The sequence below is a fragment of the Salipaludibacillus agaradhaerens genome, assembly GCF_002019735.1.
Classification (GTDB): domain Bacteria; phylum Bacillota; class Bacilli; order Bacillales; family Salisediminibacteriaceae; genus Salipaludibacillus; species Salipaludibacillus agaradhaerens.
On record NZ_KV917378.1, the window covers coordinates 173,015 to 288,357 of the forward strand.

The window sequence follows — 115,343 nt, forward strand, 5'->3', positions numbered from 1 at the left end:
AGTTTAACCATTACAATCGATACAAATCCTTATATGATGTTATAACGTTTAGAGAGAGGTTGTTAAGAGCAATCACTATCTGTGTTGGGGATAGATCATGATGGAGGAGCCATAAGTTACGACATGATAAATAGTGGGGGACTTGCTTACGACCTTTAAAAGTTTAAAAAAACAGATTGGGTGTCGTTTAAAAATCTTATCCTCATCTTATAAACGATAGTTAAGGAGAGAAGCGATCATGAAAATTGTATTTATGGGGACACCAGACTTTGCTGTACCTGTATTAGAAGGAATTGTTAGAGAAGGGTATGACGTTAAACTAGTGGTTACTCAGCCGGATCGTCCAAAGGGACGTAAGCAGGTACTGACACCACCACCAGTAAAACAAGCTGCTCAAGAATTAAAGATTCCTGTTTTCCAACCTGAAAAAATAAAAGTGGAATGGGAAAAAGTAAAAGAAGTCGCACCTGATATTATTATTACCGCAGCTTTCGGACAGATTTTACCGAAGGAATTACTGGATATCCCACCGAAAGGCTGTGTGAATGTCCATGCATCGTTACTTCCTAAATATCGAGGAGGGGCTCCTATTCACCAAGCCATTATTGATGGCGAGAAGGAAACAGGCGTCACGATCATGTATATGGTGGAGAAACTGGATGCAGGTGATATGATTGTAAGTCGGGCTATTCCGATTGAAGAAACGGATACAACTGGTACGATGCACGACAAACTAAGTCTCTTAGGTGCTGATTTGCTAAGAAAGACTTTACCTCAGCTTGAGAGAGATAGTATAACAGCGACACCTCAAGAAGCAGAGATGGCGACGTTTGCTCCTAATATCAAAAAGGAACAAGAGGTCATTAACTGGAACAAACCAGCTAGATCTGTGTTTAATCAAGTGAGAGGTTTAAACCCGTGGCCGGTAGCGTATACGATAGCGGGAGGAAAAAGGCTTAAAATTTGGGAAACAAGGGTGTCAGCTGATGAAACGGATCAAAGGCCTGGTACAATTATTGAAAAAACACATGAAGACATTAAGGTAGCGTGTGGTGATAATACCGTTTTATCACTCAGAAAAGTTCAGCCGGCTGGTAAAAAACCAATGGATATAACCACATTTTTAAGAGGAGCTGGAGCTCAATGGGAATGCGGTATGGTGTTAGGAGATTAGTGTGATGACAAACCAGAAGAAACGTGGGAATGTTCGAGAGGCTGCAGTTGACATATTATTAAAAATTGAAAAAAACCAAGCATACAGTAACTTACTTATCAATGATACAATTAAAAAGATGACTGTACCAGCAATCGATGTTCCTTTATTAACCGAATTAGTTTACGGAACGGTTCAGTATCAGAAACGACTCGATTTTTATTTACAGGCTTTTTCAAAGAAACCACTAGTCAAGCTTGATAAGTGGGTGCTCGTGCTTTTGCGCATGACCGTTTATCAACTTGTATTTTTAGACCGCATTCCAGACCATGCGGCGATAAATGAAGCTGTGGAAATAGCGAAAAGTCGAGGGCACAAAGGGATATCTGGCATGGTGAACGGTTTACTCAGGTCGATGCTACGTGGAGATTTGCCTGATTATCACCTAATTGAAGATGAAGTGGAAAGGATGGCAGTGGAAACGAGTCATCCAGAGTGGCTGTTAAAACGATGGATAGAGCAATATGGCAAAGATAAAGCACGTCAAATTGCAACTGCGAACCTCGCCACTCCAGTGCAATCCGTACGGGTGAATAAAGTACGTATTTCAAAACAAGAGGTTATAGCATTATTAAAAGAAGACGGTCTAGAAATAGAAGAAAGCGAGCTCATTCCAGAAAGTTTACGTATTAAAAGGGGTTCTGTTGTTAAAACATCAGCCTTTAAACAAGGACTGGTGACGATACAGGATGAAGGATCAATGCTTGTGGCAAAAATACTTGCCCCTAACCCAACTGAACGTGTGCTTGATGCTTGTGCTGCTCCTGGTGGGAAATCCACTCATTTGGCAGAACTAATGAATGACACTGGGGATATTATAAGTGTTGATATACATGCTCATAAAGTAAAATTGATTGAACAGCAAAAAGATCGTTTACAGTTAAAGGCTATTCAAGGAATGGTTTCAGATGCGAGGGAGCTTAAAGAAAGCTTTCCAAATGAGCAATTTGATAAAATACTTGTGGACGCCCCGTGTTCTGGTTTAGGTGTTATTCAACGTAAGCCGGATTTGAAGTGGTCCAAACAGTCTGCTGACGTAAATCGTTTAGCTATGATCCAAGATGAAATTTTGGAAAAAGTATGGCCTTTACTTAAGAAAAATGGTCGTCTCGTCTATAGTACCTGTACAATTGACCAAGAAGAAAACGAAGATGTGGTCGAAAGCTTCGTTAAACGTCATCACGATGCTGAATTTGACGATACTTTTTCTGAACGACTACCCGAACTGATTAGAGATCATAAAGAACCGCTAACAGGGATGGTGCGATTATTTCCAGGTGAATTCGGTACAGATGGTTTTTTCATTTCATCACTTATAAAGAAATAGCTAAGCGTCAATTCTTTGTGCTGGCTTTTATTATGTGCTAATTTTGTCTATAGTGGTAGATAGTTAAGAGAAGAAGCGAGGGGATAGATATGGAAGGTATTTTTCGCACCGACACTGGTAAACTTAGGCCTCATAACGAAGATAGTGGCGCAGTGAAAGAAAATAATTTTGGACAGCTCTTGGCAATTGTTGCCGATGGTATGGGAGGCCATCAAGCCGGTGATGTGGCAAGCCAGATGGCACGTGATAGTATGCTGGCTCATTGGGAGCAAATGACTGAATTTTTATCCCCGGTTCATGCTGAAAAATGGTTACAAGAGACAGTTAGTAAAGTGAATGAAACAATTTATATGCATGCACTGGATAACCCTAAGTGTGAAGGAATGGGGACAACTTTAGTAGCAGCAGTATGCTCGAATGAGTTTGTAACTTTTTCAAATGTAGGGGATTCACGCGTCTATATTTTTGAAGATGACCTTTTAAAACAAATGACTGAAGACCATTCACTTGTAGGGGAACTCGTAAGGTCTGGACAATTGAGTCAGGAAGAAGCGGATCACCACCCGAGAAAAAATGTCCTCATGCGTGCTTTAGGTACAGATAGAACTATAGAAGTTGACGTGGCAACGGTAAACTGGAAACATACTTCTCTGCTCCTTCTCTGTACAGATGGCTTAACAAATATGCTGACAGATAACGATATAATGGCGCATTTATCTCAAGAGACCGACTTATCAACTATTTGTGATAACTTAATTACCGAGGCCAATAATTCTGGTGGAGAGGATAATATTTCCATCTCATTAGTTCGTCATAATGAGAAGGATGTGACCATTTCATGAAGGCAAATAGGAGAATTAATGACCGCTATGAAATCATCCGGCCTATCGGTGGGGGCGGTATGGCAGATGTATACTTGGCCAAAGACTTAATATTAGACCGTTCTGTTGCTGTAAAAATGCTAAAAGAGCAATTTTCTAAAGATGATGAATTTATTCGTCGTTTTAGACGTGAGGCACAGTCTGCTACAAGTTTGTCTCATCCGAATATCGTCAGCATTTTTGACGTGGGTGAGGAAGAAGATCTTTACTATATCGTCATGGAATATGTAAAAGGCCAAACTCTAAAAGATTATATAACTCAAAAAGGTAAAGTAAGTGTCGATGAAACAATAGGCATTTTACAACAAATCATTTCCGCTGTGAAGAATGCCCATCAAAATCATATTGTCCATAGAGATATTAAACCACATAATATCTTAATTGATGAAGACGGGACTGCAAAAGTGACCGATTTTGGTATTGCTCGTGCCATTAGTGAAGCAACGATTACGCACACCAATTCAGTACTAGGATCGGTTCATTATTTATCTCCGGAACAAGCGCGTGGAGGGCAAGTTACGTATAAATCTGATTTATATTCGTTAGGTGTGCTAGCTTATGAAATGCTATCTGGTGAAGTACCTTTTACAGGTGACACAGCTGTAGCAGTAGCTATCAAGCATTTACAGGAGCCTCTCCCACTTTTAAAGGAGAAAGACCCTTCAATTCCACAAAGTGTGGAAAACTTTATAATGAAAGCAACTGCAAAAGATCCATTAAAAAGATTTAGTACCACAGATGAGATGCTGAGGGATCTTACGACTGTTCTAGACCCAGAACGTCAATATGAAGCACCAAGATATATTGATGAACCTGATGAAGACATGACTAAAGCCATCCCTTTGACAAGTATTCAAGAATCAGATGATTTTGATGAAACGCGAATGCATTCACCAGGAGAAGAAACGACTGCATTTAAAAAAGATAAACAGAAAGTCCCTTTGAATAAGGCACAGAATAATAAAAAGAAAAAAGGTTTTAAGTTTTGGCTTAAATTAGCTATATTAGGTGTGCTATTTATTATAGGTCTTATACTGGTTGCACTTTATTTTATTCCTAGCTGGCTTCATGTGGATGAAGTTGAAATCCCAGAAGACCTTATTGGTATGCCCTACGAAGAGGCACATGAGGTGTTAACAGACTTAGAATTAGAAGTTGAGCAGGAGCTTCGGTTTGATGAAGATATGGAGGAAGGACATGTTATTTCTCACCGTCCTGGAGGAGGCCAGCTCGTAAAAGTCGGAACAACTGTTACTGTTGTTGTAAGTGAAGGTGATGAACCGATAGAGATGGACGACCTTATTGGTCAATCCCGTTCCCAGGCGGAAGGGTTGCTTGAACATTTTTCAGATGTCAATGTGCAATTCGAGGAAACATCTGATTACAGTGATGATACAGTTATTGAACAAGACCCTTCACCTGGGGAAACAGTGATACCTCGGGAGACTATTGTTTATTTAACAGTGAGTGAACGGCCTACGTATGTTATGAGTAATTTGTATAATATGACACGTGAAGAAGTTAATGACATGTTTTCAGAAAATGATCTGATTACAATTGAAGAAGACGAAGATCATCATTCCTCTGTGGAAGAGGGGCGTGTCATCTCTCAATCTCCTTCTAGAGGGACTGAAATACGTGAGAAAACCACCGTTTCTGTCGTATATTCCCGAGGACCGGAACCAGAAGAAGAGGAAGAACCTATTTCTGCATCAGTGCCGTTTCGAGTGGAAGTACCTGAGAATAATAATGATTCATCTTACCATATACGTATCGCTGTGACAGATATGGACCATCGAACACCAAATCAAATTGTTGATGAAGATATTTCCGCAGATGAAACATTTGAGATACCGATGACTGTCGCCCCTGGAGAGTCTGGCTATATTATTCTATACGTAGAGGGCGAAGAATTTTCTCAGTCGCCGTATGAATATACGTACGAAGAATTAAGGCAGTATCAGTAGCGTGAAGCTATCTATTACCCTTTAAAAAAAGAGTGAAGGAGGATGGCATGGCCGTTGGAAGAATTACGAAAGCCTTAAGTGGTTTTTATTATGTAGAAAATGAGGATGGCGTGTTTCAATGCAGGGGTAGAGGTAATTTTCGCAAACGAAAGATCTCTCCTCTCGTAGGTGACTGGGTGACATTTGAATCATCTAATCACACAGATGGGTATGTTTTGGAGTTAGCCGATCGAAAAAATGAGCTTGTCAGACCACCGATTTCTAACGTTGAACAAGCGATTCTTGTTTTTTCTGTCACCCAACCTACATTTAACCCAGTACTTCTCGACCGATTTCTCGTGCATGTGGAAGCGAATGACATTACACCTATTATCTGTCTGTCTAAAATTGATCTACTCTCTGAAATAGAAGAAGAGGCCATAGCTGTATATAGTCATATTTATCAGACTATCGGCTACGAAGTAGTCCAAACATCGGTCTACATTGAAGAAACGCTGGAGAAGTTAAAGCCTTATTTACAAAATAAAGTATCCGTTTTCTCTGGGCAATCAGGCGTTGGAAAGTCCTCTTTATTAAATGCACTTAAACCAGGACTAAATATTGAAACAAATGAAATCTCAAAAAGCCTTGGAAGAGGCAAACACACGACACGGCATGTAGAGCTAATTTCATTAAATGAAGGGGGCTATGTGGCAGATACACCTGGCTTTAGTTCGCTAGATTTTGAAGGAATTGAAGCTGAGGATTTATCTCACTATTTTCCTGAAATGATTAGTCGTATAAATGATTGCAAATTTAGAGGTTGTTTACATGTTAATGAACCTTCCTGCGCTGTCAAAAAAGCGTATGACGAAGGGGTAATTGCCGCACACCGCTATGAACATTATTTACAATTTATTGACGAAATATCTAGTCAAAAACGGAGGTATTAATGATGATAAAAGTAGCCCCTTCCATATTATCAGCAGACTTTGCAAAGCTAGGTGACGAAATAAAAGAGGTAGAAGCCGGGGGAGCTGACTATATACATGTAGATGTCATGGACGGACATTTCGTTCCAAATATTACGATAGGTCCACTTATTGTTGAAGCTATTAGGCCTATAACGAGTTTGCCACTAGATGTCCATTTGATGATCAACAATCCTGATAACTATATTCCTCAATTCGTACAAGCTGGTGCTGATATAATAAGTGTCCATGCTGAAGCTTGCCCCCATCTTCATAGAACGATACATATGATCAAAGATAGCGGTGTAAAGGCAGGAGTTGTATTAAACCCTGCTACCCCTGTCAGCCTAATTGAACCTGTGTTAGCAGATTTGGATCTTGTCCTGCTAATGACCGTCAATCCGGGCTTTGGTGGGCAGTCTTTTATTCATAGCGTTTTACCAAAAATTAAGAAAGTCCGTCAGTGGGTTGATGATAACGGTCAACACACTGACATTGAAGTAGATGGCGGTGTCAATGAAAAAACGGCGTCACTTTGCATTGAAGCAGGAGCCAATGTTTTAGTTGCAGGTTCAGCGGTGTACGGTCAATCGAATAGAAAAGAAGCTATTGAGAAAATTAGATCTTCCTTTTAAACGCTACACAAATAGAACTGTTAGATAGAAAAGCTCTTGACGTACCTCACCCTTTGAACCTATAGTTTTAAACTGACGGGATGTAGATGTAGAGTCGACACCTTTACGGCTGTTGCATTTTTTAGCAACAGCTGTTTTTTCTGTAAGGATTTTAACCTTTAGAGGTAAATAAAGAGAAGGAGAGTCGTTTAGTGAAAAAAGAAAGACCATTATTAATCATGAGTGAAATTGCCATCATGGCTGCTTTAGCATTTATTTTAGATTTAATGACGTTATTACGATTCTGGCCTCAAGGGGGCAATGTATCACTTGCCATGGTACCTTTACTCCTCATTGCCTTTCGCCGTGGTTGGAAAGTCGGTGTCGTTACGGGATTTATATTCGGTTTATTAAACATGACCGTTAATCCTTATATTGTTAATTGGTTGCAAGGGATTTTAGACTACCCCGTGGCATTTGCAGTTGTTGGCTTAGCGGGTATTTTCAAGGTTTTAAATAAACAAGTTGTTATGATTATAGCAGGTACCGTCTTGGGAATCGGCTTAAGACTGTTATGTCATTTTACTGCTGGAATTGTTTGGTTTGGAGAGTTTGCTCCGGAAGGGACCCCGGTGGCTATTTACTCGTTGACGTATAATGCTTCTTATCTGGTCTTTTCCTTTATTGTATGCCTTATAGTCTTACTTTTATTACATGGAGGAAGTAAGCGACTATTTCATCCTTAAACGACGTACTAAGAATATGGGCGGGTATACCTGCGGCTTTATATAAAAGGGGTGAGGTCTTGATATATGTCATAATGGGGGGAGGTCCAAACAACCATGTCCCCCCTTTGTCTCTCATACAGGAGAAGTATCCGAATGCCAGGTGGATCGGTGTTGACCGAGGAGTTATTGAAATATTGGATAATCACATTTCTCCTTACGTGGCTTTTGGTGATTTTGATTCTTTAAACGCACAGGAAAGGGAAAAGATAGCGATGCCACCGTTTGAGATTTATACCTATCCTGAAGAGAAAGATGCTACGGATATGGAAATTGCTCTCACGTGGGCTATCGAGCAACAACCGGAAAAAATTATCGTTCTAGGGGCAACAGGGGCGAGGCTAGACCATCTATTTATGAACGCCTACTTATTGTTAAAAGGAATAAAAGATAATATTCCTATTTATATTGAAGATAAATGGAACAGTGTCACGCTTTTATCCCCCGGGACATATAACATTAATAAAGGCCAATGGACGTACGTTTCTTTAATGCCTATGACTTTTGAAGTGCTGGGATTGACCCTCACAGGGTTTCGTTATCCTCTCAAAAACACCACACTTGTGCAAGGGTCAAGTCTTTGTATAAGTAATGAAATTTTATATGATCATGGGGAAGTATCATTTTCACAAGGTTATTTATTTCTCTTTCGTTCAAAAGACTAAAAGTTGAAAGCAGTCATTTATGAAAAAAAGGTACTATTTCTCCCTTTTTGAATATAATGAGTAATAACGAGACAGTAAAATGATTTCTCAATCATGGGACACTTCGCCGGGGTCGTTCTTTCGAGGAGGGGAAAGCATGAAATTCTACACGATTAAATTACCTAAATTTCTTGGTGGTTTTGTTCGGGCGGTTATGGGGACTTTCCGGAAAAGTTAGATGAAGTACGTTATAAATGGATTTAAAAAAACGGCGCACAAGGCGCCGTTTTTTAAACTGGCAGCAACCTTTAAAAGTTGCTTAAACAACTATATAAGCTTATACACGCTCAACTTTACCAGATTTTAATGCTCTTGCTGAAACGTATACACGTTTAGGTTTACCGTCAACTAAAATACGTACTTTTTGAACGTTTGCACCCCAACGACGTTTAGTTGCATTTAAAGCGTGGGAACGCTTGTTTCCAGTTTTAGGGCCTTTTCCTGTAATCACACATTTTCGTGCCATGATTATCCCTCCTTCTATCATGCAATACTACATATGATCATTCATACGTGACAAATTAAACACTTGGTTATATTAGCATAGCAACCGAAAGAATTCAAGTCATTTAAGCTAAATATCAAGGAATCAAGCTTGACAGATTACTAAAAAAACAATAAGGTAATAATGCCTTTGCTCGTCCCCGGATTTTCTTTTAAATTTTATGATTTTATAGTAAAATGACGATAGCCGTAAAGGTAAACACCTTAAAGGAGGCATATTTCGTATGACCATAGAAATGAATACTAAATTCGGCAACATAGATGTATCAAAAGAAGTTGTGGCTGTGATCGCTGGAGGAGCGGCTGTCGATTGTTATGGGATTGTCGGTATGGCATCACAAAAACAGTTGAAAGACGGAATAACCGACTTATTAGGAAAAGAAAACCTCGGTCGTGGTGTGGTCATTCGTGAAAAAGAGGCAGAAGAAGTACATATTGATATGTACATTATCGTAAGTTACGGGACTAAAATCTCAGAAGTGGCTTACAATGTTCAATCAAAAGTGAAGTATCAATTGGAAAAGATGTTAGGACTTAAAGTAGATTCAGTAAATATTTTCGTTCAAGGAGTTCGAGTAACGAACTTATAGACGTCTATGTTAGGAGGAACATGTGTGGCAGTCACAAAGATAGAAGGTAAACAGTTTGCCCAAATGCTTATTGAAGGCGCGAACAACCTTTCAAATCAGTCGAAAAAAATTGATGCACTTAACGTTTTCCCTGTTCCTGATGGCGATACGGGAACAAATATGAATTTGACGATCACATCCGGTGTTAAAGAAGTTAAAGCACAACCAGCCAACCATGTAGGGAAAATTGCGGCGAGCTTTGCTAAAGGATTGCTTATGGGAGCCCGAGGAAATTCAGGCGTTATTTTATCCCAGCTATTTAGAGGTTTTTCGAAATCGGTGGAAGAGAAAGAGTCAATCGACGCGAAACAATTGAGTCAAGCTTTTGAATACGGTGTTAATATGGCTTACAAAGCTGTCATGAAGCCTGTAGAAGGTACAATACTGACTGTAGCTAAAGACGCTGCTAAGCAAGGAATTGAAGTTAGTCAAAATGAGTCTAACGTCATATCAGTAATGGAATCTATTGTAAAGGAAGCTGCGGAGTCTCTAGAACGCACACCTGATTTACTTCCAGTATTAAAAGAAGTAGGTGTAGTTGATTCCGGAGGCCAAGGCCTGCTTACTATTTATGAAGGCTTTCTCGCGATCTTAAAAGGAGAAACCATTACGAATATGGTGGCACAAGATGAGCCTACAATGACGGAGCTCGTAAAACTAGAACATCACCAATCTGTTCAGAGTCACATGGCAACAGAAGATATTGAATACGGTTACTGTACAGAAGTGATGGTGAAATTCGAAGAAGATAAAACGGCTGAACATCCATTTAGTGAGGATGAGTTTAGAAACGAATTAAATGAGTTTGGTGATTCCCTTCTCGTTGTGTCTGATGAAGATTTACTAAAAATTCATATTCATGTTGAATATCCAGGGAATGTGATTACAGCAGCCCAAAAATTTGGTTCCCTTGTTAATGTAAAAGTTGAAAACATGCGAGAACAGCATACATCTATTCTTGAAGAGGACAAGACTGAGACGCCAACAACACCTCCTAAAGAAGAAAAGAAAGCTGAATTTGCCATCGTCACTGTAGGTATGGGCTCAGGTATTGCAGAGCTATTTAAAGGCCTGGGTGTAAACAAGGTGATTGAAGGCGGACAAACAATGAATCCTTCTACAGAAGACTTCATTAAAGCAATTGACGAATGCCATGCTGAAAAAGTCATCCTTTTACCAAATAACAGTAATATTATTATGGCTGCTGAACAGGCTGCAACTGTGTCTGATCTAGAAGTGGCTGTTGTCCCGTCGAAATCAGTTCCCCAAGGATTAGCTGCTATGCTATCGTTTAATATGTCACAATCACTTGAACAGAACGCAAGTGACATGAAAGACGCGATGCAACAGGTAAAAACGGGAGAAGTGACGTATGCTGTTCGTGATACAAGCTTAAACGGTGTGGAAATAAATAAAGGTGATTTCATGGGTATTCATGAAAAAAATATTATATCTACCGGTAATTCTGTCCAAACTGTCGCTAAAGAGCTGATTGACAAAATGATCGGTGATGATGGAGAGATTGTGACGATTATTTACGGAAAAGAACGTTCAGAAGAAGAAGCCAACGAATTAATTGCCTATGTTGAGGACAAGCACGCAGAGGTAGAAGTGGAAGTCCATGCAGGAGATCAGCCGCTCTATTCTTACATTTTATCCGTAGAATAGATTGACGAGAGATATGAAATAACTAATTCAGGGGGTTGATTATGAATGGGTAATGTAAAGATCGTAACAGATTCGACTGCCGATATTCCTTATGATTTACAACGCGAATTAGATATAAGTGTTGTACCTTTAAAAGTACATTTCGGTGAAGATGAAACGTATGAAGATGGTGTGGATTTAACTGCAGACGAATTCTATAAAAAGCTAGCGAGCACATCTATTATTCCAACTACATCCCAGCCGACCCCTTATCAGTTTGAAACAGAGTATAGAAGGTTATATGAAAAAGAGAAATCTGATATTATATCTATTCATTTGTCTTCCAAGTTAAGCGGCACGTTCCAATCTGCTTATATTGCGTCTCAAACATTAGGGGAAGATATTCCTGTGTCAGTTATTGATTCTAAAAGAGCCTCTTACGCTATTGGCGTGATAGTCGTGGAAGTGGCAGCTCTAGCCAATAGAGGCGCTTCTAAAGAAGAGTGCCTTGCTAGATTAGATGATCTGCTAAAAGATACGTCAGTCTTTTTTATGGTAGATACATTGGAGTATTTAGAAAAGAACGGGCGTATTGGGAAGGCTTCCGCTATTCTCGGTTCCTTACTGAAAATAAAGCCGATCTTATCACTAAATGAGGCTGGTGAAGTTTACCCGTTTGAAAAAGTAAGAGGATACAAAAAAGCAGTCAATAAAATTATTCAGGAGTTTGAAGAACGCTATGGCAGTTCTAATATTCATGTAGGTATTTCGCATGCCCAAGCTGAAGAGGCGGCAAATTCACTTATGAGTGACTTGCGTAACCATTTTTCCATTAAAAAACAAGTAATAACAAATATTGGACCGGTTATTGGGACGCATGTGGGACCTGGAACGATTTCTGTGTCTGTAACTAAAATGACGAATAATTAACTGCTCTAGGCTGCCCCTTTTTGGAGCAGCCTATTTTAGCTCAAGCATAGTATTAAGAGAGCGACATACTTGCCATTGCCCTCATAACAGCCAAATACTCCTTCTGTTCTCTACACCGATAACCATAGCCCTTTTCATTGCAATTTGTTAAGATAAATAGGGAGTTTATCACAGATAACCGTCCGTATTACTCTCGCTTCAAAATAGAAAGTAAAGATAATCAGTGGAAGTCCGTTGATTGAAGATTCGTTTAGACTTGAACACTTAGGTATGTCGTTTTACAAAAGTAAATTTTTCGTTTAATAGGTAAGATAATCGTTGAATCGTTATAAACGTCTTATGTCACGGCGTTAGGAGGCTGGCTATTATGAAATATAGAAGTGTTTTTGACATTATTGGTCCTATCATGGTCGGGCCATCCAGCTCTCATACAGCTGGAGCAGCGAGAATTGGACTTGTGGCACGACAGTTATTTCAAATCGAGCCTGAATGGGCTGCATTTCATTTATATGGCTCTTTTGCTAAGACGTATCAAGGTCACGGTACGGATGTAGCACTTGTAGGAGGTTTGCTCGGTTTTGATACGCATGATCATCGCATGACACAGTCATTTGATTTTGCTAAAGAACGTGGCCTGACGTATTCCTTTCATGAAGAAGAAGCCCATATGGACCACCCTAACACAGTTAAAATTAGGCTTGGGGCCGAGGGTGAAGAGATGGAATTAGTCGGGATATCTATTGGTGGTGGGAAAGTAGAAGTGAAAGAGCTCAATGGATTTGAACTACGATTAAGTGGAAATCACCCAGCCATTCTCGTCGTTCACAATGATAGGTATGGGGCCATTGCCTCTGTATCCACAAAACTTGCCGAGTATGAAATTAATATTGGTCATATGGAAGTGTCACGAAAAGAACAAGGCAAAGAGGCATTAATGGTGATCGAAGTGGATCAAAATATTAGTGAGACAACATTAATGGATATCGCAAAGCTTGATAACATTAGTAAAGTAACGAAAATTCATGAATAGACGACATCCAGCTCTGAAGGAGGAATGCCCATGTTTCGTAACGTAGAAGAACTTATCAACCAATGTGAAAAGGAGCAGCTCCCGATCTCAGAAATCATGATTCAACAAGAAATGGTTGTCCATGATAGAAGCCGTGAAGACATCGTAGCTCAAATGGAAAAGAACTTAGAAGTGATGGAAAGAGCGGTCAACAGAGGCATTATGGAGCAAGTCAAGTCAGTATCAGGATTGACGGGTGGGGATGGTAAAAAACTAAATGAGTATATACAGTTAAATGAGACACTTTCAGGTCATTTAATGTTGGATGCTGTCAGTAAAGCGATGGCAACTAACGAAGTGAACGCTGCGATGGGAACGATTTGCGCCACCCCAACTGCAGGTTCAGCAGGGGTTGTCCCCGGTACACTTTTTGCAGTAAAAGAAAAATTAAATCCTACTCACACTCAAATGATTAATTATTTATTTACGAGTGGGGCGTTTGGGTTCATCATCGCAAATAATGCATCTATTTCAGGGGCTGCGGGAGGCTGCCAAGCAGAGGTTGGCTCCGCTACTGGAATGGCAGCAGCTGCTATTGTAGAAATGGCGGGAGGAACACCACATCAATCCTCTCAAGCGATGGCCATTGCTCTTAAGAACATGTTGGGACTGGTATGTGACCCTGTAGCGGGTCTAGTCGAAGTACCTTGTGTTAAAAGGAATGCATTTGGCGCTTCTAACGCCTTAGTGGCAGCTGACTTAGCTTTAGCAGGAATTGAAAGCAGAATACCATGTGATGAAGTGATTGATGCCATGTACCGTATTGGAGAAACGATGCCGTCTATGTTAAGGGAAACTGGAGAAGGTGGGCTCGCAGCTACACCAACGGGAAAGAGATATAAAGAACAAATATTTGGCGCGATGGCACGACAGGAGTGAGGATGAATTGGAAGAGTCAGTAACGGTATTAAAGGGAGCGGGACCAAGAACGGCAGAACAACTACATGATATGGGCATTATTACAATACAGGACTTAATTGAACATTTCCCTTTTCGATATGAAGATCATGCTATACGCCCTTTAAAAGAAGTATCCCATGATGAAAAAGTGACTGTGCAAGGAACAGTTCACAGCATGCCAGAATTACGTTATTTTGGCAAGAAGAAATCTCGACTTACCGTTCGCGCCCTCGTGGACGGTTTCTTAGTTCAAGCTATCTTTTTCAATCAACCCTATTTAAAGAAGCAGATTCAGCCTGGTGATCACATTATTTTTTCAGGTAAACTTGATAAAAATCGAATGATCATGAGTGGAGGTACCGTTAAGCCTAGAAATATTGAACGAGATAACGAACTAGAGCCTGTCTATTCAGTTAAAGGTGACATAAAAGTAACAATGCTTAGAAACTTGATTGAACAAGCTTTTAACGCATTTGGAGAACGTATAACAGAAATACTACCTTCACAATTATTGTCAGCGTATAAATTAACATCCAGAAAAGAAGCTCTTTATAGTTTACACTTCCCCCATGATATTATGGCATTTAAACAAGCAAAGCGTCGGATGATTTATGAAGAGCTACTTTTATTTCAGCTTAAAATGCAGCTTTTTCGCAAAAAAGAAAAAGAAGGAGAAAAGGGTCAAAAAAAACAATTTGCCTTTGCGAAAGTAGAAGATTTTATCAGAGAACTCCCATTTTCATTAACAACTGCTCAAGAAAAAGTTCTTCATCACATTTATGCAGATTTACAAGCAAACACACGAATGAATCGATTACTTCAGGGGGATGTAGGGTCTGGGAAAACGGTAGTAGCTGCTATCGCTCTATATGTAAATGCACTATCGGGATTTCAAGGTGCTTTAATGGTTCCAACGGAAATATTAGCAGAACAGCATACAGAATCTCTGAGACACCTTTTTAAAGATACGGAACTATCTATCGCTCATTTGTCAGGGTCATCTAAAGTGAAAGAGAGAAGGGAAACACTTAAAAAATTAGCGTCAGGTGAAGTAGACATCATAATAGGAACTCATGCACTTATTCAGGAAAGTGTCATCTTTCACAATCTTGGTCTCGTCATAACCGATGAACAGCACCGTTTTGGAGTTGAACAGCGTCGAATATTAAGGAAAAAAGGAATAAATCCTGACGTGTTATTCATGACGGCAACCCCGATCCCTAGAACATTAGCAATTACTGCATTCGGGGATATGGATGTTTCTACAATCGATCAAATGCCAAAAGGGCGAAAACCCGTGAAAACACATTGGGCAAGACATGATATGCTTCCTCGCGTACTTGACTTTATTAAAAAAGAAACGGGGAAAGGGCATCAAGCTTATGTGATTTGTCCACTTATTGAAGAGTCGGAGCAGTTAGATGTTCAGAATGCGATTGATGTTCATGCCCAGCTATCCACAGCATTGCCAACGGTATCGGTTGGCCTGATGCATGGCAGACTGAGTCATGATGAAAAAGAGAAGGTGATGCTAGCCTATACAAAAAATGAGATTCAAATCCTTGTCTCGACGACTGTAGTAGAAGTAGGGGTAAATGTGCCCAATGCCACTGTAATGGTCATCTATGATGCCGATCGTTTTGGGTTATCACAGCTTCATCAATTGCGAGGCCGAGTAGGACGTGGGACTGAACAAGCCCATTGTATTTTACTTGCTGATCCAAAAACAGAAGTGGGGAAAGAGCGTATGGGAATAATGACCGAAACAAACGACGGGTTTGAGTTATCTCAAAAAGATTTGGAACTAAGAGGGCCAGGGGACTTTTTTGGTGTGAAACAAAGTGGCCTTCCACAATTTAAAGTTGCCGACCTTGTAGAGGATTATCGCGTGTTAGAGACGGCCCGTCAAGATGCTGTTAAACTCGTGAATTCTAAAGCTTTTTGGGAAAGTGCCGATTATCAACCACTAAGGGAAATGTTAAAAAAACAAGGGGCATTTTCACAAACAAAAATAGATTGAAATGAACTTTCGGTTGAAATGTAACAGTGATCAGTTATATACTACCTTTAGTACCTAGTCATATGAGTGTGGATGTGATAAAAATGAAACTGTCTAAAAGAAAACGCCAGCCAATGCTTAAAGAAAAAATAGCGGAGAACCCATTTATTACGGATGATGCACTCGCCGCTGAGTTCAATGTGAGTGTTCAGACCATTCGTCTTGATAGATTGGAATTAAATATTCCAGAAGTGAGAGAGCGTATTAAAGATGTGGCAAAGCAACAATATGATACCGTCAAAGCGCTACCGATCGAAGAAGTGATAGGAGAAGTGGTGGATTTAGAGCTTGATGATCACGCCATTTCTATTTTAGATATTAAAGAAGAATATGTTTTTTCACGAACCGGTATCGCGAGAGGTCATCATTTATTTGCTCAAGCTAACTCGTTAGCTGTTGCAGTTATCGATGATGATCTCGCTTTAACAGCTAACGCAAACGTCTCCTTTAAAAGCCAGGTGAAAAGTGGCCAACGTGTTGTAGCAAAGGCAAAAGTGATTGGTAATCAAAATAATAGAACACTTGTAGAAGTGAAAAGCTATGTGGATCAGGAGCTTGTTTTTAAAGGCAGCTTCTCCATGTTTCGAGAAGAACTATCCACAGGGAGGGAAACATAACCATGAGGCTGGCAGTTGATGCGATGGGTGGAGATCACGCCCCAGAAAGTATTGTTAAAGGCTGTGAAAAAGCTCTTGAAGCATATGAAGACTTACATATTATTTTTGTTGGTGATAAAGAGAAAATTACACCACTTTTGACTAAAAACGAGAGAGTAGAAATTATACACACAGATATGGTGATAACTGGAGAGGATTCGCCGGTCAGGGCTGTGCGACGAAAAAAAAATTCGTCTTTAGTTTTAACGGTTCAGCAAGTTAAAGAAGGTCGAGCAGATGCCGCTATTTCTGCAGGAAATACTGGTGCGCTAATGACTGCAGGCTTGCTTGTAGTAGGGCGAATGAAAGGGATTGAGCGTCCAGCACTTTCACCGATGTTACCGACGAAAAATGGAGATGGTTTTCTCCTTCTTGATGTTGGAGCTAATATGGATGCAAAACCATCACACCTCATTCAGTACGCTTATATGGGTGATGTGTATATGAAAAAAGTACGAGGAATAGACAATCCCCGAATTGGATTGTTAAATGTGGGATCGGAAGCAGGAAAAGGAACAGACCTAACGAAGCATGTATTTGCACGGCTCAGTGAAAGCTCCCTCAATTTTGTAGGTAATGTGGAAGCAAGGGAACTGCTTGATGGTGCAGCCGATGTGGTTATTTGTGATGGCTTCTCCGGTAACCTTGTATTAAAATCCATTGAAGGCACAGCACTCTCTCTTTTTTCAATCCTAAAGGATGAACTAACATCGTCATTGAAAAACAAGCTTGCAGCAGGTGTATTAAAGCCATCGTTTAAAAAGGTGAAAGAGAAAATGGACTATTCCGAATATGGTGGTGCAGGTTTATTCGGCTTGCAAGCGCCTGTTATAAAGGCTCACGGGTCTTCAGATGAACAAGCTTTTTTTAGTGCAGTCAAGCAAGCAAAAACAATGTATGAGCAAAATGTCACTGAAACAATTAAAAAAGCAGTTGAACTTATGCCGGCACAGGAGGAAGATTATTCATGACAAAAGTAGCCTTATTATTTCCGGGACAAGGAGCTCAGCATATTGGGATGGGAAAAGAGCTCGCAGAAGCATTTACCGAATGCAAAGCTATTTTTACCGAGGCTGATGAAGCGCTGGGAGAGAATTTTTCTGATCTTATTTTTAATGGTAACGAAGATGAACTTAAGCGAACTGAAAATACACAGCCAGCGCTATTAACAACAAGCATAGCCATCTGGGAGATTCTTAAAGGAAAAGGGGTGGCAGCAGATTATGCAGCAGGACATAGTCTCGGTGAATATTCAGCGCTTACTGCTACGGGCGCTATAAGTTTCAAAGAAGCTGTTCAAGCTGTTAGACAACGAGGTCAACTCATGGAAGAGGCAGTACCAGCTGGCAAAGGGACAATGGCTGCAATTTTAGGGATGGAGCGAGAAGTGCTAAAAGAAGTTGTCTCACAAGCTGCCTTGGAAGGCGGACAAGTTCAAGCAGCTAACTTTAATTGTCCTGGACAAATTGTGATCTCTGGTACGACAGAAGGTGTAGAGCGTGCAGTGACATTGGCGAAAGAGGCGGGAGCTAAAAGAGCGATGGTGCTTTCGGTGAGTGGTCCTTTTCATTCTGAATTAATGAAGCCTGCCGCGGGGAAAATGGCGGTCGTTTTAGATAATATAACGTTTGAAAAGCCACTTGTTCCAGTCATTAGTAATGTTACAGCAAAGCCTTATCTCTCTGCAGACGAGATACCTACTGCACTTGTTGAGCAGATTTATTCCCCTGTTATGTGGGAAGATACGATTAAATACCTTGTTGATCAGGGTGTGGACACGTTCATTGAAGCAGGACCAGGAAAAGTATTAAGTGGTCTAGTTAAAAAAATATCAAGACGTTTAACAGTGTTGCCTGTTTATGATCAAGCATCACTTGATAAAGCCATATCAACATTAGATGAGAAAGGAGACTGAGGATAATGAGAGGACAACATGCGCTTGTAACAGGTGGCTCTAGAGGGATTGGGAAAGCTATTTGTTTAGAACTTGCTGAACAAGGCGTTAACGTAGCCGTAAATTTTTCCGGCAATCGAGAAAAGGCAGAAGCAGTAGCTGAACAGTGTCGTCAGTTAGGTGTAGAAGCATTAGCAGTTCAAGCAGATGTAGGGAATGCCGATAGTGTTAAACAGATGATAGATACCGTCATGGAGGCTTTTGGTTCAATTGATATTCTAGTTAATAACGCAGGGATAACACGAGACACATTAATAATGCGTATGAAAGAAGAGGACTTTGATGCGGTGATAAACACCAATTTAAAAGGTGTATTTAACTGTTCCAAGGCTGTTACAAGGCCGATGATGAAACAACGTTACGGACGAATTATTAATATCTCCTCTGTTGTTGGTGTCCTAGGAAATGCAGGGCAAGCTAATTATGTAGCTAGTAAAGCCGGTGTCATCGGATTAACAAAATCTTTAGCCAGAGAGCTAGCCAATCGAAATATCCGTGTGAATGCTGTAGCCCCAGGCTTTATTGGAACGGAAATGACTGACGAATTAACAGAGGAGACAAAAAAGGCATTGCTTAACCAAATTCCTTTAGCAGAGTTAGGTAAACCTGAGGATGTAGCACGTGTAGTTGCCTTTTTAGCGAGCGATGCGTCTGCTTACATGACAGGACAAACATTGCATGTTGATGGCGGGATGGTCATGCCATAAACATGAGATGAACCACATACTTGATGTATGTGAAAAACTCATTACGAATGGGATAAAATCTAACTGGTATTTTAAATAGCTTTATCCTATAATGACTGAGAGGAGGTGAAGTAAATGGCAGCGGTACAAGAAAGAATTGCAAAAATCGTTTCCGAACGCCTTGGGGTCGATGAATCAGAAGTGAAGAAAGAAGCGACTTTCAAGGATGACCTTGGAGCTGACTCATTAGACGTCGTCGAATTAGTGATGGAACTCGAAGATGAGTTTGATCTTGAAATTTCAGACGAAGATGCGGAGAAAATTGCAACAGTCGGTGACGTGATTGAATACATAGAGCGTCATCAATAATTTTTAAAACGGTAGGCTTTCGCCAGGATAACTTGGCGGAAAGCCACGTTTTTCTAACAGTCAGTTAAACATGTGGTAGCTATTACTTAAAAGGCGAATGATACGTGCTCTATGGTAATGGCGTCTTATAACCAACTAGTTTTCTATCGTTGGTAACGCCTCAACAGATAGACAATGACTGGTCTTAGGCCTTTTAAAAAATGATAGATATAAAATGACATCGTGTGGTTGATAGGTTAACCTGCTCAGCGGTCGTAATTTACATAAGTATGATAGCCTATTTAGGTGATAGAGTAATTTTAAAAAATAATTGGGCTTAATACAATTGAGACAAAATATGGGGGTTCTCATGCAACAGTCAAGAAAGATCACCAGAAGGGGAATGAAACGCCAGCCTAAAAAAATGCAAATGACACCAGCGAAAAAAACAAAATATCGTCAGTTCTTAACTTCAATCCATGTTGAATTTAAAAATGAAGATTTATTTATTCAAGCGTTTACCCATTCATCATACGTAAACGAACATCGTATTCGCCCGCATGATGATAATGAACGACTGGAGTTTTTAGGCGATGCAGTTTTGGAATTGGCCATCTCTCAATATTTATTTAAACTATTTGATCATATGAGTGAAGGTGAGATGACCAAACTCAGAGCTGCGATCGTATGTGAGCCGTCATTAGCAAAGATTGCGGATGAATTGACATTTGGTGACTATGTTCTTTTAGGAAAAGGAGAAGAGATGACAGGGGGGCGAAAACGTCCGGCACTACTTGCTGATGTGTTTGAAGCATTTATTGGCGCGCTGTATCTTGATTCAGGCTTAGAAGCTGTTTATAGCTTTCTAAAAGAATACGTCTATCCTAAGATTCATAACGGTGCTTTTTCCCATATGATGGATTTTAAGAGTCAGCTACAAGAATTGATTCAGCGTGAAAACCAAGGGCAAGTGCATTATAAAATCATTGAAGAAAAAGGCCCCGCTCATGCACGTGAATTTGTATCAGAAGTCACACTTGATAAACAACAGTTAGGAAAAGGTGCAGGTAAATCTAAAAAAGAAGCTGAACAAATGGCTGCTCAAAAAGCACTTGAGAAACTAAATACGAAATAACGAAGGTATGTATCACTGGAAGAGGATATACCAGTTCTTAAGCAACAAGTTTAATGTTGTTCTGAGAGCTGGTATAGCCTCTTTTTGTGTTTGTCTTTCTAAAAAAGGATTTTTTAGAAAGGTTAGTTTTATTTGTTATTATTAGGGAATGAGTACATGAGTGGGTAAATATAAATTAAAACGCAACGTAAGTTTATAACTGGGAATAGGAGTTGATTGATGTGCGAGCGATACAATTTAAATCATTTGGCGGTCCTGAAGTATTGGAACTGGTCAACTTATCACGCCCAAAAGTAAAAGGCCATCAAGTACTTATTAAAACTAAAGCCATCGGTGTAAATTATGCGGATACCATGAGGAGAGAAGGGAATTATGTGCTGCCTACCCCTCTACCTTTTATTCCAGGATCTGAAGTGGTGGGAGAGATAAATGACGTGGGGGAGGCAGTGACAACTGTGGCTAAAGGTGATACTGTCGTAGCTCTCGTAGGTGCAGGGGCTTATGCGGATTTTGTAGTAGCCGATGAAGCGAGTCTTATCCGAAAGCCAGATACATTAGATGCGTATCATGCGGTTGCTCTACCTCTACAAGCTCTCAGCGCCTACCATATTATAACAACGATGGGGCGTTTGCAAGAAGGAGAGTCTATTCTTATCCATGCTGCGGGTGGTGGAGTTGGAAGTCTTGCTGTTCAACTGGCCAAATTGTTTGGAGCGAAAAAAGTTCTCGCCACAGCTAGTACGGAGAGTAAGCGCCAATTAGCTAAACAGTTAGGGGCAGATGAGGTTATTGATTACACTCAAGATAAATGGGACCAACACATACTTGATATAACAGATGGGCGTGGCGTAGATGTTGTACTTGAAATGGCTGGAGGCGATATTTTTCAACGTTCTGTACAATGTCTTGCTCCATTTGGCCGCCTTATTATATATGGTGTTGCCAGTGGGGAGATCCCTGTCTTGAATCCAGTGGATCTGATGGAAAAAAACAAAACAGTTACAGGATTCTTTTTACCTGCCATGTTGGAGAAACCAGCATTGTATCAAGAAAGCTTACAAAAAATCTTAGGTCTTGCTGCTGAAGGCAAGTTAAAAACGATTATTGGAAAAACTTACTCCATCGAAGATGCCTCGCAGCTTCATGCAGATATGCAAAATAGAAAAACACAGGGAAAACTAATTCTAATCCCTTAAACGCCATAGAGTCCAGGAAGAGGTTGTGACCCCGTCATGTGTGGATGTGGGACGCAACCTCTTCCTTTTTATTGGTGATCGTCTTCTAAATTTAATTTGTATGTGTCCTTTTCCAGTTTAAGAAGGGACTCAAGAGATTTTGACGCCCAAATGCTGTTTTCGTTTTTAAGTTCTTTTTTTTGTGTCATTAAAGCTTCTAATAATGAATTAGAATATTTTGGAATACTCCCGCTGTAAAGTTTCACGTGGGAGAGAGGAATATTTGCCTTTTCTTTAAAACTTAACGCCTTTCGTTCATGAAAAAGCGGTACATTCGTTTCGCCAGGTTGGTGTAAATCACCTTGGACTGGATGTTTTAAGACAGCTAAAATTTTTACAATAGCATGTGTGCCTTTAGGGTTTTTACCGATTATTTCTCCAATATACCTGCCTGTCTTATAAATGGCTGTCACTTTATCGCCTTCTTTTAAATACGTGTCCATATAACCCCTCCTAAATGAATGTCATAATGTAATGTTACGCTCCAATATAAAGGATATTGGAAAGTAATAATGAAATATATGCCATTAGAAATGTAGATTTGGAACGAAAGATGTCGAATCCTGTAGGAAGAAGCAAAGGCAGAATGAGTTGAAGACGAGTCCCACGAAAAGCGTCCATCTGTAATGCAAGTGAGTCATAATATTCGGAACCATGATTGATGAAATCGATTCACTTATTGAACCCTATGACCCTAATATTAAGTGATTTCATCAAAGATAGCTAAAAATATGATTTTAACATGTATCTATTCATCTTTAAAATACAACCTAAAGGCATGGGACTTTTTTAAGTCTTTTTCAATGTTTTATATTCAAAAGTCTACATTATTGATAAAATATAATAAAACATTTGTTTGAGTTAATATTTTATTTTAAAAGAACCAGGAGGAGAACTATGAGAATTGTCTCATTACATTCTATAGACCCAGGTGTGAAAATAGGTAAAACAGTGACAAATGACCAGGGCCAGGTTCTTGTTCAAGAAGGTGTAAGCCTGTCTGAACGAATGATTAATAGGCTAAAGAAACTAAAAATAACGTTTGTCTATATTGAAGATGAAGAGTCAGAAGGTATTCAGCCTGTAAATGCAGTGTCAGAAGAGACAAAGGCGAATGCTATTCATGAAATTAAGCATGCTTTTGGTGCTTTAGCAGAGGCTGGCAACATATCGAAGTCGTTTATATTAGATAGACTAGGTGGAAACTTCAAAAAAACAGTCACAAACATTCTTAAAGATGCTCGTGAAAATGATGAAGCGATTTCACTGTTAACTGACACAATTGGACATGACAGATATACCTTTTTTCACTCGTTAAACGTGGCGATCTACTCGCTTGCTATGGCTCGGGAATTGAAATTTTCACCCGAAGAACAAATGACAGTTGGGGTAGGTGCACTCTTACATGATATTGGGAAAACAGAGGTAGCAACCTCAATCTTACAAAAACCTGACAAACTCACAGATGAAGAAATGAGTGAAATGAAAAAACACCCAGAGTATGGGTTTGAAATTTTAAGGAAATGTCATGAATTATCAATGGTTTCTGCACACTGTGCTTATCAGCATCATGAAAGAATTGACGGCAAAGGTTATCCCCGTGGTATTAAAGGGAATGATATACACCCTTACGCGAAGATTATCGCTGTCGCGGATGTTTTTGGAGCTGTGACGTCTAACCGAGTTTACTCAAAAGCTATCTTGCCGCATGAAGCGATGGAATTACTTTTTACAGGCGCAGAAACACAATTTGATTTGTCAATCATTCGTGCATTTCGAAAAACAATTGCTATTTATCCAGTAGGTTTGACCGTTATTTTAAACGATGGGCGTAAAGCACTTGTTGTGCAACAAAATAAAATTAATAGTGAGCGTCCGGTGATTAGAATCATTGAAGAAAATAATGAGAAAGTTGTGACACCATACTATGTGGATTTGAATAAGGAGTTAGCCGTGACAATTGTTGATACAGAAACGACCCTTTCAGGAGACGAAAAAAAGCTTGTTAACCGTTTTTATTATAAATAAAAACTTATTAACAGTAGAAGCTTGCCACTAAAATTGTTAGTTGTGAATAAATCAAGTGCCTCAAAGGTTATTGTTTGACCTGTGTGAGGCACTTACTTATTTAAGGACTTGCACGATGGAAGGGGATGTTATTTTTGAATATCCCTTTTAGACTTAGTCTACTATCTTTTTAAATCTTTCATCGTCCCTAACTCAGACACGATGGCATCCATTTCGCTCACGCTAAATGAATTTTTTTTCATAACCATGGCGTGCACTTCTTTAATATCCTCAAATTTATCTAAGGAAAAATGCTCGGGTTTAATAGCTGCCCCATTAACAATGTGTAATTTAGTTTTAATATCTTCAATCATCACATTTAATTCATCTCGGTTTTTATCGTTGGCTGACAATAAGAACACTCCTTTTGAAAAATTAAGTTCTTAATATATCTTAACATGGACACAAAAAAAAACCATATGTGGCCTTAAGACCGTTTAATATCATAGATAGTTTATGATAAAATGAATTAGTTAACGTCTTATTAACATGAAGCGTGTATTATTAGTGAATTCGAGGTGAATGTCATTGTTCCTGAAAAGGCTTGAACTCGTGGGATTTAAATCATTTGCCGAACGGTTGTCAATTGACTTCGTTCGCGGGGTGACTGCAGTTGTAGGTCCAAATGGTAGTGGTAAAAGTAATATATCAGATGCTATTCGCTGGGTTTTAGGAGAACAATCAGCGAGGAACCTCCGCGGGTCAAAAATGGAAGATGTTATCTTTTCCGGAAGTGACAGCAGGGCACCGTTAAATATGGCGGAAATTTCGCTCATTTTAGATAATGAAGACCAGCATTTGGCAATAGATTATAGTGAAGTAGCTGTTACCAGACGTGTTTATCGTTCAGGGGATAGCGAATATTTAATTAATAAACAGCCGTGCAGGCTAAAAGATATCGTTGACTTATTTATGGATTCAGGTTTAGGTAAAGAAGCTTTTTCTATTATTGGCCAAGGTCGAGTAGAAGAAATCCTAAGTAGTAAATCGGAAGAAAGACGGATGATTTTTGAAGAAGCGGCAGGCGTGTTGAAATACAAGACTCGTAAGCAAAAATCAGAACGGAAATTAGAAGATACTCAAGACAATCTTAACCGTGTTAAAGATATTATTTATGAGTTGGAAGGCCAAGTAGAGCCTCTAAAAGAACAAGCATCAATCGCAACAGAATATTTGGAGAAAAAACAAGAGTTGAAAAATAGTGAAGTTGGCGTGCTCGCTAAAGAAATTGAAGATTTACATGCCGAATGGTCAGATAGTAAAAAACAATGGGAAGGCTTGCAGGACAAGGAAGCAAAACTTTCAACGGAAGTTAAAAATCACGAAGCGAACATTCAACGATATCGCTCAGACATGCAAACGATGGATGAAGCCATTGATGATTTGCAAGGAATGTTACTTAGTACATCTGAGGATCTTGAAAAACAGGAAGGGCAAAAAGAAGTATGGAAAGAACGACGTAAAAATTTCACTCAAAACAAAGAACAGTTTCTTCAAGAGATTGATCAATTAAAAGTGAAGAAGCAGCAATTAGCCGAAGAACTTCATCAACAAAATAAGCTCTTAAATGAAAAAGTAGCTCAAGTGAAAGAAACGAGACAGCAGCAAGAAGACATGGAAAAAAGACTAACGGCCATAGAAGAAGATTCTGAAGAGCGTATTGAACAATTGAAAGCCGATTACATAGAATGGCTTAATGAACGCGCTTCGCAGAAAAATGAACAAACTTATTTAAAAGAGCAAGTGGAAAAAAACGAACAAAAACGTCAACGCCTTGAGCAGGACAATAAGGAACTTATCTTGAGGCGACAAGAGAAAGCGGAAAAGCGTTCCATTGTCCAACAAGAATGGGAAGCATTAAAAGAGGAGTTAGAAGAGCTGCTTGGAAGCTATCAACGCGTAAAGCAGAAAGTTCAAGCAACGGATAGCGACTATGAAAAAAAAGAAAAACTTCTTTACGAAGCATTACATCACCTTCAACAACTTAAATCAAAAAAAGATGTACTCGAGGATATGCAAAATGACTATGCAGGCTTTTTTCAAGGAGTAAAAGAAATATTAAAAGAAAGAGATCGTACCTTTCAAGGTGTTCACGGTGCTGTAGCAGAAATGATTGAAGTAAATCCAGAGCATCAGACTGCGATTGAAATAGCTTTAGGAGCAGCCCAACAACATGTCATCGTTGAAGATGAAGCCACAGCGCGTAAAGCAATACATTACCTCAAGGAACGTCGCCTAGGACGAGCTACTTTTCTCCCAATTAATATTGTTAAGCCAAGAGTTATTTCAACTCACGACTTACAGCGGATTCAAAGCTTAGAAGGTTTTGTAGGAATTGGAAGCGAGCTTATCAAAACCGGGGACACATATAGCAATGTGATTAAGCATTTAATTGGAAACGTAGCGGTTGCAACTAACATAAAAGCGGCGCAACTCGTGGCTAAAACATTGAATCATCGATACAGAGTTGTCACATTAGATGGTGATATTGTTAACCCCGGTGGTGCCATGACAGGCGGAAGTTTAAAGCAAAATAAGAGTCAGATTCTCGGAAGGCAAAAGGAGTTGGACAGACTTTCTGAAAAGCTAGTGATATTAGAAAAACAGAGCAGTGACTTACAACAGCAAGTAACAAGCTTAAAAGAAACGCGCCTTGCAATTCAACAAAAAATGAAGGATTTAACAGAAAGAGGAGAATCTCTTCGTTTGGAAGAACAAAATAAGAAAGCTGAGTTAAAAGAAATACAACTTTCCGAAGATAGCCTTAATGAGAGATTAGAAGTATATGACTTGGAATATGATGACTACAAGCGGGATATGATAGAAAAACAAGAGCGTATTAAAGAATTGGCAAAAACGATAGAAGCGGCCGATAAGAAGACTCAGGAAATTAACAGCGAAATAGAAGACATAGCGAGTCGCCAAAAGCAGGATCAGTCAGTAAAAGATGAGTTGTCAGAAAAACTAACCGAAGTGAAAGTCCGCCTTGCCAAAGAGGAAGAACAAAAGGGGTATATTGAAGAGACGGTGGCGCGATTGAATAACGAACTTCAGCGTGTCTCACAGGAAATGATTGAAAAAGATCAGGAATTCAGTCAGTTGGAAAAGGAGTTATCAGACCAAACAGTAGATGCTTACTCACTAGATGAGGAAATTCTTAAACGGAAAGCTGAAAAAGACCGAACGATTAAATTAATTTCTAAACGACGCTCGGATCGGTTAAATATGCAGCAGACCCATGATGACTTGGAGCAGGAAACGAAAGAATTAAAACGTCAGTTGAAATTTACATCCCAAACCCTTCATGAGGAAGAAGTTAAAATTAACCGATTAGATGTTGAGCTCGACACGCGTTTAAACAAACTTCAAGATGATTATGAACTGAGCTTTGATGCAGCTAAAGCTAGCTTTCCTCTGGAAACCGATCTAGAGGAAGCGAAGAAGCATGTTAAGCTTATTAAAATGGCTATAGATGAATTAGGAACCGTCAACGTAGGAGCGATTGAAGAATATGAGCGAGTAAAAGAACGATATGACTTTTTACTTGCACAGAAAACAGATTTGGAAGAAGCAAAAGCCACTCTCCATCAAGTAATTTCAGAAATGGATGAGGAGATGACGCGACGTTTTAAAGATACCTTTGATCAAATACAGTCACACTTTCAAGGGGTGTTTACTGAGTTGTTTGGAGGGGGACGAGCTAGTCTTGAATTAACTGACCCTGAGAATCTACTAGAAACAGGCGTAGAAATCGTCGCTCAGCCTCCAGGGAAGAAACTGCAAAACCTTGCTCTTCTATCAGGAGGCGAACGGGCTTTAACAGCGATAGCCCTGTTATTTTCAATTTTAAAAGTTCGTCCAGTTCCTTTTTGTGTATTAGATGAAGTAGAAGCAGCTCTAGATGAAGCTAACGTTGCAAGGTTTGCACATTATTTAAAAGAATTTAGTAAGGATACCCAATTTATTGTCGTGACTCACCGTAAAGGGACGATGGAGGAAGCGGATGTGCTTTACGGTGTGACGATGCAAGAGTCAGGTGTATCAAATATGGTATCGGTGAGATTGGAAGAAACAAAAGAATTAATGGGAGCACAAGGCTAAAAAGAGTTAAGTGGAGGCGCGTATACATGAGTTTTTTTAAAAGATTAAAAGCAACAATTACTGACCAAACGGACTCCGTGACCGAGAAATTCAAAGATGGATTATCCAAAACACGCCATTCATTCGTCGGTGCCATGAATGAATTGATTAAGGATTATCGTAAAGTAGATGAGGATTTTTTCGAGGAACTAGAAGAAATCCTTATATCAGCTGATGTGGGCGTTCACACTGTATTAACATTAATTGATGAGTTGAAAGATGAAGTGAAAAGACGAAACATTAAAGATGCCAAAGACATTCAACCAGTCATTTCTGAAAAATTAGCAGAGCTTCTGCAGAAGTCGGATGATGAAACTGAACTAAAGTTAAAAGAAGATGGGTTAACGATCATTCTCTTTGTAGGCGTAAATGGTGTAGGTAAAACAACGACGATAGGGAAGCTGGCTCACAAATTTAAGCAAGAAGGAAAAAAAGTCATTCTTGCAGCTGGAGATACATTTAGGGCTGGGGCAATCGAGCAGTTAGAAGTATGGGGGGAGCGAGCAGGTGTTGATGTGATCAAGCAGCAGTCCGGATCAGACCCAGCGGCTGTTATGTATGACGCTGTCCATTCGGCTAAGTCAAAAGGAGCCGATATCCTCCTTTGTGATACAGCTGGCCGCTTACAAAATAAAGTGAACTTAATGAACGAGTTAGAAAAAGTAAAACGTGTATTAACAAAAGAGGTGCCTGATGCCCCGCACGAAGTTTTACTTGTGTTAGATGCGACCACTGGCCAAAATGCTATGAGTCAGGCTAAAACTTTCGGTAAAGCGACGGATGTTTCAGGGATCGTTTTAACAAAGCTTGATGGGACAGCTAAGGGGGGGATCGTTCTTGCCATCAGGCATGAACTCGATATCCCTGTTAAACTTGTAGGTCTTGGAGAAGGAATCGATGACTTACAGACATTCCAAGCTGACCAATATGTGCACGGCTTATTTGCTGATGTTCTAGAGCAAGCAGAAGAAGTTGCAAAAGAATAGCATTAGCTTCTTTTAGTTCTAAAACCTTAATACATCATTTGACACACCTTTCAATTGTCTAGTAAGATAAACACTTGTAAAGGCAAATACCTTAACAAGGCGGTGGAGTTTTTGATTGAAAAGACAATCCGCATGAACTATTTGTATGATTTTTATCAATCTCTATTAACAAATAAACAAAACCATTATATGAAATTGTATTATCTGGATGATTGGTCACTCGGTGAGATCTCAGAGCATTTTGATGTGAGCCGCCAAGCGGTCTACGACAATATAAAAAGAACAGAAGCGTTGTTGGAGGAATATGAAAGAAAGCTTCAGCTCTTTTTAAAGTACGAACAGCGGCAGAAACACTTTAACACGTTAAAAGTGATGATTCAGGAGAACGAAAGTCCCGATCGTATAGTCCAGATTGTTGGATTACTCGAGGAACTGGAATAGGGGGCAAGATGTATGGCATTTGAAGGATTAGCTGAACGCCTGCAAAGTACACTCAAGAAAATTCGTGGCAAAGGAAAAGTGTCTGAGCAGGATGTTAAAGAAATGATGCGTGAAGTCCGTCTCGCATTGCTTGAAGCAGATGTTAACTTTAAAGTGGTTAAAAAGTTTGTAAACGATGTGAAGGAACGGGCCGTTGGCCAGGAAGTCTTAGAAAGCTTAACACCGGGACAACAAGTTATTAAAGTAGTTAATGAAGAACTCACAAAGCTTATGGGCGGTGAACAAAGTAAAATTGCTAGTGCCTCTAAGCCTCCGACTGTTATCATGATGGTCGGGCTTCAAGGTGCAGGGAAGACAACGACCACGGGAAAGCTAGCTAACCATCTAAGAAAAAACCATAATAGAAACCCTTTAATGGTTGCGGCGGATATTTATCGGCCCGCGGCTATAAAACAGCTTGAAACGCTAGGAAAACAATTGGATATGCCTGTGTTCTCATTAGGTGACCAAGTGAGTCCAGTTGAGATAGCTAAGCAGGCGATCGCAAAAGCAAAAGAAGAGCATCATGATTATGTTTTAATTGATACAGCTGGCCGGCTTCATGTTGACGAAAAGTTAATGAATGAACTTGAAGACATTAAAGCGGTCGCTTCTCCAGACGAGATCCTTCTCGTCGTAGATGCTATGACAGGGCAAGATGCTGTTAACGTAGCGGAAAACTTCAACGAACGCCTGGACATAACGGGGGCCATACTCACGAAACTCGATGGTGATACACGTGGAGGGGCTGCTATTTCAGTTAAAGCTGTCACGGGTACACCAGTGAAATTTGCAGGGATGGGTGAAAAAATTGATGCTCTTGAACCATTCCATCCTGAGCGCATGGCATCACGTATTTTAGGCATGGGCGATGTACTCACGTTAATTGAAAAAGCCCAAACAAACGTAGATGAAAAAAAAGCTAAAGAATTAGAAAGAAAAATGCGTACGAACGAGTTAACATTTGATGACTTTCTTGAACAGCTTTCACAAGTACGCAACATGGGGCCGTTGGATGAACTGCTAAACATGATGCCTGGTGCAGGTAAAATGAAAGGTCTTAAAAATGCTCAAGTGGATGAAAAACAACTCACCCACATTGAAGCCATTGTTAAATCAATGACGAAAGCAGAACGGGAAGACCCAGACCTTTTAAATGCCAGTCGGCGAAAACGTATTGCTAAAGGAAGCGGGACCTCTATTCAAGAAGTCAACCGTCTCATTAAGCAATTTGGTGAAATGAAAAAAATGATGAAACAAATGACAGGTATGCAAAAAGGTAAAGGGAAGAAAAAAGGTGGCTTAGGCGGCATGAAATTCCCTTTCATGTAGCCTTATTTTAGGGGAAATGATTTAAAAATAAAGCTGTAAAGTTTTTTTACTTTACTAGGGTTGCTACTAAGTATCTTTTATGATAGTATAATTAACTGTGTGAAAGATTTATGGAGGTGAAACACATGGCAGTTAAAATTCGTTTAAAGCGAATGGGAGCAAAGAAATCTCCGTTCTATCGTGTGGTTGTAGCGGATTCCCGTTCCCCACGTGATGGTCGTTTTATTGAAGAAATTGGAACTTATAACCCTTTGAAAAATCCAATTGAGTTTAACGTTGATGAAGAAAAAGCGTTAAAATGGATGCTTGAAGGTGCGAAGCCTTCCGATACTGTTCGTAACCTGTTCTCAAACGTTGGTCTTATGGAACAACTTCACAACGCGAAGAACGCTAAATAAGCCCTTCGTGTGAAATAATCCAAGAAGGTGAGTGACATGAAAGAGCTGGTTGAATCAATTGCGAAAGCGCTAGTAGATCACCCTGAAGACGTTCGTGTAACTGAGGTAGAGAATGGCCGTTCACTCACATTGAAACTGGAAGTACACGAAGATGATATGGGGAAAGTGATCGGTAAGCAAGGGCGTATAGCAAAAGCAATCCGTTCGGTTGTTAATGCAGCTGGAGCGAACCAAAACAAGCGTGTTCAGTTGGAAATTGGTTGAAGGGCGAGGGAAACCTCTCCCTTTTTTCCGTATGGTCGTCCCTTCTTATGGTAGAATAAACAGAGCAAGTGATTACATGGAGGTGCAACGTTTTGGAAATTATAAAAAAAGTGGTCGTGAAGCAAATTTTAACAGATGAAAGTCGGACGAAATTAAAAGAGCAGTTTCTTGCACGACAATATCAAATTACAAAAGAACTTAAACAGTTAGAATTTGTATTACATAAAAAAATGAAAGAAAATACAAGTGCTAATTATCAAGCATCCCTTAAGGAAAGTTTTAATAAAGAAACAGCTCGACGAAAGGAAAGGTTGCGTCAGTTGGAGCTTAAACTCGGTCAGTTAGATGAGCTTGAGTTGGGTGCAGAATTAAGAGAAGGTACGATTCAAATGATCGAACAAGTTGAGGAAGGCGATAATTGGGAAGAGATTATGAAAGGGACTGAAATCGTCATTAAAGATGGTATGGTTCATGAACTTCGTCACGGAGGCGTCCAAGATGACTGATTGGCTTAACGTGGGTAAAATTGTGAATACTCACGGAATTCACGGAGAAGTGCGCGTGATTTCAAGAACGGACTTTCAGGAGGAACGGTACAGTACTGGTAACACACTTTACATTAAAACTGAAAACGAACGATTACCAGTGACAGTGGCTAAATGGCGTCAGCATAAACAATTTGATCTCATTACTTTCGAGGGGTTCGACAACGTCAACGAGGTTGAAAAATTTAAAGGATCTCTTCTTCAAGTAGATGCAACCACGTTACAAGATCAGTTAGCAGAAGATGAATTTTATTATCATCAGATCATTGGTTTACATGTAGAGACGGTAGATGGGCGTTTGGTTGGAACCGTGAAAGAAATTCTTTCGCCAGGTGCCAATGACGTCTGGGTGATCGCTCCAGCTGAGAAGGGGAAGGATATTTTAATTCCCTATATTGAGTCAGTCGTCAAAAGTATATTACTTGAAGAAAACAAAGTGATTATTGAGCCTATGGAAGGGCTGTTGGATGGATGAAGATTTCAATTTTAACATTGTTTCCAGAAATGTTTGATGGCCTTTTTTCTCACTCTATCCTTAAACAAGCCCAGCAAAAAGGTGTCGTTTCTTATAATGTCGTGAATTTCCGTCACTACGCGAAGGATAAACACAATCGAGTAGATGACTATCCATATGGTGGCGGTGGCGGAATGGTATTAACACCACAACCGCTTTTTGATGCGGTTGAAGATTTGCAGGGGCAAACGGCTAACAAGCAAAAGCCACGTACTATTTTACTATGTCCACAAGGCGAACCTTATTCTCAACAAAAAGCTGAAGAGCTGGCAAAAGAAGATGAGATTATTCTCATCTGCGGTCATTATGAAGGCTATGATGAGAGGATTCGCGCACATCTAATCGACGAAGAAATTTCTATTGGAGATTATGTGCTTACAGGGGGGGAAATTGGTGCTATGGTTATTGCAGATAGTGTTACAAGGCTTTTACCTGGATCGCTAGGTAATGATCAGTCAGCAGTAACGGACTCGCATAGTACTGGCCTTTTAGAATATCCTCATTATACGCGCCCTGCTGAATATAGAGGCATGAAGGTCCCTGATATCCTTCTATCAGGCCATCATAAAAACATTGACGTTTGGCGTCGTCAGCAGTCGTTAAGGCGCACATATGAACGACGTCCTGATATGTTGGAAAGTGCCAACCTAACAGATGATGACATAGCTTATCTTCATTCTTTAAAGTCTAAAAATAAATAATAGTTGAGATCATCTGTGTCATATGATAATATATTCCTTGTGGCTTTAGCCAGATCAAGATGTTCCGCTGTCCTATTTGAGACAAGAAGATCTGCAGGGAAGGAGGCGAACAGAATCATGGAACAAATTATTCGTGATATCACTAAAGAGCAATTGAAAACTGATCTTCCAGATTTCCGTCCAGGAGACACGCTTCGTGTTCACGTGAAAGTTGTAGAAGGAACTCGTGAGCGTATCCAAGTATTTGAAGGTGTTGTTATTAAACGCCGTGGCACTGGAATCAGTGAAACATTCACTGTTCGTAAAGTATCTTACGGTGTTGGAGTAGAGAGAACATTCCCAGTTCACTCTCCAAGAATCGATAAGATTGAAGTTACGAGAAAAGGTAAAGTGCGCCGTGCGAAACTTTACTACCTACGTGCCCTACGCGGTAAAGCGGCTCGTATTAAAGAAAGATAATGTATTAAAAGGAGCTTACTCAAAAGCTCCTTTTTTACTTATGTTTTTATAAGTGGACACATATTGTGTGATAATAAACCACCAAAATAGTCATATAGAAAAGTTATACCGTCTCTTAGAAACGGTGTAGCTTACCATCGGTCAAATAAAGAGACTACCTGTTCAGTTGAAATTAGAAGGTGAAACGTATAAAACCTGATTTAAATTAGTAAACAGAGTGAAGGAAATATGTTAATATTAGTTAGTAGCTTGGGCACGTGAAGCTAATAAATGGAGAGCTTTATATTAGCTTAAAGGATGGATGACTAATGGGTAGATCGGAATCGTGGGAATGGATTAAAGCGGTAGCGGTAGCGTTAATTCTTGCAATTGGCATTAGATATTTCTTGCTGGCTCCAATTGTTGTGGATGGACAGTCGATGATGCCGACACTTGAACATAACGATCGTATGCTTGTTAATAAAATCGGTTACAATATTTCTGAACCAGAGAGATTTGATATCATCGTTTTTCATGCACCACAAAATAAAGATTACATCAAACGAGTTATTGGATTGCCAGGTGATACGATAGAATATAGAGATGATATGTTATATGTGAATGGTGAATCTGTAGATGAGCCATACTTAGATGACTATAAAGAACAAGCTGAGTATCTACCCTTAACTGAAGATTTTCATATTAAAGATGTTACAGGATATGAGACGGTGCCGGAAGGACATGTCTTTGTTTTAGGTGATAATCGTCAACGGAGCAGAGACAGCCGACAGATTGGTATGATTCCTTATGATGAAGTGGTCGGTAAAGCAAACTTTGTTATCTGGCCTATTCAGGAAATAAGGTTTGTAGACTAGGAGGAAACAAAGAATGACAATACAGTGGTATCCGGGCCATATGGCAAAAGCAAAGAGAGAAGTACAAGAGAAGCTTAAAATAATCGATGTGGTGATTGAGATTGTGGATGCACGTATTCCCCTATCTTCCCGGAATCCCATGATTGATGATTTAACTTCTCATAAACCTCGCCTAATCCTTTTAAACAAAGCGGACTTAGCTGACAGCCAATTAACAAAACAATGGGTTCAATATTTTGAAAAAAAGAATTTTGCTGTTTTAACAGTTGATGCCCAGCTAGGTAAAGGTATAAAAGATATCCCAATGAAAGTAAGAGAACTAGCAAAACCTTTATTGGACAAATTCCGAGCAAAAGGTATGAATCCTCGAGCCTTGCGCGCATTAATATTAGGCATTCCAAACGTAGGAAAATCTACTGTGATTAATCGACTGGCAAATAAAAAAATAACGAAGATAGGTGATCGTCCGGGTGTGACGAAAAGTCAACAATGGATTAAAGTTGGAAAAGAAATGGAGCTTCTTGATACGCCAGGTATCCTCTGGCCCAAATTTGAAGATCAAGACGTGGGTTTTCGTCTTGCACTGACGGGTGCGATTAAAGAGGAAATTTTTGATTTTCAAGAAACCATTGTTTTTTTATTAAATGAATTAAAAACGTCCTATCCAGAACGATTAAAAGAAAGGTATCATTTAGAAACAATAGCTGAAGACATCACTGAGTTGCTCGATGACATTGGAACGAGAAGAGGATGTCTGGTCGCTGGAGGATTAGTTGATTATGATCGAACAGCAGAAATGATATTTAGAGATTTTCGACAAGGGAAGTTAGGTCATATTAGTTTAGAACGTCCATGAATGATGTTTGGTTGTAAATAATTCAAAGGCTGGCATATAACTATTAAAAAGTATTTTATACATGGCACCAATCAGTAGGCTTTGATGATTGGTGCCATGTTTGCTTAAAGATTGGGTGATTGATGATGTACATAGTTGTCCATGACCGTGTATTGTATGAAACGAAAACGCAATTTAATTCTCATTATACTTTGTCACTCAAGGACAGGTAAGAATTAAAGCTCTCTCTTACATATAGCATCCCTCACAGGTCGTGAGGGATTACTTGTTTACTAGCTTTAATTACAGTATTATGCTGTAGCATTAAGGACTTTCGTAATAGATGAAGGTCTATTTAATACGTCAACTAAATAGCCTCATAGGCGCTTTTAATGATAAATATGAGTAAATGACACAGCTACCTTAATTTTGCTAGTTCTTCTACAATACATAATAGGTGTAGAGAAAGATAGTGATTATCGTGGTTAACAGGTGTGTCTTGTATGATGATGAATTTAGTTCACATAGTTGAAAAATAAAGATACATTGCCGATAAAAAAGAGAGGAGAAGTGACTTACTATGGCAAGAAAGACGATAGCCGAAATAAAAGAATTGTTAGTAGACATAGAGAATGAGGACCACCCATTGTTGAAAGAATTACAACGTGATGAAAGGTCCGGCGTTCAACAGCTTATAAAACGTTGGAAAAAACAGCAAACATATCAGTATGTTTTAGAGCAACAACATGTTGATATGACGGCTTTTGAACGGGAGATATATGAACAAGGTTTTAAAGCAATAGCAGGTATAGATGAAGTCGGCAGAGGGCCATTAGCAGGGCCGGTAGTAGCTGCTTGTGTCATTTTGCCACGAGATTTTAAACTTTTAGGTTTAACAGATTCTAAACAGCTATCAAAAGCTACCCGAGAAACATTTTATGATGTGATATTAAAGGAAGCTGTTGATGTTGGTGTAGGAATCGCTACAGCACGTGAAATTGATGACATAAATATTTATCAAGCATCTAAAGCGGCAATGGTGCGTGCTGTTAAACAGATAGAAAAGATAGAGATTGATTATCTGTTAGTCGATGCTATGGAGCTGCCAATAAAAATGCCCGCAAAAAATTTAATTAAGGGAGATATGCGGTCACTTACGATTGCTGCAAGCTCAGTAGTAGCAAAAGTGACACGAGATCGTTATATGGAAAATCTACATAACAAGTATCCCCAATATGGTTTTAACAAGCACATGGGATATGGAACAAGCGGTCACTTAGAGGCGTTAAAAACTTATGGCATTATTGAAGAAGAGCATCGAAAAAGTTTTGCGCCTGTAAAAAAACATCTATAATACGTCAAACATCTGCTGGTAAGGAGGAGACCCTGACATGTTAGATACAAAACTCATACAAAGTATGATAAGTAGGGTTGACTCTGTCAACTCAAAAGCTGTCACCCTAAGACCTGGTCAAGTCTTTCAAGGTGCCATCACACAGCTCTATCCTGGACAAATGGCTCAACTAAAATTAGGTGGCCTACATTTATCTGCACAATTAGAAGCCCAATTAGAAAAGGGTGAAAAATACTGGTTTAGAGTGCTCTCAGGCGGAGGGATACCAAAGTTGAAAGTACTTGAAGGCGTTCCAGGACAGCGAACGGCAGACAATGGCACATCATCGAATCAGCAAGCACTTTTACAGCAATTAGGGTTCAAGGGAGGCACGTTAGAAGAAAAGGTGTTGAACCATTTAAAACACTTAAATCTTCCATTTACAAGAGGGAATGTGAGTGACGGTGCTAACATTTTAACCCAATCTTCATTATCTCAAGAACAGTCGCTTAATCTCCTGTCCATGATGATCCAGAAAGGACTCCCTTTAACAAAGGAGACATTTCAAGCGATGGCAGCGTTACAAAGTCAGCAAAGCTCTTCTGCAACAATGGGGCAGCTTATGACGGCATTACAATCCATGAAAGACCCATCCAGTCAGCGATTGCAGGATAGTTTAGCCCAATTACTAGGGCGAACAGCCATGACAGCATCAACTTCAAACCTCACTACACTGTTGTCGCAGCTGCAAAGTAGTGACAACACACTTCAACAACAAGCTTGGCAAGTGGCGAGACAGTTGGGAATTATCCCAACTGGTTTAAATGAAAAAGCCTTTTATGAACAGGTTAAAGCAAATCTCTTAAGAAGTGAAAATGAGCCAGCCATACGTCAATTGTGGCCCCAGGGACATCAGGCTACTTCGTTACAAACATTAGATGCTAAATCACTCTTTATACAAATGGTACAAGGAGTAAGTAATGATAAACGAGATTTAACCGCTCAATTATTGCAGGTTTTAAACCCTAAAGGACAGCCACAACAGGTTTTGACTCAACTGTCTGAATGGCTTCGAGGGATGCCTTCCGACTCTTTACGTGAACTATGGACTTTAATTGAAAATTCACAACCTGAAACTTTTAAATTTTCTGGAAAAGCAGCTGGGGAACCATTAATAAAAGCTATTTTACAGCAGCTTGGTCTGCAGCATGAAACAGATATAAAAAGTGCCCAGCAAACGAGTGAAATTCAAAAGCAAGCAACTTTAAAATCGACCCTTTTACAGTTCTTGCAGCAAACACAATCAATGCCACAACATGTTAGAGAGCAAGCAGAATTTTTATTACAGCGGTTGACAGGCTATCAGTTAATGTCGTCAGATCAGCAGGGACCTATTCAACATACGTTATTTCAAATTCCTATAAAATTAACGGATACGTATCAAGATATGACGATTCAATGGGAAGGTCGGCAAAAGCCAGACGGTTCAATTGATGAGTCGCACTGTCGAATTTTGTTTTATTTACAGCTTGAAACAATTGATGAGACAGTTGTGGATGTTCAAATTCAAAACCGTGTTATTTCGTTAACCGTCTACAATGAAATAGCTAAACCTAATTCAGTACAACTAACATGGTATCCCTTGCTAAAAGAGAAATTACAGGACCTTGATTATCAACTGTCTACGATAAATTGGAAGCAACCTGCAAATGAGACGTTGGGTGGAGATCATAGGCTAAAGGAGAAACAGTTCGGAGGTTATACAGATGAAAACGGCTATCAAGGAGTGGATATTCGGATATGACCGATCGAAAAAAGTATGACTCACCCCCTTATCATAAACGTGCAGTAGCACTTGGATATGATATAACGAAAGATTCTGCCCCTAAAATCAAAGCTAAAGGAAAAGGATATGTAGCGGAGGAGATAATAGAACGGGCAGAAAAGCATCAAATTCCAATTCAGCAAGATGCCTCTCTCGTTGAAATTCTCTCACAATTAGAGCTTAATGACCGAATTCCTGAGAATCTATATGAAGTAGTAGCTGAGGTTTTTGCTTTTATTTATCATATTGATCGTGAGGAATTAGTTAAGAGACGTTCTTAAGTGTCGTTAAAATGTGTGTTGTTTTAAAAAAAGAAGGTTATCCTAAGCGAAAAGGAGGATGACCATTATGAAAAAGGTATCACCACTCGTCGTTCCAGGTATAGAGGAGTATTTAAACGAATATAAGGAAGAAATTGCTCATGAGTTCGGGATTTATCGCTCACAGGGGGAATTGGAACAACAAAGTCATCTACATGACGTGACGAAAAGACTCTTAAAACGAAAAAAAACAGAGAAATCGCCTGAGGATAAGAATGATTCTTGTTAAATAAACTGCGCTCTATTTTATTTGGTACAGACTAACTAAGATTTAGCGCTCCCTCCAACAGGTCTAGTTAAGTCTCATGAAACGTCATTTAGCATAAATAGTAGGAAAAAATGACATCAATCATCATATGCTACTGATTGATGTCATTTCTATTTGTTTATGGGTGTTTTTGGTTGTATTAACTACTCATCACACAGCGACTGTATGACTGTCGGGAGAAGGCAGAGATGAAGATCTATATAGCAATATCTGAAGAAAACTGTCTTGCACTCGTAATCTGTTTACTAGCTTATGTTTTCTTCGGAGCTATGTGTTAAAAATTTTAAAATGGGAATAGAATACAATAAAAAGTTAAAAATATCTTTTTTCGGGTGAAAAGTTCACAAAATTGTCGGAAACTATAGTAGAATATGTATTGAGTGAAAAGTAAATAAACGACTAAATTTCTTTTCATGTTTTTCTTCTGAAAGGAAGAGATGTCTCATGTAACTGCGACATGTGTAGCAGTAAAAGGCTATGCAGCTCTAAAACATCATTTTTTTGACTCAGTAAGGAGGATGGTTATGAATATCCATGAGTATCAAGGAAAAGAATTATTGAGAAAGTATGGTGTGGCTGTGCCTGAAGGGAAAGTGGCTTTTTCCGTAGATGAAGCGGTAGAAGCAGCCAAAACTTTGGGGACAGATGTAAACGTTGTCAAGGCGCAAATCCATGCAGGTGGTCGAGGCAAAGCCGGTGGGGTAAAAGTGGCTAAAAACCTTGATGAGGTGCGTACATATGCCGATGACATTTTAGGGAAGACGCTTGTCACGCATCAAACTGGACCAGAAGGAAAGGAAGTTAAGCGTTTATTAATTGAACAAGGCTGTGATATCCAAAAGGAATATTATGTCGGCCTTGTAGTGGACAGAGCAACCTCTCGAATCGTGATGATGGCATCTGAAGAGGGGGGGACAGAAATTGAAGAAGTGGCTGCAAAAACACCCGAAAAAATCTTCAAAGAAGTGATTGATCCTGTAGCTGGTCTCATGCCTTATCAAGCTAGAAGACTAGCATTTAATATTAATATTCCAAACGATCTAGTGAAAGAGACGGTCAAGTTTATGATGGGTCTCTATAAGGTATTTTCAGATAAAGATTGCTCAATAGCCGAAATTAATCCATTAGTGACGACAGGTGATGGAAAAGTCATGGCTTTAGATGCTAAATTGAATTTTGATTCAAATGCGTTATATCGCCAAAAAGACGTCATGGCATTTCGCGACCTTGATGAAGAGGACGAAAAGGAAATAGAAGCTTCTAAGTATGACTTAAGTTACATTTCTCTTGATGGGAATATAGGTTGTATGGTTAATGGTGCAGGTCTTGCCATGGCAACGATGGATATAATTAAACATTATCAAGGAGACCCGGCTAATTTTCTCGATGTGGGTGGCGGAGCTACGAAAGAAAAAGTGACTGAAGCCTTCAAAATTATTCTTTCGGACAAAAATGTTCAAGGTATTTATGTCAATATTTTTGGTGGCATTATGAAATGTGATGTTATTGCAGAAGGTGTTGTAGCAGCTACTAAAGAAGTAGGTCTAACGATTCCTCTCGTTGTACGACTCGAAGGAACGAACGTGGCATTAGGAAAGCAAATACTTCAAGAGTCAGGATTAGATATTACAGCAGCTGATTCTATGGCTGACGGAGCAGAAAAAATTGTATCACTCGTAAAAGGGTAAGAAAGGTGGGATTAAGGTGAGCATCTTAATTAATAAAGATACAAAAGTTATTGTGCAAGGAATTACCGGAGCCACCGGACTATTTCATACGAAGCAAGCGATGGAATATGGCACCCAAATCGTAGGAGGTGTGACACCAGGAAAGGGTGGCACTGAAGTAGAAGGTATACCGGTATTTGATACGGTCACTGAAGCAGTGGAAAAAACAGGTGCAAACGCATCAGTTATTTATGTTCCGCCGCCATTTGCTGCTGATGCAATTATGGAAGCGACAGATGCGGGGATTGAATTAGTTATCACGATAACAGAAGGTATTCCAGTAACAGATATGATAAAAGTTAAGCGCTTTATGGAAGGTAAAAACACACGCTTAATCGGCCCAAATTGTCCCGGAGTGATTACACCAGAAGAGTGTAAAATTGGTATCATGCCAGGATATATACACAAAAAAGGGCATGTAGGTGTTGTATCAAGATCTGGCACATTAACATATGAGGCAGTTCACCAATTATCAACAAGTGGCATTGGCCAATCGACAGCGGTTGGAATTGGTGGAGATCCTGTTAATGGTACTGATTTTATCGATGTCTTAAAACAATTTAATGAAGACGATGATACGTATGCGGTGATCATGATTGGTGAAATTGGTGGCACAGCAGAAGAAGAAGCTGCTGAATGGATCAAGCACAATATGACGAAACCTGTCGTAGGGTTTATCGGAGGTCAAACAGCCCCTCCAGGTAAACGAATGGGGCACGCAGGTGCTATTATTTCCGGAGGAAAAGGAACAGCTGAGGAGAAAATAAAAACGTTGAACTCGGCAGGGGTAAAAGTAGCTGAAACACCAGCAGTAATGGGAGAAACGTTGATTTCCGCACTGAAAGAAAGTAATCTATTGGAAAAATGTATCACACATAACGTATAATAAACATAAGGCGGTCGAGAGTCGATTACTCTCGGCCCCATCTTTAATGCGTTTACCTCCCCTGTATTAAATCCTCTAACTAAATAGAAAGGAATTTGCCGCTGTGTATTCCCCCTCTTCTTTTCAAGATAGGCTTCTACACCTCCATTATTGTTCATACGGTAGTTACTCTTTTTTAAAAACGTGCTTTAAGTATGATGATTCCCTTAATCTTTTTTACAAGCTCCCCATTACAGACTTTGTTAAGTTGTTTCCTAAAAGAGATCAACAACGCGTCAAGAATATCTACCATACTTTATCAGAAGTTAGGGTCGATCATTTAAAATTAGAATTAAATATGAAGAATATCGGTTATGTGACTTTCTTTCAGAGTGAATATCCTACTTTGTTAAAAGAAATATATGATCCACCATGGATTTTATATTTTAAAGGTAACGATCGTTATTTAGCAGCTAAGCACTGTTTAAGCGTTGTGGGGACAAGACACCCCTCAACCTCTGCTTATGATCATATGAAGCAAGTACTCTCTCCGTTAGCATCATTTCCTATCACGATAGTAAGCGGTATGGCCCTTGGAGTAGATACGATTTCTCACGAGTTGATGATAAGGGAAAAGGGGTATACTATTGCTGTATTAGCGTATGGCCTAGACCATCTTTACCCTGTCGGATTAAGGCATTTAAAAGAGGAACTTGAAAAATCCCAACTCATTGTGTCGGAATATCCTCCTTATGTAAAGCCAAAGCGTTGGCAGTTTCCTGAAAGAAATAGAATTATAAGTGGGCTCTCGGCAGCTACGCTTGTAGTAGAAGCTGCTTATAAAAGTGGCTCTTTAATTACAAGTGAGTGCGCGCTTCAGCAAGGTAGAGATGTTTTTGCCTTTCCTGGGAGAATTTCTGACTCGGTGGCAGAAGGTACTAATCGATTAATCCAACAAGGTGCTAAATTAATTCTAAGTAGTGAAGATATTATTGAAGAATATCTTATGCGTGTTTGATGTTTTCTTTGAAATCTTATGTTATTCTGTATGAAGTGTCACTCTCATATATAAGAACGTTATATGTGAGTGTGTGCCTGCAATTCACAAAACTGACAGGGTAAAACAGGTGAAATATTATATAATTCAACGTGTACTATTAATTTAACACGAGTAACTGACGTATGCCTTCTATATAAGTTATAAGGTGTACGTGTAGTAAAACGTCATTTAGCCTTATGTCAGCTTTTTAAGCTAATTCTATAAAAATAAAAATTCTTATACAAATAAGAAAACGTCTATTTTTCAAAAAATATGCAAAGAATGTTTGACAAATCATAAAATAGTGTTTAATAATAGTGAAGATTTAATATACCTCTAAAGGGGAGGCACGTATGTATGTCCGATTACTTAGTAATCGTGGAATCTCCCGCTAAAGCAAAGACAATTGGAAAATATTTAGGTAAGAAGTATTCCGTCAAAGCCTCAATGGGTCATGTTATCGACCTGCCAAAAAGTCAGATGGGTGTGGATGTGGAAGAAAATTATTCTCCTAAGTATATTACTATTCGCGGGAAAGGCCCGATTTTAAAAGAATTAAAGCAAGCAGCAAAAAAGGCAAAGCGTATTTATCTGGCAGCTGACCCGGATCGTGAAGGTGAAGCGATCGCATGGCACCTTGCCGATAGCTTAAATATTGATAAAGATTCTGAATGTCGTGTTGTGTTTAATGAAATTACTAAGCAGGCAATTAAAGATTCATTTAAACATCCGAGAATGATTAATGCTAATTTAGTAAACGCTCAACAAGCTCGACGGGTACTCGATAGGTTAGTAGGCTATAATATTAGCCCTTTATTGTGGAAAAAAGTGAAAAAAGGGTTGAGTGCTGGTAGGGTCCAATCTGTAGCTGTGAAAATGATCATCGATCGGGAAAATGAAATTAAAGCTTTTAAACCTGAAGAATATTGGTCTGTAACAGCAAAAATGACAAAAGATAATCACCAATTCGAAGCTAAATTTATGTCTTTAGACGGTAAGAAAAAAGAGCTGAAAACGAAATCAGACGTGGATAATATTTTAGCAAAACTTACTGGTGATACTTTCCACATTGAAAAAGTAAAGCGAAAAGAGCGAAAACGTAATCCTGTAGTGCCTTTTACTACATCCTCATTACAGCAGGAAGCAGCGAGAAAGCTCAATTTTAGAGCGAAGAAAACAATGATGTTAGCTCAGCAGCTTTATGAAGGGATTGATTTGGGGAAAGGTGGCACAGTAGGACTCATTACGTATATGAGAACGGATTCGACCCGATTGTCTGAGACTGCTCGACAAGAGGCGAAAGACTATATAGAAACACATTATGGCAAAGAGTATCATAATCAATCTTCTGGAAATTCAAAGCAAAAAGCAAACTCCCAGGATGCTCATGAAGCCGTTCGTCCAACATCGGTAATGAAAGATCCAAAAACGATTAAATCCTACTTAAGTAGGGATCAGTACCGTTTGTATAAACTCATTTGGGAGCGAATGGTGGCCAGTCAAATGGCACCGGCTGTTATGGATACAATGTCAGTGGATCTTACCAATAATGGCGTGATGTTCCGAGCGAGTGGATCGAAGCTCAAGTTTCCTGGTTTTATGAAGGTTTATATTGAAGGAAATGATGAAGGGAAAGAAGAAAAAGATCGCTTATTACCAGCAATGGAAGAAGGCGAGACAGCTTTATCTGAAAAAATAGATCCGAATCAACATTTTACACAGCCACCGCCAAGATATACAGAAGCAAGGCTTGTGCGGACGATGGAAGAACTGGGGATTGGGAGACCATCGACATATGCACCTACTCTCGATACGATTCAACGACGAGGTTATGTAGCCCTTGAGGACAAACGATTTGTTCCCACTGAGTTAGGTGAGATTGTTTTAGAATTAATAGAGGAGTTTTTCCCTGAAATATTAAACGTAGAGTTCACCGCTGAAATGGAGTCAAACCTCGATGCTATTGAAGAGGGCGACCAAAATTGGGTTCAAATAATCGACCGTTTTTATACAGGCTTTGAAAAACGCTTAAAAACAGCAGAAGAAGAAATGAAAGAAGTGGAGATAAAAGACGAGCCTGCCGGTGAGGAATGTGAAAAATGCGGGCATGACATGGTCTTTAAAATGGGAAGATACGGAAAATTTATGGCCTGTTCTAATTTTCCAAATTGCCGAAATACAAAAGCGATTATGAAGGAAATAGGGGTGAAATGCCCTAAGTGCTCTGAAGGAAATATCGTTGAGCGCAAAAGTAAAAAAAGACGTCTCTTTTATGGATGTGATAGATACCCTGAGTGTGACTTTATTTCATGGGATAAACCAATATCAAGACCTTGTCCAAAATGTGAAAGTCTACTCATAGAAAAGAAGTCTAAAAAAGGTGTCAACGTACATTGTACAGAATGTGATTACAAAGAAGACAGTAATTAATTGACGAAGTTATTATTGGGAGCACACGTCCTTAACGTTGGCTCCCTTACAAGTTATTTTCATTTCGCTCTTCATTTAATAACGATCATGTTATACTATCGTTTTGACTAGTAAGACAGGAAAGCTTGAAAGCTTTTCTACATAATTAATGGGTGATAATCAGGAGGTAACATTTTGACGACATATGTAAATGTGATTGGAGCAGGATTAGCCGGGAGTGAGGCTGCTTGGCAGTTAGCTAGTCGTGGTATTTCAGTACGTCTGTATGAAATGCGTCCTAAAAAACTAACCCCTGCCCATCATACAGATAAATTTGCAGAGTTAGTTTGTAGTAATTCGTTAAGAGGTAATAGCTTGACGAATGCTGTTGGTGTTTTAAAAGAAGAAATGCGTCAGTTAAATTCAGTCATTGTCAGTTCGGCGGATGCGTGTTCAGTTCCGGCTGGTGGCGCTTTAGCAGTTGATCGACATGAATTTGCGGCTCTTGTTACTGAGCGTGTGAAAGGGCATGAACGTGTAACGGTATTTGAGGAAGAAATTGAAGAAATTCCAGAAGGTCCTACAATTATTGCAACAGGTCCTTTAACTTCCGATGCTTTGTCTACCAGTTTAAGGAAGCTAACAGGGGAAGATTACCTTTATTTTTATGATGCGGCAGCCCCTATTATAGAGGTAGACTCTATAGACAGGGAAAAAGTATATTTGAAATCTCGGTATGATAAAGGTGAAGCAGCATACTTAAATTGCCCTATGACTGAGGAAGAATTTGATCGCTTCTATAATGCCTTAGTTGAGGCTGAAACAGTCCCTTTAAAAGAATTTGAAAAGGCAATGTTTTTTGAAGGTTGTATGCCAATTGAAGTGATGGCTAAAAGGGGACGGAAAACAATGCTCTTCGGACCGATGAAACCAGTCGGACTTGAAGATCCTTCTACAGGGAAACGACCTTATGCTGTTGTCCAACTTCGACAAGACAATTCTTCTGGTACCCTATATAATATCGTTGGGTTTCAAACCCATTTAAAATGGGGGCCACAAAAAGATGTTATCAGACTAATTCCTGGACTGGAAAACGCCGAAATTGTGAGGTACGGAGTCATGCATCGGAACACATTTATTAACTCTCCGAATTTACTTCATAATACGTATCAATATAAGGAACGCAACGATTTATTTTTTGCGGGGCAGATGACTGGTGTAGAGGGTTATGTGGAATCTGCAGCTTCAGGATTAACAGCTGGAATAAATGCAGCGAATATTGTTAATCACAAAGCTCCCGTTACTTTTCCAGAAGAAACAATGATAGGTGCCATGGCGCATTATATTACAACTGCTAACCCGGATAATTTTCAACCAATAAACGCAAACTTTGGATTAGTTCCCCCGTTTCTTGAACGGATTAAGAGTAAAAAAGAGCGTTACGAGAAATATGCTGAAAGGGCGTTGACGACAATTCAGAATTTTGTGAAAAAAATGTAAGGTTTATTGAAAGAGCTACTAAACTGTGTTACGATTTAGTAGCTCTTAACGTTGAATAAAAAGGTGGCAATATGCTGGAATTATGGTTGAAACAATTTACGGAATACTTGCAAATTGAGAAACGAGCCTCCGTTCATACTGTGTTAAATTATACGAAAGACTTACGTGATTTTGACGACTTTATCTCGCAGCATTTGAGAAAATCAATCGCTGCTGTTTCGTATGGAGACATTAGAATTTACTTAACTGAATTACACACCCAGTTATATGCTCGAAGAACAGTGGCAAGAAAGCTTTCATCTTTAAGGACTTTCTGGTCGTTTTTGTTGAGGGAAGGATATGTTGAAGAAAACCCTTTCACTATGGTGACAACCCCAAAGCTAGATAAGAAACTTCCGTCTTTCTTTTATGAGGATGAGATGAACTATATTTTTGAGGCAATTGATACATCGACAGTATTAGGACAAAGAAACAAAGCCTTGATCGAAGTTTTGTATGGGACCGGGATTAGGGTGAGTGAATGTGTTGGGTTACACCTGTCTGATTATGATAGTGAACTCGGGACTTTACTTGTTCATGGTAAGGGACGTAAAGATAGATATGTCCCTGTTGGCAGCTATGCGATGGAAGCATTGAAGGTTTATCTTGACGAAAGTAGACCTAAACTAATTATGAAAGCAAATATCCAAACTGAGGCTATTTTCTTAAGTTATCGTGGTGCTCATTTAAAAGAGCGAAGTATTCGGAAGATTTTATCGACAGTCGTAAAGGATGCTGCTGTTTCAGCACGATTAAGTCCTCATGTACTGCGTCATACATTTGCCACTCATTTATTAAATGAAGGAGCTGATTTACGAACGGTTCAAGAACTTCTTGGCCATAGTGATTTGTCAGCAACTCAAATATATACACACGTGACCAAGGACCATTTGAGAGAAGTCTATAGAAAAAGCCATCCGAGAGCATGACGATATTGTAGAAAGGAGTAAAAAAATGGATAAAATTAAAGGGACAACGATATTTGCTATTAAGCATAACGGCTCTTCAGCCATAGCTGGAGACGGTCAAGTGACATTTGGTAATGCCGTTGTTATGAAACATTCAGCAAAGAAAGTACGTAGATTATATAGAGGAAAAGTCATTGCTGGCTTTGCTGGCTCTGTGGCCGATGCCTTTACTTTATATGAAAAATTCGAAACGAAATTGGAAGAATACAGCGGTAATTTACAACGAGCAGCTGTGGAATTGGCTAAAGAATGGCGATCAGACAGGGTCCTCCGAAAGTTAGAAGCAATGCTTATCGTCATGGATAAAACAAACCTCTACCTAATAGCAGGTACTGGAGAAGTGATTGAACCTGATGATGGTATATTAGCAATCGGTTCTGGTGGAAACTATGCTCTTTCAGCTGGTAGAGCGCTAAAATCTCATGCATCACATTTATCTGCACGGGAAATTGCAGAAGCTAGTTTAACAACAGCCGCAGATATATGTGTGTATACAAATCACCATATTATTGTTGAAGAACTGACGCATGATAACTAAGATGAAAATTCTTAATTTCTAAGTGAGGGATGCATAAATGAGTGAAATGTTAACCCCAAAACAAATTGTCGAACGACTCGATCAATCAATAGTAGGGCAAACAAAGGCAAAAAAATCAGTTGCTGTCGCTTTAAGGAACCGCTATCGTCGAAACCAACTTTCTGAAGCGTTGAGAGAAGAAATAACCCCAAAAAATATATTAATGATCGGTCCTACTGGGGTAGGTAAAACAGAAATTGCACGGAGGTTGGCTAAGTTGGTAGGTGCTCCCTTCGTAAAAGTCGAAGCAACAAAATTTACTGAAGTAGGTTACGTTGGCCGGGATGTAGAATCAATGGTTCGCGATCTCATTGAGACATCTATTCGCATCGTGAAAGAAGAAAACATGGTAAAGGTGAAAGAGCGGGCCGAGCAGCAAGCTAACCATCGTTTAGTAGAGCTTTTAGTTCCTTCGCAAAAGAAAGAAAATGCCTATCGTAATCCACTTGAAATGCTTTTCCAAGGTAATCAAGATTCACAAGAACAGCAGAGTGAAGAGCAGCAAGAAGAAACGACAGTCAGGGACCGACGACAACGAATAGCAAAGCAGTTAGCTGCGGGTGAGTTAGAAAATGAAGAAGTTAGCATAGAAGTTGAAGAGCAACAATCCAACTTTATGGATATGTTCCAGGGGGCCGGGATGGAACAAATGGGGATGAACATGCAAGATATGCTTGGAAATATGATGCCTAAAAAAAAGAAACGCCGGAAACTCCCTGTGAGAGAGGCCCGTAAAGTACTTACTGAAGCTGAGGCACAGAAATTAATTGATATGGACGAAGTCACTCAAGAGGCTATTTTTAAAGCCGAGCAACTGGGAATCATCTTTATTGATGAAATTGATAAAGTGGCAGGTAAAAATCAGCAACAATCTGCCGATGTATCTAGAGAAGGGGTTCAACGTGATATTTTACCTATAGTAGAAGGATCTACCGTTATGACTAAATATGGCGCTGTGAAAACAGATCATATGTTGTTCGTAGCTGCTGGAGCATTTCATTTCTCGAAGCCGTCTGATCTTATTCCAGAACTACAAGGCAGGTTCCCAATTCGTGTAGAGCTGAATAGCCTCACTGTTGAAGATTTTGTTAAAATATTAGTGGAACCTAAACACGCCTTGGCTAAACAGTATCAAGCGCTATTAGAAGTAGAAGGAATAAAATTGAAATTTTCTGACGATGCTATTCGTAGAATTGCAGAAATTGCCACAGAGGTAAATGAAGCGACAGAAAATATCGGTGCGCGAAGACTTCACACTATTCTAGAAAAGTTACTTGAAGATTTATCTTATGAAGCCTCAGAGATAACAATGGAAGAGATAACAATTACACCGGAGTATGTAGAAGATAAGTTACAAGACGTCGCGAAAAATCGGGACTTAAGTCAGTTTATTTTATAAAACAGGAGGAATTCCAATGGATCTATTAACAAAAACACGAAAAATTAATGAATTATTACAAAAGAGTGCTGGACAGGCGGTGAACTTTAACGATATGGCTTTAACATTAAGAGATGTTATTGAAGCCAATATCTTTATCGTCAGTAGAAGAGGAAAGCTATTAGGATATTCAATTAAACAAGAAATTGAAAATTCAAGGATTAAACAGATGCTTGAAGAAAGACAATTTCCAGAAGCATACACATCAGGCTTATTTAAGATTGAAGAGACGTCTTCAAATCTTGATATAGATAGTGAATTTACAGCTTTTCCAGTTGAAAATAAAGACTTATTTGCTAACGGTTTGACGACGATTGTACCAATTCAAGGAGGCGGGCAACGTCTAGGTACACTCATATTAGCGAGACTTGATGAGTCATTTGGTGATGACGACTTACTGTTAGCGGAATATGGAGCGACAGTCGTTGGAATGGAAATTCTCCATGAAAAAGCCGAAGAGATTGAACAAGAAGCGCGAAGTAAAGCTGTTGTGCAAATGGCGATCAGTTCCTTGTCGTATAGCGAATTAGAAGCGGTGGATCATATTTTCCAAGAGTTAGAAGGTAATGAGGGTCTGCTAGTGGCGAGCAAAATAGCAGATAGAGTTGGCATTACAAGATCAGTTATTGTGAATGCGTTGAGGAAACTTGAAAGTGCCGGAGTAATTGAGTCTAGATCATTAGGTATGAAAGGCACCTACATCAAAGTGCTTAACAATAAATTCCTTGTTGAATTAGAAAAACATAAAAATTAATGAGATAAAAAGACTATATATGAACGAAGGCTTGTAGTACAAAAGCCTTCGTTTTTTAATTTCCAGAAAAAAATGCGCCAAAAGATGTGAAAATGTGATAAAGTTCTTATAGCGATAATGAAAATATGATTATTTTATCCTATTAAAATATGGGATACAACAAAATGTGACTATTTACGGGACAAATAGTAGGCCTTTTTTATCTAACTGTAGTCAATTTCTGAGAACGTTAGACAAAATCCTATTTATTATATAGAATTAATCTCGACACTGGTTCTTAAGTACGAGATATAAAGTTTTAGATTTTTAAATCGGGGGAATAAATAATGAATTTAATTACTAATTCCACAAACCAATTGTTGGAAACAGCATTGTCCTCATCTATGACTCGACAAAATACGATAAGTCAAAACATTGCAAATGTAGATACTCCGAACTATAAAGCGAAACAGACAGTATTTGCTCACGAATTAAATCAAGCCCAAGCAAACCAAAAATTGAATGCTAATAGAACTGATAACCGCCATATTCAATTTGGAGGTGGGCCATCAGATGAGTCTGCTAAAATTGTATCTCGAAACAATACCACATATAACCACAATGGTAACAATGTAGATATTGATTCTGAGATGAGTGAACTAGCGAAAAACCAAATTTATTACAACACATTAGTAGATCGATTGAACGGTAGATTTAATAGCATACGAACTGTTCTTGGACAAGGGAGGTAATGAAACATGTCAATATTTAATGGATTGAATATTTCAGCTTCAGCCTTGACTGCACAACGTTTCAGGATGGATGTTGTGTCAAGTAATATGGCAAATGCAGACACGACAAGGGGTCGTTTAGTTGAAGGAGAGTGGGAGCCATACCGAAGAAAGATGGTGACCATGTATCAAAATGACAATTCTGGCTTTAGTTCATATTTAAATAAAGCGATGGGGACTTCTGAAGGGGCCGGAAATGGTGTGAAAGTAGGCCATACTGTGGAAGACCAAAGTCCCTTTAGACAAGTTTATCAGCCTGATCATCCAGATGCCAATGAAGAAGGCTACGTGGAGATGCCTAATGTTGATCCACTTAAAGAGATGATTGATTTAATGGGGGCAACGAGGTCCTATGAGGGAAATGTTACGGCAATAGATGCCCATAAAAATATGCTTCTAAAAGCACTTGAAATAGGACGATAGACTAATAGAGGAGGCTAATGATGGAAGTTAATCAAATTCAACAACTGAACTCGATTATGAGCACAGCTAAGAAAAACAACGTTAATCAAGCGACACCTGCTGAGGCTCAACAATCGTTTAAAACGTGGCTGAACAATGCGATCTCTGAAGTGAACGAAGGCCAAAATAATTCAGCGATAATGACTGAAAAAGTGGCGCGTGGAGAAAATGTAGATTTACATGACGTTATGATCACAGCTGAAAAAGCCTCTGTGATGCTTCAAACGACAACTGAAGTTCGTAACAAAGCAATTGAAGCTTACCAAGAAATTATGAGAATGCAAGTTTAAGATAGTACTAAAATACCCGATTTACGGGTGCCGAAATTATATATTCTATATTTTTAAGACATAAGACATGATGGTGGATTGCGCTGATTGCAGCATTAATTAAACAAACTCTCTCGTATGTAAAATTAGTTCGTTACAGGGCATTATTTTATGGGGGGTTACTCATTTTATCGGTCAACCATCTGAGGAAGTTTAATAAAATAGGAACTTTAATTTAAATGGTGACAAAGTATGAGGAATGAATGTTACTACCATTTAAATGTACAGTCAGTGTGGGAGGAAACATGAACGATAAACTGATCAATTATAAAAATAAAACGACAGAATTTTGGCAGTCCCGTACGAAAAACCAAAAAGGGATGCTCATCGGATCAGTGTTACTTGTCTTAACTCTTCTCCTGTTATTCATGTGGATGGGTTCGAGGACAAGCTATGTTCCTCTCTACTCAAACTTAAGTGTACAGGAAACAGGAGAGATAAAAGCGACACTGGACAGTAGAGGCGTCGCTAATGAAGTGAGTAGTGACGGGACAACGATAATGGTACCTGAGTCGATGGTAGATGATCTAAAAGTCACATTGGCTGCTGAAGGAATCCCGAATTCAGGACGAATAGACTATTCGACATTCAGTGATAATATGGGCTTTGGGACAACAGATAGTGAATTTCAATTACTAGAAAGAGCTGCGCTTCAAACCTCATTAGAAGACTTAATTCGAAATATAGATGGGGTGCAAAGCTCGCAAGTTATGCTGACAATGCCTGAAGAAAGTATTTGGTTAAGTGATGATCCAAACGAAGCAACGGCATCGGTCCTATTAAATTTACAAGCTGGTTATACGATGGACGAAAATCAAATTCGTTCTATGTATCACCTCGTTTCACGAAGTGTACCTAATCTTCCAGTTGAAAATATTGTGATCATGGATCAAATGTCGCGTTATCTAGAATTAGACGACAATTCAACGACTGGTGGATCATCTTTAAGTGTTTATGAACAACAACGCGCCATTCAACGAGATATTGAAAAGGATATACAACGTGATTTACAGCAAATGCTAGGCACAATGATGGGACCTGATAAAGTTCTCGTCTCTGTTACGACGGATGTGGATTTCACTCAAGAGAACAGACAGGAAGAACTTGTGGAGCCTGTTGACGAGGAAAACATGGAAGGTATTGCTGTCAGCGTCGAACGTATTACGGAAACGTATGAAGGTACAGACTTAGAAGATGGCGGTGTTGTAGGAGCAGGTGAAACCGACATTCCTGGATATCAAGGTATTGTTGGTGCAGGCCAAGGAGACTACGAAAAGATAGAGGAACGGATTAATAATGATGTGAATCGGATTTCTAAAGAAATCGTAGAGAGCCCTTACCAAATCAGGGATATTGGCATTCAAGTTATGGTAGAACCGCCAGATCCTGAAGATCCTTTAAGTCTTTCTCAACAAAGCGTCAATGATATTCAACAAATTTTAGGTCAGGTTGTCAGAACATCCATTAACAGTGATGTCACTGCTGAATGGGAAGAGGATGACATTAACGAACGTATTTACGTCTCAGCGCAAGAATTTTTTGGGAAAGCAGAATTTGAAGAACCCGCTACAGGGACACCATTCTGGTATTACATTGTTGGTGCTTTAGTAGCAGTTGTTATTTTACTCATCTTCTTATTGGTTAGACGGAATCGAACTGATGATGAAGAAGACATGGTCGTGTCAGAACAAACAGGGTATGAGATGACACCTTTTGATGAGGGACCAGAAACTGAAGAAAAAGCAAGAAGAAAACAACTTGAACAACTTGCAAAAGATAAACCTGAAGAGTTTTCTAAACTCGTAAGAACATGGTTATCAGAGGACTAAAAGGAGGAGAAAAGAGTGGCGAAAAGAAAAAAATTAACCGGCAAAGAAAAAGCCGCCATCTTGTTAATCTCTTTAGGTCCTGATGTGTCAGCGCAAGTTTATAAGCATTTATCAGAAGAAGAGATTGAAAGACTTACACTAGAAATTGCCAACGTGAAAAGGGTAGAGCAGGACACAAAAGAAGAGATTCTTGACCAATTCCACCAACTTGCAGTGGCTCAAGATTATATCACTCAAGGTGGGATTGGGTACGCCAAAGATGTGCTAGAAAAAGCTCTTGGATCAGATGAAGCGGTGGAAATTATAAATCGGTTAACGTCCACTTTACAAGTAAGACCCTTTGACTTTGCGAGAAAAGCTGATCCAGGGCAAATCTTTAATTTTATTCAAAATGAACATCCGCAAACAATTGCACTTATCTTATCTTATTTAGATAGCGAACAATCTGGCCAAATTTTGTCATCACTTCCCCAAGAAGTACAGGCAGATGTTGCTAAGCGGATTGCTGTTATGGATAGTACTTCTCCAGAAATCGTGAATGAAGTTGAAAGTATTTTAGAACGAAAGCTATCTGCTACAGTCACACAAGATTATACGCAAGCCGGTGGTATTGAAGCAGTAGTTGAAGTGCTTAATAGCGTTGACAGAAGTACTGAGCGAACTATTCTTGATTCTTTAGAAATTCAAGATCCTGAATTGGCAGAAGAAATTAAAAAGAGAATGTTTGTCTTTGAAGATATCGTTACATTGGATAACCGTTCGATTCAACGCGTTATCCGTGATGTTGAAAATGAAGATTTACAGCTGTCACTTAAAGTCGCTAGCGATGATGTGAAAGAGATTGTCTTTAACAATATGTCACAACGAATGTCAGAAACGTTTAAAGATGAAATGGAGTTTATGGGGCCAGTTCGTTTGAAGGATGTGGAAGAAGCGCAAACCCGAATCGTTGCCGTGATACGTCGTCTCGAAGAAGCAGGGGAGATTGTCATAGCACGAGGCGGAGGAGATGATATTATTGTCTAGACTTATCAAATCTACTTACACACGCCCTCCTAAAGCGGAAGGGAAGACCATTCGACTGCGTGAAGTAAAAGTACCGATAAAAGAAAAAGCATTTAATCCAATTGATAACTCGCTATCAGATGATATGACCGATACAGAAGTTCACGATGATGAACATCAGGTATTGGAAAGAGAGAAACAAGATTTGATGCGAAGAGAAGAAGAGCTTATCAATGCAAAAGCTGAATGGGAAGTTTACAGAAAACAACAAGAAGAAAGCTTTGAAGAAACTAAGCGCATTCAGTTAAGTCAAGCAGAGGATGAAGGTTTCACTAAAGGTTATGAAGCAGGTATTTCAGAAGGGCAACAGAGTATCCAGAAAGATGTTCAGGAAGCAAAGCATATTGTTCAACTTGCTAAACAGGATTATGAACAAAAGCTTGAGGAAGCTTCAGGAGAAATACTGGAGCTAGCTATGAAAGTAGCTGAAAAAATTGTGTCTCAAACACTTGAGACCACTTCAAGTGCTTGGGTTTCCCTCGTGAAAGAGGCGGTTACTGAAGTAAGGGAACAGGAAGAAGTCAAACTCTATGTAGCTCCAGCTTGGTATGAAACAACACTTTCTCACAAAAAAGAGCTAGAAGGTATCGCTTTGCATACGAGAGAGCTACTCATTTTTCCAGATGACTCGCTTTCAACGAATGGCTGTGTCATCGAAACGTCCTTCGGTCAGCTTGAAGCTTCTGTAGACAGTCAATTAAAAGAAATAAAACGGTTATTATCGGAAAGTCTGAAAAAAGGAGACCAACATGAGCATTAGTCACCTACTTCCTATCCTTGATAATATATCACCTTATAAGCAATATGGAAAAGTGACTCAAGTAGTGGGGCTAATGATTGAATCACAAGGTCCACAGGCTTCTGTTGGTGATTTATGTTCAATTACTTTAGGTCACGGTCAAAAACGGCGGATTCTTGCAGAAGTAGTAGGGTTTCGTGAACAAAATGTTTTGCTTATGCCTTATGACAGAGTAGAGGACATCTCCCCAGGTAGTTTAGTTGAAAGTATGAATCATGCTCTTCAAGTAAAGGTTGGTACAAGCATGATAGGCAGTGTCGTAGACGGTTTAGGTAGACCCATTGATGAAAGTTCTTTTATAGAGGGTTTGCAAAAGGTACCTACTGATAATACACCACCGAACCCGCTGAAGCGTCCCCGTATCCAAGAGCCACTCAGTTTAGGTGTGAAAGCAGTGGACAGCTTGTTTTCTGTAGGAAAGGGACAGCGGTTAGGGATTTTTGCAGGAAGTGGGGTAGGTAAAAGTACTCTCATGGCAATGATTGCAAAAAATTCCGAAGCAGATTTAAATGTGATTGCTCTTATTGGTGAGCGTGGACGTGAAGTGAGGGACTTTATTGAACGTGACTTAGGAGAAGCAGGGTTATCAAATACGATCGTGGTAGTCGCCACATCAGATCAGCCAGCATTAATGAGAATTAAAGGGGCTATGACTGCCACTGCGATCAGTGAGTATTTTAGAGACCAAGGCTTAAATGTCACCTTAATGATGGATTCTGTTACTCGGGTTGCCATGGCGCAAAGGGAAGTCGGATTAGCTATCGGAGAGCCACCTACTACTAAAGGTTACACACCTTCAGTATTTGCTCTACTCCCGCGTCTTTTAGAAAGAAGTGGCATGAGTGAACAAGGTTCCATTACCGCATTCTATACCGTACTTGTAGACGGTGATGATATGAATGAACCAATAGCAGACAGTGTAAGGGGAATATTGGACGGCCATCTAGTATTAGATCGTAGATTAGCTAATAAAGGACATTTCCCTGCCATTAATGTACTAACAAGTATTAGCCGGGTCATGAATGATCTCGTAAGTGATGATCACCGAGCGACTGCTGATTATATGAGACATATGCTCTCCGTATATAGTGAATCTGAAGATCTGATTAATATAGGGGCATATAAAAAAGGGACGAACAAAGAAGTTGATGAAGCTATCACTAAGTATCCTGAAATAATGGCTTTTTTAAAGCAAGGACTTCATGATTCACACGATTTCAAGGAAACAGCTGCCAGTATGATTCAGCAGTTCGGTATAGGAGGTAAATGATGAGTTTTAAATTCGCACTTCAAAAAGTTTTAGAAGTAAAAGACTTTGAAAAAACGGACGCTGAGCGAGCTTATACGGAATCTGTTGAGGAATTTGAAGGCGTAGCAACACAGCTATATGAGTTATTGAAAAAGAAAGAAGAGATAGTTGAAGAAACGGAGAAAAAGCTGTTGCGAGGTTTAGCTATTTCCTCTATTCAACTAAATGAACAAAATGTCTCTTTTTTACAGACTGAAATTAATAAGCTGCAGCTTAGCACACAAAAAGCGCGACAAAACATGAATGAAAAAGAGAAATATCTCTTATTTAAAACTGTCGATTTAAAAAAATATGAAAAGATGAAAAAAATAAAGCAAGCTCAATACTTGGAAAATGAGAAACGTGAAGAATTGAAATTTCTTGATGAAGTATCAATTCAACAGTTTGTCAGACGATGAAAACAGGTGAACCTATGAGTAAAAAAAACAAACAAAAAGAAAAATCACAAAGTAAATTTATGGCCTTTTTTATGGTCGTTCTCATACCGGCTGTTTTCGCTATTATTTTAGCTGTTGTACTGCTTTATTATCTAGGGATTAATGTAGGGGATACAGTCAAGCAGGCAGCTAGCTTTCTTCCATTTATAGAGGGAGAAGAGGAACGAGAGTTATCAGACGAAGAGCTCGTTGCACAGCTAGAACATGAAAACCAATCATTTTCACAGCAAATTCAACAGCTAGAAAGTGAGCTTGAAGCACGTAATGAAGAAATCGCTGAGCTAGAAGAACAGTTATCAGAAGAAGAATCAGATAGTGCTTCCACTGAGGAAATAGAAGGAGCAGCAGATTTAGAAGAAGTGACAACAGATGTCAATGATATCGTTAAAACGCTGGAAAATATGACAGGCTCTAAAGCTGCGGACATTGTCAGCGAACTTCCTGAAGATGAAGCTGTGACGTATTTACGTCTCATGAATGTGAATAATCGCTCCGATATTTTGGGCAGGCTTGATCCAGAATTAGCAGCTCAAATTTTAGGTCAGCTTTCAAATTAATACTAAGTGAATGGCTTGAAAGGGGGTGAAAAAATGAATGGAATGATGGCATTTATGCCGATGATGGTGCCTAAACAGCCCGCTCAAAGTCTAACCAATACGAAGACGTTAAATGACACAAATAATTCAGACTTTCTCACTGCATTATCTGCCCTTATGACAGGTGATGAACAGGATCTTGACGCTACCTTATTGAATCTGGAAAATCAGTTAGAATCAGACCCTGAGTTAGCTGCTTTACTAAACAATCAGTCGCTGGAAAGTTTAATTGCTTCGTTATCTGAAACGGTCGTTGATTTGCAAAAGCTTATTAATGATGTGAATTTAGAAGATAGCTTTCTTTCTAAAGACTTACTCGATAATGAGGATTTGTCAGCCTTGTTAAGCATGTTGCCACCAGAATGGGCCGATGAGTTAACAGAGTTGATTGAAAATAATACATCATTAGAAAGTATAGTAGCAGACTTGGAAGTATCGGGTGATCCAGTTCAATTGCTAGCACTTATCGCTGCTTTCTCTGTAATGGAAAAAGATAGCGTTAATGCATTAGGACAACAAAAAGGATTACCGCTTTTACAACAGATGGCTGAAACCTATTTTCCTAAACTGACTCAAGACTCTGAAGGCCAAGTAAACCGCAAGCTTTTAGCTCAACTAAAAGAATTTTTTAATAGTCAAAAAGATAGCAACGGTATGAGTCAAATGAAGTCAGAAGGTCAACAGGTGATGAATACGAATAGATTTGCTGAATTGGCTTATCTCAACCAACTTGCTTCTAGTCAATTAAACTCTAAGTCAGCTAACCAGACGTCTGGCTTGTCTATGATGTTAGACTCATCTAATGGCCAATTAGCGCGGTTTTATCAAATGTCCGTCGTGACTGGTCAAAGTGAAGGACAAGCTGAAAAACCGTCTCAGGAACACTTTATACGCCAGTTTCAGAACCTTTTATCCCGTAGTACCTTTCAACAATTAACGAATGGTGTTCAGCAGTTAAATGTCAAGTTGCATCCAGCAAGTCTAGGAAGGCTTGATATAACACTTCAACAAGTGAATGGCGTATTGCAAGCAACACTCATGACTACTACAAAAGTGGCTAGAGATTTAATTGAAGGGCAACTAGGGCAGCTAAGACATGCTTTTCAAACACAAAACATTCAAGTTGATAAGATTGAGGTTCAACAACAGCAAAGTCATCAACTATTGAAAGATCCACATCATGAGGATGGGAATCAACAACAAGCAAATCATGATGAAAATGAGACATCTAATGATGAAGATAATGTATTAGACTTCAGTGAGTTATTAGATGAAACCTTTAATGCTGAAGTTTAAGGAGGTGTTTGCATGACAATGGTTCAAACAAACAGTATCAATTACAGTGATTACGTTGAAAGTCAAAAGAATAAAGGTCAAGGTAGTAGCGTATTAGACAAGGATGCTTTTTTAAAACTTCTCATGGTTCAACTCCAGAACCAAGATCCTCTTAACCCAATGGAGGACAGAGAATTTATTGCACAGATGGCTCAGTTTTCTTCTTTAGAACAAATGACGAATATGAACGTGAACTTGCAAAAATTCATGGAATCTCAAAGGAATAACTTTGCTTCACATAGTGATTTAATTGGAAAACAAATTGAGTGGACGACTAGCACTGGTAATAAAAGAGAGGGTATCGTCACATCTGTTGTATTTAAAGATGGTGACGTTCAAGTAGTTGTTGGTGATACGAACGTTAACACAAAGAACATTACGAAAATTACAAATGCTGAGTAACAGAAGGTGAGGTGATTCACATGACTCCAAAAATCATGCCCCATCACCTGCAGCAACCTTTACCAAAGCCGACCACTGTTCATCGAACATCCGGACAAGCTGATCATCGCTTTAAGCAAATGCTCACGCATTCAATTGATGAGCAGTCAGAGCTAAAAATCAGTAAGCACGCTGAACAACGTTTACTCGATAGAGGCATTGATGTAGCAGGAGAAACGTGGAATGAAATTCATTCCAAAATAAAAGAAGCGAAGCAAAAGGGTGTGACTGATTCACTCGTGCTAACGAATGAGGCAGCATTTGTGGTCAGTGCTCAAAACGAAACAGTGATAACTGCAATGGACCGTGAAGAAGCAGCGACACAGCTATTTACTAACATTAACGGCGCCATTGTGATAAACAACTAAAAAACGGCCGGACCGAGAGGGAGCCGTAGGCTGTGGAATGATTGAAGCAGCGATTAAAAGAGTTACAAATTGAGAGGAGATTATTAACATGATTAGATCTTTATATTCTGGTATTGGCGGGATGAAGAACTTCCAAACCAAACTAGATGTGATTGGAAACAACATTGCGAATGTTAACACTTTCGGCTTCAAAAAGGGTCGTGCAACATTTAACGATTTAGTGAGTCAACAAATGGCAGGGGCTTCAGCACCTGTAGCAGGTGGACGGGGTGGAACAAACCCGATGCAGGTTGGCTTAGGTAGTGGTCTTTCTTCAATCGATACGATTGATACGCAAGGGTCTATTCAAACGACAGGAAGAGATCTTGATTTAGCTATTGCTGGCGACGGTTATTTCGTATTAGATGACGGCCAAGGTAACATTGGCTATACGCGAGCTGGGAACTTTTATCGAGATTCTGACGGAACACTCGTAAACGCTAATGGCTTTATCTTAACAGGCATTGATAACGGGCCAATTGTTATTGACAATGCTGCTGGTTATGATAGCTTCACGATCTCGTCAAATGGTGAAGTGCTAGGTATCCCTTCAGGTGATGGTGACCCTGTTGTCCTTGGTCAAATCCAAATTGCTACCTTCGCTAATCCGGGCGGACTTTCCAAAGCTGGAGGTAATATTTTTGTCGAGACGCCTAACTCTGGTGCCCCAAACCTCGGAGCGCCTGGGATGGATGGACGCGGTGAATTAGTCAATTCAGCACTTGAAATGTCGAACGTGGACTTATCTGAGGAATTTGCTGAAATGATCGTTGCACAACGTGCTTTCCAAGCCAATACTCGAATGATTACAACATCCGATGAAATCCTGCAAGAGCTTGTCAATTTGAAACGATAAGACTAGCTTGGCTTAGCGTGAGAGACGCTAAGCCAGCCTAATTTAAATAAAGAGGAGGAAGTGAGCCTCGCTTATAAAAGTGCAGCTCTAAAAAAATATGGTGATTTTAACTAGGCTGAATGGCCAAACTTTTACATTGAATGCAGTTTATATTGAGCAAATTCAAGCATTTCCTGATACAACAATTACACTATCTAACGGTAAAAAAATTGTTGTTATGGAAACCGAACAAGAACTGACCGATCGGATTGAACATTTTTACAAGCGAATTGGTTTAGCTCCTCTCGTCTCAAAACAGTTTGATCAGGAAGGGGAAGATTAACGTTATGTTTGCTAACCGACTCGTTAATATTATGCTCATTGTTCTGGCAGCTCTCACATTAATCGGGGTCCTAACACTCGTATTGTACACACAATTCTTTCAAGAGTCGGATGCAGAAGAAGGAGAACCGACGATTGATCAAGTGTTGGAAAGGTCCGTTGAAACAGAGGAAATTACAACAAACTTATCGTCCAATAATATTATCCGGTCACAATATGTGATTCAGCTCGAGAACAATGATGCGAAAAAAGAATTCGAAAAACGTAGTTTCCAAGTAGAAAATATCATTATTCAAGAACTGTCCGACATGACTGCAACTGATTTTCAAGGATCAGCAGGCATACAAGGTCTAGAAGATAGAATTAAGAATCGCATCAATGAAATTATGCAAGATGGAGAAGTGGTTCAAGTGTATATGAATCAACGCGTGATTCAATAAATGATAGAGTTGCAGGTGAAGTGAGGTGAGGCAAGATGGCTGATGTTCTTTCACAAGGGGAAATAGATGCGCTGTTATCGGCTCTTTCCACAGGTGAAATGGATGCTGATGAACTGAAGAAGGAAGACACGGAGAGAAAAGTAAAATCGTATGACTTTAAACGTGCTCTTCGCTTTTCAAAAGATCAGATCCGAAGTTTAACACGAATTCATGAAAATTTTGCAAGGTTGTTGACGACGCAATTATCTGCGCAGTTAAGAACTTTCGTTCAAATAAGCGTCGCTTCTGTCGATCAGCTTCCATACGAGGAATTTATTCGATCTGTGCCAAAGATGACTATTTTAAATGTCTTTGAGCCCTTTCCTTTAGATGGAAGGTTTGTCATGGAAGTTAACCCTAATATTGCATATGCTATGCTTGACCGTATTTTAGGTGGGCAGGGAGAAGCTTATAACAAAGTAGAGAATTTAACGGAAATCGAAACGAAAATTATGACGCAGCTATTTCAACGAACACTTGAAACGTTCCGTGAAGCTTGGTTATCGATTGAAGAACTTGATCCTGTCATGGATGATATGGAAGTTAATCCGCAGTTCTTACAACTCGTGTCACCAAATGAAACTGTTGTCGTCATTTCACTCTCAACAACGATTGGTGAATCGTCAGGCATGATCAATATTTGTTTACCGCATGTGGTCATTGAATCAATACTACCAAGGTTATCTGTTCATTTGTGGATGCAAACTAAGAAGAAAGATAGAGAGCCTGGTGAATTGCAATCATTAAAGAAAAATGTGAAACAGGCGCCTCTTAATTTGTCAGTTGAACTTGGTAAGTCGGTCATTACTGTAGATGAGTTTTTGCATTTAGGTACTGGTGACATTATCGAATTGAATCAACTGATTGAAGAGTCACTTTTACTTCGAGTAGGGGAAGAGCCTAAGTATTTAGTACAGCCGGGCAAAATGAAAAATCATGTAGCTGTACAAATCACAGATATTATAGAAGAGGAGGACACTCTTGATGAATGATGATATGTTATCCCAAGAGGAAATCAATGCTCTGCTAAACGGCATTGATAATGAAGATGAAGGGAAGACTCCTGAGGAATCAAATAATGAAACACCAGATAATGCAGACAGCTCGTCGATTGAGAACTACTTATCTGGTATTGAACAAGATGCTCTTGGTGAAATTGGAAATATTTCGTTTGGAAGTTCAGCAACTGCTCTTTCAACTCTTTTAAATCAAAAAGTCGATATTACCACACCAGAAGTATCCGTTATTAAAAGAGCTGACTTAGATAAAGCTTTTCCAAAACCGCATGTGGCTATATCAGTTGAATATACTGACGGGTTCGAAGGCATCAATTTACTCGTTATTAAAACAACTGACGCAGCTATTATTGCCGACCTTATGATGGGCAATGATGGTACAACTGCTTCCGAGGACTTAGGCGAGATGGAAATAAGTGCGGTACAGGAAGCGATGAATCAGATGATGGGATCTGCCTCAACGTCTATGTCAACGATCTTTAACAAAAAGGTGGATATTTCACCTCCAGCAATCGATTTACTAGATCTTCCTGAAAATCCAAATGAAGTTAAGCTTCCTGAAGATGATATGCTAGTTGAGATTGCGTTTAACCTTAAAGTAGGTGACTTGATCGATTCGAAAATCATGCAGCTGATCAGTGTATCGTTTGCAAAAGGAATGGTGGAACAGTTAATGAACCCTGATGACTCTGGAAGTGCTCCTGAAGAGACGCCAGAACAAGCAGCTCCTGCTCAAGAAACGGTTGTCCAACAAGAAGCGCCAATTTCACAAGAAGCACCGATGCAACATCAAGCACCGATGCCAACTCATACACCTAGAACTGGTCCTCAGCATGTATCGTCCGGACCTACACAACCTGAACGAGCGGCGAATGTCCAGCCGGCTGCTTTTTCAAATTTTGAAGCACCATCGCTTAATGAGCAAGAAGCACGTAATTTGGATATGCTAATGGATATCCCGTTAGAAGTAACAGTTGAATTAGGAAGAACAAAAAGATCTATTAAAGAAATTTTAGAGCTCTCACAAGGATCAATTGTAGAACTTGATAAATTAGCAGGGGAACCTGTAGATATTCTCGTTAATCAACAATTGATTGCAAAAGGCGAAGTAGTTGTTATTGATGAAAACTTCGGTGTGCGTGTCACAGATATTATTAGTCAGAAAGACCGTTTAAATAATTTAAGAAATTAATTTTTAAGGAGGCCTAACGATGGCGACACGAGTATTAATTGTGGATGATGCAGCATTTATGCGCATGATGATTAAAGATATTTTACAAAAAAATGATTTTGAAGTAATTGGTGAGGCAGGAGATGGCCAACAAGCCTTAGATCTTTATAAAGAACATTCACCTGACCTCGTGACAATGGACATTACAATGCCAGAGATGGATGGTATTACGTCTTTAAAAGAAATTCGCAAGCATGATCCAAATGCAAAAGTCATTATGTGTTCGGCAATGGGACAACAAGCAATGGTTATAGATGCTATTCAAGCTGGTGCGAAAGACTTTATCGTTAAACCGTTTCAGGCAGAGAGGGTATTAGAAGCAATTAATAAAACTCTCGGCTAAAAGCAACCAGGGAGTGACGAGATTGAGAAAGTTATTAGTTATGTTGATTGTTATACTTTTCTTCCCCTCAGTTACGTACGGGGAAGAAGCAAATGATTTCGGGGAAGGCGGCCGAAACGTCAATGAATTGTTAAACAACACTGTAGAAGAAAACAATGATCTAGATGACGAAGGTGAGACTGAGGAATTACCTTTGACAGAGGATACGAACGAAGAAGAGGATGAAAGCGACGTCTTAGGAGCAGCTAGTCCCAATTTGTTCACGATTTTACTTCAAATGGTATTAGCTTTAGGTGCTGTTCTCTTTTGCATTTATGCATTATTAAAATTCATTAATAAGCGGGCCAAAAGTTATAACAATCATGCTACGTTACAAACGATTGGTGGCACTGGTGTTGGATCTAATAAATCCGTACAACTAGTTAAAGCAGGGGATCGGCTTTTGATTGTGGGGGTAGGGGATACTGTCACATTACTAAAAGAAATTGATGATCCTGCGGAAGTAGACAACTTACTTCAAAAGCATCAAACGTCTCAAGACTTATTTGATCAACCTGTTTCAAAAATACAGGGGTGGTTAAAAAACAAAAAAGAAGCCCGTTCCCAAAATACGAGTGAAGCAGCTTTTCATAATTTACTTGATAAAGAGATGAGCGATGTCAAGAAATCACAAACAAAGTTTTATTCTGCTATAGAGGAGAAAGACCGATGATAGCATTACTGCAAATACCAGCATTAGATATATTTAGTGATGATCCAGGCAATTTATCAGCGACGATTCAGTTATTATTACTATTAACTGTGCTGTCTCTAGCCCCGGCAATCCTTATCTTAATGACGAGCTTTACGCGGATTGTAATTGTGCTGTCATTCGTCAGATCTGGCTTGGCGACACAGCAAATGCCGCCTAACCAAGTCATCGTTGGCTTAGCCCTATTCCTTACGTTTTTTATCATGGCGCCGATATTTTCAGAAGTGAACGAAAATGCCCTTCAGCCGATGTTTAATGGAGAATTAACACAAGAAGAAGCGTTTGAAGAAGCCGCTATACCAATGAAACAGTTTATGGCTGAACATACTAGAGAAAAAGATTTAGCACTTTTTATGGGGTATGCTGGAGAGGAAAGGCCAGAAACATTAGACGATATCCCACTGACTTCCTTAGTTCCAGCCTTCGCAATTAGTGAGCTGAAAACAGCTTTTCAAATAGGTTTTATGATTTTCGTTCCATTTTTAGTCATTGATATGGTCGTAGCTAGTGTGCTTATGTCCATGGGAATGATGATGTTGCCACCGGTTATGATTGCTCTACCATTTAAAGTCTTGTTATTCGTTATGGTAGATGGTTGGCACCTTATTGTTCGTTCACTATTATTCAGCTTTTAGAGGAGGCGCACTATGAGTCCGGAAATGGTTATATCATGGGCGGAACAAGGCGTATTTACGATTTTACTCATATCTGGGCCTTTGTTAATCACGGCTTTAGGTATCGGATTGGCAGTCAGTATTTTTCAGGCAACGACACAGATTCAGGAGCAAACATTAGCTTTTATTCCTAAAATTGCAGGCGTCCTTATTGCATTAGTCATTTTTGGTCCTTGGATGCTTTCTCAAGCATTATCACTGGCTGAAGAAATTTTTAGTAACTTACATCAATTTATAGGATGATAGTATGTTAGATTTTATCGAGTGGTTTCCTGCATTTTTATTAATTTTAGTTCGAATGTCAGCATTTTTTATAACACTTCCGTTTTTTTCATATCAGAATATTCCTGGCCGATTAAAAGTAGGGATTGCCTTATTTATGACGTGGATCATTTATTTTACTGAAGACTGGCCTGTGTTAGAGATGAATTACGAATTTATGCTGTTAATTATAAAAGAGGCACTCGTTGGATTAACAGTTGGCCTCATTGCAATGATTCTCTTATATGCCATACAAGTAGCCGGTGGATTAATTGACTTAAAACTGGGCTTTATGATTGCTAATGTGATAGATCCACAAACAGGTACGCAATCACCTTTAATCGGTAGTTATTTATATACGTTCTCATTATTGTTCTTATTAGCTACAAATGCACACCACCTTTTAATAGATGGCGCATTTTACAGTTATCAATATATACCGATCGACCAATTGTTCCTTCCATTGGGCGATGAAGCGGTACTAGACCATGTTGTTACAACATTTAGTACAATGTTCCTTATTGCTTTTCAAATGTCTATGCCAATCGTCGGGTCTATTTTTCTCGTTGATGTGGCATTAGGTATGGTTGCTCGGGCTGTGCCACAAGTAAACGTATTCGTTGTCGGATTGCCTTTAAAAATTTTTCTCGGTTTAGTCATGATGATTTTAACGATGGCACCGTTTTTCTTACTGGTGCAAAATTTAGTTGAGACGATGACACTGACAATGAGAACGCTAATGGAGATTTATGGAGGAGTGTAAGGGATGTATCTTTCCCTAGACCTGCAATATTTTGCACAAGAAAAAACTGAAAAAGCAACCCCGAAAAAGAAAAAAGAATCGCGGGAGAAGGGGCAGGTAGCTAAAAGTACCGATGTTAACACGGCATTTATATTATTATTCGTATTTTTATTCTTTTGGCTCATCGGAGGCTTTGTTGTTGACCAGCTTACGTCGATTCTGAGGTTTACGTTTACCGATTACTTGCTCATTAACTTAACCGAAGAAAATCTCCATAAAATGTTTATGGACTATCTTTATCAGGCAGCTGTTGCCACAATACCTGTGATGTTAATAGCAGCAATAGCTGGTATTTTCAGTAACTATTTGCAAGTAGGGGTCTTATTTGCTCCAGAGGCAATTAAAATGAAGTTGAGTAAAATTGACCCTATTAAAGGGTTTAAACGTATTTTTTCAGTGCGTGCTCTTGTAGAGTTTCTTAAGTCTATGATGAAAATAACCCTTGTGGGACTAGTTACAGGTTCGGTACTTTGGTTTTTCCTTGATGACCTCCTAAAACTGGGACTATACTCAGTCGGGGCTGGAACGATACTGATAGGGAACCTCATCATTATTATGGGACTGGCGGTCGGAGGATTGTTATTATTCATTGCGGTTCTTGATTACATGTATCAAAAATATGATCATGAGAAAAACATTAGAATGTCGAAACAAGACATTAAAGATGAGCATAAAAAATCTGAGGGTGACCCGCTCATAAAATCAAAAATTAAAGAAAAGCAGCGGCAAATGGCGATGAGCCGTATGATGGCAGAAGTGCCTAAAGCAGATGTTGTCATCACAAACCCAACCCATTACGCTGTCGCTTTGAAATATGATGATACAACAATGAACGCCCCAGTTATTGTCGCAAAAGGGGTCGACTATATCGCGTTGAAAGTCATTAATATTGCGAAGAACAACAATGTCACGACAGTAGAAAACAGGCCGTTAGCAAGAGCTTTATACGCTCAAGCAGAAATTGGGGATCAAGTGCCAGAGGACTTGTTTAAAGGTGTGGCGGAAGTGCTCGCATATGTATACCGACTTCAGCAACAAGCTTAACGAAGAGCTAGCCGTTTTATTAATAAAGGAGAGAAGCGCAAATGCCAATGAAAGATTTTAGTATCTTATTAACAGTTATTCTCATCGTCATCATGTTAATTATTCCTCTACCGACGGGGGTAATCGACTTTTTGATTGTTATTAATATTACATTTGCGCTCTTAATTATTCTCGTTTCTATGAATACTCGGGAGCCATTACAGTTCTCAATTTTCCCGACCCTGCTTTTATTAGTCACACTCTTCAGGTTAGGACTCAACGTGTCGACAACAAGAGCTATTCTTGGTAATCAAGGAGACGCAGGAAACGTCATTGAAACATTCGGACAATTCGTAGTAGGTGGTAATGCCTTAGTTGGATTTGTCGTGTTTGTGATTCTTGTCGTTATTCAGTTCGTGGTTATTACAAAAGGGGCGGAGCGTGTATCAGAAGTAGGTGCACGTTTTACGCTAGATGCGATGCCAGGTAAACAAATGAGTATTGATGCCGATTTAAACGCCGGCATGATATCGGATATTGAAGCAAGGGAACGACGGAAAAAAATTGAACAGGAAGCCGACTTTTATGGATCAATGGATGGTGCTAGTAAGTTCGTTAAAGGGGACGCGATCGCGGGGATTGTCATTGTTATTATCAATATTATATTCGGCCTTGTGATCGGGATGATGCAAGAAGGACTTGCTGTAGCAGAAGCAGCCAACAAATATACACTTTTAACAGTAGGAGATGGACTTGTCAGCCAAATTCCAGCCCTACTTATTGCAACAGCTACAGGTATTGTTGTTACACGAGCATCTTCAGACGGGAACCTTGGACACGATGTTACGAGCCAGTTACTTGCATATCCTAAAATGCTTTATGTGGCAGCGGGTACAATTGCTGCTTTAGGGTTTTTTACACCAATTGAAGCGTTTGTTACGACGACTATTGCAGCAGTACTTGGTGTCGGGGGTTTCTTACTAGGTAAAAACGAAAAAGAATTGCTGGAATTAGATGAGGTAGAAGAAGAACAAGGAGGAGAAGAAGAAGATATTAAATCTCCTGAAAGTGTTATTAACTTGCTTCAAGTGGATCCGATAGAATTTGAATTTGGCTATGGTTTGATTCCCTTAGCAGATACGAATCAAGGTGGAGATTTATTAGACAGAGTCGTCATGATTCGACGTCAGCTAGCGATTGAAATGGGCATGATTGTCCCGGTTATTCGCATAAGAGATAATATTCAACTTCAGCCTAACGAATATTCTATAAAAATTAAGGGGAATGAAATCGCAAAAGGTGAATTGCTACTGGATCACTTTATGGCCATGAGCCCCGGTGTAGAGGACGAAGCTATTACTGGTATTGAAACCGTTGAACCTGCCTTTGGTCTTCCGGCGTTATGGATATCAGAAGAGTTGAAAGAGCAAGCTGAACTTTCCGGTTATACAGTCGTTGATCCGCCTTCTGTCGTCTCAACACATTTAACTGAAGTTGTTAAACGCCATGCTCATGAATTACTTGGCCGTCAAGAAACTAAGCAGTTGGTGGATCACCTAGGTGAAACGTATCCGACGCTTGTGGAAGATGTCACACCGAACCCACTATCAATTGGAGAAATTCAAAAAGTGCTTAGCAATCTATTGAAAGAAAAAGTATCCATTAGAAACTTACCAGTTATTTTTGAAACACTTGCTGATTACGGACAAATGTCAAAGGACTCAGATTTGTTAACTGAATATGTAAGACAAGCTTTGTCGAGGCAAATTTCGAAACAGTATACTGAAGAAGGTGAGCCACTTTACGTCATCACAGTAAGTAGCAGTGTGGAAAAAATGGTGGCCGACGCTATACAACAAACTGAGCACGGTGCTTTCTTAAATTTAGACCCTAATTCCACGCAAGCGATTATTCAGTCAATGATGACTGAAGTTGAGAAAATGCAGGAAATGGGTCAAATGCCAATGCTTTTATGCTCACCTGCTGTGAGAATGTACATTCGTCATTTAATTGAACGGTATATGCCACACGTTCCCGTGTTATCTTATAATGAGTTGGAACCACATATTGAAGTTCAAAGTGTCGGGGTGGTGAACGGAAAATGAAGGTGAAAAAATTTGTTGCAAAAGATATGACGGAAGCTATGACGAAAGTTAAGGCGGAGCTGGGGCAAGATGCCGTCATTCTCAACTCTAAAAAGGTCGAGTCAGGAGGCTTTCTTGGCTTTTTCACTAAAAAGAATATTGAAGTCATTGCGGCATTAGATATGGAAGCTCGTTCTGGAAGAAGAAAGCATTCTGCTCGAGAGAAACCAAAGCCGCCTATCAATAGACAGGTCACTGAGCGAGAACAAGTGAAGCTCTCAAAAGAAATAGATGAACTTAAAGCCATGATAAAAGGGATAGGACCTAGTGTGAGTCACAGTAGTGAAGACTATCCCGACGTATTAAATACGTTTAACACCTACTTGAAAGATCAAGAAGTTCATGACACCTACCGTCTCACTGTCATGAAACACTTGTTGAAAAAATGGTATCAGGAAGATGGGGAAAGTCAAAGTGAAGAGACGATTAATAACTGGGTCACAGATGAGTTGCTAACCCTTTTAAAAGACTGTCAATTTGGAGCCTTTAATTATAATAAGAAATATCTCAATGTTGTGGGCCCAACAGGCGCAGGTAAAACGACTACAATTGCAAAAATCGCAGCTAAAGCAGTTCTTAAAGATGAAAAAAAAGTGGCGTTTATAACGACAGATACATTTAGAATCGCGGCTATTGAACAATTAAAAACGTACGGGAAAATCCTCAATGTACCAGTTGAAGTTGTTTACTCTATTAAAGATTTTAAAGAGGCAGTTAAAAAATTGAGCGATTATGATTTTATTCTTGTAGACTCAGCTGGAAGGAACTTTAGAAATCCGCTATATGTAGAACAATTAAATCAAGTGATTGATTTTAACGAACAGATGGAAACACATCTCGTATTAGCCATGACCTCAAAGTACCGTGATATGAAAAAGATAGTCGAGCAATTTAAACTCATTGACATTGATAAGCTTATTTTTTCAAAACTTGATGAAACGGAAACAATTGGGGCGATGATTAATATTATGGCTGATTACCATTTAGGGGCCAGCTACTTAGCCACTGGACAAAATGTTCCAGATGACATTGAGGAAGCAACTGCGATTAACATGGTCCAGCAGTTGCTAAGGAGTTGAACAAGCTGTGAATGATCAGGCTGATGCTTTACGTCAGAAAATGAATAGAGCTAAGACCTTGTCTCAACATCCTGAGAAAAAGCATACAAAAGTCATTGCAGTTGTCAGTGGTAAAGGTGGTGTAGGGAAGTCAAATTTTGTAGTGAATTTCTCGTTAGGTTTACAAAAAACTGGGAAAAAAGTACTGATTATTGATTTGGATATAGGGATGGCCAATATTGATATCTTGTTAGGCCATACATCTCGCTACTCTTTTGTCGATATGATTGAACGAGATATGTCGATCTGGTCTGTTATTGAAACGGCTGAAGAAGGCCTTTCATACATCGCGGGTGGAAGCGCCTTAAATGATGTTTTTGAAATGGATAAGGAAAAAGCAGATTTTTTCTACAGACAGCTTCAATCACTTGAATCAGAATTTGATTATATTTTCCTTGATATGGGAGCAGGGATTACGAGTAACAGTAGTCATTTTTTACTTTCATGTCATGATATTTTTCTTGTTACGACACCTGAACCAACTTCTATAACAGATGCTTACGGTATGGTTAAATATATTACGTTGCAAGATGCGACTTTACCTGTGACGATGATTGTCAACAGGGCTTATTCTACAAAAGAAGGCAGTCATACGTCCTCGAACATGTTAACCGTAACGAAACGATTTTTAAACAAAGATATTTTTTATTTAGCATCCATTCCCGATGATGACGTTGTTAGGAAGGCGGTTAGGGCCCAGAAACCATTTGTTTTGTACTCACCTAGATCTAAACCGGCAACCGCTGTGACAGCAGCTGTGCGCAAGTATTTGAAAACTGGGCGCCATGATATTAAGAGCGAAGGATCGATTTCATCTTTTATTTCCAAGCTAAAGGGTTTTATGAAAAATTAGCAGTGGAGGAGGGTTTAGATGATTAAAGTGCTTGTGGTAGACGACTCAGCATTTATGAGAAAAATGATTTCGGATATCCTTGAAAGGCATGAGAACATTCGTGTTATTGACAAAGCACGCAATGGGCAGGATGCATTGGAGAAGCTGAAGAAATTAGATCCTGATGTGATTACAATGGATGTAGAAATGCCTGTTATGTCAGGCATTGATGCTTTAAAAGAAATCATGAAAAGAAATCCAAAACCAGTTATTATGGTTTCAAGTATCACGAAAGAAGGCGCAGATACAACGATTCAAGCCATGGAGATAGGTGCTTTTGATTTCATTTCAAAGCCTTCAGGTTCCATTTCGTTGGACTTTCATAAAGTAGGTAACGATTTAATTGAAAAAGTCCTACATGCTTCCTCTCTTCCTGCTAAAAAAATTAAAGAATTATCAGTTGTCCATGAAAAAAAACGACCTGTCTCACTCACACCAGTGGAAGATGGGCTTCTCTATAAACAAAAACCAGGTCTAAAGTCCGGTGTTGATACCTTGGTAGTTATTGGGACGTCAACAGGGGGTCCTAAAGCCCTACAGGAGGTGCTAGCACGTCTACCTAAATCCTTTCCTCATCCCATTTTGATCGTTCAGCACATGCCGAAAGGGTTCACAAAATCATTGAGTGAAAGGCTAAATTCTCTGTCTGAGATATCTGTAAAAGAAGCAGAAGATGGTGAAATTATAAAAAAAGGTGTTGCCTATATTGCTCCGGGAGGATACCATTTAAAAGTAAGAGGTGTTGGGACTTCTGTCGCAATTCGTTTGGACCAGTCAGAATTAGTAAATGGTCATCGACCATCTGTCGATACTATGTTTACATCACAAACAGACATAAAACTAAAAAATATTATTGCAGTTATTATGACAGGAATGGGTTCTGACGGGAAAAAAGGTCTAGTACATTTGAAAGAAAATATGAAAACAATCGCAATAGCTGAATCTGAAAGAACATGTGTTGTTTATGGCATGCCGCGAGCTGCAATAAGTACAAATTTAGTGGATGAAGTGAAAGATTTAGAAGACATTGCATCAACTATAGTGAAGTACAGCTAATTGGAGGGATCACAATGGAAAAAAATCAGTACTTAGATATGTTTATTGATGAGAGTACAGAACATCTTCAAGCGATGAATGATAACTTACTCAAGTTAGAGAATGCACCTGATGACCATTCAATCATTGATGAAATATTTCGTTCTGCGCATACACTTAAAGGGATGGCGGCTACGATGGGATATGAAGATCTAGCAAGCCTGACTCATCAAATGGAAAACGTGCTAGATGGTATTAGAAATGGAAAGATTGTCGCTGATAGTCACTTACTTGATGTCGTCTTTGAATCGGTTGATGACTTAGAGGCTATGGTTAATGATATTGCTGATGGTGGAGAAGGTAAACGGGATGTGACCGCTGTCGTAGCTAAACTTGAGAAAATTGAAAATGGTGTGTCTGTTGATGAGGTAGCAGCGACCGTTGAAAAGACTACAGTACCTGTAAAAGAATCAAGTACAGGTGTGAGATTTGATGATTTTGAAATTACAGTATTAAAGCAATCGAAGGAACAAGGATTTAACGCTTATTACGTCAATGTTCTTTTAAGAGAAGACGTCATTTTAAAAGCAGCTCGTGTCTTCATGGCATTTGAAGTTCTTGAACAAATTGGAGAAGTGATTAAGTCCGTCCCTTCTGTTGATCAGTTAGAGGAAGAAAATTTTGATTTAGATTTTTCGGTTACACTTGTTACAAAAGAATCTGTTGAAGACGTTCATAGTCGCATTATGAAAGTGTCAGAAATTGATCGCGTGGATATTGTGACGATCGATGCGGATACGATTAACGATCAGGAACAGCCATCAGAAGGGGCAGTAGAACCAGCGGAAGACATACTAGTAGAGGATACAAAAGACGAAAAACCTTCCACATCTCAGCAGAAAGAAAGTAAAGGTGCCCAAGGAACTAACAAAACGATACGTGTTAATATTGATCGTCTTGATAGTCTGATGAATCTTTTCGAAGAGTTAGTCATTGACCGAGGGCGACTTGAACAAATTTCTAGTGATCTCAAAAGCAGTGAATTAACTGAAACAGTTGAACATATGTCGCGAATTTCAGGAGACTTGCAAAATATTATTCTTAATATGCGAATGGTCCCTGTAGAACAAGTGTTTAATAGATTTCCACGTATGGTAAGAGGGATTGCAAAGGACTTGAATAAGAAAGTTCACTTAGAAATAATTGGTGCAGAAACTGAGCTTGATAGAACAGTGATTGATGAAATTGGCGATCCGCTCGTTCACTTGTTAAGAAACTCAATGGATCACGGACTTGAAATGCCAGCTAAACGGCTTGAATCTGGTAAGTCCGAAGAAGGACAAGTAACATTAAAAGCCTATCATAGTGGGAATCATGTTTTCATTGAAGTCGCTGATGATGGAGCCGGAATTAACCGAGAAAAAGTTCTTGAAAAAGCCATTAAAAGCGGTGTGGTTTCGGAAGAAAATGGCGCAACATTAACTGATAATCAAGTATATGAACTATTATTTTCAAGTGGTTTAAGCACAGCTGACAAAGTATCAGATTTATCAGGGCGCGGTGTAGGGCTTGATGTGGTCAAAAATAAAATTGAGTCACTCGGTGGTAACGTCACCGTAACATCTAAGCCGAATGAAGGAACCACATTCTCAATCCAATTACCACTCACATTATCGATAATTTCAGTTATGTTAGTTGAAATTCAAGATGAAATTTATGCAGTCCCACTTTCTTCGATTATTGAAACGGCCATTATTAAGAAGGATGAAATCATGGCTGCACATAATCAAAAAGTGATCGATTTCCGTGGAAGTGTTGTCCCACTACTTGATTTAACAGAGTTTTTTGATGTACCAGTTACAAAAGAGGACGACGACTTTTATTCTATTGTCATCGTGCGAAAAGGTGAAAAAATGGCTGCCCTAGTCGTTAATTCATTTATTGGTCAGCAGGAGATCGTCTTGAAATCGTTAGGGGACTATTTAACAAATGTGTTTGCTATTTCTGGAGCTACCATTCTAGGAAATGGTCAAGTTGCTTTAATCATAGATTGTAACTCATTAATTAAATAGATGGCATGATATTTACTAAAAGAAATGAAATCAACTAAACCAATAGGGAGGTCTAGACAATGAGTGAAGCAGTCATGGATGACATGAAAGTCATTGTATTTCAATTGAAAGATGAAGAGTATGGTGTAGAAGTTGAACAAGTTCGGTCCATCGAAAGAGTCCAACATATTACGAGGGTTCCTAGTACACCTGATTTTGTTGAAGGAGTTATTAATCTCCGTGGGGTTGTCACACCGATTATTGATTTAAGGAAGCGATTTAGTATTGAAGGAATTGACCATTCAGAAACAACACGGGTGATCATCGTGACAGTAGGAAATATGGAAGTTGGTTTAGTCGTTGATGCAGCAAATGACGTGATTGACATTCCGAAAAGTGCTGTTGAACCACCTCCTGAAGTTGTTGGTGGTCTAGAAGCCGAATATATTCGTGGTGTGGCAAAACTAGAAAAAAGGTTATTGATTTTACTTAACCTTGATAAAGTTTTGAACGCTGAAGAAATGAATGAATTACAAGAGATTGAAGGGCCAGTTAAATGATAGATCTGAGCAAAATTGGAGCGCAGTATTTAGATATTTTAAGGGAAGTTGGAAATATCGGTGCAGGCAATGCTGCTACGGCTCTCTCTCAAATGCTCAATAAAACAATTGATATGAATGTTCCGGCAGTTAGAGTCGTGCCTTTTAAAGAAATTGGTGATACTGTCGGGGGAGAAGAGGCAGTGGTTGCTGCGGTCTTTCTCCTTATTGAGGGAGATGCACCAGGCAATATGTTTTTTATGCTGCCAGTTAATGAAGCCAGCCGTTTTATCCAACAGTTAACAGGAGATCCTTCCATTGATTTTTCAGACGAGCCTTTGAATGAGATGGCATCCTCTGCATTAAATGAAGTTGGGAATATTCTCGCTGGCTCATATTTATCAGCGTTATCTGATTTTACTAAATTAAATTTACAGCCTACACCACCTGCCATTGCAGTGGATATGACGACGGCTATTTTATCTTTCGGTCTTGTGGAACTTTCACGTGCTGGTGATTATGCCATTGTCATAGATACCGAGATTAACGAAAAAAATAACGATGATACTATTAGGTCAAAAGGACACTTTTTCCTTTTACCTGATCCAGATTCATTAAACAAAATTCTGCAAGCGTTAGGAGTTCCGTTAGATGGGTGAGGTAGTGAAAGTGGGGATGGCTGACTTAAATATTGCTAAACCCCCTCAAACCATTCGGACGTCTGGTTTAGGTTCGTGTGTAGGTATCATTCTCTATGATGAAAAAGTAAATGTTTCGGGCATGGCTCATATTATGTTGCCAGATTCCTCATATGCACGTGCAGGCGTATTGAATCGTGCAAAATATGCGGATACAGCCATAAACGACTTAATGGATATTTTGTCGAAAGAAGGAGTGGCGAAATATCGGATAAAAGCGAAAATCGCAGGAGGAGCCCAAATGTTTAAATTTTCATCTAATAATGAAGCGATGAGAATTGGGCCACGTAATGTGGAGGCTGTTAAACAAATCCTTGAAAAATTAAAAATACCAATTATTTATGAGGATGTAGGAGGAAGTAGTGGGCGGACGATTGAATTTGATCCAATGACCGGCCTCCTGGAGATTAGAACCGTTAATAAAGGTGTGGTTCAAGTATGACCAAAATGAACGTTGTCCTGTGTTTTTCTATCACATGTTTTAGTGTTGTATTTATCGCTTCTCTTACGAGTAATTTATGGCCTACTTCTTTATTTAGAGGCATTATTGGACTAGTTGTAGGTGCTGGTTTTGGACTTATTTTTCATGCTATCTGGAAATTTGTTGTATCAACTAGACCTGAAAAAGTCACTCTAGAAGAAGAGGATTCGACAGATCGTTATATTGACGACATTATTAAAATGGAGCAGGAGTTTTCAAGAACCCCTCTTACAGAAGAACCTGAAGCTACAGCTGCTGAGGAAGAAACCAGTTACGATGTTCAAAATAGTGAGCAACAGTAAACTTTTTCGTGTTGAGAATTAATGACCGAACAGGAGGAGTATTTCCATGCCCCGAGCAAAAGAAGCACCGACGTTAGAGAATGAATGGAAGCGTTGGCAGACAGATCGAGACCCTGTAGCAGGTGACCGTTTAGTCGAAGCCTACTTGCACCTTGTGGAATTTCATGTTCAAAGAATAAGTGCAAATTTACCACGTAGCGTTCAGGTTGAGGATCTTAGAAGTCACGGTTTAATCGGTCTCTATGATGCCTTGGAGAAATTCGATCCAGGGCGTGAACTAAAATTTGATACGTATGCCTCGTTTCGTGTTCGTGGGGCTATTATCGATGGTTTAAGACAAGAAGACTGGCTTCCGAGATCGGTTCGTGACAGGTCTAAGAAAATTGACCAGGCGATAGAAGCGCTAGAGCAAAGACATGGAAGAAATATTTCACCAGCAGAAGTAGCAGAGGAGTTAGGGTTAAAAGAGGATGAAGTTGTTCATACGATGAATGAATCTTTCTTCTCTAATTTATTATCCATTGATGAACCTACCCAGGATTCAGAGAAAAATGATACGTACTCTTCAACCATTGTGGACCAGCAAACCCTCACCCCTGAAGAGACGCTTGGAAAAAAAGCGGTCTATGAGGAGCTGGCGGAGATTTTAAAAACTTTAAACCGCAATGAGCAGCTCGTGATTTCGCTATTTTATTTTGAAGAATTTACGCTAACTGAAATTGGTGAAGCGTTGAATTTATCCACATCTAGAATTTCCCAAATTCACTCTAAAACCATTTTCAAGCTTCAACAAAAATTAAAGAATAAAGTTAGCGATTTCTTTTCATAACGAAGATATTACACAGCAGTGTCTTCGTTTTTTTGTACACGAATTAAATACCTCCTGGGGAGTAGAGATACTGTTGTTCAGTAGAAGGGTATTACAAGATAATCACCATATAGATGCCTTAATTTTGACATATGATTGGGTAGTTGTTTAAAGTTAGCCATCAGATATTACAAGTTGGTGTAAAATTATATGTAGAGTTAAAAAGAGGGGGGATTCAGATGGAGGAGTTACACGAGATTTTAGCTATAGAGATAAGTAGAGATAAAATGTCGGCTAAGTTAAAACAGTTACAGCCATTGCCTGAAGAGATAACGGTCGATGATTTAAAAAAATTTGTTAAAGAAAATGGTGTTACATATGGCCTTTTTGAAGAAGTTATTGAGAAAATAGTGACCGGAAATGACACTTTACCAACCATCATTGCTAGAGGACTTGATCCTGTTGACGGGGAGAACGCATATATTTGGTCAATTTTAGAAGAGTTGCAAGACGAAGATAACACTCAACAAAACGATCAAGAAGATATCAATTTAAAAAAAGTTATCGAAATACCTTCTGTTAAAAATGGCGAATTAGTCGGAAAAAAAATAGAAGCGACTGAAGAGAAAAATGGTGTTAATGTGTATGGCGAGGATGTAAAGGCTAAGCCTGGACGTGATCTAAAGCTACGCCCAGGAAAGAACACCCGGGTTGACGGACTAGAAATATTCTCAACAATCGACGGACAGATTTCCGTTGAACCTAAAGTGATTCATGTTTTCCCTATTTACGAGGTTAATGGGGATGTAGACATGAAAGTTGGAAACATTGATTTTATTGGCAATGTTAATATTAGAGGAAATGTTCCTTCTGGTTTTGAAATTAAGGCTCAAGGAGATATAAGGGTACATGGCTCGGTAGAAGCGGCGATATTAAAAGCAGGGGGCTCAATATTTATTCAACAAGGAGTCGTAGCCCAAGGAGGCGGTATAATATCTGCCGAAGGGGATGTAGAGACATCATTTTTAAATCAGGCTAATATCGAGGCTGGTGGAGATGTAAAGGTCACTAAATCAATTTTACACAGCACCGTTAAAGCTCAAGGTTATGTATACTGCAATCAGAATAGAGGTAACATTGTGGGCGGCTCTATCTCATCCGGGAAAGGCATTGAGGTTAATGAGGTAGGTAATCATATGAATACACCGACTACCCTTTTTCTCGGTGTGAGTGAGGAAGCAGTAGCATCTGAAAGCAAATATAAAACACAAATGCTTCAAGCACAAGAAAATACTCAAAAGCTAGGTGTTTTGCTGAAAAACATCGTGGATAAAGAGAAAACATCATCTTTAACTGCCAAAGAAAAGGTGATGAAATTAAAAATAAAAAATTCTTTAATGGATGCTAACAAAGAATTAAATAGTGCAAAAGATAAGCTAGATGAGATCAAAGAACTATTCGAAAATCAAGATCAAGCTGAAATCCGAATCATTAAAGCCATTCACGCAAATACAGACTTACATTTTGGTAAGTATAGAAGAAAAATTGTCACAACACATGAAAACGTGCTCTTTAAACTAGATCGTAGTGAAATTTCGTTTGAACCATTATAATTAAAAGAGATCATGATATAATGAGTGATAACTAAATTGAAACAAGGGATTCTCAAGCGGACAGGAGGAATTTCAATGAGTGGACTACGGTCAATTGAAATGCAAGTCGCGTTACCGAGAACACAAACTGCGGGTAAAATTCAAGATCAAATGCAACAACGGTCAATGGTCGCCCAAGAACATATGGCACAAGCACAAGAAGAAAAAGATATTAAACAAAAAAAAACTGTGACTGAAACAGAATTTAAAGAAAAAAATCGTTTGGACGCAGATGCTGAGTCAGGGAAAGGTCATAGCCAGTCTGATGGACAGCGAAAACAAAATAAGGGCGAAGAAGAAGAAAAAGTCGTTAAACACCCATATAAAGGTGTTCGGTTCGACGCATCTTGGTAGTAAAAGGAGTTAACAATGATTTATTTAGTCCTCATTAGCCTGTTTTTACATTTAATTAGCTTCTTTATCATTGTCGTGTTGTTCCAGCGTTTAGATAATCAAAAACCTCTTGATAAAGAAAAGACATTAAAAGAAATGGAAGATTTGCTTATTTCTTATACGACAGAAATGAAAGACAATAACGAAAGACTGGCAAGACGTATGGCGCATTTAACCCCCTCTGTTAAAGCACCGCCGTTAGTCACACCAAAAGCGCCATTGGAACAAAAAGAGCCAGAGTCTTCTCAAATGTTCACTGAAGAAGTAGATGAGCTTCAGAGCAGTATAAATGATAAAGAAGACGTGAACGGGCAAGTTGAAGAAACTAGCGATACAAAATATGCTGAGTATGAACCTCCTCTTCCCCCTTCAGAAAAGGAGGATATTGTCGAACCATCAGATACTTCTAAAGTATTATCGTTAAACAAACAAGGCTATACAGAGCAAGAAATAGCTAAGAAGTTGGATATGGGGGCAGGAGAAGTAGCCCTTCTGCTTAAATTTTACAAAAACTAAAAAATAATTTATCAGAGCGCTTGTCATTGGCTGTTGGATATGATATATTATTTCTCGGTGTTATTACACACGCTTATTGATTTTGGCAATGGTGCTCTTATTTTAGAGTCTTGTCGAAAAATGACATGAGCGGAGGATTAAAAACCAGAGGAGGTGAGTGGAGTGGCAGTGATTTCCATGAAACAATTATTAGAAGCTGGGGTTCATTTCGGACATCAAACACGTCGTTGGAACCCAAAAATGGATCGCTACATCTTCACAGAAAGAAACGGTATTTATATTATTGACCTACAAAAGACGGTCAAGAAAGTTGACGAAGCATTTAACTTCGTGCGCGACTTAGCTGCACAAGGTGGTACAATGCTTTTTGTAGGAACGAAAAAGCAAGCTCAAGATTCTGTTAAAGAAGAAGCTGAGCGTTGTGGTATGTACTTTATTAACCAACGTTGGTTAGGTGGTACACTCACAAACTTTGACACAATCCGTAAACGTATTGCACGACTTGTTCAACTTGAGACGATGCAAGAAGATGGCACATTTGATGTCCTTCCTAAAAAGGAAGTTGTTCTTCTAAAGAAAGAAATGGACCGTCTTGAAAAATTCCTTGGAGGAATTAAAGAGATGGATCGTTTACCTGATGCGTTATTTATCATCGATCCTCGCAAAGAGCGTATCGCTGTAGCTGAAGCGCATAAATTAAATATTCCAATCGTCGGTATTGTGGACACTAACTGTGACCCTGACGAAATTGATTATGTTATCCCAGGTAACGATGATGCAATTCGTGCGGTTCGCCTTTTAACAGCGAAAATGGCAGATGCTATCATTGAAGCAAACCAGGGTGAAGAAACAACTGCTTAAATGTTCGTTCAAAAGGGTGATAGAGGGCCGGACCCTTTATCACCCTTTTTTGCAAGGAACTAAACGGATGAAAAATCATTTACACGTACTCAAGGAGGAATTTGAATGGCTATTTCAGCTAAAATGGTAAAAGAATTACGTGAAAGCACAGGTGCGGGGATGATGGACTGTAAGAAAGCCCTCACTGAAACTAATGGAGATATGGAAAAAGCAGTAGATTACCTTCGCGAAAAGGGTGTTGCTAAAGCTGCTAAAAAGGCAGATCGAGTGGCAGCTGAAGGACTTGCTCATATCGTAACTGAAGGAAATAAAGCTGTACTTGTTGAGATTAATTCTGAAACTGATTTTGTTTCTAAGAATGAAAACTTTGTTAATATGGTTGAACAAGTAGCTCGTCATATACTTAACAATAAGCCTGCGACTGTGGAAGAAGCCCTTGAACAATCGTTTGATGGAGATGGTGACACATTACAAGGCTATATTACGAACCAAATTGCTAAAATCGGGGAAAAATTATCACTGCGTCGATTTGCTATCGTAGAAAGTGGTGAAAATGAAGTATTTGGTAGCTACATTCATATGGGAGGACGTATTGGTGTATTAACTGTTCTTTCAGGTAATGTAGACGAGCAAGTTGCGAAAGATGTGGCTATGCACGTTGCAGCTATTAATCCTAAATATGTAAGCCGCGATGAAGTATCAGAAGAAGAAGCTAACCATGAGCGAGAAGTACTTAAACAACAAGCATTAAACGAAGGTAAGCCAGAGAACATTGTTGAAAAAATGGTTGAAGGTCGTCTTGGGAAGTTCTTTGAAGAGATTTGCCTAAACGAACAGCCATTTGTTAAAGATGGTGACCAAAAAGTTGGCAAATACGTTTCTTCTAAAGGTGGAGAAGTTAAAACTTTCTATCGATATGAAGTTGGTGAAGGTATGGAGAAACGTGAAGAAAATTTCGCTGAGGAAGTCATGTCTCAAGTTAAAAAATAATGGGAATACTGGTGAAAGGGACACTATGTGTCCCTTTTTCAAAAAACTGCTATCTCTTTAAATAAAGCATCATACCGATGCTTTACTCTTGTCCAAGAATTTATCACAGATAACCAACCGTCCTTAAAACTCTCGGTTAGAAATAGAGAGCAGAGTCCATCTATTTAGGCGAGAGATTACGGACGCTAATGCTGATTATTCAACTACCAATCAGTGGAGAAGAACGAAGACACCCACTGATTGAAGGTACGTTTTATGATATTGTTTATTTAAATGGAGGGTACTATGGAGGAGACAACATACAATCGTATTGTGTTAAAATTAAGTGGAGAAGCTCTGGCTGGTGACCAAGGATATGGGATAGATCCCACCATGATTCAGTCTATTGCTGAGCAAATTAAAGATATTATTGCTCTAGATGTAGAAGTAGCCATTATTGTTGGTGGCGGAAACATTTGGCGGGGAATGGCTGGAAGTGCTAAAGGAATGGATAGAGCCACCGCTGATTATATGGGTATGCTTGCGACAGTCATGAACTCTCTAGCACTTCAGGACAGCTTAGAAAATATCGGTGTCCAGACGAGGGTGCAAACCTCCATTGAAATGAGACAGGTAGCAGAACCATACATAAGACGTCGCGCTATTAGACATTTAGAAAAGAAACGAGTAGTGATCTTTGCTGCTGGTACAGGAAATCCTTATTTTTCTACGGATACAACAGCGGCATTAAGAGCAGCAGAAATTGAAGCGGATGTTATCCTTATGGCTAAGAATAAAGTAGATGGTGTTTATAGTGCCGACCCATCAAAAGACGCTAATGCGCAAAAGTATGAACAGTTAACATACTTAGATCTATTAAAAGACGGTTTAGCTGTTATGGATTCAACGGCATCCTCACTATGCATGGACAATAATATACCACTTATTGTTTTCTCAATCTCTGAAAACGGTAATATTAAACGTGCAGTAACTGGAGACCACATTGGAACACTTATAAGGGGGAAGTAATAATGTCAACGGATATTTTGAACAATGCTAAAGAAAAAATGAATAAGTCAGTAGAATCTTATCAAAGAGAGCTTTCCACACTGAGAGCAGGACGAGCTAACCCTTCCCTACTAGACAAAGTCCAAGTTGAATATTATGGTATGATGACACCATTAAACCAGCTTGCGTCTATAACGGTACCAGAAGGTAGAATGCTGCTTATTCAACCATTTGATAAATCATCAATATCGGATATTGAAAGAGCTATTCAAATGGCCGACCTTGGATTATCTCCGTCAAATGATGGAAACATTATACGAATCACCATTCCTGCTTTAACTGAAGAACGCCGTAACGAACTTGTCAAACTTGTCGGTAGATATTCAGAAGAAGCAAAAGTAGCCGTTAGAAATGTTCGTCGTGATGCAAATGACGAACTGAAAAAATTGCAAAAAGACGGTGAACTTACAGAAGACGAATTACGCCGCTCACAAGAGGATGTTCAAAAGCTGACAGATAATACGATTAAAACCATTGATGATATAGCTAAAGTAAAAGAGGAAGAAATAAGAGAAGTCTGAGTTATACAAACAGTGGTATGTTTAGGAGAATGAAAGACCCTCTTTTCCACAGAGGGTCTTTATTACTTTATGTCATTTTTCAACGAGATTAGCCGAATCCATATCAACAATGTTGATAATGGAGATAACGTACCTCATCACATTCTAAGTCATTTTAATGAAGACGTCGTTTATCTGAAAATTTTAAAATGCCGCTATTGAGGGGACTTTTGAATAAGCTCTTATACATAAGTTTAGTTCGTGATAGAATATAAAGGTACCACAGGGAGTTAATTATGTGATCTGCTTAACTGACTACAGCTTGCAGTGATTGGATCATGTTGGAGGAATATCATGCTTAATAAGTTAAGAGGACATCTTAAAAGCGTCCAGAATGATCCAGAGTCAATGGATCAGTTGACAGAAGAAAATTTTCCAAAACATATAGCGATTATTATGGATGGAAATGGTCGGTGGGCTAAAAAACGTGGGTTACCGAGAGTGGCAGGCCATCGTGAGGGAATGAGTGTCGTCAGAAAAATTGTTAGACACGCTAATAAATTAGGAGTGTCTATTTTGACACTCTATGCTTTCTCTACGGAAAATTGGAAACGACCGAAAACCGAGGTTGATTTTTTAATGAGGCTGCCTGAAAGATTTTTAAAAGCGGAATTACCGACACTCATAAAGGAAAACGTCGTCGTTAGAATAACAGGTGATCGACATAACTTGCCTGATTATACGAAAAGGGCGGTCGATGAAGCCGTTGCTACCACAGCGAGTAATACAGGATTGGTGTTAAATTTTGCACTTAACTATGGAAGTCGTTCTGAAATTATAGATGGTATGAAATCTCTTTTTCAGGATGTACAGGATGGCAAATTAGCAATAGAAGACCTTTCTGAAGCCTCCTTTTCAAAACATTTAATGACAGCAGGGCTTGACGACCCAGATTTATTAATTCGGACGAGTGGCGAATTGCGATTGAGCAATTTTATGCTTTGGCAGCTTGCATATTCAGAGTTTTGGTTTACTGATGTGTTGTGGCCTGACTTTTCTCAAGAACATCTAGAAGAAGCTATTAAAGTTTATCAAAAAAGACAGCGGCGATATGGCGGAGTTTAGGGAGGTATTAACATGAAGCAGCGAGTTATTACAGGTGTCATTGCAGGAGCAGCTTTTGTTACCCTTATCATTCTAGGTAACCTTCCATTCACTCTTGTTATGATCGCTTTAGCAACAATAGGCATGTGGGAATTGTTAAGGATGAAAAGGATCCACCCGTTAAGTATTCGAGGGATTGCAGGAATGCTATTTATGTGGCTTTTATTAATACCGGAAAATGTTATAGGGGTATTTGATTGGGTTCACCTTGAGCGATTGGAGCTTTTTCTATTGCTCATTATCGTCTTACTGGCATTGACGGTCATCACTAAAAATAGATTTACGTTTGATGAAGCAGGCTTTGTCGTGTTAGCTTCAGTGTATGTAGGTTTTGGTTTTCATTACTTTATGCACGCCCGATTTTTAGAAAATGGACTAGCCATGATCTTCTTTATTTTAATCATTGTCTGGTCAACGGATTCTGGAGCTTATTTTGCTGGGCGTCGCTTTGGAAAACATAAATTATGGCCAGAAATTAGCCCTAAGAAGACAATTGAAGGTTCGATGGGTGGCACACTATTAGCCCTTCTAATTGGTAGTATCTATACTGTCTTTTTTCCTGTATTTTCTACATGGATGACAACTGTATTATTTATGATTGTTGTTTCTCTAGCAGGACAGTTAGGAGATTTAGTTGAATCAGCTTTTAAACGGCATTATGCTGTTAAAGATTCTGGACACGTATTACCAGGTCATGGAGGTATCCTTGACCGATTTGATAGCTTAATATTTGTCATGCCAATTATCTATTTGCTCGGTTTTCTTTAGCGTTTAGTTGTCCTTTCCAGTGAGAGGATATTTGTTCCACTGATTGCCAGTTGAGTGAATCAGGACATTTAGCGTCCGTTAGCTCCCCTTGAATGGATTTGATCTCTCCTCTCTATTTTGAGCAGGGTGGGTTTATGGCCGATTATCTATGATAAATTGTTGGTAAGTGATGAATTATGCCGTGGAATACAATTTTTTCGTTAGGAGTAAGATGTGATGAGGAAAATCAATCTTATTGGATCTACAGGATCTATAGGTGTTCAAACACTTGATGTTATGCGTTCCCACCCTGAGGAATTCAATTTAGAAGCTTTGAGTTTTGGGTCGAATTTTAAAGTGGGTATCGAGCAGATTGAAGAATTTAAACCCAAATTAATTAGTGTTCAGTCTGAAGCGGTAGCTCAAGAAGTTAAGGAACACATTAGTTATAAAGCAGACATTATGCACGGGCTAGAGGGATTAACAGAAGCAGCTGTTTATGGTGAAGCAGATATTCTCGTTAATGCGGTTATGGGACGTGTTGGTCTTGAACCAACGATAAAAGCCATTAAGTCAGGAAAAGATGTGGCTATCGCCAATAAGGAAACGCTCGTTATGGCAGGGAATATCGTCACAGCATTAAGTGAAAAATATGGCACCCGCCTTATTCCAGTTGATAGTGAGCATTCAGCTATTGCTCAATGCTTACATGGTAATAAAGAAAAAGAGGTATCTAAACTTATTCTAACTGCCTCTGGTGGAAGTTTTAGAGACCTTTCCCGCGAAGAGTTAAAGCATGTTACTGTGAAAGAAGCATTAAACCATCCAAACTGGAATATGGGAGCTAAAATTACGATAGATTCAGCGACCATGATGAATAAAGGTTTAGAAGTCATCGAAGCCAAGTGGCTCTTTGATATGGCATATGATGATATTGATGTATTACTTCACAAAGAGAGTATTATTCATTCTATGGTTGAATATATTGACGGTAGTATACTTGCCCATTTAGGTACTCCTGATATGAGAGTGCCGATTCAATATGCCCTTTCAGAGCCTAACAGGCTTGATTTAAAAGGGGGAGACAGGTTAAAATTATGGGAAGTTGGCACGTTACATTTTGAAAAGATGGATTACGATCGCTTTAGATGCTTGAAAATGGCCTTCGAAGCTGGCAGGGCAGGAGGGATTGCTCCTGCAGTGTTGAATGCTGCAAACGAGGTTGCTGTCTCACTGTTCCTTGAAGGTAGAATATCATTTCTTGATATTGAAGTTTTCGTGGAAAAGGCGCTCCATAGACACACCCCAATCAGTAACCCGTCACTAGAAGACATCGTTTCGGCAGATAAAGAAGTACGATCAGACGTTTTATCCTATTTAAGCTAAAGGGTGTGGTATAACAATGAACACGTTAATAGCTGTCATCGTGATTTTTGGCATACTTGTATTTGTACACGAGTGGGGGCATTTAGTCGTTGCTAAACGAGCAGGTATACTCTGTCGTGAATTTGCAATTGGATTTGGGCCAAAGATCTTTTCATTTAAACGAAACGAAACAGTGTATACGATTCGGTTACTTCCTCTCGGGGGTTTTGTTAGAATGGCCGGGGAAGACCCTGAAATGATCCAAATAAAACCGGGCTATGAAGTTGGGCTTTTATTTAATCAATTAGGTAAAGTGAGTCGAATCATTATCAATAACAAGTCAAAGCATCCTGATTGTAAAGTAATTCAGGTGGAAAAAATTGATTTGGAACACGACTTGTTTGTGCAGGGATATGTTGAGGATAAGGAAGAATTGGTCACTTATGAGATAGATGATAAAGCTGAATATGTTCATGACGAACAGCCAACACAGATAGCCCCATATGATCGACAGTTCTCTGCTAAAACAGTGGGACAAAGAGCAGCTGCTATTTTTGCAGGCCCTCTAATGAACTTTGTATTAGCGGTTTTTGTCCTTATATTGTACGCAGCATTTGCAGGTATGCCTGTAGATGAGCCTGTTGTTGGTGAAGTTACTGAAGACGGGGTAGCGATTCAAGCTGGATTAGAAAGTGGGGACCGTATCGTTTCCATAGACGGTGAAAGTGTTGCCAGTTGGGAAGAAATGACCAACATTATTGTACAACATCCGAATGAATCACTTGATTTTATTATTGAACGTCAAGGCGAACAATTTGATGTCACAATGACAGCGCAAGAACGTCTTGGCGCTGATGACGAACAAATAGGTGTTATTGGTATTACAGCACCGAGAGAACATAATATAGGTCAAGCCGTTTTATTTGGGTTTACGGAAACCTATGAGTACACCGTTCTTATTTTTGAAGCGTTAGGCATGCTCGTTACAGGACAGTTTAGCTTAGATCATTTAGCAGGCCCTGTAGGCATTTACAATTATACTGGTGAAGTAGCCTCAATGGGACTGTTAGTTCTATTCCAATGGGCTGCCATCCTAAGTGTTAACCTCGGGATTATCAATTTATTACCACTTCCGGCTTTGGACGGAGGACGCCTTCTTTTTATCGGTTTGGAAGCTGTGAGAGGGAAACCTATTGACCCTCAGAAAGAAGGACTTGTGCACTTTGTTGGATTTGCGTTACTTATGCTGCTAATGCTTGTTGTCACGTGGAATGATATTAATAAATTTTTCATGTGAATGAATGCATATTAGTTTTCAACATGAGTAAGCGAACAAGCAAATATTAAATTAAATAGTCGTTTCTAAAAGGATTTCAGTAAAAGACGGTGACTTCCGGAGAGAGCGGAGGTCTGTATCGAAAGATCGATGCCTTAGTCGTTTTTTACAAGTCTATTTTGTATTATGAAATTGGTTTATGTAAATTATTTCTCTTTAAATTAAGAGAATTTTAGTGAAAGTAGAGGTGGCTTATCGTTGAGACAAAGTACGTATTTGGCACAAACGCTACGTGATATACCAAGTGATGCAGAAGTAAAAAGTCATCAGTTAATGTTAAGAGCAGGCTTGATCCGCCAAAGTACCTCAGGTGTGTATTCTTTCTTACCAATTGGCTTAAAAGTGTTAAAAAAAGTAGAAAACATTGTGAGGGAAGAAATGGATAAAGCAGGGGCACAAGAGATGCTACTGCCTTCAATTCAACCTTCTGAACTCTGGAAAGCTTCAGGAAGATGGGAAGAGTATGGGGCTGAACTCATGCGGATAAAGGATAGACACGATAGAGAGTTTGCTTTAGGACCAACCCATGAGGAAGTCATTACAACTATCGTGCGTGATGACGTGAGATCATATAAAAAGCTGCCGATGACACTTTATCAAATTCAAACGAAATTTCGTGATGAAAGAAGGCCGAGATTCGGTATTTTAAGAGGCCGAGAATTTCTCATGAAGGATGCCTACTCATTTGATACAAGCTTTGAAGGACTTGATGAAAGCTATCAAAAGATGTATAGCGCCTATTGTAATATCTTTACACGATGTGAGTTGAATTATCGGGCTGTCGTAGCGGACTCTGGGGCAATGGGTGGAAAAGATACTCACGAATTTATGGTGCTTTCTACCGTAGGAGAAGACACGATTGCTTATTCTGACTCATCAGATTTTGCAGCTAATATTGAAATTGCACCGGTGAATGTGACTTATGAAAAGTCCTCAGATCAACCAAAAGCACTTGAAAAAATGGAGACACCTAGTAAGAAGACGATTGAAGAGGTGGCAAATTTTCTTTCCATTGCGAAAGAAGATTGTATTAAATCTATGCTATTTTTAGTTGATGAAAAACCTGTTCTCGTCCTTGTTCGTGGTGACCATCAGGTAAATGAAGTGAAAATTAAACATTTATTCGATGCGCGTTCCGTTAAATTAGCTGGAGAAGCAGAGACTGAAAAGTGGTTAAGCACAGAGACAGGCTACATAGGGCCAGTGAACGTGGATGACAACATCACTATTATTGCTGATAAAGCTGTTGAAGTAATGGTGAATGCCGTTTGTGGGGCAAACGAGCAAGATGCACATTTCATTAACGTTAATCCTGGGCGTGACTTTAACGTTTCAAACTATGCCGATTTAAGAAACATTCAGGAAGGTGATCCTTCTCCAGACGGTAAAGGGACTATTAAATTCAAGGAAGGCATTGAAGTGGGGCACGTATTCAAACTAGGCACGAAATATAGTGAAGCATTAAATGCCCAATTCCTTGATGAAAATGGTAAAGCTCAGCCGATGGTGATGGGGTCCTACGGGATAGGTGTTTCACGTACAGTGGCTGCCATTATCGAGGAGCACCATGATGAAAATGGTATCGTATGGCCAATAAGTGTGGCGCCATTCCATATTCACCTTATGCCTATTAATGTCAAGCAAGATGAACAACGTAAGCTTTCAGAAGAATTATACGAGAGTTTAAATAATAAGCGTTATGAGGTTCTATACGATGACCGTGCAGAACGACCAGGTGTGAAATTTAAAGATGCGGACTTATTCGGATTGCCTTTACGCATAACAGTTGGGAAAAAGGCCGAAGAAGGGATCTTGGAAGTTAAGATTCGAAAAACTGGAGAAGTACTAGAAGTGCATCGGGATAACCTTTTGGAAATAATAGAGAAATATATTGGGTAATAGAGAGGTTGTCTCCTCAGCTTGAATGATCGTCTGAAGAGGCAACCTCTCCTATGTTTCCTTTCCATGGAGTAAAGTGTAAAGCAAGGAGGCCAATGATGAACGACGAACTGAAAATCAGGCAAGAACGTTTTAAGTTACTGATGGAACAAGTGGTCATGCCTGATGAGCTCATAACGAATTACTTACAAGGTGCTCACATTAATAAGCTTGATGTATATACGAAATCAAAACGGTGGCATTTTGAATTTTGCCTACCTGATGTTTTGCCATTCCAAGCTTTTGAATTGTTTAAAAGTCGTATTGTACAAAACCTTGCCCATATTGCAACCGTCGATTTTACTTTGACGTATGAGGCAGAAATAAATATGAAAAAACATTTACCTGCCTACTGGCCGCTTATCGTAGAGACATTACGATCTTCAACAAATGGATTAATACAGCGACTACAAGAACAAACACCTGTGATTGAAGGACGAAAAGTGACGATTGCTGTATTAAATGAGACGGAAGCAGAAATGGTTCAGCGTCGCGTGAATGAGCCTTTACAACAAGTGTGTCACGAACTTGGTTTTGGACAAGTTGAGCTTGGCGTAGCGATAAAGGAATCTCAAGAAGCGATGGCACGCTTTGCTGAGCAAAAGAAAGAAGAAGATCATCATAAAGTCGTTGAAGCGATGATGGAAAAACAAAAGCAACAGGAGCAAGCAAAAGACCTTAAACATAATGTAGCGGTTTCAATGGGTGTGACGATTAAGGACGAGCCACAACCGATTCAAACGATCGTAGAAGAAGAGCGAAGGATTACAATTCAAGGATATGTATTTGAAGCTGAAACGAAAGAATTAAAGAGCGGTAGAACGCTTCTAACCTTCAAAGTGACTGATTATACAGACTCCATCATAGTTAAAATGTTCTCTAACAGTAAAGAAGATGTACCTGTTTTTGAATCTGTTAGCAAAGGCATGTGGTTGAAAGTCCGTGGCAGTGTGCAAATGGACACCTTTATCCGTGACCTTGTCATGATGGCTAAAGACTTCGATCAAGTGACACCACCAGCAAGACAAGATAAAGCACCTGAAGGTGAAAAACGTGTGGAATTGCATTTACACTCACCTATGAGTCAAATGGATGCCGTCACCTCTATAGGCGCCTATGTAGAACAAGCTAAAAAATGGGGACATGACGCGATTGGATTAACTGATCATTCTGTACTGCAAGCTTTCCCAGATGCTTATGGAGCAGGTAAGAAACATGATGTAAAAATTCTTTATGGTGTAGAAGCAAATTTAGTGGATGATGGTGTTCCTATTGCTTATAATCCAACTGATCGTCCTCTTTTGGACGCAACTTATGTCGTTTTTGATGTGGAAACAACTGGCTTATCAGCTGTTTACAATACGATTATTGAATTAGCTGCTGTTAAAGTTAAAAATGGGGAGATTATAGATAAATTCGAATCATTCGCAAATCCTCATGAAAAATTAAGTCCACTAATCATTGATCTTACGGGAATTACCGATGACATGGTAGAAAACGCACCAGAAGTAGATGATGTCCTTAAAGATTTTCATAAGTGGATGGGTGACGATATTTTAGTGGCGCATAACGCAAGCTTTGATATGGGCTTCTTGAACGCAGGATATCAACGGATCGGTTATAGTAAAGTGCCTAACCCAGTCATTGATACGCTAGAGCTCGGTAGATTGCTGTATCCTACCTTTAAAAATCATCGTTTAAACACGCTTTGTAAGAAGTTTAACATTGAGCTAGTTTCACATCACCGTGCCATCTATGATGCTGAAGCAACAGGGCACCTATTATGGAAAATGGTGAAAGATGCGATTGAAAAAGAGATCACTATCCATGCGCAATTGAACGAACAGACCTCTACTGACGATTATAAAAAACAACGGCCAACTCATTGTATTATTTATGCAAAGAATAACACTGGACTAAAAAATTTATATAAGCTTGTTTCATTATCGCATATCAATTATTTTTATAGGATGCCTCGTATTCCTCGGTCTGAACTCATTAAACACCGTGAAGGATTAATTATCGGCTCAGGGTGTGATCGAGGTGAAGTATTTGAAGCGATGATGCAAAAATCGCCTGAGGAAGTTGAAGAAGCTGCCAAATTTTATGATTATTTAGAAATACAGCCACCGGCAAACTATCACCATTTAGTAGAAAAAGAGATCGTAAGGGATGAATTAGCTGTCAAAGATATTATCAAAAACATTATTGAGCTAGGTGATAAACTCGATAAAAAGGTTGTTGCAACAGGAAATGTTCATTACTTACAGCCAGAAGACCATATTTATCGAAAAATTTTAATTGCTTCTCAAGGGGGGGCAAACCCATTAAATAAACAAACATTGCCACAAGTCCATTACCGTTCAACGGATGAAATGCTAGATTGTTTCAGCTTTTTACCAAAAGAAAAAGCGAAAGAAGTTGTAGTAACCAATACACAAGCTATTGCTGATGAGATCGATGAGATCAAACCTGTACCAGATGATTTGTTTACTCCTCATATTGAAGGAGCAGACGAGGAGATTCGGGATATTTGTTATACAAGAGCAAAAAGCATTTACGGTGAAGAATTACCCCAAATCGTAGTGGAAAGACTTGAAAAAGAATTGACGAGTATCATCAGCAACGGCTTTTCAGTCATTTATTTAATATCTCAAAAGTTAGTGAAAAAATCCCTAGAAGACGGTTATCTTGTTGGTTCCCGGGGATCAGTTGGTTCGAGCTTAGTTGCGACCATGATGGAGATAACGGAAGTAAACCCCCTTCCACCACATTATGTATGCCCGTCGTGTCATCATTCTTATTTCTTTAACGATGGAAGTGTCGGCTCAGGGTTTGACCTCCCTGATAAATCATGTGAAAAATGTGAGTCAACTTATAAAAAGGATGGCCATGATATTCCTTTTGAAACTTTCCTTGGATTTAAAGGGGATAAAGTGCCAGATATCGACTTAAATTTCTCAGGAGATTATCAGCCAATAGCCCATAATTACACGAAGGAATTATTTGGTGAAGAGTATGTTTACCGAGCAGGGACGATCGGTACGGTAGCGGAAAAAACAGCCTATGGCTATGTAAAAGGGTATGAAAGCGATGAACAAATCCAACTTCGTGGAGCAGAGATAGATCGTCTTGTCTCAGGCTGCACAGGCGTAAAACGAACTACAGGACAACATCCTGGGGGGATCATCGTCGTTCCTGATCACTTAGATATTTATGATTTTTCCCCAATTCAATTTCCGGCTGATGACCGTGAATCAGAATGGAAGACGACCCATTTCGATTTCCATTCAATTCATGATAATTTATTAAAGCTGGACATTCTAGGTCATGATGATCCAACCGTGATACGTATGTTGCAAGATTTAAGTGGCATAGACCCTAAAGACATTCCTGTCGATGACCCTGAAGTATTTAAACTCTTTGGGGGAACAGAAGCATTAGGGGTAACGGAAGATCAAATTATGTGTAAGACAGGAACATATGGTATCCCTGAATTCGGTACGCGCTTTGTGCGTCAAATGCTAGAAGAAACGAAACCGACGACCTTTAGTGAACTTGTCCAAATTTCAGGTCTTTCTCACGGCACAGATGTTTGGCTTAACAATGCTGCAGACCTAATTGCTGATGGAACGTGTGTCCTAAAAGATGTGATCGGCTGTCGGGACGATATCATGGTCTATCTTATTTATAAAGGGCTAGAAGATTCTCTTGCATTTAAAATTATGGAGTTTGTTCGTAAAGGTAAAGGGCTTCAAGAAGAATGGATAGAGGAAATGAAAAAGCACGGCGTACCAGACTGGTATATCGGCTCATGTTTAAAAATAAAATATATGTTCCCGAAAGCACATGCTGCTGCCTATGTTCTCATGGCAATTCGAATTGCTTATTTCAAAGTCCATCATCCTATCCTATTTTATGCTGCCTACTTTACTGTTAGAGCAGATGATTTTGAACTAGAGACAATGACACGAGGGTCAGCCACTATCCGGAAACGAATTGAGGAAATCTATCAAAAGGGCCTTGAGGCGACGCCAAAAGAAAAAAGCCTTGTAACGGTGTTAGAATTGGCATTGGAAATGTGTGAAAGAGGATTTTCTTTCCAAAAAGTTGATTTGTACAAATCAAAAGCCTCGGAGTTTCTAGTAGATGGGGATTCACTTATACCACCTTTTAATGCCTTAACAGGAGTTGGGACGAATGCTGCCATAAATATCGAAAAAGCACGTGAAAATGGCGAGTTTCTTTCTAAAGAAGACTTAAGACAACGAAGTAAAATTACAAAAACTGTTTTGGAAAATCTTGATGAGCATGGTTGTCTAGAAGGGATGCCTGAATCCAATCAGTTATCATTGTTTTAAAGGGTGGTTATGTTTTTGTAGCTGTTATGCCGGTATTTGCAAGCCGGTGCGGAGTATGTTATATTATTGAAGGACACAGTTCATAACCAACGGCAGAAAGAGTGGGGAAACCCGCTCTTTCTTTTGCACTTAATAACCTTCCATATGAAGGAAGTATAAGAAGATGACTGGTAAGTGTTGTGATGAGTGGTTTATAAAAGGACAAATGTACTGAGATTTTGTCTTGTGAAAAGGAGGTAGATGTTATGGCAGAGTCGATTCAATCAACAGTCGAACAACTCGTTCAACCGGTTCTTGAAGAGCTATCATTGGAGCTCGTAGATGTAGAATTCCAAAAAGAAGGGAAAAGTTGGTTTTTACGAGTCTATATAGATGGTGATGGTGGGGTAGACTTGGATGATTGCACCTCGGTGAGTGAGCGTTTAAGCGAGTTACTGGATGAACACGACCCTATTGAGCAAGCATATTATTTGGAAGTGTCTTCTCCAGGAGCTGAACGGCCATTAAAAAAAGAAAAAGACATGGAAAATGCAATTGGAAAAAATGTGTTCGTAACGACGTATGCGCCAATTAATGGTGAAAAAGCCTTTGAAGGTAAGCTGACACAATTTGATGGGGAAACATTAACAATTGATACTAAAATCAAGACCCGAATCGTGCCAGTTAATATTCCTTATAATAAAGTGGCAAAAGCAAGATTGGCTGTCGTTTTTTAATATTGAAAGGGGGATTGAGTACCATGAATAGTGAATTTATGGATGCATTAGCCACCATTGAAAAGGACAAGGGGATAGACAAAGAAATTATACTTGAAGCGATTGAGCAAGCATTAATTACAGGTTACAAACGTAATTTTAACTCTGCGCAAAATGTTCGTGTGGATATTGATCGCCAAACGGGTGTTATTCGAGTATTTGCTAGAAAAGAAGTGGTGGAAGAAGTATTCGATGCAAGGTTAGAAATTTCAGTGAATGAAGCTAAAGGCATTAATCCGCTTTATGATGTCGATGATGTGGTGGAAATTGAAGTGACACCTCGAGACTTTGGCCGAATCGCTGCTCAAACAGCGAAACAAGTCGTAACACAACGTGTACGAGAAGCAGAACGAGGCATTATTTATTCCGATTTTATTGATCGTGAAGAAGACATCATGACGGGTATCGTTCAGCGGCAAGATCATCGCTTTATTTACGTCGATCTAGGTCGGGTTGAAGCTTTAATGCCTGTTGGAGAACAAATGCCCAATGAGACTTATCGTCATAACGACCGTATTAAAGCCTATATTACAAAAGTGGAAAAGACGACAAAAGGTCCGCAAATTATGATCTCTCGGACCCATCCAGGACTTCTGAAGCGCCTGTTTGAATTGGAAGTTCCTGAGATTTATGATGGTACAGTTGAAGTAAAGTCTGTTTCTCGTGAAGCGGGGGAGCGATCTAAAATCTCTGTTCATGCTGAAGATGAAGATGTAGATCCAGTAGGGTCTTGTGTAGGCCCTAAAGGTCAACGAGTTCAGACAATTGTAAACGAATTAAAAGGTGAAAAAATTGATATTGTAAAATGGTCGGAGGATCCTAAAGTATATGTGGCTAATGCTTTAAGCCCTTCTAAAGTTTTACAAGTCACTGTGAATGAAGAAGAGAAAATGACGCAAGTGGTTGTACCTGATTATCAACTATCCCTTGCCATTGGTAAACGCGGACAGAATGCCCGTCTTGCAGCTAAATTAACTGGATGGAAAATTGATATTAAAAGCCAAACTGACGCTGAAGAATTAGGACTTTATAATGCTGACGGCCCCTTGATGGCACAAAGTAGTCATGAAGAAGCTGATGATGATGCGCAACCAGATTGGGATAAGTTAGAAGGTCATGCAAACGATATAAGTGAACCTATTTACGAAGATGATCTCATGATAGATGACGAAGAAGATCAAGATCGTTAAGGAGGACACTATGGCAACGAAAAAGAAAACACCTCTTCGCAAATGTGTCATCACGCAAGAAATGAAACCGAAAAAAGAACTCATTAGAGTCGTCCGTTCTCCTGAAGGAGAAGTCTTTATTGACCATACATCAAAAAAGTCTGGACGAGGTGCCTATATTTCAAATGATGCAGTGGTGATCAAAGAAGCACAAAAAAAGAATGCTTTAGCGCGACATTTAAAGGCCACGGTTCCAGACTTTATTTATGAAGATTTGCTAAAACTAAGTGGAGAGAGCCAGCCATGACGCAATGGTCATCTCTTCTAGGTCTTATGCAAAGAGCAGGCAAGCTTATTACAGGGGAAGAACTAGTGGTTAAAGCAATACAAAATAAAAAAGCTCACCATGTCATTATTGCATCTGATGCTTCTGAGAACACAAGAAAAAAAATTACTGATAAATGTCACTATTATAAGATTCCTTATACACTTTTTGAAAATAGATTTTCGATTGGCCAGGCGATTGGTAAAAGAGAACGGGTCGTCGTAGCCATGATTGATAAAGGATTTGCAACAAAATTTCGCTCAATTATTGAGTAATATTCGTAGGGGAAAACCGGTATTTTATTGGCTCAGCTATGAATACAGGAGGTATGTATATGAAAAAAGTGCGTATTTATGAATATGCTAAAGAAAAGAATCTAGCAAGTAAAGATGTGATTGAACAACTGAAAAAATTAAATGTTGATGTCTCTAACCATATGAGTGTAATTACGGAAGAAGATATCAAAAAATTGGAATCACCTCAAACTAAGGCTGTAGACAAACCAAAAAAAGAAGAGGCGAGTAAGCCTAAGAAGGAAGAAGCTAAAAATTCAACTAAGCGGCCTTCCAAAAAAGATAAGAACAAAAGAAATAAGCGTTCTTCGCAGCAAACTAATCAGCAAACACAAACTCCTGCAAAAAAAGCGGAGAGTAAGCAAAGTGTACCTTCTAAAGTCACCTATTCAACCCCGATTACAGTGGGAGAATTTGCTGAAAAACTTAACAAAGAACCATCAGAAATTATAAAAAAACTCATGTTTCTTGGTGTTATGGCAACAATCAATCAAGAATTAGATAAAGATACAATTGATATTATTGCTGAAGAATTCGGCGTCGAAGCAGAAGAAGAAGTGATCATTGACAAAACTGATTTCGAATCAATGATGGAAGACGATGCTCCTGAGGATCTTCAAGAGCGCTCTCCTGTTGTCACAATTATGGGACACGTAGATCACGGAAAAACAACCTTGCTTGATAGTATTCGCCATACAAAGGTGACAGCTGGAGAAGCTGGTGGGATTACACAACATATCGGTGCTTATCAAGTTGAAGATAATGGTAAAAAAATAACATTCCTTGATACGCCTGGTCACGCCGCTTTTACAACGATGAGAGCAAGAGGCGCCCAAGTGACTGATATCACCATTCTTGTCGTGGCAGCAGATGATGGCGTCATGCCACAAACAATCGAAGCCATTAATCACGCTAAAGCAGCTGAAGTTCCAATCATTGTTGCTGTTAATAAAATTGACAAAGAGGGAGCAAACCCTGATCGTGTCATGCAGGAACTAACCGAACATGAACTAGTAGCAGAAGCTTGGGGCGGCGAAACAATCTTTGTAAATGTGTCAGCATTGAATGGCACTGGCATTGACGAACTGCTTGAAATGATTCTGCTCGTTTCAGAAGTTGAAGAATTAAAAGCAAACCCTAACAAAGAAGCGATGGGAACAGTTGTAGAAGCAGAGCTTGATCGCGGGCGTGGCCCGGTTGCGACACTTCTCGTTCAAGCTGGTACCTTAAACATCGGCGACCCGATCGTGGTAGGAAATGCTTTTGGTAAAGTAAGAGCAATGGTAAATGATGTAGGGCGCCGAGTTAAAACAGCAGGACCATCTATGCCAGTTGAAATTACTGGATTAAACTCAGTTCCACAGGCTGGAGATCAGTTCCGTGTGTTCAAAGACGAAAAACAAGCACGCCAAATTGGTGAAGCCAGAGCGAGTAAACAAAGAGAAGCAGATCGTAAAGAAAGCTCACGTGTAAGTCTTGATGACTTATTCGATCAGATCCAGCAAGGTGAACTTAAAGAGATTAACATTATTGTAAAAGCAGATGTCCAGGGGTCAGCTGAAGCAATGAAAGGATCTCTTGAAAAGATTGAAGTGGAAGGTGTGAAAGTAAACATCATCCATACTGGTGTAGGGGCCATCGCTGAATCTGATATCATCCTAGCATCAGCGTCTAATGCCATCGTAATTGGCTTTAATGTACGCCCAGATGTGAATGCGAAGCGGACAGCTGAAGTAGAAAAAGTGGAAGTAAGACTTCATCGCGTGATTTATGATGCAATCGAGGAAGTTGAGGCAGCCATGAAAGGAATGCTGGATCCTGAATATGAAGAAAAAGTCATTGGTCAGGCAGAAGTACGTCAAGTATTTAAAGTGTCTAAAATTGGTTCAATTGCTGGATCATATGTAACAGAAGGAAAAATTACAAGGGACTCCTCTGTTCGTTTAATTAGAGATGGTGTCGTGATCTTTGAAGGTGACATTAAAGACCTTAAACGCTTTAAAGACGATGTTAAAGAGGTTGCACGAAACTATGAGTGCGGTATTACGTTAGAAAACTTCAACGATGTGAAAGAAGGAGATGTTGTTGAAGCTTATATTATGGAGGAAATTAAGCGTTGATAATTGGCGTTCTCGTCGTTGAAGCTGTTATTTACGACTCCGGTTCACTTAAAGAAAAACGCTCAGTTTTAAAGAGTGCTTCGACCAAGATTAAACAACGATTTAATGTCTCTATCGCTGAAACAAACCATCAAAATGTTTGGCAACGAACAGAATGGGCTATTGTTTCTGTAAGCTCAGAAAAAGTTCAGGTTGAAAAAGAATTGCAAAAATCGCTCAAATTATTGGAATCTTATACAGAATTAGAGATTTCTAATGTCAGTTGGGAATGGCTTTAAGCTTTGTGACATCTCTTATTGAAGCGCCTGAATCTCTTTCTAACCAAACGGTAAAGCTAGTTAGGCGTAGAGACTCTACTTTTAATAAACATAGAGGCTTCTGACATGTAACACGAGCCGAGTTTTAAAACGATAGGAGTGTCGTAAAATGAGTAAAGTTCGTGCCAATCGAGTAGGAGAACAAATCAAAAAAGAATTAACTGATATTATTCAACGTGGCCTGAAGGACCCGAGAATTGGTTTTGTGACAGTAACAGATGTAGAAGTGACTGGTGACTTACAGCAGGCGACCGCATTTATTACGGTGTTTGGAGAAGAAGAAGAAAAAGAAAAAACACTTCAAGCTTTAGAAAAGGCCAAAGGGTTTATTCGTTCGGAAATAGGGAAACGAATTCAGTTGAGAAAAACACCTGAGCTAACATTTAGTTTTGATAAAAGCATTGAGCAAGGAAATAGAATTGATGCATTGCTACGCAAACTAAATGAAGAAGACAAATAAATGGATGAGAGGATAGAGCAATCTATCCTCTTTTCTTTGCGACTTTCCTTATAACACCTTGAGCTTGTAAATAATGAATGTTTTATGCTTTAATTTATTTGATGGAGGCGTAAAGAGATTATGAAATCAATAACAGGTATTTTCCCGCTTTGGAAACCTAGAGGTATGACGTCATTTTCCGCTGTTAAAGAAGTAGGTAGACAATTTAAAACAAAAAAAGCTGGCCATACTGGAACTCTTGATCCAGATGTAGAAGGCGTTCTACCTATCTGTCTAGGAAAAGCGACTAAACTTGTTGAATATTTAACAGCCGACACTAAAACATACTGTGGTGAGGTGACACTAGGAGTGTCGACTACAACAGAGGACGCCTCTGGTGAGATCGTTGATGAAGCTTATATAGAAGAGGTAATGACGCGACATGATGTAGAAGACATGTTTGAAGAACTCACTGGCTCAATTGAGCAAGTTCCTCCTATGTACTCAGCAGTAAAAATTAAAGGTAAAAAACTATATGAGTATGCGAGAGAGGGAAAAACAATAGAAAGACCAGCACGCCAAGTGACAATACATGAGTTAAAACTTACCTCTGACCCGCTCTTACATGAAGGAAAGGTCTCATTTACATTCGAAGTAACGTGTAGTAAAGGAACGTACATAAGAACCCTCTGTGTGTCCATTGGAGAAAAGTTTGGTTACCCTGCTCATATGTCAAGCTTGACACGAGAAGCATCAGGCGCATTTAATCGTACAAACTGTTTTACACTTGAAGATCTAACAGATGCAGCTGCTAAAAACAGCCAAGAAAAACTCCTAATGTCAGTGGAGCAAGCATTGACGCGATTTCCGATTGTTAAAGTTGATGAAGAAACTGAAAAGAAGGTATTGCAAGGGGCTATTCTACCTTTACATGCTGAGGCTGCTGTGGACGAAGAAGTATGGGCTTTGTATAATCAACGAGAGGAATGTCTCGCTCTGTACAAAAAAGACCCTAAACGTGATGGGATGATGAAACCAGAAAAAATGATCAGATCAATTCACGACTAAACTATTTAACGCGCATAAATGGAATTGAGGTGGCACCGTTGAGAGTAGAATATATTAAACATCCGCATCCCCCATTGGACTTACCCCCTACAGCTTTGGCATTGGGCTTTTTTGATGGTGTTCATCGGGGACATCAACAAGTCATCAATACAGCGAAGCTGGAGGCTGAAAAACGTCATCTTAAATCAGCCGTGATGACATTTTATCCGCATCCTAAAGAAGTGCTTAGCAAGCAAAATGTCACTGTAAATTATCTTTCCCCCATACAAGAAAAGATAACGTTATTAGAAAAGACAGGTATAGATATATTGCTCATCATATCATTTGATGCTCGCTTTTCTGAGTTGTCACCTCAGCAATTTGTGGACACTTATTTAATTGACTTAAACGTGAAACATATTGTGGCAGGATTCGATTATTCTTACGGGCGATTAGGAAAAGGGACGATGGAAACTTTCCCCTTTCATTCTCGTAGCTTATTATCCCATACGACTGTCCCAAAGTTAGCCGAAGATAATGAAAAAATCAGCTCTACCGTTATTCGCGAAGCATTAGCTGTAGGAAACATAGAGAAAGTGAATGACTATTTAGGGAGGATCTACACTGTAGAGGGAGTCGTAGAACACGGGGAAAAAAGAGGACGGAAGATTGGCTTTCCAACAGCGAATGTGAGTCCTGACTCTAATAAAGAATTACCTGCCACAGGCGTCTACATTGTAAAGGTTGTTGTTGATGGAACAACATTTGAAGGTGTGTGCAATATTGGGTTTAATCCGACCTTTAATAGTGGAAAAGGAAAGACGATTGAAGCCCATATCTTTCATTTCACAAAAGAGATTTACGAGAAAAAAATTAAAGTGGCTTTCATTAAGCGAATTCGAGGAGAAAAGGCGTTCAATGGCGTGGAGGAGCTAAAGAAAAGAATCGAAGCAGACATAGCTATTGCCCGTCACTATTTTTCAACATAAAAGTTTTGAGGAGCCCTTGTAATAACACGCGAAAACTAGTATGATATAACATGTTAACAACCAATGCTTGGCATGACGATTCACCAACGTATGCGAGGCACTTGGGGATACTAGATAAGGAGGTGGAACAGGATGGCATTAACTCAAGAACGAAAAAATGAAATTATTGACCAATTCAAAACTCATGAGAATGATACTGGTTCTCCTGAAGTACAAGTGGCTATCCTTACAGAGCAAATCACTACGCTGAATGATCACTTACGTACTCATAAAAAAGACCATCATTCACGTCGCGGTCTGTTAAAAATGGTCGGTCAACGTCGTAACTTACTTACGTATTTGCGTAATAAAGACGTTACTCGTTACCGTCAACTAGTCGATAAGCTTGGCCTTCGTCGATAATTAAAAGCGGGATATTCTCCCGCTTTTTTCTATGGCATAAGCTATCGGTTTAATCTTCTGTTTCGTTACGTATCTTTTTTTGATATGATATAAAAGCTAGGGCTTTAACTATGTTTGTGCTATATACACACTTAACAAGCCAATAATATGCTTTTTACCTCATACATCAGGTTTACTACATACAAAAAAGCGAAACACTAGGTGTAAGAAGACTAATTATAAAGTTGAGAGGAGTACACGATAAGATGAATCAAGAAAAACAAATTTTTTCGATGGAATGGGCCGGTCGTACATTAACGGTTGAAGTAGGGCAGCTTGCTAAACAAGCTAATGGGGCTGTTCTCGTACGTTACGGTGATACATCGGTATTATCTACGGCCACTGCTTCAAAGGAACCGAAGGATCTACCCTTTTTTCCTCTAACGGTCAATTATGAAGAAAGACTATACTCAGCAGGAAAAATACCTGGAGGATTTATTAAGCGTGAGGGTCGTCCAAGTGACCATGCTGTTTTAACAAGCAGATTAATTGACAGACCAGTACGTCCGTTGTTTCCAGATGGCTTCCGTAACGATGTTCAGGTGATTAGTATGGTCATGAGTAATGATCAAAATTGTTCACCTGAGATGGCTGCTATGGTAGGGTCTTCTCTTGCCCTGTCCATTTCGGACATTCCTTTTGCAGGACCTATTGCCGGGGTGACGATCGGAAGAGTGGACGGCAATTTTATTATCAATCCTAAAACAGACGAAATGGACAACAGTGATATTAATTTAATCGTTGCTGGTACGAAAGATGCTATAAACATGGTGGAAGCAGGTGCGAATGAAGTGCCTGAAGAAGTCATGCTTGATGCTATCATGTTCGGTCATGAAGAGATTAAACGACTCGTTGCTTTCCAAGAAGATATCGTCTCAAAAGTCGGTAAAACGAAAATGGATGTGCAGCTCATTACCATTGATGAAGAGTTGGCAGCAGAAATTCGAGAAAAAGCAGAAAGCAAACTAATTAAAGCAGCTACTGTTGTTGAAAAAGGTGAGCGTGAGACTGCTATTAAAGAAGTGTACAATGAAATATTGGAAGATTACACTGACGAAGAAAATGACAGAACGAAAGATGCACGAGACGTTTTGGACAAGTTGTTAAAAGAAACAGTGAGAAAACTTATAACAAAAGAAAATATTCGCCCTGACGGAAGAAAAGGCAATGAAATTAGACCTTTAGCTTCTGAAGTTGACATTCTTCAACGAACACATGGTTCTGGCTTATTTACTCGCGGTCAAACTCAAGCTCTAAGCGTATGTACATTAGGGGCTTTAGGTGATGTTCAAGTTCTTGACGGACTAGGGATTGAAGAATCAAAGCGTTTTATGCACCATTATAACTTCCCATCCTTTAGTGTAGGTGAAACGGGACCAATTAGAGGGCCTGGACGCCGGGAAATTGGACACGGAGCTTTAGGCGAAAGAGCTCTTGAGAAAGTGATCCCTTCAGAGCAGGAGTTCCCTTATACGATCCGTCTTGTATCTGAAGTTTTAGAATCCAATGGTTCAACCTCTCAAGCAAGTATTTGTGCAAGCACGTTAGCTATGATGGCTGCGGGGGTTCCAATTAAATCTCCGGTAGCAGGAATTGCTATGGGCTTAGTAAAGCACGAAGATGATGTGGTTGTTCTGACGGATATTCAAGGAATGGAAGATGCCCTAGGTGATATGGACTTTAAAGTTGCCGGAACGTCAAAAGGGGTAACAGCCCTTCAAATGGATATTAAGATAGAAGGAATAGATAAAGCGGTCCTTGAAGAAGCCTTATCCCAAGCAAGAGAAGGGCGTCTGCAAATTCTTGATAACATGCTCTCAGCCATTCCTGAACCAAGAACGGAATTGAGTGCCTATGCACCGAAGATTCTGACGATGAAAATTCATCCAGATAAAATCCGTGATGTTATTGGACCGAGCGGTAAAATGATTAATCAAATAATCGATGACACTGGCGTGAAAATTGATATTGAACAAGATGGAACGGTCTATATCTCATCTACCGATCAACAAATGAACAATAAAGCAAAACAAATCATTGAAGATCTTGTTCGAGAAGTTGAAGTGGGTCAAACGTACCTTGGAAAAGTAAAGCGGATTGAAAAATTCGGGGCCTTTGTGGAAATTTTCAAAGGAAAAGACGGTCTTGTTCATATTTCACAACTGGCGAATGAACGAGTAGCTAAAGTTGAAGATGTCGTATCAATCGGTGACGAAGTCCTTGTTAAGGTAACAGAAATCGATAACCAAGGCCGTGTCAATTTATCCCGCAAAGCTGTCTTACCTGAACAAAAAGAATCATAATGGAAGGAAGAGCCCTTTAGCACGGCTCTTTTTTTAATGGTTAAATAAAGAGAGGGGCCTTGTGCCTGTAAGCAGTTAACTAACTGCTTTAATTATGAAATTTGACTACGCCATCCCGGTTTTAATCGCATAATTGTCGGTTCTACCTTGTCCTCTCAGCACATATTTTTTAAGGGGAGGGGATAGATATGTTAAAGAAAATCGCGATTCAATTGGGAACCTTCTTTTTTCTGTTAATTGTAACATTGTCTCATATACAAAATCCTGTCACTGGTGGATATATTGAAGAATTAAGAGGACAAGCAGAACAAGTGATGAAAGAAGAAAGTCCTCTTTATATGGAAATACTTCGAGTGAAGCAGGAGTATGAAGTTTCACCGATCAATGCACGTATCGATCCTGTTTGGAAAGCAATTCCCGGCTACAATGGGAGAGAAGTGGACGTTCAAAAATCTTATGAAAACATGAAAAAACGGGGAGACTTTCAAGAAGAGGATCTCGTTTTTAAAGAAACGCCACCAGAGATAACACTTAAAGATCTTCCTGCATCCCCTATTTATCGGGGCAATCCGGAGAAACCAATGGTTGGTTTTATGGTTAATGTCGCTTGGGGAAACGACCATTTACCAGACATATTAAAGACGTTTAAAGAAAATAATGTAAAAGCAACCTTCTTTTTAGATGGCTCATGGGTGAAAAAAAACTCGAATCTTGCTATGATGATAAAGGAAGAAGGACATGAAATAGGAAATCATGCCTACTCACATCCCGATATGAAGAAGTTAGCTCGAGAAAGTATCCGTGATGAGATAGTGAGGACGAACGAAGTAATTGATGCAGCTCTCAATGAAGAGCCTGTTTGGTTTGCACCGCCGAGCGGTAGTTTTCGTGAAGACGTCGTCACGGTGGCTAGTGAGTTAAATATGTATACGATACTGTGGACTGTTGATACGGTTGATTGGAAAAACCCCTCATCTACCCAAATGACGCAGCGTGTCGTTAATCATGCAGAGCCTGGCTCACTCATCCTTATGCATCCCACAGCATCTTCAGCCAATGGGCTAGAAGCCATGATTACTGGTCTTAAGAAAAAGGATTTACAAATTGGAAAGTTATCAGAGGTCCTTAGTGAAAAACGACTCTCGGATTAAATGATATTTGACAGTAGGAGGATAAGTCGTGATTAAACGTTATAAATGTAAAAATGGCGTAAGAATTGTATTCGAACCAATAGAAACAGTCAGGTCAGTCGCCGTAGGAATATGGGTAGGCACAGGATCGCGCTTTGAAAAAAAAGAAGAAAATGGGATGTCTCATTTTATTGAACACATGTTTTTTAAAGGGACTAAATCCCGTTCAGCTCATGAGATAGCTGAATCTTTTGATTCGATTGGGGGACATGTAAATGCCCTTACTTCTAAAGAATATACGTGCTACTATGCCAAAGTACTAGATACACATGCTAAGTATGCAGTAGATGTGTTGGCAGATATGTACTTTAACTCTACCTTTGAAAAACAAGAACTGGAAAAAGAAAAAGGGGTCGTATTAGAAGAAATTAAGATGTATGAAGATACGCCAGATGATCTCGTTCATGATTTACTTAGTAAAGCGAGCTATGGGGAACATCCATTAGGATTTCCTATTCTCGGGACAGAGCAAACATTAGGTTCATTTTCTTCAGATGATTTATTTTCATATATGAAACAATATTATCATGCAAACAATGTTGTGATTTCCATATGTGGTAACGTCGACGAGTCATTCGTATCGTATGTTGAGGATTTGTTTTCCTCCCTTCCAGGAACATCATTAACCGATGTGAAGCTAGAAAAACCAGCATTTCTACCAGATAAAATAGTGCGTCAAAAAGAAACTGAGCAAGCCCATTTATGCTTAGGGTTTGATGGTTACGCACTAGATGATGATAAAATATACGCCTTAACTTTGATGAACAATGCATTAGGTGGCAGTATGAGTAGCAGGTTGTTTCAGGAAATTAGAGAAAATAGAGGGCTCGCGTATTCTGTTTTCTCCTATCACTCCGCTTATAAGGATTCTGGCATGCTGACTGTATACGCCGGCTCAGCACCGGAGCAACTGGAACAAACATTTGATGTTATGTTGGAGACGATAGCAAAAGTAGCGGACAATGGCTTAACTGATAAAGAACTTAAAAATGGTAAAGAACAGTTAAAGGGAGGTTTGATGCTTGGCTTAGAAAGTACGAACAGTCGAATGAGTCGAAACGGTAAAAATGAATTACTCCTTGGCAAGCATCGCTCATTAAATGATATAACGAAGGCCATCGATAGTGTCACAATGGCCGACATTAAAGCAACGAGTCAAGATATTCTTTCAAAAGAATATTCCTTAACATTAATAACGCCAAATGGAAAATTACCTCCCTCTATACATTAAGCCGTCATATGAGCTGTACCTCTCCACATAAGCTTGTAATAAAGGAAAGGTGGTGCTTTGTTATGAGGTTAAGTGAAATAAGTCAAAAGGAAATCATTGACTATCAAAAAGGTGAGAGGCTAGGGGTTCTAGGCCAAACAGACCTTATGATTGATGAAAAAACGGGTCATATCGAAGCTTTTGTCATTCCCACATTAAAGTGGTTTGGTTTAGGCAAAAGGGAAAAAGAAGTAACGGTCTATTGGAAACAGATTAAAAAAATTGGTACCGATATGATTATTATAGAAGTTAAATGAACAAGGGCTATTGAGAAAACACACGTTTAATAAAAGCCATGATAATCTTAGAGCATGAAGGGTGTCCCAAAAGTATTTTTTGGGACACCCTTTCTTTTATCACAGAAACTCTCCGTAAAACGCTCGCCTCAAAATAGAGAGTAGAGAAAACCTATTTAAGCGGGAGATAACGGACAAGCCTCTCCTGATTAAAGAGGTGTTTTATATAAATGTATGTCCATTGAACGTTCAATCTGAATACTAACTAGTTTCTACATCGTTGTTTATAAAATGAGCCGTAGTGAAGAAGGTAAATTTCGGAGAATAAAGACCCGATGATAGGGAAGGATTTATCGCATTAATCAGCTTACAGCAAGCCTTTTGGAAAGCGCCCTAACAAAAGACAAATGTCACATGTCAATACATCATACAACTGAGACGCTGTTATAACTTGTTTCAGGGCAGGGGCCTCCTTCTGAATGACTTAGTTAAATATGAAGTGCAAATGATGAAACCACCGTGGAATTATTATAAGAATTTTTATACTCCTATCACCAATTGTCATTGCCATCATAAAATATGGTGAGCATCCGCAAGGCTCATGTGTCCCTTTCCGAAAGGTGCTGTGACACTGCCCACTGAAAGCATGTCATTAGCTTACCGAAAGTTTTATCGAAGGGGAGGTAGAGACGTTGTTAACTGGAATGCAGGTAGCTATTATTGGAGGAGATTTAAGGCAGATTGAAGTTATTCGTAAACTATCTACTTTAGATACTTCTCTTTATTTAATTGGGTTTGATCAGCTCGATGATGGATTTCTTGGAGTGGAAAACAAAACGTTTGAAACAGTGGATACCGACCTGTTGGACGCCATTATATTGCCGGTAAATGGTGTAAATCACAATGGTGAAGCGGATACTGTATTTTCAGGGCACCCTCAAGTGTTAGAAGACAAATGGCTTGCAAAAACACCGGAACATTTAAAAATTTATACTGGTATTGCCAACAAAACCTTAAAAAATATTGCACAACAATCAGAAAAGTCCCTTGTTGAATTAATGAACAGGGATGATTTAGCTATTTATAATTCTATTCCTACAGCAGAAGGGGCAGTCATGTTAGTCATTCAGCATACAAATGTGACGATTCACCGTTCCAACGTATTGGTTACTGGTTTTGGGCGAGTAGGCCAAACGATCGCTAGAACCTTTGCTAGTTTGGGTGCACATGTCTCGGTTGCTGCAAAGGAAAGAGAACTTTTAGCTAGAATTTACGAAATGAATTTAACCCCGATTCCTCTAAATAGTTTAAATGATGCAGTATCAGAGGCAGATGTTGTCATCAATACGATTCCTGCCCACATTTTAACGTCTACTGTTATCGCAAAAATGCAAAATCACGTGCTTATTCTTGATATTGCCTCTAAGCCTGGAGGAACGGATTTTAATTTTGCTAACAAAAGAGGTATTCATGCAATCTTAACACCTGGCTTACCTGGTCTAGTTGCTCCGAAAACTGCAGGTATTCAGCTTGCTGAATTACTATCTACGTTACTTGAGAAACAATGGATTGATCAGAAAGGAGGCCGCCACTAATGTTATTAAAAGGCAAGCATATCGGTTTTGGATTAACAGGTTCTCATTGTACGTATGAAGAGGTGATGCCTGAAATTGAAAATCTTGTCTCACTAGGAGCGAAGGTCACACCTTTCGTTTCTTATACAGTACAAACGACCGATTCAAAATTTGGGAAAAGTGATGATTGGATCAAAAAAATTAAAGATATTACATCAGAACCACTCGTGGATACAATTGTAAAGGCAGAGCCTTTTGGACCTAAAACCCCATTAGATTGTATGGTTATTGCTCCTTTAACGGGAAATTCTACAAGTAAATTAGCCAATGCTTTAACAGATACACCTGTATTAATGGGAGCAAAAGCAACAATGAGAACAGGCGGACCGATTGTTCTTGCAGTCTCCACCAATGATGCACTCGGTTTAAATGGTGTGAATATTATGACGCTTATGGCTGCTAAAAATATTTATTTTGTGCCATTAGGTCAAGATCATCCTTACAAAAAACCAAACTCACTCGTAGCAGACATGACTAAAATACCTGAAACAGTAAAAAATGCTCTTGAAGGGAAGCAAGTTCAACCTGTTTTTATAGAAAGATATAAAAATTAATGCAATTCTCATGATCAGTTGTTAAAATAAGAGTTTAGTGACATTCGTCGCCGATAGAGTTCCCTCTTAACGGCGGCGATAATCTTGTATATAATCGGAGTAGCGGCATTTACTAAAAAGACTCTTAAAATATCTTATCACTGAAAGGAGAACTGATCATGACACATCAAACATTTAACGTGGCTATTGTAGGAGCAACAGGGGCGGTAGGTGAACAAATGATCCGGACACTTGAAAAGCTCGATTTTCCGGTTGATACTCTCTTACTGCTTTCTTCTAAAAGATCAGCAGGTAAGCAATTGACATTCAAAGGTGAACAACTAACTGTTCAAGAGGCAAAGCCTGAGTCGTTTGAAGGGGTTCAATTGGCGTTATTCAGCGCAGGAGGATCCGTTTCTAAAGCACTGGCTCCGGAGGCAGTAAAGCGTGGTGCTATCGTAGTAGATAATACAAGTGCCTTTAGAATGGATGAAAATGTGCCATTAATAGTACCTGAAGTGAATGAGCAAGCTTTAGAACGCCATAAAGGAATAATTAGTAATCCTAATTGTTCAACCATTCAAATGGTAGCGGCTCTAGAACCAGTTCGTAAAGCATTTGGACTGAAACGAATTGTGGTGTCTACATACCAAGCTGTTTCAGGAGCAGGTGTAGACGCCATTGATGAGATGTATGAACAATCTCGACAAATAATGGATGGCGAGAGCATTGACCCACAAATTTTGCCTGTTTCAGGAGATAAGAAGCATTATCAAATCGCATTTAATGCCGTTCCACAAATCGATGTTTTCCAAGAAAACGGTTTTACGTTTGAAGAGATGAAAATGATCAATGAAACGAAAAAGATAATGGAAGATGAGTCGTTGCAAGTGGCGGCCACGTGTGTTCGTCTTCCTGTAGAAACCGGACATTCGGAGTCAGTCTATATTGAGGTACAAGAAGAAGGCTTGAACGTAGAAGAGATGCGTAAATTGCTAAGCGAAGCTGAAGGCGTCACTTTGCAAGATGACCCTCAAAATCAAGTTTATCCACTAGCTTCTGAAAGTAAAGGGAAAGACGATGTGTTTGTTGGAAGAATTCGTCAAGACCTCGATCAACCTAAAGGCTTTCATATGTGGATAGTGGCAGATAATTTACTAAAAGGCGCAGCCTTAAATTCAGTTCAAATTGCTTTTTCTTTAATTAAATTAGGCTTGTTAAAATAAAAAAATTCGTGTGTAAAGGCAGATGGAAATACAATGAAAATTGTTGTTCAGAAATTCGGTGGTACGTCATTAAAAAATGATACAATGCGGGATAAATGTAGCGAACATGTGATAGCTGCTGTAAGAAGTGGTTATAAAGTGGTTGTGGTCGTTTCTGCAATGGGGAGATCTGGCGACCCTTATGCTACTGATACCCTTTTAGATTTAGTAGGCGGTGTCACTACTTCTGTCTCTAAGAGAGAACAAGATCTATTATTATCGTGTGGTGAAACAATTTCTTCTGTTGTGTTTTCATCTCTCCTCCAACAAAAGGGGATTTCATCACTTGCCATGACGGGGGCACAAGCAGGATTTAGAACAACTGAAGAATATACTAATGCGAAAATAACGGATATAAAAACTGAGCGACTTTTAGCAGCAATTGAAACAACCGATGTGATTGTTGTAACGGGATTTCAAGGTGAGACTGCAAAAGGGACAACGGCAACACTTGGAAGAGGTGGATCAGATACATCTGCTACAGCGCTAGGTGCCGCTTTAAAGGCAGAGGTTGTGGATATTTTTACCGATGTGGCTGGTGTCATGACGGCGGATCCGCGCATTGTAAAAACAGCAAAGCCTATTAAAGTCGTGACGTATAATGAAATATGTAATATGGCTTATCAAGGGGCTAAAGTTATCCATCCTCGGGCAGTGGAAGTGGCCATGCAAGCAAAGGTACCAATTAGAATCAGATCAGCATCTGAAGAAGGCACAGGAACGTTAATCACGACGAGTACCTCTTCTAGCCCGGGAAAAGATATAGAGGAGCGTCCAATTACAGGTATTGCTCATGTCAAAGAAGTTTCACAAATAAAAGTGGCTGCTAGTGAAGGAGAATATGATCTTCAGGCGAAAGTTTTTAAAGCGATGGCTACAGCTAATATCTCTGTGGACTTTATTAATATTCATCCATTCGGTGTAGCTTATACGGTTCCAGAGTATCTTACAGAACGTGCAGTTAGCGTTTTGAACAGCTTAGACTTACAACCTGAAGTACAAAAAAACTGTGCAAAAGTATCCGCTGTAGGTGCTGGAATGACTGGGGTGCCAGGAATTGCTTCTAAAATCGTTGAAGCACTTACCGACCGTCATATCCAAATACTACAGTCGGCAGATTCACACACAACCATTTGGGTACTTGTACATGAAAAAGACATGGTCGATGCTGTAAATGCGCTTCACGACATGTTTTTACAAGATCTTGACGAAAGATAAGGAGAGTGGAGTATATGGCATTGGGCAATGTCTTAACAGCAATGGTAACGCCTTTTGACTTTAAAGGAAATATTGATTTTAAAAAAATGAATCGTTTGATGGATTATTTAATTGAAAATGGGACAGAAGGCGTTATTGTTGGTGGAACAACAGGAGAATCGGCAACACTTAGTATGGAAGAAAAATCTGCTTTATACGAGCATGCCGTTAAGGCGGCTGCTGGGAGAATTCCTGTCATTGCAGGGACAGGGATGAACGACACTTATGCAACAGCAGAACTCACGGTGAAAGCAGAAAAATTAGGGGTAGATGGTATTATGCTTGTTTCCCCTTATTATAATAAACCTTCTCAACGTGGTTTATATGAGCATTTTAAAACAATTGCTGAAAAAACATCCTTACCAGTCATGCTTTATAACATTCCAGGACGCTGTGTCGTAAACCTACTTCCGGAAACGGTTGTGGCTTTGTCGAAAATTCATAATATAACATCTATAAAAGAAGCGAGTGGGGATCTCGATCAGATGACAACGATCATTTCTGAAACCCCTAAAGAGTTTCAAGTCTTTAGCGGAGATGATAGCTTGACGCTACCGTCTATGGCTGTTGGAGCTGACGGGATCGTATCTGTTTCAAGCCATATTGTCGGTAATGACATGCAGCATATGATAAAAGCATTTAAATCCGGTGATATAGCAACAGCTTCTGCTATTCATCAAAAGTTATTACCAATTATGAAGAGTTTATTTATCGCACCGAACCCTTCACCAGTGAAAACAGCTCTTCAAATTAAAGGGCTTGATGTAGGAGGCGTTCGCCTTCCATTACTTCCTGTAACACCAGAAGAACGGCTCGTTATCCAACATGCGTTGTCTTAAATTAATTTGTTTAAGAAAGCTGTATGCGAGGGCATACAGCTTTTTCATAGCGGAATCGTATGAAACAGATGTAATGGTCATGTAAAATGTCAGGACATAGGTGTCTCGTCCCTTAAATACAGGATGCATGATCTTAAAACATGACATGGCGCACAAATACTATCATAGGTTATTTTGAAGAAAAAACGTTTATGTTTTACATATTATGAACTGAATGAACGTTTCTTGTATAGTTTAGATCCTTTAACTCAATTTTAGGAGAAAGAACATTAACTTCTAGCCAACTGCTATAGAACTTTAACGTTATTATAAAAATCGTGTTAGGTTCAAGCGCTCATTTATTCTTGTTTTATCACGGATAACTGGCCGTAAAACGCCCGCCTAAAAAATAGAGCGCAGAGATAAAAATCTATTTAGGTAGGAGATAATGGGCGCTGATATTCAACGAGCAATCAGTGGAAGAAGAACGAAAAAGCCCACTGTTTGAAGGTTCGTTTTATTAATTTAGAATTAAAGAACGCGTCTCCTTCTTTTCTCACTTGTGATTAAAAACAATAATAAGTTATACTTATCTCCAGAGGGCAGACCGTTTTGAAATATAGATTATTTATAGGAGGATTTACCATTGTCGAATCAACAAACTGAAAAGATCCGTATTTTTTCCCTAGGTGGATTGGATGAAATAGGGAAAAATATGTATGTCCTGGAAATGGACGATGACATTATTATTATTGATGCCGGTTGTATGCATCCAGAAGATGATATGCTAGGTGTAGACATTGTTATTCCTGATATCACTTACTTGGTAGAAAATAAAGACCGTGTTAAAGGTATTATCGTAACCCACGGCCACGATGATCACATTGGTGCTATTCCATATGTTTTACGTGATTTAAATGTTCCTGTGTATGGTTCAAAATTTACGTTAGCGTTAGTTAAAGATAAATGTAGTGAGATTAAAGTAAAGAAAAAGCCTAGGCTTATAGAAATTCACGCTGATTCTAAAATTAAAATAGGGAAAACGCCAGTTAATTTCTTCCACACGAATCACAGTATTCCAGATTCACTAGGCGTTATCCTTCATACATCTCAAGGGCCGATCGTATATACTGGTGATTTTAAATTTGACCAAAACCCTGTAGATGGACAAACATCAGAAATTGGAAAACTCACAGAGCTTGGAGAGAAAGGTGTCCTATGTTTACTTTCTGATAGTCAAAATGCTGAGATACCAGGAAACAGCTTATCTGAATCTATTGTGGCTGAAGGATTAAAGGATGCATTTCATGAAGCTGATGGCCGTATCATCGTGTCACTTTACGCCTCTCATATTCATCGCATTCAGCAAGTGCTTACGGCTGCAGAGAATGAAGGCCGTAAAGTTGTCGTAACAGGAACGGATATCGAAAAAGTCATTAAAATTGCCCTTGATATTGGGTATTTATCTTCAAATAATGAGACGTTAATTGAGAAGAGCGATATTAAAAAATACGCTCGAGATGAACTCGTTATATTGACGACAGGTAGTCAGGGGGAACCAGTAAGTTGTCTTGCAAGAATGGCTAAGGGCTCTCATAATTTAGTTAAAATTGAAGCAGATGACCGCATTATTATCTC

118 protein-coding genes (2 of these 118 running past the window's edge) are annotated in these 115,343 nt (G+C 39.3%); 115 read left to right on the top strand and 3 right to left on the bottom strand.

Going from position 1 to position 115,343, the window contains the following annotated elements; genetic code table 11:
* The 10 genes from priA to spoVM all read left to right on the top strand — a co-directional run.
* A protein-coding gene (priA, locus tag BK581_RS00825; protein ID WP_078576207.1) for a primosomal protein N' crosses the window boundary here: on the top strand, positions 1-45 show its final stretch. The gene continues 2,391 nt to the left of window position 1, outside the view; the window shows 45 of its 2,436 coding nt (coding positions 2,392-2,436); the start codon falls outside the window, past its left edge; it ends in the stop codon at positions 43-45.
* Positions 46-235: 190 nt separating this feature from the next.
* Positions 236-1,174, top strand: coding sequence for a methionyl-tRNA formyltransferase (fmt, locus tag BK581_RS00830; protein WP_078576208.1), 939 nt, complete (start codon positions 236-238; stop codon positions 1,172-1,174).
* Between the two features lie 4 nt (positions 1,175-1,178).
* Positions 1,179-2,540, top strand: coding sequence for a 16S rRNA (cytosine(967)-C(5))-methyltransferase RsmB (rsmB, locus tag BK581_RS00835; protein WP_078576210.1), 1,362 nt, complete (start codon positions 1,179-1,181; stop codon positions 2,538-2,540).
* 89 nt (positions 2,541-2,629) lie between these two features.
* Complete coding sequence (locus BK581_RS00840; protein WP_078576211.1) at positions 2,630-3,382, top strand: Stp1/IreP family PP2C-type Ser/Thr phosphatase; 753 nt, start codon at positions 2,630-2,632, stop codon at positions 3,380-3,382.
* Positions 3,379-5,388 (top strand): Stk1 family PASTA domain-containing Ser/Thr kinase, encoded by a 2,010-nt coding sequence (pknB, locus tag BK581_RS00845; protein ID WP_078576212.1) that lies wholly within the window; start codon positions 3,379-3,381, stop codon positions 5,386-5,388. Before BK581_RS00840 ends, pknB begins: the two co-directional genes overlap by 4 nt.
* 47 nt (positions 5,389-5,435) lie before the next feature.
* Positions 5,436-6,320: a ribosome small subunit-dependent GTPase A gene (rsgA, locus tag BK581_RS00850; protein WP_078576213.1), complete on the top strand. Its 885-nt coding sequence runs from the start codon at positions 5,436-5,438 to the stop codon at positions 6,318-6,320.
* A gap of 2 nt (positions 6,321-6,322) precedes the next feature.
* Positions 6,323-6,973: a ribulose-phosphate 3-epimerase gene (rpe, locus tag BK581_RS00855; protein ID WP_078576215.1), complete on the top strand. Its 651-nt coding sequence runs from the start codon at positions 6,323-6,325 to the stop codon at positions 6,971-6,973.
* A gap of 191 nt (positions 6,974-7,164) precedes the next feature.
* Positions 7,165-7,698, top strand: coding sequence for an energy-coupled thiamine transporter ThiT (gene thiT, locus BK581_RS00860; protein WP_245828840.1), 534 nt, complete (start codon positions 7,165-7,167; stop codon positions 7,696-7,698).
* 59 nt (positions 7,699-7,757) lie between these two features.
* The gene (locus BK581_RS00865) at positions 7,758-8,402 is read left to right on the top strand and encodes a thiamine diphosphokinase (RefSeq protein ID WP_143709623.1); all 645 of its coding nucleotides are present in this window, start codon (positions 7,758-7,760) and stop codon (positions 8,400-8,402) included.
* Between the two features lie 136 nt (positions 8,403-8,538).
* A complete protein-coding gene (gene spoVM / locus BK581_RS19870; RefSeq protein WP_143709714.1) occupies positions 8,539-8,619 on the top strand; it encodes a stage V sporulation protein SpoVM in 81 nt (26 codons plus the stop codon).
* A 99-nt stretch (positions 8,620-8,718) separates the two neighbouring features.
* Here the strand turns inward: spoVM and rpmB are convergent, their stop codons facing one another.
* The gene (rpmB, locus tag BK581_RS00875; protein WP_078576219.1) at positions 8,719-8,907 is read right to left on the bottom strand and encodes a 50S ribosomal protein L28; all 189 of its coding nucleotides are present in this window, start codon (positions 8,905-8,907) and stop codon (positions 8,719-8,721) included.
* A gap of 262 nt (positions 8,908-9,169) precedes the next feature.
* On the opposite strand from rpmB, the gene BK581_RS00880 reads away from it, so the two are divergent.
* The 13 genes from BK581_RS00880 (at position 9,170) to BK581_RS00940 (ending at position 22,154) form a co-directional block, all read left to right on the top strand.
* A complete protein-coding gene (locus tag BK581_RS00880) occupies positions 9,170-9,535 on the top strand; it encodes an Asp23/Gls24 family envelope stress response protein (protein ID WP_078576221.1) in 366 nt (121 codons plus the stop codon).
* Positions 9,536-9,559: 24 nt separating this feature from the next.
* Positions 9,560-11,242, top strand: a complete 1,683-nt coding sequence (locus tag BK581_RS00885; RefSeq protein WP_078576223.1) for a DAK2 domain-containing protein — start codon at positions 9,560-9,562, stop codon at positions 11,240-11,242.
* Between the two features lie 45 nt (positions 11,243-11,287).
* Positions 11,288-12,151: a DegV family protein gene (locus tag BK581_RS00890; protein ID WP_078576225.1), complete on the top strand. Its 864-nt coding sequence runs from the start codon at positions 11,288-11,290 to the stop codon at positions 12,149-12,151.
* Between the two features lie 367 nt (positions 12,152-12,518).
* A complete protein-coding gene (gene sdaAB / locus BK581_RS00895) occupies positions 12,519-13,181 on the top strand; it encodes an L-serine ammonia-lyase, iron-sulfur-dependent subunit beta (RefSeq protein WP_078576226.1) in 663 nt (220 codons plus the stop codon).
* Positions 13,182-13,211: 30 nt separating this feature from the next.
* Positions 13,212-14,099: an L-serine ammonia-lyase, iron-sulfur-dependent, subunit alpha gene (sdaAA, locus tag BK581_RS00900; protein ID WP_078576228.1), complete on the top strand. Its 888-nt coding sequence runs from the start codon at positions 13,212-13,214 to the stop codon at positions 14,097-14,099.
* A 7-nt stretch (positions 14,100-14,106) separates the two neighbouring features.
* The gene (recG, locus tag BK581_RS00905) at positions 14,107-16,140 is read left to right on the top strand and encodes an ATP-dependent DNA helicase RecG (protein WP_407690328.1); all 2,034 of its coding nucleotides are present in this window, start codon (positions 14,107-14,109) and stop codon (positions 16,138-16,140) included.
* An 83-nt stretch (positions 16,141-16,223) separates the two neighbouring features.
* Positions 16,224-16,796, top strand: a complete 573-nt coding sequence (gene fapR / locus BK581_RS00910) for a transcription factor FapR (RefSeq protein ID WP_078576232.1) — start codon at positions 16,224-16,226, stop codon at positions 16,794-16,796.
* A gap of 2 nt (positions 16,797-16,798) precedes the next feature.
* Positions 16,799-17,806 carry a phosphate acyltransferase PlsX gene (plsX, locus tag BK581_RS00915; protein WP_078576236.1) on the top strand — a complete coding sequence of 336 codons (1,008 nt, stop codon included), beginning with the start codon at positions 16,799-16,801 and terminating at the stop codon, positions 17,804-17,806.
* Positions 17,803-18,750 (top strand): ACP S-malonyltransferase, encoded by a 948-nt coding sequence (gene fabD, locus BK581_RS00920; RefSeq protein ID WP_078576238.1) that lies wholly within the window; start codon positions 17,803-17,805, stop codon positions 18,748-18,750. The genes plsX and fabD overlap by 4 nt, the downstream gene beginning before the upstream one ends.
* 2 nt (positions 18,751-18,752) lie before the next feature.
* Positions 18,753-19,496 carry a 3-oxoacyl-[acyl-carrier-protein] reductase gene (gene fabG / locus BK581_RS00925; protein ID WP_078576240.1) on the top strand — a complete coding sequence of 248 codons (744 nt, stop codon included), beginning with the start codon at positions 18,753-18,755 and terminating at the stop codon, positions 19,494-19,496.
* A gap of 114 nt (positions 19,497-19,610) precedes the next feature.
* Positions 19,611-19,844 carry an acyl carrier protein gene (gene acpP, locus BK581_RS00930; RefSeq protein WP_078576243.1) on the top strand — a complete coding sequence of 78 codons (234 nt, stop codon included), beginning with the start codon at positions 19,611-19,613 and terminating at the stop codon, positions 19,842-19,844.
* 409 nt (positions 19,845-20,253) lie between these two features.
* Positions 20,254-20,958 (top strand): ribonuclease III, encoded by a 705-nt coding sequence (gene rnc, locus BK581_RS00935; protein ID WP_407690341.1) that lies wholly within the window; start codon positions 20,254-20,256, stop codon positions 20,956-20,958.
* Positions 20,959-21,179: 221 nt separating this feature from the next.
* A complete protein-coding gene (locus BK581_RS00940; RefSeq protein ID WP_078576244.1) occupies positions 21,180-22,154 on the top strand; it encodes a quinone oxidoreductase family protein in 975 nt (324 codons plus the stop codon).
* Between the two features lie 68 nt (positions 22,155-22,222).
* On the opposite strand, the gene kapB is transcribed toward BK581_RS00940, so the two are convergent.
* On the bottom strand, positions 22,223-22,636 hold the full coding sequence (gene kapB / locus BK581_RS00945) for a kinase-associated lipoprotein KapB (protein ID WP_078576245.1): 414 nt from the start codon (positions 22,634-22,636) through the stop codon (positions 22,223-22,225).
* Positions 22,637-23,090: 454 nt separating this feature from the next.
* On the opposite strand from kapB, the gene BK581_RS00950 reads away from it, so the two are divergent.
* Positions 23,091-24,221: an HD-GYP domain-containing protein gene (locus BK581_RS00950; RefSeq protein WP_078576246.1), complete on the top strand. Its 1,131-nt coding sequence runs from the start codon at positions 23,091-23,093 to the stop codon at positions 24,219-24,221.
* A 161-nt stretch (positions 24,222-24,382) separates the two neighbouring features.
* On the opposite strand, the gene BK581_RS00955 is transcribed toward BK581_RS00950, so the two are convergent.
* Positions 24,383-24,613, bottom strand: coding sequence for a DUF1128 domain-containing protein (locus BK581_RS00955; RefSeq protein ID WP_078576247.1), 231 nt, complete (start codon positions 24,611-24,613; stop codon positions 24,383-24,385).
* A 175-nt stretch (positions 24,614-24,788) separates the two neighbouring features.
* Between BK581_RS00955 and smc the strand changes: the two genes are divergently transcribed.
* The 91 genes from smc to BK581_RS01410 all read left to right on the top strand — a co-directional run.
* A complete protein-coding gene (gene smc, locus BK581_RS00960; RefSeq protein WP_078576251.1) occupies positions 24,789-28,361 on the top strand; it encodes a chromosome segregation protein SMC in 3,573 nt (1,190 codons plus the stop codon).
* Positions 28,362-28,387: 26 nt separating this feature from the next.
* Positions 28,388-29,386 (top strand): signal recognition particle-docking protein FtsY, encoded by a 999-nt coding sequence (gene ftsY, locus BK581_RS00965; protein ID WP_078576254.1) that lies wholly within the window; start codon positions 28,388-28,390, stop codon positions 29,384-29,386.
* Positions 29,387-29,497: 111 nt separating this feature from the next.
* Positions 29,498-29,827, top strand: coding sequence for a putative DNA-binding protein (locus BK581_RS00970; protein WP_078576256.1), 330 nt, complete (start codon positions 29,498-29,500; stop codon positions 29,825-29,827).
* Between the two features lie 12 nt (positions 29,828-29,839).
* On the top strand, positions 29,840-31,198 hold the full coding sequence (gene ffh / locus BK581_RS00975) for a signal recognition particle protein (RefSeq protein WP_078576258.1): 1,359 nt from the start codon (positions 29,840-29,842) through the stop codon (positions 31,196-31,198).
* 125 nt (positions 31,199-31,323) lie between these two features.
* Positions 31,324-31,596: a 30S ribosomal protein S16 gene (rpsP, locus tag BK581_RS00980; protein ID WP_078576260.1), complete on the top strand. Its 273-nt coding sequence runs from the start codon at positions 31,324-31,326 to the stop codon at positions 31,594-31,596.
* Positions 31,597-31,632: 36 nt separating this feature from the next.
* On the top strand, positions 31,633-31,860 hold the full coding sequence (locus BK581_RS00985; protein WP_078576262.1) for a KH domain-containing protein: 228 nt from the start codon (positions 31,633-31,635) through the stop codon (positions 31,858-31,860).
* Between the two features lie 92 nt (positions 31,861-31,952).
* Positions 31,953-32,366: a YlqD family protein gene (locus BK581_RS00990; protein WP_078576264.1), complete on the top strand. Its 414-nt coding sequence runs from the start codon at positions 31,953-31,955 to the stop codon at positions 32,364-32,366.
* Positions 32,359-32,880: a ribosome maturation factor RimM gene (gene rimM / locus BK581_RS00995; protein WP_078576266.1), complete on the top strand. Its 522-nt coding sequence runs from the start codon at positions 32,359-32,361 to the stop codon at positions 32,878-32,880. The genes BK581_RS00990 and rimM overlap by 8 nt, the downstream gene beginning before the upstream one ends.
* Entirely contained in the window at positions 32,877-33,620 is a 744-nt protein-coding gene (trmD, locus tag BK581_RS01000) for a tRNA (guanosine(37)-N1)-methyltransferase TrmD (RefSeq protein ID WP_078576270.1), read from the top strand. The genes rimM and trmD overlap by 4 nt, the downstream gene beginning before the upstream one ends.
* A 117-nt stretch (positions 33,621-33,737) precedes the next feature.
* Positions 33,738-34,079, top strand: coding sequence for a 50S ribosomal protein L19 (rplS, locus tag BK581_RS01005; RefSeq protein WP_078576272.1), 342 nt, complete (start codon positions 33,738-33,740; stop codon positions 34,077-34,079).
* 308 nt (positions 34,080-34,387) lie between these two features.
* Positions 34,388-34,933, top strand: a complete 546-nt coding sequence (lepB, locus tag BK581_RS01010) for a signal peptidase I (protein ID WP_078576273.1) — start codon at positions 34,388-34,390, stop codon at positions 34,931-34,933.
* A gap of 13 nt (positions 34,934-34,946) precedes the next feature.
* The gene (gene ylqF / locus BK581_RS01015; protein WP_078576275.1) at positions 34,947-35,789 is read left to right on the top strand and encodes a ribosome biogenesis GTPase YlqF; all 843 of its coding nucleotides are present in this window, start codon (positions 34,947-34,949) and stop codon (positions 35,787-35,789) included.
* 559 nt (positions 35,790-36,348) lie between these two features.
* Positions 36,349-37,122 (top strand): ribonuclease HII, encoded by a 774-nt coding sequence (locus BK581_RS01020; protein ID WP_078576276.1) that lies wholly within the window; start codon positions 36,349-36,351, stop codon positions 37,120-37,122.
* A gap of 37 nt (positions 37,123-37,159) precedes the next feature.
* Positions 37,160-38,905: a hypothetical protein gene (locus tag BK581_RS01025; protein ID WP_078576277.1), complete on the top strand. Its 1,746-nt coding sequence runs from the start codon at positions 37,160-37,162 to the stop codon at positions 38,903-38,905.
* The gene (locus BK581_RS01030; RefSeq protein WP_078576279.1) at positions 38,902-39,207 is read left to right on the top strand and encodes an EscU/YscU/HrcU family type III secretion system export apparatus switch protein; all 306 of its coding nucleotides are present in this window, start codon (positions 38,902-38,904) and stop codon (positions 39,205-39,207) included. Before BK581_RS01025 ends, BK581_RS01030 begins: the two co-directional genes overlap by 4 nt.
* A 67-nt stretch (positions 39,208-39,274) precedes the next feature.
* Positions 39,275-39,475, top strand: a complete 201-nt coding sequence (locus BK581_RS01035) for a small, acid-soluble spore protein, alpha/beta type (RefSeq protein ID WP_078576280.1) — start codon at positions 39,275-39,277, stop codon at positions 39,473-39,475.
* A gap of 563 nt (positions 39,476-40,038) precedes the next feature.
* Positions 40,039-41,202: an ADP-forming succinate--CoA ligase subunit beta gene (gene sucC, locus BK581_RS01040; protein ID WP_078576282.1), complete on the top strand. Its 1,164-nt coding sequence runs from the start codon at positions 40,039-40,041 to the stop codon at positions 41,200-41,202.
* 16 nt (positions 41,203-41,218) lie between these two features.
* On the top strand, positions 41,219-42,127 hold the full coding sequence (gene sucD, locus BK581_RS01045) for a succinate--CoA ligase subunit alpha (RefSeq protein WP_078576284.1): 909 nt from the start codon (positions 41,219-41,221) through the stop codon (positions 42,125-42,127).
* Positions 42,128-42,464: 337 nt separating this feature from the next.
* Positions 42,465-43,124 carry a DNA-processing protein DprA gene (gene dprA / locus BK581_RS01050; RefSeq protein WP_245828842.1) on the top strand — a complete coding sequence of 220 codons (660 nt, stop codon included), beginning with the start codon at positions 42,465-42,467 and terminating at the stop codon, positions 43,122-43,124.
* Between the two features lie 378 nt (positions 43,125-43,502).
* A complete protein-coding gene (topA, locus tag BK581_RS01055; RefSeq protein WP_078576287.1) occupies positions 43,503-45,575 on the top strand; it encodes a type I DNA topoisomerase in 2,073 nt (690 codons plus the stop codon).
* Between the two features lie 171 nt (positions 45,576-45,746).
* Positions 45,747-47,054 carry an FADH(2)-oxidizing methylenetetrahydrofolate--tRNA-(uracil(54)-C(5))-methyltransferase TrmFO gene (gene trmFO, locus BK581_RS01060; RefSeq protein WP_078576288.1) on the top strand — a complete coding sequence of 436 codons (1,308 nt, stop codon included), beginning with the start codon at positions 45,747-45,749 and terminating at the stop codon, positions 47,052-47,054.
* A 71-nt stretch (positions 47,055-47,125) separates the two neighbouring features.
* On the top strand, positions 47,126-48,022 hold the full coding sequence (gene xerC, locus BK581_RS01065; RefSeq protein ID WP_078576290.1) for a tyrosine recombinase XerC: 897 nt from the start codon (positions 47,126-47,128) through the stop codon (positions 48,020-48,022).
* Between the two features lie 25 nt (positions 48,023-48,047).
* Positions 48,048-48,599 carry an ATP-dependent protease subunit HslV gene (gene hslV / locus BK581_RS01070; protein WP_078576294.1) on the top strand — a complete coding sequence of 184 codons (552 nt, stop codon included), beginning with the start codon at positions 48,048-48,050 and terminating at the stop codon, positions 48,597-48,599.
* Positions 48,600-48,636: 37 nt separating this feature from the next.
* Positions 48,637-50,037, top strand: coding sequence for an ATP-dependent protease ATPase subunit HslU (gene hslU / locus BK581_RS01075; protein ID WP_078576296.1), 1,401 nt, complete (start codon positions 48,637-48,639; stop codon positions 50,035-50,037).
* 16 nt (positions 50,038-50,053) lie between these two features.
* Positions 50,054-50,830: a GTP-sensing pleiotropic transcriptional regulator CodY gene (gene codY, locus BK581_RS01080; RefSeq protein ID WP_078576298.1), complete on the top strand. Its 777-nt coding sequence runs from the start codon at positions 50,054-50,056 to the stop codon at positions 50,828-50,830.
* A gap of 326 nt (positions 50,831-51,156) precedes the next feature.
* Positions 51,157-51,561, top strand: a complete 405-nt coding sequence (gene flgB, locus BK581_RS01085; protein ID WP_078576299.1) for a flagellar basal body rod protein FlgB — start codon at positions 51,157-51,159, stop codon at positions 51,559-51,561.
* Between the two features lie 6 nt (positions 51,562-51,567).
* Positions 51,568-52,023: a flagellar basal body rod protein FlgC gene (gene flgC, locus BK581_RS01090; RefSeq protein WP_078576300.1), complete on the top strand. Its 456-nt coding sequence runs from the start codon at positions 51,568-51,570 to the stop codon at positions 52,021-52,023.
* Positions 52,024-52,043: 20 nt separating this feature from the next.
* Entirely contained in the window at positions 52,044-52,352 is a 309-nt protein-coding gene (gene fliE / locus BK581_RS01095; protein WP_078576303.1) for a flagellar hook-basal body complex protein FliE, read from the top strand.
* A 284-nt stretch (positions 52,353-52,636) separates the two neighbouring features.
* Complete coding sequence (gene fliF / locus BK581_RS01100; RefSeq protein ID WP_078576305.1) at positions 52,637-54,220, top strand: flagellar basal-body MS-ring/collar protein FliF; 1,584 nt, start codon at positions 52,637-52,639, stop codon at positions 54,218-54,220.
* Between the two features lie 15 nt (positions 54,221-54,235).
* Positions 54,236-55,246, top strand: a complete 1,011-nt coding sequence (fliG, locus tag BK581_RS01105) for a flagellar motor switch protein FliG (RefSeq protein WP_078576307.1) — start codon at positions 54,236-54,238, stop codon at positions 55,244-55,246.
* A complete protein-coding gene (fliH, locus tag BK581_RS01110; protein ID WP_169837469.1) occupies positions 55,239-56,045 on the top strand; it encodes a flagellar assembly protein FliH in 807 nt (268 codons plus the stop codon). Before fliG ends, fliH begins: the two co-directional genes overlap by 8 nt.
* Positions 56,035-57,354, top strand: coding sequence for a flagellar protein export ATPase FliI (fliI, locus tag BK581_RS01115; protein WP_078576310.1), 1,320 nt, complete (start codon positions 56,035-56,037; stop codon positions 57,352-57,354). Before fliH ends, fliI begins: the two co-directional genes overlap by 11 nt.
* Positions 57,354-57,791 carry a flagellar export protein FliJ gene (gene fliJ / locus BK581_RS01120; RefSeq protein WP_078576311.1) on the top strand — a complete coding sequence of 146 codons (438 nt, stop codon included), beginning with the start codon at positions 57,354-57,356 and terminating at the stop codon, positions 57,789-57,791. The genes fliI and fliJ overlap by 1 nt, the downstream gene beginning before the upstream one ends.
* A 14-nt stretch (positions 57,792-57,805) precedes the next feature.
* The gene (locus BK581_RS01125) at positions 57,806-58,387 is read left to right on the top strand and encodes a magnesium transporter MgtE N-terminal domain-containing protein (protein WP_169837471.1); all 582 of its coding nucleotides are present in this window, start codon (positions 57,806-57,808) and stop codon (positions 58,385-58,387) included.
* 33 nt (positions 58,388-58,420) lie between these two features.
* A complete protein-coding gene (locus BK581_RS01130; RefSeq protein WP_078576314.1) occupies positions 58,421-59,722 on the top strand; it encodes a flagellar hook-length control protein FliK in 1,302 nt (433 codons plus the stop codon).
* 12 nt (positions 59,723-59,734) lie between these two features.
* Complete coding sequence (flgD, locus tag BK581_RS01135) at positions 59,735-60,163, top strand: flagellar hook assembly protein FlgD (protein WP_078576315.1); 429 nt, start codon at positions 59,735-59,737, stop codon at positions 60,161-60,163.
* 20 nt (positions 60,164-60,183) lie between these two features.
* On the top strand, positions 60,184-60,570 hold the full coding sequence (locus BK581_RS01140) for a TIGR02530 family flagellar biosynthesis protein (protein ID WP_078576317.1): 387 nt from the start codon (positions 60,184-60,186) through the stop codon (positions 60,568-60,570).
* An 88-nt stretch (positions 60,571-60,658) separates the two neighbouring features.
* On the top strand, positions 60,659-61,465 hold the full coding sequence (gene flgG, locus BK581_RS01145; RefSeq protein ID WP_078576319.1) for a flagellar basal body rod protein FlgG: 807 nt from the start codon (positions 60,659-60,661) through the stop codon (positions 61,463-61,465).
* 97 nt (positions 61,466-61,562) lie between these two features.
* The gene (locus BK581_RS01150) at positions 61,563-61,787 is read left to right on the top strand and encodes a flagellar FlbD family protein (protein ID WP_078576320.1); all 225 of its coding nucleotides are present in this window, start codon (positions 61,563-61,565) and stop codon (positions 61,785-61,787) included.
* A 4-nt stretch (positions 61,788-61,791) separates the two neighbouring features.
* Positions 61,792-62,226, top strand: a complete 435-nt coding sequence (gene fliL / locus BK581_RS01155; protein WP_078576322.1) for a flagellar basal body-associated protein FliL — start codon at positions 61,792-61,794, stop codon at positions 62,224-62,226.
* A 35-nt stretch (positions 62,227-62,261) separates the two neighbouring features.
* Positions 62,262-63,257 carry a flagellar motor switch protein FliM gene (gene fliM, locus BK581_RS01160; RefSeq protein WP_078576323.1) on the top strand — a complete coding sequence of 332 codons (996 nt, stop codon included), beginning with the start codon at positions 62,262-62,264 and terminating at the stop codon, positions 63,255-63,257.
* Positions 63,250-64,473: a flagellar motor switch phosphatase FliY gene (gene fliY / locus BK581_RS01165; RefSeq protein WP_078576325.1), complete on the top strand. Its 1,224-nt coding sequence runs from the start codon at positions 63,250-63,252 to the stop codon at positions 64,471-64,473. The genes fliM and fliY overlap by 8 nt, the downstream gene beginning before the upstream one ends.
* 19 nt (positions 64,474-64,492) lie before the next feature.
* A complete protein-coding gene (locus BK581_RS01170) occupies positions 64,493-64,855 on the top strand; it encodes a response regulator (protein ID WP_078576327.1) in 363 nt (120 codons plus the stop codon).
* 22 nt (positions 64,856-64,877) lie between these two features.
* Positions 64,878-65,567: a flagellar biosynthetic protein FliO gene (locus BK581_RS01175; protein WP_078576328.1), complete on the top strand. Its 690-nt coding sequence runs from the start codon at positions 64,878-64,880 to the stop codon at positions 65,565-65,567.
* On the top strand, positions 65,564-66,241 hold the full coding sequence (gene fliP / locus BK581_RS01180) for a flagellar type III secretion system pore protein FliP (RefSeq protein ID WP_078576330.1): 678 nt from the start codon (positions 65,564-65,566) through the stop codon (positions 66,239-66,241). Before BK581_RS01175 ends, fliP begins: the two co-directional genes overlap by 4 nt.
* A gap of 12 nt (positions 66,242-66,253) precedes the next feature.
* Positions 66,254-66,523, top strand: coding sequence for a flagellar biosynthesis protein FliQ (gene fliQ / locus BK581_RS01185; RefSeq protein ID WP_078576331.1), 270 nt, complete (start codon positions 66,254-66,256; stop codon positions 66,521-66,523).
* A 4-nt stretch (positions 66,524-66,527) separates the two neighbouring features.
* Entirely contained in the window at positions 66,528-67,304 is a 777-nt protein-coding gene (gene fliR, locus BK581_RS01190) for a flagellar biosynthetic protein FliR (RefSeq protein WP_078576333.1), read from the top strand.
* Between the two features lie 3 nt (positions 67,305-67,307).
* Positions 67,308-68,387: a flagellar biosynthesis protein FlhB gene (gene flhB, locus BK581_RS01195; protein ID WP_078576335.1), complete on the top strand. Its 1,080-nt coding sequence runs from the start codon at positions 67,308-67,310 to the stop codon at positions 68,385-68,387.
* Between the two features lie 41 nt (positions 68,388-68,428).
* Complete coding sequence (flhA, locus tag BK581_RS01200) at positions 68,429-70,471, top strand: flagellar biosynthesis protein FlhA (protein ID WP_078576337.1); 2,043 nt, start codon at positions 68,429-68,431, stop codon at positions 70,469-70,471.
* A complete protein-coding gene (gene flhF / locus BK581_RS01205; protein ID WP_078576341.1) occupies positions 70,468-71,589 on the top strand; it encodes a flagellar biosynthesis protein FlhF in 1,122 nt (373 codons plus the stop codon). Before flhA ends, flhF begins: the two co-directional genes overlap by 4 nt.
* Before the next feature lie 7 nt (positions 71,590-71,596).
* Positions 71,597-72,481: a MinD/ParA family protein gene (locus BK581_RS01210; protein WP_078576345.1), complete on the top strand. Its 885-nt coding sequence runs from the start codon at positions 71,597-71,599 to the stop codon at positions 72,479-72,481.
* 18 nt (positions 72,482-72,499) lie between these two features.
* Positions 72,500-73,576, top strand: a complete 1,077-nt coding sequence (locus tag BK581_RS01215) for a protein-glutamate methylesterase/protein-glutamine glutaminase (protein WP_078576349.1) — start codon at positions 72,500-72,502, stop codon at positions 73,574-73,576.
* 14 nt (positions 73,577-73,590) lie between these two features.
* Entirely contained in the window at positions 73,591-75,627 is a 2,037-nt protein-coding gene (locus BK581_RS01220) for a chemotaxis protein CheA (RefSeq protein WP_078576353.1), read from the top strand.
* A gap of 59 nt (positions 75,628-75,686) precedes the next feature.
* Positions 75,687-76,166: a chemotaxis protein CheW gene (locus tag BK581_RS01225; RefSeq protein WP_078576356.1), complete on the top strand. Its 480-nt coding sequence runs from the start codon at positions 75,687-75,689 to the stop codon at positions 76,164-76,166.
* A complete protein-coding gene (locus BK581_RS01230; protein ID WP_078576359.1) occupies positions 76,163-76,804 on the top strand; it encodes a chemotaxis protein CheC in 642 nt (213 codons plus the stop codon). The genes BK581_RS01225 and BK581_RS01230 overlap by 4 nt, the downstream gene beginning before the upstream one ends.
* The gene (locus tag BK581_RS01235) at positions 76,797-77,285 is read left to right on the top strand and encodes a chemotaxis protein CheD (RefSeq protein WP_078576361.1); all 489 of its coding nucleotides are present in this window, start codon (positions 76,797-76,799) and stop codon (positions 77,283-77,285) included. The genes BK581_RS01230 and BK581_RS01235 overlap by 8 nt, the downstream gene beginning before the upstream one ends.
* Entirely contained in the window at positions 77,282-77,626 is a 345-nt protein-coding gene (locus BK581_RS01240; RefSeq protein WP_078576363.1) for a hypothetical protein, read from the top strand. Before BK581_RS01235 ends, BK581_RS01240 begins: the two co-directional genes overlap by 4 nt.
* 46 nt (positions 77,627-77,672) lie before the next feature.
* Positions 77,673-78,455 carry a FliA/WhiG family RNA polymerase sigma factor gene (locus BK581_RS01245; protein ID WP_078576364.1) on the top strand — a complete coding sequence of 261 codons (783 nt, stop codon included), beginning with the start codon at positions 77,673-77,675 and terminating at the stop codon, positions 78,453-78,455.
* A gap of 218 nt (positions 78,456-78,673) precedes the next feature.
* The gene (locus BK581_RS01250; RefSeq protein WP_078576366.1) at positions 78,674-80,047 is read left to right on the top strand and encodes a DUF342 domain-containing protein; all 1,374 of its coding nucleotides are present in this window, start codon (positions 78,674-78,676) and stop codon (positions 80,045-80,047) included.
* 75 nt (positions 80,048-80,122) lie between these two features.
* Positions 80,123-80,440, top strand: coding sequence for a hypothetical protein (locus BK581_RS01255; protein ID WP_078576368.1), 318 nt, complete (start codon positions 80,123-80,125; stop codon positions 80,438-80,440).
* A 15-nt stretch (positions 80,441-80,455) separates the two neighbouring features.
* On the top strand, positions 80,456-80,995 hold the full coding sequence (locus BK581_RS01260; protein ID WP_078576370.1) for a DUF6115 domain-containing protein: 540 nt from the start codon (positions 80,456-80,458) through the stop codon (positions 80,993-80,995).
* 162 nt (positions 80,996-81,157) lie between these two features.
* Positions 81,158-81,856 carry a 30S ribosomal protein S2 gene (rpsB, locus tag BK581_RS01265; RefSeq protein ID WP_078576372.1) on the top strand — a complete coding sequence of 233 codons (699 nt, stop codon included), beginning with the start codon at positions 81,158-81,160 and terminating at the stop codon, positions 81,854-81,856.
* Between the two features lie 105 nt (positions 81,857-81,961).
* Positions 81,962-82,846: a translation elongation factor Ts gene (gene tsf, locus BK581_RS01270; RefSeq protein ID WP_078576373.1), complete on the top strand. Its 885-nt coding sequence runs from the start codon at positions 81,962-81,964 to the stop codon at positions 82,844-82,846.
* Positions 82,847-83,131: 285 nt separating this feature from the next.
* Positions 83,132-83,854: a UMP kinase gene (pyrH, locus tag BK581_RS01275; RefSeq protein ID WP_078576376.1), complete on the top strand. Its 723-nt coding sequence runs from the start codon at positions 83,132-83,134 to the stop codon at positions 83,852-83,854.
* 2 nt (positions 83,855-83,856) lie between these two features.
* Entirely contained in the window at positions 83,857-84,414 is a 558-nt protein-coding gene (gene frr / locus BK581_RS01280; RefSeq protein WP_078576380.1) for a ribosome recycling factor, read from the top strand.
* A gap of 333 nt (positions 84,415-84,747) precedes the next feature.
* Positions 84,748-85,518, top strand: coding sequence for an isoprenyl transferase (locus BK581_RS01285; RefSeq protein WP_078576384.1), 771 nt, complete (start codon positions 84,748-84,750; stop codon positions 85,516-85,518).
* Positions 85,519-85,530: 12 nt separating this feature from the next.
* Positions 85,531-86,325 carry a phosphatidate cytidylyltransferase gene (locus BK581_RS01290; protein ID WP_078576386.1) on the top strand — a complete coding sequence of 265 codons (795 nt, stop codon included), beginning with the start codon at positions 85,531-85,533 and terminating at the stop codon, positions 86,323-86,325.
* A 216-nt stretch (positions 86,326-86,541) separates the two neighbouring features.
* Positions 86,542-87,690: a 1-deoxy-D-xylulose-5-phosphate reductoisomerase gene (locus BK581_RS01295; protein WP_078576388.1), complete on the top strand. Its 1,149-nt coding sequence runs from the start codon at positions 86,542-86,544 to the stop codon at positions 87,688-87,690.
* A gap of 16 nt (positions 87,691-87,706) precedes the next feature.
* Entirely contained in the window at positions 87,707-88,966 is a 1,260-nt protein-coding gene (gene rseP / locus BK581_RS01300; protein WP_078576390.1) for an RIP metalloprotease RseP, read from the top strand.
* Between the two features lie 237 nt (positions 88,967-89,203).
* Entirely contained in the window at positions 89,204-90,904 is a 1,701-nt protein-coding gene (locus BK581_RS01305) for a proline--tRNA ligase (protein WP_078576391.1), read from the top strand.
* Positions 90,905-91,002: 98 nt separating this feature from the next.
* On the top strand, positions 91,003-95,304 hold the full coding sequence (locus tag BK581_RS01310) for a PolC-type DNA polymerase III (RefSeq protein WP_078576393.1): 4,302 nt from the start codon (positions 91,003-91,005) through the stop codon (positions 95,302-95,304).
* Positions 95,305-95,549: 245 nt separating this feature from the next.
* Positions 95,550-96,020 carry a ribosome maturation factor RimP gene (gene rimP, locus BK581_RS01315; protein WP_078576394.1) on the top strand — a complete coding sequence of 157 codons (471 nt, stop codon included), beginning with the start codon at positions 95,550-95,552 and terminating at the stop codon, positions 96,018-96,020.
* A gap of 23 nt (positions 96,021-96,043) precedes the next feature.
* Positions 96,044-97,249, top strand: a complete 1,206-nt coding sequence (gene nusA / locus BK581_RS01320; RefSeq protein ID WP_078576396.1) for a transcription termination factor NusA — start codon at positions 96,044-96,046, stop codon at positions 97,247-97,249.
* Positions 97,250-97,259: 10 nt separating this feature from the next.
* Positions 97,260-97,535 (top strand): RNase P modulator RnpM, encoded by a 276-nt coding sequence (gene rnpM, locus BK581_RS01325; RefSeq protein WP_078576397.1) that lies wholly within the window; start codon positions 97,260-97,262, stop codon positions 97,533-97,535.
* Complete coding sequence (locus tag BK581_RS01330) at positions 97,532-97,828, top strand: YlxQ family RNA-binding protein (RefSeq protein ID WP_078576399.1); 297 nt, start codon at positions 97,532-97,534, stop codon at positions 97,826-97,828. The genes rnpM and BK581_RS01330 overlap by 4 nt, the downstream gene beginning before the upstream one ends.
* Before the next feature lie 59 nt (positions 97,829-97,887).
* Positions 97,888-99,966, top strand: a complete 2,079-nt coding sequence (gene infB, locus BK581_RS01335; protein WP_078576400.1) for a translation initiation factor IF-2 — start codon at positions 97,888-97,890, stop codon at positions 99,964-99,966.
* Positions 99,963-100,244, top strand: coding sequence for a DUF503 domain-containing protein (locus BK581_RS01340; protein WP_078576401.1), 282 nt, complete (start codon positions 99,963-99,965; stop codon positions 100,242-100,244). Before infB ends, BK581_RS01340 begins: the two co-directional genes overlap by 4 nt.
* A 148-nt stretch (positions 100,245-100,392) precedes the next feature.
* Positions 100,393-100,743, top strand: coding sequence for a 30S ribosome-binding factor RbfA (rbfA, locus tag BK581_RS01345; protein WP_078576403.1), 351 nt, complete (start codon positions 100,393-100,395; stop codon positions 100,741-100,743).
* A gap of 129 nt (positions 100,744-100,872) precedes the next feature.
* Positions 100,873-101,790, top strand: coding sequence for a tRNA pseudouridine(55) synthase TruB (gene truB, locus BK581_RS01350; RefSeq protein WP_078579815.1), 918 nt, complete (start codon positions 100,873-100,875; stop codon positions 101,788-101,790).
* Positions 101,791-101,828: 38 nt separating this feature from the next.
* A complete protein-coding gene (locus BK581_RS01355; protein WP_078576405.1) occupies positions 101,829-102,758 on the top strand; it encodes a bifunctional riboflavin kinase/FAD synthetase in 930 nt (309 codons plus the stop codon).
* Between the two features lie 132 nt (positions 102,759-102,890).
* Positions 102,891-103,160 (top strand): 30S ribosomal protein S15, encoded by a 270-nt coding sequence (rpsO, locus tag BK581_RS01360; protein ID WP_078576406.1) that lies wholly within the window; start codon positions 102,891-102,893, stop codon positions 103,158-103,160.
* 245 nt (positions 103,161-103,405) lie between these two features.
* On the top strand, positions 103,406-105,502 hold the full coding sequence (locus tag BK581_RS01365; protein WP_078576408.1) for a polyribonucleotide nucleotidyltransferase: 2,097 nt from the start codon (positions 103,406-103,408) through the stop codon (positions 105,500-105,502).
* 188 nt (positions 105,503-105,690) lie between these two features.
* Positions 105,691-106,653: a polysaccharide deacetylase family protein gene (locus BK581_RS01370; protein WP_078576410.1), complete on the top strand. Its 963-nt coding sequence runs from the start codon at positions 105,691-105,693 to the stop codon at positions 106,651-106,653.
* Positions 106,654-106,681: 28 nt separating this feature from the next.
* Complete coding sequence (locus BK581_RS01375) at positions 106,682-107,923, top strand: M16 family metallopeptidase (protein WP_078576411.1); 1,242 nt, start codon at positions 106,682-106,684, stop codon at positions 107,921-107,923.
* Positions 107,924-107,985: 62 nt separating this feature from the next.
* Positions 107,986-108,219, top strand: a complete 234-nt coding sequence (locus BK581_RS01380) for a YlmC/YmxH family sporulation protein (RefSeq protein WP_078576413.1) — start codon at positions 107,986-107,988, stop codon at positions 108,217-108,219.
* A 671-nt stretch (positions 108,220-108,890) separates the two neighbouring features.
* Positions 108,891-109,793: a dipicolinic acid synthetase subunit A gene (gene dpaA / locus BK581_RS01385; RefSeq protein ID WP_211273948.1), complete on the top strand. Its 903-nt coding sequence runs from the start codon at positions 108,891-108,893 to the stop codon at positions 109,791-109,793.
* Positions 109,793-110,386 (top strand): dipicolinate synthase subunit B, encoded by a 594-nt coding sequence (locus BK581_RS01390; protein WP_078576415.1) that lies wholly within the window; start codon positions 109,793-109,795, stop codon positions 110,384-110,386. The genes dpaA and BK581_RS01390 overlap by 1 nt, the downstream gene beginning before the upstream one ends.
* A gap of 158 nt (positions 110,387-110,544) precedes the next feature.
* Complete coding sequence (locus BK581_RS01395; RefSeq protein WP_078576418.1) at positions 110,545-111,591, top strand: aspartate-semialdehyde dehydrogenase; 1,047 nt, start codon at positions 110,545-110,547, stop codon at positions 111,589-111,591.
* A gap of 33 nt (positions 111,592-111,624) precedes the next feature.
* Entirely contained in the window at positions 111,625-112,848 is a 1,224-nt protein-coding gene (gene dapG / locus BK581_RS01400) for an aspartate kinase (RefSeq protein WP_078576421.1), read from the top strand.
* A gap of 14 nt (positions 112,849-112,862) precedes the next feature.
* Entirely contained in the window at positions 112,863-113,726 is an 864-nt protein-coding gene (gene dapA, locus BK581_RS01405) for a 4-hydroxy-tetrahydrodipicolinate synthase (RefSeq protein WP_078576423.1), read from the top strand.
* 625 nt (positions 113,727-114,351) lie between these two features.
* Positions 114,352-115,343, top strand: the 5' portion of a protein-coding gene (locus tag BK581_RS01410) for a ribonuclease J (protein ID WP_078576425.1). Its footprint extends 679 nt past the window's final position; the window shows 992 of its 1,671 coding nt (coding positions 1-992); its start codon is at positions 114,352-114,354; its stop codon lies beyond the right edge, outside the window.

Coding starts and splice junctions, on each gene's coding strand:
- BK581_RS00985 (WP_078576262.1), top strand. CDS start 31,633: ATGAAAGAGCTGGTTGAATCAATTGCGAAAGCGCTAGTAGATCACCCT.
- BK581_RS01380 (WP_078576413.1), top strand. CDS start 107,986: ATGAGGTTAAGTGAAATAAGTCAAAAGGAAATCATTGACTATCAAAAA.
- xerC (WP_078576290.1), top strand. CDS start 47,126: ATGCTGGAATTATGGTTGAAACAATTTACGGAATACTTGCAAATTGAG.
- BK581_RS01240 (WP_078576363.1), top strand. CDS start 77,282: ATGACCAAAATGAACGTTGTCCTGTGTTTTTCTATCACATGTTTTAGT.
- BK581_RS01125 (WP_169837471.1), top strand. CDS start 57,806: ATGAGTAAAAAAAACAAACAAAAAGAAAAATCACAAAGTAAATTTATG.
- tsf (WP_078576373.1), top strand. CDS start 81,962: ATGGCTATTTCAGCTAAAATGGTAAAAGAATTACGTGAAAGCACAGGT.
- sdaAA (WP_078576228.1), top strand. CDS start 13,212: ATGTTTCGTAACGTAGAAGAACTTATCAACCAATGTGAAAAGGAGCAG.
- dprA (WP_245828842.1), top strand. CDS start 42,465: ATGAAGAATATCGGTTATGTGACTTTCTTTCAGAGTGAATATCCTACT.
- BK581_RS01030 (WP_078576279.1), top strand. CDS start 38,902: ATGACCGATCGAAAAAAGTATGACTCACCCCCTTATCATAAACGTGCA.
- rseP (WP_078576390.1), top strand. CDS start 87,707: ATGAACACGTTAATAGCTGTCATCGTGATTTTTGGCATACTTGTATTT.
- BK581_RS01230 (WP_078576359.1), top strand. CDS start 76,163: ATGATAGATCTGAGCAAAATTGGAGCGCAGTATTTAGATATTTTAAGG.
- fliE (WP_078576303.1), top strand. CDS start 52,044: ATGGAAGTTAATCAAATTCAACAACTGAACTCGATTATGAGCACAGCT.
- hslV (WP_078576294.1), top strand. CDS start 48,048: ATGGATAAAATTAAAGGGACAACGATATTTGCTATTAAGCATAACGGC.
- pknB (WP_078576212.1), top strand. CDS start 3,379: ATGAAGGCAAATAGGAGAATTAATGACCGCTATGAAATCATCCGGCCT.
- fliP (WP_078576330.1), top strand. CDS start 65,564: ATGATAGCATTACTGCAAATACCAGCATTAGATATATTTAGTGATGAT.
- rpsP (WP_078576260.1), top strand. CDS start 31,324: ATGGCAGTTAAAATTCGTTTAAAGCGAATGGGAGCAAAGAAATCTCCG.
- infB (WP_078576400.1), top strand. CDS start 97,888: ATGAAAAAAGTGCGTATTTATGAATATGCTAAAGAAAAGAATCTAGCA.
- flgB (WP_078576299.1), top strand. CDS start 51,157: ATGAATTTAATTACTAATTCCACAAACCAATTGTTGGAAACAGCATTG.
- nusA (WP_078576396.1), top strand. CDS start 96,044: ATGAATAGTGAATTTATGGATGCATTAGCCACCATTGAAAAGGACAAG.
- acpP (WP_078576243.1), top strand. CDS start 19,611: ATGGCAGCGGTACAAGAAAGAATTGCAAAAATCGTTTCCGAACGCCTT.
- lepB (WP_078576273.1), top strand. CDS start 34,388: ATGGGTAGATCGGAATCGTGGGAATGGATTAAAGCGGTAGCGGTAGCG.
- BK581_RS01035 (WP_078576280.1), top strand. CDS start 39,275: ATGAAAAAGGTATCACCACTCGTCGTTCCAGGTATAGAGGAGTATTTA.
- spoVM (WP_143709714.1), top strand. CDS start 8,539: ATGAAATTCTACACGATTAAATTACCTAAATTTCTTGGTGGTTTTGTT.
- pyrH (WP_078576376.1), top strand. CDS start 83,132: ATGGAGGAGACAACATACAATCGTATTGTGTTAAAATTAAGTGGAGAA.
- frr (WP_078576380.1), top strand. CDS start 83,857: ATGTCAACGGATATTTTGAACAATGCTAAAGAAAAAATGAATAAGTCA.
- dapA (WP_078576423.1), top strand. CDS start 112,863: ATGGCATTGGGCAATGTCTTAACAGCAATGGTAACGCCTTTTGACTTT.
- BK581_RS01220 (WP_078576353.1), top strand. CDS start 73,591: ATGGAAAAAAATCAGTACTTAGATATGTTTATTGATGAGAGTACAGAA.
- flgG (WP_078576319.1), top strand. CDS start 60,659: ATGATTAGATCTTTATATTCTGGTATTGGCGGGATGAAGAACTTCCAA.
- rimP (WP_078576394.1), top strand. CDS start 95,550: ATGGCAGAGTCGATTCAATCAACAGTCGAACAACTCGTTCAACCGGTT.
- BK581_RS01285 (WP_078576384.1), top strand. CDS start 84,748: ATGCTTAATAAGTTAAGAGGACATCTTAAAAGCGTCCAGAATGATCCA.
- sdaAB (WP_078576226.1), top strand. CDS start 12,519: ATGAAATATAGAAGTGTTTTTGACATTATTGGTCCTATCATGGTCGGG.
- rnpM (WP_078576397.1), top strand. CDS start 97,260: ATGGCAACGAAAAAGAAAACACCTCTTCGCAAATGTGTCATCACGCAA.
- flgC (WP_078576300.1), top strand. CDS start 51,568: ATGTCAATATTTAATGGATTGAATATTTCAGCTTCAGCCTTGACTGCA.
- ylqF (WP_078576275.1), top strand. CDS start 34,947: ATGACAATACAGTGGTATCCGGGCCATATGGCAAAAGCAAAGAGAGAA.
- flhB (WP_078576335.1), top strand. CDS start 67,308: ATGTATCTTTCCCTAGACCTGCAATATTTTGCACAAGAAAAAACTGAA.
- topA (WP_078576287.1), top strand. CDS start 43,503: ATGTCCGATTACTTAGTAATCGTGGAATCTCCCGCTAAAGCAAAGACA.
- fabD (WP_078576238.1), top strand. CDS start 17,803: ATGACAAAAGTAGCCTTATTATTTCCGGGACAAGGAGCTCAGCATATT.
- fliL (WP_078576322.1), top strand. CDS start 61,792: ATGTTTGCTAACCGACTCGTTAATATTATGCTCATTGTTCTGGCAGCT.
- kapB (WP_078576245.1), bottom strand. CDS start 22,636: ATGGACACGTATTTAAAAGAAGGCGATAAAGTGACAGCCATTTATAAG.
- BK581_RS01295 (WP_078576388.1), top strand. CDS start 86,542: ATGAGGAAAATCAATCTTATTGGATCTACAGGATCTATAGGTGTTCAA.
- flgD (WP_078576315.1), top strand. CDS start 59,735: ATGACAATGGTTCAAACAAACAGTATCAATTACAGTGATTACGTTGAA.
- BK581_RS00840 (WP_078576211.1), top strand. CDS start 2,630: ATGGAAGGTATTTTTCGCACCGACACTGGTAAACTTAGGCCTCATAAC.
- BK581_RS01140 (WP_078576317.1), top strand. CDS start 60,184: ATGACTCCAAAAATCATGCCCCATCACCTGCAGCAACCTTTACCAAAG.
- fliM (WP_078576323.1), top strand. CDS start 62,262: ATGGCTGATGTTCTTTCACAAGGGGAAATAGATGCGCTGTTATCGGCT.
- rplS (WP_078576272.1), top strand. CDS start 33,738: ATGGAACAAATTATTCGTGATATCACTAAAGAGCAATTGAAAACTGAT.
- BK581_RS01130 (WP_078576314.1), top strand. CDS start 58,421: ATGAATGGAATGATGGCATTTATGCCGATGATGGTGCCTAAACAGCCC.
- flhF (WP_078576341.1), top strand. CDS start 70,468: ATGAAGGTGAAAAAATTTGTTGCAAAAGATATGACGGAAGCTATGACG.
- BK581_RS01395 (WP_078576418.1), top strand. CDS start 110,545: ATGACACATCAAACATTTAACGTGGCTATTGTAGGAGCAACAGGGGCG.
- fliR (WP_078576333.1), top strand. CDS start 66,528: ATGTTAGATTTTATCGAGTGGTTTCCTGCATTTTTATTAATTTTAGTT.
- rsmB (WP_078576210.1), top strand. CDS start 1,179: ATGACAAACCAGAAGAAACGTGGGAATGTTCGAGAGGCTGCAGTTGAC.
- BK581_RS01170 (WP_078576327.1), top strand. CDS start 64,493: ATGGCGACACGAGTATTAATTGTGGATGATGCAGCATTTATGCGCATG.
- BK581_RS01025 (WP_078576277.1), top strand. CDS start 37,160: ATGTTAGATACAAAACTCATACAAAGTATGATAAGTAGGGTTGACTCT.
- fapR (WP_078576232.1), top strand. CDS start 16,224: ATGAAACTGTCTAAAAGAAAACGCCAGCCAATGCTTAAAGAAAAAATA.
- rpmB (WP_078576219.1), bottom strand. CDS start 8,907: ATGGCACGAAAATGTGTGATTACAGGAAAAGGCCCTAAAACTGGAAAC.
- BK581_RS01150 (WP_078576320.1), top strand. CDS start 61,563: ATGGTGATTTTAACTAGGCTGAATGGCCAAACTTTTACATTGAATGCA.
- sucC (WP_078576282.1), top strand. CDS start 40,039: ATGAATATCCATGAGTATCAAGGAAAAGAATTATTGAGAAAGTATGGT.
- rimM (WP_078576266.1), top strand. CDS start 32,359: ATGACTGATTGGCTTAACGTGGGTAAAATTGTGAATACTCACGGAATT.
- rpsO (WP_078576406.1), top strand. CDS start 102,891: ATGGCATTAACTCAAGAACGAAAAAATGAAATTATTGACCAATTCAAA.
- codY (WP_078576298.1), top strand. CDS start 50,054: ATGGATCTATTAACAAAAACACGAAAAATTAATGAATTATTACAAAAG.
- BK581_RS01365 (WP_078576408.1), top strand. CDS start 103,406: ATGAATCAAGAAAAACAAATTTTTTCGATGGAATGGGCCGGTCGTACA.
- BK581_RS01370 (WP_078576410.1), top strand. CDS start 105,691: ATGTTAAAGAAAATCGCGATTCAATTGGGAACCTTCTTTTTTCTGTTA.
- BK581_RS00890 (WP_078576225.1), top strand. CDS start 11,288: ATGGGTAATGTAAAGATCGTAACAGATTCGACTGCCGATATTCCTTAT.
- ffh (WP_078576258.1), top strand. CDS start 29,840: ATGGCATTTGAAGGATTAGCTGAACGCCTGCAAAGTACACTCAAGAAA.
- BK581_RS00880 (WP_078576221.1), top strand. CDS start 9,170: ATGACCATAGAAATGAATACTAAATTCGGCAACATAGATGTATCAAAA.
- BK581_RS01225 (WP_078576356.1), top strand. CDS start 75,687: ATGAGTGAAGCAGTCATGGATGACATGAAAGTCATTGTATTTCAATTG.
- fliJ (WP_078576311.1), top strand. CDS start 57,354: ATGAGTTTTAAATTCGCACTTCAAAAAGTTTTAGAAGTAAAAGACTTT.
- BK581_RS01290 (WP_078576386.1), top strand. CDS start 85,531: ATGAAGCAGCGAGTTATTACAGGTGTCATTGCAGGAGCAGCTTTTGTT.
- rnc (WP_407690341.1), top strand. CDS start 20,254: ATGACACCAGCGAAAAAAACAAAATATCGTCAGTTCTTAACTTCAATC.
- BK581_RS01020 (WP_078576276.1), top strand. CDS start 36,349: ATGGCAAGAAAGACGATAGCCGAAATAAAAGAATTGTTAGTAGACATA.
- flhA (WP_078576337.1), top strand. CDS start 68,429: ATGCCAATGAAAGATTTTAGTATCTTATTAACAGTTATTCTCATCGTC.
- fliF (WP_078576305.1), top strand. CDS start 52,637: ATGAACGATAAACTGATCAATTATAAAAATAAAACGACAGAATTTTGG.
- plsX (WP_078576236.1), top strand. CDS start 16,799: ATGAGGCTGGCAGTTGATGCGATGGGTGGAGATCACGCCCCAGAAAGT.
- BK581_RS01255 (WP_078576368.1), top strand. CDS start 80,123: ATGAGTGGACTACGGTCAATTGAAATGCAAGTCGCGTTACCGAGAACA.
- rsgA (WP_078576213.1), top strand. CDS start 5,436: ATGGCCGTTGGAAGAATTACGAAAGCCTTAAGTGGTTTTTATTATGTA.
- BK581_RS01235 (WP_078576361.1), top strand. CDS start 76,797: ATGGGTGAGGTAGTGAAAGTGGGGATGGCTGACTTAAATATTGCTAAA.
- BK581_RS01330 (WP_078576399.1), top strand. CDS start 97,532: ATGACGCAATGGTCATCTCTTCTAGGTCTTATGCAAAGAGCAGGCAAG.
- BK581_RS01310 (WP_078576393.1), top strand. CDS start 91,003: ATGAACGACGAACTGAAAATCAGGCAAGAACGTTTTAAGTTACTGATG.
- BK581_RS01250 (WP_078576366.1), top strand. CDS start 78,674: ATGGAGGAGTTACACGAGATTTTAGCTATAGAGATAAGTAGAGATAAA.
- ftsY (WP_078576254.1), top strand. CDS start 28,388: ATGAGTTTTTTTAAAAGATTAAAAGCAACAATTACTGACCAAACGGAC.
- rpe (WP_078576215.1), top strand. CDS start 6,323: ATGATAAAAGTAGCCCCTTCCATATTATCAGCAGACTTTGCAAAGCTA.
- trmD (WP_078576270.1), top strand. CDS start 32,877: ATGAAGATTTCAATTTTAACATTGTTTCCAGAAATGTTTGATGGCCTT.
- dapG (WP_078576421.1), top strand. CDS start 111,625: ATGAAAATTGTTGTTCAGAAATTCGGTGGTACGTCATTAAAAAATGAT.
- fliQ (WP_078576331.1), top strand. CDS start 66,254: ATGAGTCCGGAAATGGTTATATCATGGGCGGAACAAGGCGTATTTACG.
- fliI (WP_078576310.1), top strand. CDS start 56,035: ATGAGCATTAGTCACCTACTTCCTATCCTTGATAATATATCACCTTAT.
- BK581_RS01260 (WP_078576370.1), top strand. CDS start 80,456: ATGATTTATTTAGTCCTCATTAGCCTGTTTTTACATTTAATTAGCTTC.
- BK581_RS00950 (WP_078576246.1), top strand. CDS start 23,091: ATGAGAATTGTCTCATTACATTCTATAGACCCAGGTGTGAAAATAGGT.
- rbfA (WP_078576403.1), top strand. CDS start 100,393: ATGAGTAAAGTTCGTGCCAATCGAGTAGGAGAACAAATCAAAAAAGAA.
- BK581_RS01245 (WP_078576364.1), top strand. CDS start 77,673: ATGCCCCGAGCAAAAGAAGCACCGACGTTAGAGAATGAATGGAAGCGT.
- BK581_RS01390 (WP_078576415.1), top strand. CDS start 109,793: ATGTTATTAAAAGGCAAGCATATCGGTTTTGGATTAACAGGTTCTCAT.
- BK581_RS01215 (WP_078576349.1), top strand. CDS start 72,500: ATGATTAAAGTGCTTGTGGTAGACGACTCAGCATTTATGAGAAAAATG.
- fliY (WP_078576325.1), top strand. CDS start 63,250: ATGAATGATGATATGTTATCCCAAGAGGAAATCAATGCTCTGCTAAAC.
- hslU (WP_078576296.1), top strand. CDS start 48,637: ATGAGTGAAATGTTAACCCCAAAACAAATTGTCGAACGACTCGATCAA.